Annotated in this window: 81 protein-coding genes and 3 rRNA genes (2 of these 84 cut by a window edge); 30 read left to right on the forward strand and 54 right to left on the reverse strand. The window is 41.3% G+C overall.

The genetic code is table 11. The annotated features are described in order from the left end of the window. Together hemB and FLM47_RS15100 are read left to right on the forward strand one after the other, a co-directional pair. Positions 1–150: the final stretch of a porphobilinogen synthase gene (gene hemB, locus FLM47_RS15095; RefSeq protein WP_138609534.1), read on the forward strand. 858 nt of this gene lie to the left of the window's left edge; 150 of the gene's 1008 nt are visible here — the last part of the coding sequence; its start codon lies beyond the left edge, outside the window; the stop codon is at positions 148–150. A 265-nt stretch (positions 151–415) separates the two neighbouring features. Beyond that, entirely contained in the window at positions 416–3079 is a 2664-nt protein-coding gene (locus FLM47_RS15100) for an ExeM/NucH family extracellular endonuclease (protein ID WP_178956772.1), read from the forward strand. 310 nt (positions 3080–3389) lie between these two features. Here FLM47_RS15100 and fusA read toward each other — a convergent pair whose 3' ends face one another. Both fusA and ylqF read right to left on the reverse strand, forming a co-directional pair. Further along, positions 3390–5474 (reverse strand): elongation factor G, encoded by a 2085-nt coding sequence (gene fusA / locus FLM47_RS15105; RefSeq protein WP_138609530.1) that lies wholly within the window; start codon positions 5472–5474, stop codon positions 3390–3392. A 1164-nt stretch (positions 5475–6638) separates the two neighbouring features. Continuing rightward, positions 6639–7583, reverse strand: coding sequence for a ribosome biogenesis GTPase YlqF (ylqF, locus tag FLM47_RS15110; protein ID WP_178956773.1), 945 nt, complete (start codon positions 7581–7583; stop codon positions 6639–6641). A 91-nt stretch (positions 7584–7674) separates the two neighbouring features. On the opposite strand from ylqF, the gene FLM47_RS15115 reads away from it, so the two are divergent. Then, complete coding sequence (locus FLM47_RS15115; RefSeq protein ID WP_008112865.1) at positions 7675–8211, forward strand: YaeQ family protein; 537 nt, start codon at positions 7675–7677, stop codon at positions 8209–8211. Between the two features lie 170 nt (positions 8212–8381). Further along, on the forward strand, positions 8382–8987 hold the full coding sequence (locus FLM47_RS15120; protein WP_138608659.1) for an alpha/beta hydrolase: 606 nt from the start codon (positions 8382–8384) through the stop codon (positions 8985–8987). Here FLM47_RS15120 and FLM47_RS15125 read toward each other — a convergent pair. Further along, positions 8984–9193 carry a hypothetical protein gene (locus FLM47_RS15125; protein WP_008112863.1) on the reverse strand — a complete coding sequence of 70 codons (210 nt, stop codon included), beginning with the start codon at positions 9191–9193 and terminating at the stop codon, positions 8984–8986. The two genes, FLM47_RS15120 and FLM47_RS15125, sit on opposite strands and share 4 nt — an antisense overlap. Positions 9194–9594: 401 nt before the next feature. Between FLM47_RS15125 and FLM47_RS15130 the strand changes: the two genes are divergently transcribed. Then, positions 9595–10068, forward strand: a complete 474-nt coding sequence (locus tag FLM47_RS15130; RefSeq protein WP_178956774.1) for a Dps family protein — start codon at positions 9595–9597, stop codon at positions 10066–10068. 60 nt (positions 10069–10128) lie between these two features. On the opposite strand, the gene FLM47_RS15135 is transcribed toward FLM47_RS15130, so the two are convergent. The 4 genes from FLM47_RS15135 to FLM47_RS15150 all read right to left on the reverse strand — a co-directional run bounded on the left by FLM47_RS15135 (position 10129) and on the right by FLM47_RS15150 (position 17492). After that, a complete protein-coding gene (locus FLM47_RS15135; RefSeq protein ID WP_178956775.1) occupies positions 10129–12201 on the reverse strand; it encodes a S9 family peptidase in 2073 nt (690 codons plus the stop codon). A gap of 151 nt (positions 12202–12352) precedes the next feature. Further along, the gene (locus FLM47_RS15140; protein ID WP_138608655.1) at positions 12353–12928 is read right to left on the reverse strand and encodes a chitin-binding protein; all 576 of its coding nucleotides are present in this window, start codon (positions 12926–12928) and stop codon (positions 12353–12355) included. A gap of 240 nt (positions 12929–13168) precedes the next feature. Continuing rightward, positions 13169–16300, reverse strand: coding sequence for an efflux RND transporter permease subunit (locus tag FLM47_RS15145; protein ID WP_138608653.1), 3132 nt, complete (start codon positions 16298–16300; stop codon positions 13169–13171). Between the two features lie 13 nt (positions 16301–16313). Next, the gene (locus tag FLM47_RS15150) at positions 16314–17492 is read right to left on the reverse strand and encodes an efflux RND transporter periplasmic adaptor subunit (RefSeq protein ID WP_178956776.1); all 1179 of its coding nucleotides are present in this window, start codon (positions 17490–17492) and stop codon (positions 16314–16316) included. 290 nt (positions 17493–17782) lie between these two features. Between FLM47_RS15150 and FLM47_RS15155 the strand changes: the two genes are divergently transcribed. Further along, positions 17783–20293, forward strand: coding sequence for a zinc-dependent metalloprotease (locus FLM47_RS15155; RefSeq protein ID WP_138608649.1), 2511 nt, complete (start codon positions 17783–17785; stop codon positions 20291–20293). 52 nt (positions 20294–20345) lie between these two features. Here FLM47_RS15155 and FLM47_RS15160 read toward each other — a convergent pair whose 3' ends face one another. Together FLM47_RS15160 and FLM47_RS15165 are read right to left on the reverse strand one after the other, a co-directional pair. Beyond that, complete coding sequence (locus tag FLM47_RS15160) at positions 20346–21134, reverse strand: PhzF family phenazine biosynthesis protein (RefSeq protein ID WP_178956777.1); 789 nt, start codon at positions 21132–21134, stop codon at positions 20346–20348. Positions 21135–21199: 65 nt separating this feature from the next. Next, positions 21200–21814 (reverse strand): PQ-loop domain-containing transporter, encoded by a 615-nt coding sequence (locus tag FLM47_RS15165; protein WP_138608645.1) that lies wholly within the window; start codon positions 21812–21814, stop codon positions 21200–21202. 271 nt (positions 21815–22085) lie between these two features. Here FLM47_RS15165 and FLM47_RS15170 point away from each other — a divergent pair, with 271 nt between their 5' ends. Continuing rightward, positions 22086–23219 (forward strand): PepSY domain-containing protein, encoded by a 1134-nt coding sequence (locus FLM47_RS15170; protein WP_178956778.1) that lies wholly within the window; start codon positions 22086–22088, stop codon positions 23217–23219. Positions 23220–23267: 48 nt separating this feature from the next. Continuing rightward, entirely contained in the window at positions 23268–24413 is a 1146-nt protein-coding gene (locus FLM47_RS15175) for a lipopolysaccharide assembly protein LapB (RefSeq protein ID WP_138608640.1), read from the forward strand. Positions 24414–24458: 45 nt separating this feature from the next. Here FLM47_RS15175 and FLM47_RS15180 read toward each other — a convergent pair whose 3' ends face one another. The 4 genes from FLM47_RS15180 to FLM47_RS15195 form a co-directional block, all read right to left on the reverse strand. Beyond that, on the reverse strand, positions 24459–27272 hold the full coding sequence (locus tag FLM47_RS15180; RefSeq protein WP_138608639.1) for a PD40 domain-containing protein: 2814 nt from the start codon (positions 27270–27272) through the stop codon (positions 24459–24461). Positions 27273–27424: 152 nt separating this feature from the next. Continuing rightward, entirely contained in the window at positions 27425–29002 is a 1578-nt protein-coding gene (locus FLM47_RS15185; RefSeq protein WP_218651574.1) for a PH domain-containing protein, read from the reverse strand. Continuing rightward, complete coding sequence (locus tag FLM47_RS15190) at positions 28965–29510, reverse strand: PH domain-containing protein (protein ID WP_178956875.1); 546 nt, start codon at positions 29508–29510, stop codon at positions 28965–28967. Before FLM47_RS15190 ends, FLM47_RS15185 begins: the two co-directional genes overlap by 38 nt. Before the next feature lie 14 nt (positions 29511–29524). Further along, positions 29525–30379 (reverse strand): D-hexose-6-phosphate mutarotase, encoded by an 855-nt coding sequence (locus tag FLM47_RS15195; RefSeq protein WP_178956779.1) that lies wholly within the window; start codon positions 30377–30379, stop codon positions 29525–29527. Between the two features lie 395 nt (positions 30380–30774). Between FLM47_RS15195 and FLM47_RS15200 the strand changes: the two genes are divergently transcribed. The 7 genes from FLM47_RS15200 to FLM47_RS15230 all read left to right on the forward strand — a co-directional run bounded on the left by FLM47_RS15200 (position 30775) and on the right by FLM47_RS15230 (position 37830). Beyond that, positions 30775–31257 carry a MarR family winged helix-turn-helix transcriptional regulator gene (locus FLM47_RS15200; RefSeq protein ID WP_008112832.1) on the forward strand — a complete coding sequence of 161 codons (483 nt, stop codon included), beginning with the start codon at positions 30775–30777 and terminating at the stop codon, positions 31255–31257. A 138-nt stretch (positions 31258–31395) separates the two neighbouring features. Next, a complete protein-coding gene (locus FLM47_RS15205) occupies positions 31396–31791 on the forward strand; it encodes a YbaN family protein (protein WP_138608635.1) in 396 nt (131 codons plus the stop codon). Between the two features lie 102 nt (positions 31792–31893). Next, positions 31894–32526, forward strand: coding sequence for a PepSY-associated TM helix domain-containing protein (locus FLM47_RS15210; protein WP_178956876.1), 633 nt, complete (start codon positions 31894–31896; stop codon positions 32524–32526). Further along, the gene (locus FLM47_RS15215; RefSeq protein WP_138608633.1) at positions 32526–33032 is read left to right on the forward strand and encodes a DUF2271 domain-containing protein; all 507 of its coding nucleotides are present in this window, start codon (positions 32526–32528) and stop codon (positions 33030–33032) included. The genes FLM47_RS15210 and FLM47_RS15215 overlap by 1 nt, the downstream gene beginning before the upstream one ends. 34 nt (positions 33033–33066) lie before the next feature. Next, positions 33067–33912, forward strand: coding sequence for a DUF4198 domain-containing protein (locus tag FLM47_RS15220; protein ID WP_178956780.1), 846 nt, complete (start codon positions 33067–33069; stop codon positions 33910–33912). A 290-nt stretch (positions 33913–34202) separates the two neighbouring features. After that, the gene (locus FLM47_RS15225; protein WP_178956781.1) at positions 34203–36734 is read left to right on the forward strand and encodes a TonB-dependent siderophore receptor; all 2532 of its coding nucleotides are present in this window, start codon (positions 34203–34205) and stop codon (positions 36732–36734) included. Positions 36735–36939: 205 nt separating this feature from the next. Further along, positions 36940–37830, forward strand: a complete 891-nt coding sequence (locus FLM47_RS15230) for a hypothetical protein (protein WP_178956782.1) — start codon at positions 36940–36942, stop codon at positions 37828–37830. Between the two features lie 74 nt (positions 37831–37904). On the opposite strand, the gene FLM47_RS15235 is transcribed toward FLM47_RS15230, so the two are convergent. Genes FLM47_RS15235 through FLM47_RS15245 form a run of 3 tightly spaced genes read right to left on the reverse strand, consistent with a single transcriptional unit; the run spans position 37905 to position 42091 of the window. After that, positions 37905–39005, reverse strand: coding sequence for a lipocalin-like domain-containing protein (locus FLM47_RS15235; protein ID WP_178956783.1), 1101 nt, complete (start codon positions 39003–39005; stop codon positions 37905–37907). Between the two features lie 7 nt (positions 39006–39012). Next, the gene (locus tag FLM47_RS15240; RefSeq protein ID WP_178956784.1) at positions 39013–41442 is read right to left on the reverse strand and encodes an FtsX-like permease family protein; all 2430 of its coding nucleotides are present in this window, start codon (positions 41440–41442) and stop codon (positions 39013–39015) included. Further along, positions 41435–42091 carry an ABC transporter ATP-binding protein gene (locus FLM47_RS15245; protein WP_138608611.1) on the reverse strand — a complete coding sequence of 219 codons (657 nt, stop codon included), beginning with the start codon at positions 42089–42091 and terminating at the stop codon, positions 41435–41437. Before FLM47_RS15245 ends, FLM47_RS15240 begins: the two co-directional genes overlap by 8 nt. A gap of 236 nt (positions 42092–42327) precedes the next feature. Between FLM47_RS15245 and FLM47_RS15250 the strand changes: the two genes are divergently transcribed. Next, positions 42328–44727 carry a PKD domain-containing protein gene (locus FLM47_RS15250; RefSeq protein WP_178956785.1) on the forward strand — a complete coding sequence of 800 codons (2400 nt, stop codon included), beginning with the start codon at positions 42328–42330 and terminating at the stop codon, positions 44725–44727. 119 nt (positions 44728–44846) lie between these two features. Continuing rightward, positions 44847–46742, forward strand: a complete 1896-nt coding sequence (locus tag FLM47_RS15255; protein ID WP_178956786.1) for a monovalent cation:proton antiporter-2 (CPA2) family protein — start codon at positions 44847–44849, stop codon at positions 46740–46742. Here the strand turns inward: FLM47_RS15255 and FLM47_RS15260 are convergent. The 3 genes from FLM47_RS15260 to FLM47_RS15270 all read right to left on the reverse strand — a co-directional run bounded on the left by FLM47_RS15260 (position 46717) and on the right by FLM47_RS15270 (position 50934). Beyond that, positions 46717–47430 (reverse strand): hypothetical protein, encoded by a 714-nt coding sequence (locus FLM47_RS15260; protein WP_178956787.1) that lies wholly within the window; start codon positions 47428–47430, stop codon positions 46717–46719. The genes FLM47_RS15255 and FLM47_RS15260 overlap by 26 nt on opposite strands. 118 nt (positions 47431–47548) lie before the next feature. After that, positions 47549–49339, reverse strand: coding sequence for an alkaline phosphatase (locus FLM47_RS15265; protein WP_138608604.1), 1791 nt, complete (start codon positions 49337–49339; stop codon positions 47549–47551). Positions 49340–49350: 11 nt separating this feature from the next. Then, the gene (locus tag FLM47_RS15270) at positions 49351–50934 is read right to left on the reverse strand and encodes an alkaline phosphatase (protein ID WP_138608663.1); all 1584 of its coding nucleotides are present in this window, start codon (positions 50932–50934) and stop codon (positions 49351–49353) included. Positions 50935–51248: 314 nt separating this feature from the next. Between FLM47_RS15270 and FLM47_RS15275 the strand changes: the two genes are divergently transcribed. After that, positions 51249–51494 carry a DUF3297 family protein gene (locus tag FLM47_RS15275; protein WP_008112798.1) on the forward strand — a complete coding sequence of 82 codons (246 nt, stop codon included), beginning with the start codon at positions 51249–51251 and terminating at the stop codon, positions 51492–51494. 168 nt (positions 51495–51662) lie between these two features. Beyond that, a complete protein-coding gene (locus FLM47_RS15280; RefSeq protein WP_178956788.1) occupies positions 51663–52565 on the forward strand; it encodes a homocysteine S-methyltransferase family protein in 903 nt (300 codons plus the stop codon). A gap of 85 nt (positions 52566–52650) precedes the next feature. Here FLM47_RS15280 and FLM47_RS15285 read toward each other — a convergent pair whose 3' ends face one another. Both FLM47_RS15285 and FLM47_RS15290 read right to left on the reverse strand, forming a co-directional pair. Continuing rightward, the gene (locus tag FLM47_RS15285) at positions 52651–53067 is read right to left on the reverse strand and encodes a MerC domain-containing protein (protein ID WP_178956789.1); all 417 of its coding nucleotides are present in this window, start codon (positions 53065–53067) and stop codon (positions 52651–52653) included. Beyond that, positions 53067–53558 (reverse strand): Fur family transcriptional regulator, encoded by a 492-nt coding sequence (locus FLM47_RS15290; RefSeq protein ID WP_178956790.1) that lies wholly within the window; start codon positions 53556–53558, stop codon positions 53067–53069. Before FLM47_RS15290 ends, FLM47_RS15285 begins: the two co-directional genes overlap by 1 nt. A gap of 310 nt (positions 53559–53868) precedes the next feature. Here FLM47_RS15290 and FLM47_RS15295 point away from each other — a divergent pair, with 310 nt between their 5' ends. From FLM47_RS15295 to FLM47_RS15305, 3 genes are all read left to right on the forward strand, one after another. Beyond that, positions 53869–56280 carry a TonB-dependent receptor gene (locus FLM47_RS15295; RefSeq protein WP_178956791.1) on the forward strand — a complete coding sequence of 804 codons (2412 nt, stop codon included), beginning with the start codon at positions 53869–53871 and terminating at the stop codon, positions 56278–56280. A 32-nt stretch (positions 56281–56312) separates the two neighbouring features. After that, entirely contained in the window at positions 56313–57710 is a 1398-nt protein-coding gene (locus FLM47_RS15300; RefSeq protein ID WP_178956792.1) for a 5-methyltetrahydrofolate--homocysteine methyltransferase, read from the forward strand. 154 nt (positions 57711–57864) lie between these two features. Beyond that, positions 57865–61086 carry a S41 family peptidase gene (locus FLM47_RS15305; protein ID WP_178956793.1) on the forward strand — a complete coding sequence of 1074 codons (3222 nt, stop codon included), beginning with the start codon at positions 57865–57867 and terminating at the stop codon, positions 61084–61086. 97 nt (positions 61087–61183) lie between these two features. Here the strand turns inward: FLM47_RS15305 and FLM47_RS15310 are convergent, their stop codons facing one another. After that, a complete protein-coding gene (locus FLM47_RS15310) occupies positions 61184–62482 on the reverse strand; it encodes a DEAD/DEAH box helicase (RefSeq protein ID WP_178956794.1) in 1299 nt (432 codons plus the stop codon). 260 nt (positions 62483–62742) lie between these two features. On the opposite strand from FLM47_RS15310, the gene FLM47_RS15315 reads away from it, so the two are divergent. The 3 genes from FLM47_RS15315 to FLM47_RS15325 all read left to right on the forward strand — a co-directional run bounded on the left by FLM47_RS15315 (position 62743) and on the right by FLM47_RS15325 (position 64657). Further along, positions 62743–63831 (forward strand): hypothetical protein, encoded by a 1089-nt coding sequence (locus tag FLM47_RS15315; RefSeq protein ID WP_218648491.1) that lies wholly within the window; start codon positions 62743–62745, stop codon positions 63829–63831. A gap of 12 nt (positions 63832–63843) precedes the next feature. Beyond that, entirely contained in the window at positions 63844–64197 is a 354-nt protein-coding gene (locus FLM47_RS15320) for a hypothetical protein (RefSeq protein ID WP_147154738.1), read from the forward strand. A gap of 97 nt (positions 64198–64294) precedes the next feature. Further along, positions 64295–64657 (forward strand): hypothetical protein, encoded by a 363-nt coding sequence (locus tag FLM47_RS15325; protein ID WP_178956796.1) that lies wholly within the window; start codon positions 64295–64297, stop codon positions 64655–64657. Between the two features lie 367 nt (positions 64658–65024). Here the strand turns inward: FLM47_RS15325 and FLM47_RS15330 are convergent, their stop codons facing one another. The 6 genes from FLM47_RS15330 to FLM47_RS15355 form a co-directional block, all read right to left on the reverse strand. After that, positions 65025–66212 (reverse strand): alpha/beta hydrolase-fold protein, encoded by a 1188-nt coding sequence (locus tag FLM47_RS15330; protein WP_178956797.1) that lies wholly within the window; start codon positions 66210–66212, stop codon positions 65025–65027. Positions 66213–66476: 264 nt separating this feature from the next. Continuing rightward, positions 66477–67985, reverse strand: a complete 1509-nt coding sequence (locus FLM47_RS15335) for a TnsD family Tn7-like transposition protein (RefSeq protein ID WP_178956798.1) — start codon at positions 67983–67985, stop codon at positions 66477–66479. Next, positions 67954–68760 carry a hypothetical protein gene (locus FLM47_RS15340; RefSeq protein ID WP_178983200.1) on the reverse strand — a complete coding sequence of 269 codons (807 nt, stop codon included), beginning with the start codon at positions 68758–68760 and terminating at the stop codon, positions 67954–67956. Before FLM47_RS15340 ends, FLM47_RS15335 begins: the two co-directional genes overlap by 32 nt. Next, on the reverse strand, positions 68750–69382 hold the full coding sequence (locus tag FLM47_RS15345) for a hypothetical protein (RefSeq protein WP_178956800.1): 633 nt from the start codon (positions 69380–69382) through the stop codon (positions 68750–68752). The genes FLM47_RS15340 and FLM47_RS15345 overlap by 11 nt, the downstream gene beginning before the upstream one ends. A 2-nt stretch (positions 69383–69384) precedes the next feature. Continuing rightward, on the reverse strand, positions 69385–71493 hold the full coding sequence (locus FLM47_RS15350; protein ID WP_178956801.1) for a hypothetical protein: 2109 nt from the start codon (positions 71491–71493) through the stop codon (positions 69385–69387). Further along, on the reverse strand, positions 71486–72298 hold the full coding sequence (locus FLM47_RS15355) for a TnsA endonuclease N-terminal domain-containing protein (protein WP_178956802.1): 813 nt from the start codon (positions 72296–72298) through the stop codon (positions 71486–71488). Before FLM47_RS15355 ends, FLM47_RS15350 begins: the two co-directional genes overlap by 8 nt. Before the next feature lie 313 nt (positions 72299–72611). Between FLM47_RS15355 and FLM47_RS15360 the strand changes: the two genes are divergently transcribed. Further along, on the forward strand, positions 72612–72983 hold the full coding sequence (locus tag FLM47_RS15360; RefSeq protein ID WP_256729584.1) for an AlpA family transcriptional regulator: 372 nt from the start codon (positions 72612–72614) through the stop codon (positions 72981–72983). A gap of 96 nt (positions 72984–73079) precedes the next feature. Here the strand turns inward: FLM47_RS15360 and FLM47_RS15365 are convergent, their stop codons facing one another. The 11 genes from FLM47_RS15365 to FLM47_RS15415 all read right to left on the reverse strand — a co-directional run bounded on the left by FLM47_RS15365 (position 73080) and on the right by FLM47_RS15415 (position 89053). After that, positions 73080–74282: an ImmA/IrrE family metallo-endopeptidase gene (locus tag FLM47_RS15365; protein WP_178956803.1), complete on the reverse strand. Its 1203-nt coding sequence runs from the start codon at positions 74280–74282 to the stop codon at positions 73080–73082. A gap of 9 nt (positions 74283–74291) precedes the next feature. Continuing rightward, complete coding sequence (locus FLM47_RS15370) at positions 74292–74576, reverse strand: type II toxin-antitoxin system HigB family toxin (protein WP_138739927.1); 285 nt, start codon at positions 74574–74576, stop codon at positions 74292–74294. A gap of 74 nt (positions 74577–74650) precedes the next feature. Next, complete coding sequence (locus FLM47_RS15375) at positions 74651–75694, reverse strand: restriction endonuclease (RefSeq protein WP_178956804.1); 1044 nt, start codon at positions 75692–75694, stop codon at positions 74651–74653. An 8-nt stretch (positions 75695–75702) separates the two neighbouring features. Next, positions 75703–76563: a hypothetical protein gene (locus tag FLM47_RS15380; protein WP_178956805.1), complete on the reverse strand. Its 861-nt coding sequence runs from the start codon at positions 76561–76563 to the stop codon at positions 75703–75705. Beyond that, entirely contained in the window at positions 76550–78136 is a 1587-nt protein-coding gene (locus FLM47_RS15385; protein ID WP_178956806.1) for an AAA family ATPase, read from the reverse strand. Before FLM47_RS15385 ends, FLM47_RS15380 begins: the two co-directional genes overlap by 14 nt. Further along, positions 78133–79749, reverse strand: coding sequence for a restriction endonuclease subunit S (locus tag FLM47_RS15390; RefSeq protein WP_178956807.1), 1617 nt, complete (start codon positions 79747–79749; stop codon positions 78133–78135). Before FLM47_RS15390 ends, FLM47_RS15385 begins: the two co-directional genes overlap by 4 nt. Continuing rightward, positions 79749–81380: an N-6 DNA methylase gene (locus tag FLM47_RS15395; protein ID WP_178956808.1), complete on the reverse strand. Its 1632-nt coding sequence runs from the start codon at positions 81378–81380 to the stop codon at positions 79749–79751. The genes FLM47_RS15390 and FLM47_RS15395 overlap by 1 nt, the downstream gene beginning before the upstream one ends. 27 nt (positions 81381–81407) lie before the next feature. After that, positions 81408–82487: a Fic family protein gene (locus tag FLM47_RS15400; RefSeq protein WP_178956809.1), complete on the reverse strand. Its 1080-nt coding sequence runs from the start codon at positions 82485–82487 to the stop codon at positions 81408–81410. A 116-nt stretch (positions 82488–82603) separates the two neighbouring features. Then, complete coding sequence (gene hsdR / locus FLM47_RS15405) at positions 82604–86131, reverse strand: type I restriction-modification system endonuclease (RefSeq protein WP_178956810.1); 3528 nt, start codon at positions 86129–86131, stop codon at positions 82604–82606. Positions 86132–86421: 290 nt separating this feature from the next. Next, a complete protein-coding gene (gene glmS / locus FLM47_RS15410; protein WP_010392174.1) occupies positions 86422–88242 on the reverse strand; it encodes a glutamine--fructose-6-phosphate transaminase (isomerizing) in 1821 nt (606 codons plus the stop codon). Positions 88243–88288: 46 nt separating this feature from the next. Further along, positions 88289–89053 (reverse strand): DeoR/GlpR family DNA-binding transcription regulator, encoded by a 765-nt coding sequence (locus FLM47_RS15415; RefSeq protein ID WP_178956811.1) that lies wholly within the window; start codon positions 89051–89053, stop codon positions 88289–88291. Positions 89054–89214: 161 nt separating this feature from the next. Here FLM47_RS15415 and FLM47_RS15420 point away from each other — a divergent pair, with 161 nt between their 5' ends. Continuing rightward, a complete protein-coding gene (locus FLM47_RS15420; RefSeq protein WP_178956812.1) occupies positions 89215–89742 on the forward strand; it encodes a sugar O-acetyltransferase in 528 nt (175 codons plus the stop codon). Between the two features lie 53 nt (positions 89743–89795). Here the strand turns inward: FLM47_RS15420 and FLM47_RS15425 are convergent, their stop codons facing one another. The 5 genes from FLM47_RS15425 to FLM47_RS15445 all read right to left on the reverse strand — a co-directional run bounded on the left by FLM47_RS15425 (position 89796) and on the right by FLM47_RS15445 (position 97229). Further along, on the reverse strand, positions 89796–90242 hold the full coding sequence (locus tag FLM47_RS15425) for a transposase (protein ID WP_178956813.1): 447 nt from the start codon (positions 90240–90242) through the stop codon (positions 89796–89798). 121 nt (positions 90243–90363) lie between these two features. After that, entirely contained in the window at positions 90364–92778 is a 2415-nt protein-coding gene (locus FLM47_RS15430; protein WP_178956814.1) for an ABC transporter permease, read from the reverse strand. An 83-nt stretch (positions 92779–92861) separates the two neighbouring features. Beyond that, the gene (locus tag FLM47_RS15435; protein WP_178956815.1) at positions 92862–95258 is read right to left on the reverse strand and encodes an ABC transporter permease; all 2397 of its coding nucleotides are present in this window, start codon (positions 95256–95258) and stop codon (positions 92862–92864) included. Position 95259: 1 nt separating this feature from the next. Continuing rightward, positions 95260–95964 carry an ABC transporter ATP-binding protein gene (locus tag FLM47_RS15440; RefSeq protein WP_178956816.1) on the reverse strand — a complete coding sequence of 235 codons (705 nt, stop codon included), beginning with the start codon at positions 95962–95964 and terminating at the stop codon, positions 95260–95262. A gap of 11 nt (positions 95965–95975) precedes the next feature. Continuing rightward, positions 95976–97229 (reverse strand): efflux RND transporter periplasmic adaptor subunit, encoded by a 1254-nt coding sequence (locus FLM47_RS15445; protein ID WP_178956817.1) that lies wholly within the window; start codon positions 97227–97229, stop codon positions 95976–95978. 226 nt (positions 97230–97455) lie between these two features. Between FLM47_RS15445 and FLM47_RS15450 the strand changes: the two genes are divergently transcribed. The 3 genes from FLM47_RS15450 to FLM47_RS15460 all read left to right on the forward strand — a co-directional run bounded on the left by FLM47_RS15450 (position 97456) and on the right by FLM47_RS15460 (position 101553). Next, positions 97456–98874 (forward strand): sigma-54 dependent transcriptional regulator, encoded by a 1419-nt coding sequence (locus FLM47_RS15450; protein WP_178956818.1) that lies wholly within the window; start codon positions 97456–97458, stop codon positions 98872–98874. A gap of 2 nt (positions 98875–98876) precedes the next feature. Then, a complete protein-coding gene (locus FLM47_RS15455; RefSeq protein ID WP_178956819.1) occupies positions 98877–100193 on the forward strand; it encodes a PAS domain-containing sensor histidine kinase in 1317 nt (438 codons plus the stop codon). Between the two features lie 88 nt (positions 100194–100281). Further along, a complete protein-coding gene (locus FLM47_RS15460; protein ID WP_178956820.1) occupies positions 100282–101553 on the forward strand; it encodes a LysM peptidoglycan-binding domain-containing protein in 1272 nt (423 codons plus the stop codon). Between the two features lie 371 nt (positions 101554–101924). Here FLM47_RS15460 and rrf read toward each other — a convergent pair. The 10 genes from rrf to atpG form a co-directional block, all read right to left on the reverse strand. Further along, positions 101925–102039 (reverse strand): 5S ribosomal RNA (gene rrf, locus FLM47_RS15465). 136 nt (positions 102040–102175) lie between these two features. Then, positions 102176–105060, reverse strand: a 23S ribosomal RNA gene (locus tag FLM47_RS15470). Between the two features lie 295 nt (positions 105061–105355). Continuing rightward, positions 105356–106891, reverse strand: a 16S ribosomal RNA gene (locus FLM47_RS15475). The 16S, 23S and 5S rRNA genes sit together here, the layout of an rRNA operon. Positions 106892–107502: 611 nt before the next feature. Then, positions 107503–109287, reverse strand: coding sequence for a choice-of-anchor I family protein (locus tag FLM47_RS15480; RefSeq protein ID WP_178956821.1), 1785 nt, complete (start codon positions 109285–109287; stop codon positions 107503–107505). Between the two features lie 337 nt (positions 109288–109624). Continuing rightward, positions 109625–110104, reverse strand: coding sequence for a DUF1240 domain-containing protein (locus FLM47_RS15485; protein WP_256729586.1), 480 nt, complete (start codon positions 110102–110104; stop codon positions 109625–109627). A gap of 124 nt (positions 110105–110228) precedes the next feature. Further along, positions 110229–110537, reverse strand: a complete 309-nt coding sequence (locus FLM47_RS15490) for a hypothetical protein (protein WP_178956822.1) — start codon at positions 110535–110537, stop codon at positions 110229–110231. 445 nt (positions 110538–110982) lie between these two features. Continuing rightward, entirely contained in the window at positions 110983–112341 is a 1359-nt protein-coding gene (gene glmU / locus FLM47_RS15495) for a bifunctional UDP-N-acetylglucosamine diphosphorylase/glucosamine-1-phosphate N-acetyltransferase GlmU (RefSeq protein WP_178956823.1), read from the reverse strand. 297 nt (positions 112342–112638) lie between these two features. After that, entirely contained in the window at positions 112639–113061 is a 423-nt protein-coding gene (locus tag FLM47_RS15500; protein WP_008112140.1) for a F0F1 ATP synthase subunit epsilon, read from the reverse strand. A 13-nt stretch (positions 113062–113074) separates the two neighbouring features. Then, the gene (gene atpD / locus FLM47_RS15505; RefSeq protein WP_008112138.1) at positions 113075–114460 is read right to left on the reverse strand and encodes a F0F1 ATP synthase subunit beta; all 1386 of its coding nucleotides are present in this window, start codon (positions 114458–114460) and stop codon (positions 113075–113077) included. A 33-nt stretch (positions 114461–114493) separates the two neighbouring features. Beyond that, positions 114494–115343 carry the 3' portion of a F0F1 ATP synthase subunit gamma gene (atpG, locus tag FLM47_RS15510; protein ID WP_008112136.1) on the reverse strand. The gene runs 11 nt beyond the window's last position, so only the last 850 of its 861 coding nucleotides appear in the window; its start codon lies beyond the right edge, outside the window; the stop codon is at positions 114494–114496.

Genomic DNA, 115343 nt, shown 5'->3' on the forward strand with positions numbered 1-115343 from the left:
GAATATGCGATGCATAAAGCCGCTATTGATAACGGCTGGCTAAGCGAAGAAGCAACCATAATGGAGTCTTTATTAGCATTTAAACGCGCTGGCGCAGACGGCATTCTGACTTACTTTGCTAAGCAAGCTGCTCGCTATTTAAATAAATAATAACGACATATTGATATAAAAGGGCTTTATTGCCCTTTTTTATGTTTAAGGGCAGCACATATTTGGCATTTTTACAGCGTTCCCTATTTATGGGAAGTAATCACACTACATAGGTTCTGCCTTACCTAAAACCAAACACCCACTGTACATTCAACCTCAAAAATAACAAAAACCAAGTTTGTTAACATTCTGTATTCTATTTGTAATCATTTTTCATTACACTAAGCGTCCCATTTGGGGAAACAAAAACACGGGAAAAATAATAATGTTAAAAACAAAAATAACGCCTTTGGCGCTTGTATTAGCAAGCCTAAGTGCACCCGCTACCGCTAACCTCGTTATATCTGAGTACGTAGAAGGCAGTAGCTATAATAAAGCAATAGAACTATTTAACAATTCGACAACCCCACTGTCATTAGATGGCCATACCCTTAGCCTCTATTCAAATGGCAGTACAGATGCAAATAATACATTCGATTTAACTGGCGAACTTGCTGCAAATAGCACCTACGTGATTGTTAATGGTAATGCATCAGCAGAACTAAAAGAAAAAGCTGACCAACTCAGCGCCGTGACTAACTTTAATGGCGACGATGCACTGGTACTTACACAAGGCTCTGTGGTTATTGATAGCTTTGGCCAGCGCGGTGTAGACCCTGGTTCATTTTGGTCAGAAGGGGGCGTGAAAACACAAAATAAAACATTACGCCGCAAAGAAACTGAATTAAATGGGCGCACTGACGCCGATGATAGTTTCAACCCAAGCGAGCAATGGCTGCAATTTGAGCAAGATGACTTTAGTGATTTAGGCATATTTGCAGGAAATTCTTCACCTAACCCTGATCCAGACCCAGAACCTGAAGAGCCTTTATTATGTGGCGCTGAAAAAACATTAATTAGCAGCATTCAAGGCGAAGGCACAAGCAGCCCACTAGTTAACACTGTGGTTGAGTTTGAAGGTGTAGTAACAGCTGATTTCCAAGCAGATGATCAGCTCAAAGGCTTTTTTGTAAATTCACTTAATAGTGATGAAGATGCAAACCCACTTACCTCTGAAGGGGTATTTGTTTACTTTGCCACTACGGATGTTAATGTGGGTGATCACGTTCGCGTACAAGGTACTGTTGAAGAGTATTTTGATGCCACCCAAATTGGCAATGTTAGTCAAGTTGCTATTTGTGATACCGGCCTTTCAGCTTACCCAACTAAAGTCACTCTGCCCGTCACCGAACCAAGTGAATTAGAAGCGTTTGAAGGTATGCTGGTTACCTTAGAGCAGCCGCTTATTGTTACTAACAATTATGGTTTAGGTCGCTATGGAGAGCTAGAACTTGCCACTGAACGCTTATACCAAGGTACTCAAGTTGCACTTCCTGGCGCGGCTGCGAATGCGGTTGAAGCACAAAATCTAAATAAAAAAATACTCTTAGATGATGGCTCAACTCGTCAAAACCGCGATCCTATCGCTTATCCTGTCCCTGGGTTATCAGCAGAGAATACTTTACGCACAGGCGATACAGTAAATTCTGTAACAGGTGCGCTAGCTTACAGCTTTAGTACTTACCGTATTCACCCAACAACAACACCTCAGTTTATAGCAACCAATCCACGCACCGATGCACCAGAGTTAAACCCTGACGCTGATTTGCGTGTTGCCAGCTTTAACGTACTTAACTACTTTAATGGCGATGGCCAAGGTGGCGGTTTCCCAACTAGCCGTGGTGCTGATTCAGAAGCCGAGTTAATTCGTCAACAAGCCAAGCTAGTCAGCGCTATCAGTGCTATGCAAGCAGATGTGATTGGCTTAATGGAAATTGAAAATGACGGTTTTGGCGAATTTAGTGCTGTTGCTAGTTTAGTAAATGCACTTAATGACGCTGATAGTCAAAATCAATATGCATTTGTAGACTTTGGTGTTGATAAAATAGGCACCGACGCTATCACTACTGCACTTATTTACCGTGCGGATAAAGTGCAGCAAGTGGGTACTGCAGCAATTACTACCGATGCGCCTTTCGATTACAGTAACCGTGCACCTATTGCACAAAGCTTTAAATCTTTAGAGACAGAAGAAGTCTTTACTGTTGCGGTTGCTCATCTTAAATCTAAAGGTGGTTGTAGAAGCGCAACTGGTGGCAATGCTGATCAAGGTGACGGTCAAGCATGTTGGAATGAAATCAGAACTGCTGGCGCAAATGCATTTGCTGATTGGTTAAATAGTAAACCAACAGGGGTTGATGATGAAGATATCATTCTTGTTGGCGACATGAACGCGTATGCAATGGAAGATCCTATCCGTGCATTTGCTGATAAAGGCCTTAAAAATGTGGTTGCTGAGCTAGATAGCAACACTTTAGGTTATTCTTACAGCTTTTCTGGTCGTGCAGGAAGTTTAGATCACGCCCTAGCAAGCCCGAGCTTATTAAGTAAAGTAGTGAGCGCCAGTGATTGGCATATTAACGCCGATGAACCTATTTCACTTGATTATAATGTTGAATTTAAATCTGACGCACAGCAATCAAGCTTGTATGCTCAAGGACCTTACAGAGCATCAGATCATGACCCTGTTATTGTCGATATTCGTTCAACTATTATCGCGCCACCTGAGCCAGAACCTGAAGTAATTATTGGCGAAATTAATAATATTGGTGGCTGGTTTTGGTGGAAAAGCTACAGCTTTGAAATCCCGCAAGGTTACGACGAGTTAACCGTTAGCCTTGAAGGTGGCTGGGGTGATGCAAACTTATTTGTACGCCACAAAAGAAACCCAACGCTTTTCAGAAAAGATTGTGCTTCAATTAGCCTAGGTAATAGTGAAAGCTGCTCTTTTACCAATCCACAAGAAGGTAAGTGGCGAGTGCGTGTAAACGGCGCCATTCCTTTTGGTAATGTTAAGCTCACTTATAAAGCAACCAAGTACGTAGATTAATATCACATTGCTATTAACATAAAAAAGCCGCACTAGCGGCTTTTTTTATAAACAGCAAAAACACTTATACTCATTCACTTAATTAAGTGAGTTATATTAAGAACAGGAAAATTGTGTCGATAACAAAGCAAAAATTTCGTTTTTAATTATTTTTGTTGAGAAAACTTTAACGCAGCTAGCCTCTGGTTTATCCCCTCAAAATGATTAAGTCTTATTGCCGGTTGGTATTGATAGCATTCACCTGCTTGCAAACTTCAGACAATAAAAAACCCGCAACAAGTGCGGGTTTTTCAAAGAGTTAAAGTGCTAATTACTTAGCAGCATTTTTCTCTTTTTCTGCAGCGATTACAGTGTCAGCTACGTTTTGTGGACATGCAGCGTAGTGTGAGAACTCCATAGAGAACTGACCACGACCAGATGTCATTGTACGTAGTGAACCGATGTAACCGAACATTTCTGATAACGGTACGTCAGCTTTAATACGAACGCCTGTTAAACCAGCTTCTTGATTGCTTAACATACCACGACGACGGTTAAGGTCACCGATTACATCACCAACGTGATCTTCAGGTGTGAACACGTCAACTTTCATGATTGGCTCAAGAAGTTGTGCACCCGCTTTAGGGATAGACTGACGGAAAGCGCCTTTAGCAGCGATTTCGAAAGCAATTGCAGATGAATCCACGGCGTGGAAGCCACCGTCGAAAAGCTCAACTTCAACGTCAAGTACTGGGAAGCCAGCTAGAACACCTTCACCCATCATTGACTTAAAGCCTTTCTCAACTGCAGGCCAGAATTCTTTAGGTACGTTACCACCAACAACTGATGAAGTGAACGCGAAACCAGAACCCACTTCGCCTGGCTTGATGCGGTAATCGATTTTACCGAACTGACCAGAACCACCAGATTGTTTCTTATGCGTGTAGCTATCTTCGATTTCACGAGTGATAGTTTCACGGTAAGCAACTTGAGGCTGACCAACGATAAGGTCTACGCCGTAAGTACGCTTAAGGATATCTACTTTGATATCTAAGTGAAGCTCACCCATACCTTTAAGGATAGTTTCGCCTGAATCTTCATCAGTCTCAACTTGGAAAGATGGATCTTCTGCAACCATTTTACCGATAGCAACACCCATTTTCTCATTACCGCCTTTATCTTTAGGCTGTACAGCAATCGAGATTACTGGAGTTGGGAAAACCATTGGCTCTAGAGTTACTGGGTGCTTAGGATCACATAGAGTGTGACCAGTTTGCACGTTCTTCATACCAACGATAGCGATGATATCGCCCGCTTGTGCTGAAGTAAGCTCTTTACGCTCATCTGCTTGCATCTCAACCATACGGCCAACACGCTCAGTTTTACCAGTAAACGCATTAAGGATTGTGTCACCCTTGTTAAGCTTACCAGAGTAGATACGTACGAAAGTTAATGCGCCAAAACGGTCATCCATGATTTTGAATGCAAGCGCTTTGAAAGGTTCGTCTGCAGATACAATTGCATGCTCGCCGTTTTCGTTACCTTCTTCATCCATAAGAGGTTGAGGATCAACTTCTGTAGGTGCAGGTAAGTAATCAACAACAGCATCAAGTACTAATTGCATACCTTTGTTTTTGAATGCAGAACCACAGAACGTTGGGAAGAAAGCAAGGTCACGAGTACCTTTACGGATACAACGCTTGATATCTTCAACTGAAGGTACTTCACCTTCCATGTACGCTTCCATTAGGTCATCGTCTTGCTCTACAGCAGTTTCGATAAGCATCTCATGGTATTCTTCAGTTTTTTCTACCATGTCTGCAGGAACGTCTGTGATTTCGTAGTTTTCTGGAAGGCCAGTGTCATCCCATACGTATGCTTGCTTGTTTAAAACATCAACAACACCAACAAAATCATCTTCAATACCGATTGGTAAAGTCATGATAAGTGGAGTAGCACCAAGTACTTTTTGTACTTGCGCTGTTACACGGTAAAAATCAGCACCCATACGGTCTAATTTGTTTACGAAGATAATACGTGCAACACCTGACTCATTCGCGTAACGCCAGTTAGTTTCTGATTGTGGTTCAACACCACCAGAACCACAGAATACACCCACACCGCCATCTAATACTTTAAGTGAACGGTAAACTTCAACTGTGAAGTCAACGTGTCCAGGAGTATCGATAACGTTAAAGCGGTGATCTTTCCAGAAACAGCTTACTGCCGCAGACTGGATAGTAATACCGCGCTCAGCTTCTTGATCCATGAAATCGGTAGTCGATTCACCATCATGAACCTCACCTGTTTTGTGGATAGTACCTGTAAGCTTTAGGATACGCTCAGTAGTTGTGGTTTTACCCGCATCAACGTGCGCGAAAATACCAATGTTTCTGTACTTCGATAAATCTGCCATTAATTTTACTCTTAATAAAGTCGATAAATTATTCGGCGGGAGTATAGCATTACTTAAAGCGAACATCACCATAGAAGTCGCTTAAAATGCAATCAATTTATAAAAAACTTGCTTTAAAGATATTTCGAGGTAAGAGATGGACTTAAAAGGGGCTTGTTATAAACCGTATTTAAACGACTTAAGCCTTTATCAGCGTTATTGTTGAACATTAAAAGTGCCATTAAGTGGTGGTATGAAGCAAATACAACTTTTTTGTCATATGCATTTTATTAGTAAAGTAACCCAAAACTCATGGTTTTAACCTTGTTGCTAATAACTAAATTGCCTGCTGTTTTGGCTTTAATTTCTAACAAAGCCAGGTCAGTTATTACTTTATAGATACAGGCAACACCGGTTAGTGACAGGCTACTTTTGCCCAATAGCTTCGCTTCAGCTTATTTAATAGTAGCCATAAAGTAGTGTTTTCCCCGCAACATGAAATCCGTTTTACAGCCCTTACTTTAGTACTATAAATGAACAAAAAGTTAAAATAAGAATTATTTGCATTTAGGTGTTGACAACTATATAAATCTAACTGATAATCAATCTCAACAAGAAGAAAGTACATTGCTTTTTGTGACGGTAAAGTTCATTTGTTTCTCGACCCTGAAACAACGTGTGGCTCACGTTAAAGCCAAGATTATCTGTAATTAATCACAACGCCCCTTGATATTGATTGCAGATAATCGTCTATTACTTACTTGCTACATTGCTCATATCGGTGACGGTTGATATGAAACTAAAAAGCCCTTACGGGCTTTTTTTATGCCTGTAATTTAATATAAAGCCAACATAAACTTAATGAGAACTATTTTCATTAAGGTGTTGACAGTCACTCAAATCTAACTGATAATCACTATCAACAAGAAGGCATGCATTGCTTCTTGTGACGGAAAAATTCATGTGTTTCTCGACCCTGAAACAAACGTGTGGCGCACGTTAACAGCTATGGAAACCTGTTATAAACCACAACGTCCCTTGCTGTTTATGACCTGTTTCCGCCCTACTCATTTACTTGCTACATTGCTCATATCGGTGACGGTAGATATGAAACTAAAAAAGCCCTTACGGGCTTTTTTTATGTCTGTAATTTAATGCGTAAGGCTTTAACCTACGCTTTAAAAATTAACGGCGGTTTTTTCGTGCACGTGCTCGGCGTTGTTTTTTCTCTTCTTCTTTGGCTTGCTTTTTCGCTTCTGCCGCCGCGCGCAATCCAGCTACCATTATTTCTTCCTCTTCACGCATGGCAGGTGTCTCCATGGTAATACGACCAATAATGCCATCTCGTAATTCATTAATTAGAATTTCTGACATTTTATACGTATCGATTTGGTTGCCACCGCGAATACAGCCACGTTTTTTACCCGCCATTTCAACAAATTCCCAATCGCTTTCTGGCAATTCATCTAATTTATAGCGCGCTTTTAAAAGCTCAGGATAGGCATGTAATAAATACTCAGCGGTGTAGCTTGCCACTTCTTCGTACTCAATAGCGGTATCACGTATTGCTCCGGTTGCGCCTAAACGATAACCTGAGTTTTCGTTTTCTAATTTTGGCCACAGCATCCCAGGCGTATCGTAAAGCATAATGCCATCATCAAGTTTAATACGTTGCTGCGCCTTAGTCACTGCAGGCTCATTGCCGGTTTTAGCCACTATACGTCCAGCAAGTACATTAATGAGCGTAGATTTACCTACGTTAGGAATCCCCATGATCATAGCTTTAATTTGCTTATCGGCACCGACTTTATGTGGTACTAACTTTTTACACAGCTCATTAATACGATGCACCTCTGCGGCTTTATCGTTACCAAATGCAATCGCTTTTACGCCGTTTTCTTGCTCAAAGTAATCCTTCCACGCTTGGGTCATTTTAGGGTCAGCTAAATCGGCTTTATTCAATATTTTGATGACCGGCTTACCTTCACGCAAAGTAGCCACCATCGGGTTTTCGCTACTGTAAGGAATGCGCGCATCTAGCACTTCAATGATCACATCCATTTGTGGCATTATTTCTTTAATTTCATTTCGGGCTTTATTCATGTGCCCAGGGAACCACTGGATAGCCATTTTTAACTCCTAACATATAATTTGTAGCTATTTTAACTGGCAATTCATTTAATTGCGCTATACTGGCGCAAATTTTTTCAGATTAGATATTATGGCTCTCAAATCTACCATTATTAAAGCGCAACTATCGCTTAGCGATATGGACCGTCACGTATACCAAGACTTTAATTTAACCTTGGCACAACACCCTTCAGAAACTGAGCAGCGTTTGATGATCCGCTTACTAGCGTTTGCACTTAATAGCTGTGATGGATTAGAGTTTACTAAAGGTTTATGTGCTGATGATGAGCCGGAGCTTTGGCATGTCAATTACAGCGAAGAAATAGAGCTGTGGATTGAGCTGGGGTTACCAGATGAAAAGCGCCTTAAAAAAGCCTGTAATAAAGCTAAAAAAGTAGTTTTATATACCTATGGCGAGAATAACCAAGCTATTTGGTGGCAAAAGCATCAGCCTAAATTGTACGAGTTTAAAAACCTAAGCATTTTTAGCCTTGATTATGCTGCTACTCAATTATTAGCTGCGTTGGTTGATCGTAATATTAAATTGGCTATTACCATTCAAGATGGTGAAGTTTGGGTTAATACCGACACCACTAACATTGAGATAAAACCTCAGCAATTAATGTAACTAGAATAGGTTATACCAATTGCATTAAATTAGTTATCCATTATAGCTACAAAGAAATAAGTCGATAACAAGGCGAAAATGATGACATATAGTTGTTCTATATAAATAATTTTTAACGCAGGTAGCGGATTATTTAATATGTTTTTAATAAAATTGGTATTAGGGGGCGTATGAAAGTTAAACGCGTTATTGTTTTACATGGCTTGTATATGTCTGGCTTGGTTATGCGCCCGTTATGTTCACGTTTGGAAGAGTCGGGGGTTAAAGTTTTAAACCTAACCTACAATACTCGTGACCCTAATCGAGATGCTATTTTTACGCAAATAGATGAGTTTATTAGCGATGAGCCTTCTGCTTTAGTCTGCCACTCTATGGGGGGCTTAGTTGCCCGCGCCTATTTAGAAGCAAACTCAGCGCCAAGTCATCATGTTGAAAAGGTGATCACCTTAGGGACGCCACATACTGGCAGCCATATTGCTGAAAAAATGCAGCAAAAAGGGTTCGAACTATTATTAAAAAATAGTGTTGAATTTTTACTGTCTAAGAATGGTGATTGGCCTTTTAAAGCCAAGCTATACAGTATTGCCGGCGACTTACCGATTGGTTTAATGCCACTCATTGTAAAAGGCAGCCGCTCTGATGGTACCGTACTGCTAGATGAAACCAAACTTAAAGGTATGGCTGAACACAAAGTGTTTCACTTAAGCCATACCAGTATGATTTACTCTCGCCAAGTCGTTAATTATATTCTTGAGCGCTTGAACGAGGACATTTAGTCCTCGGCTGCAGCGGCCACTTTATAGCTGATCAAAAATATAATACCCAACACCAGCGGCATTGGTGCAGCGATATAACCAAATGTATCAGAGTTTGCAAAACTCGCACCCGCTAAGTGCGCAACTAATCCAACAACAAACGCGACCAAAGCAATACCAATAACGATGAGTTCAGCTTTATTCTCTTTACGTGTTTTAGCTTCCATTATTTCTCTCCGCATCTAATCAAGTAGCCCCTTAACTTAATAAAAGTACTCTCTATCAAGTTGGGTTATATTGATTATGCGCTTTACTTGTGCGCGTTTTTTGACCTAAATCAATAAATAAAATAAGTCTGCGCTGCGCCTGTCAAAAGCTTGTTTTAGATCATATTTTATACTCAGCAAAGCACTAAATTTTCTGCTCATGGTAGTATTTCTATAAACACAACCCATATCTATTGAACAGCGTTAGTTAATTTATTTATAAAACCACAGATACGCTGATAGCTTTTAGCTATGGCATCAATATGTATAAACGATTTTATTCATAGACGATTATGAGCAATACTTATTTCAATGAACAATATTTAAAAAATTCATAAAAACGGTTATTTAAGGAGCAAGGTATGTCGCAAGTAAATGCAATTGGTTTAAACAGTACAAAAAGTGAAGATATTATTAAGTCACTGAATACACTTTTAAGCAGCTATCAAATTCAATATATGAATGCCCGCGGTTTTCACTGGAACATTAAAGGCCGAAACTTTTTTGAATTACATTTAAAGTTTGAAGAAATTTATAACTTACTACTATTAAAAGTAGATGAAATCGCAGAACGTATTTTAACGCTTGATGGTGCACCGCTACATGCGTTTTCAGATTACTTAGAAGTAAGTGAAATTAAAGAAGCAAAAGGGATCAGTGATGGAGTTACCGCTGTAGAGAACTTACTTGCCGGATACAGCAGCTTAATTAAAATGCAGCGCGATATTCTTGCACAAGCCTCTGAAGCGGATGATGAAGGTACCGCATCATTAATGAGTGATTACATTAAAGAGCAAGAAAAGCTAGTGTGGATGTTAAAAGCCTACCTAGATTAAGTTATTTTAAAAATAGAAAGCCTCAGTCATTACTGAGGCTTTTTTGTCACTGTACTATTACTATGACAATGCGATAAAAAAGGCCATTTCTAATGCTTTTTCTTCTAAGCTTTTAAAGCGACCCGATGCGCCACCATGCCCTGCATCCATGTCAGTTTTAAACACTAAAATATTATCATCCATTTTATATTCACGCATTTTAGCCACCCACTTCATTGGCTCCCAATATTGTACTTGTGAGTCATGCAAGCCGGTTGTCACCAGTATATTAGGGTAGTGTTGCGCGCTAATATTATCGTACGGTGAATACGCTTCAATAATCTCGTAAAAATGGGGGTCGTTTGGGTTACCCCATTCATCATACTCATTTGTTGTAAGCGGAATGCTTTCATCTAACATGGTGGTGAGCACATCTAAAAATGGCACATGACAGCCCACTCCACAGTAAAGTTCAGGCGCTTGATTTACCACAGCTCCCATTAATAACCCCCCAGCACTGCCACCAGAGGCAAACACTTTACTTTTGTTGCCGTATCCTTGCTCAGTGAGCGCTTTGGTTACATCTATAAAGTCATTAAAGCTATTTTGTTTATGCTGTTTTTTACCATGTTCGTACCATGAACGCCCTAGCATTTCACTACCACGCACATGCGCAATCGCATAGACAAAGCCACGGTCGAGTAAGCTAAGTGACGTACTCGAAAAACTAGGATCTATGGTGATCCCATACGCGCCATAACCATATTGAAACAACGGATTTGAACCATCTTTTTTAAAGCTATCTTTACGATATACCAACGACACCGGCACTTTTACCCCATCTCGAGCGCTTACCATAAGTCGCTCTGACTGGTAGTCATCTGCGTTAAAATCACCGAGTACTTTTTGTTGTTTAAGTAAGGTTTTTTCACCGGTGGTTAAATCAACATTATAAAGCGAGCCAGGAGTCGTTAAGCTCGAATAGTAAATGCGTGCATGGGTTACACTTGGCTCTGGGTTCATCGCAATAGCGGCGTAGTAACAAGGATCATCAAACTCAAGGTTCATTCGCTCGGCGTTTTTATTAACCACAACAAAACGTGCCTGGCCTTGTTCGCGCTCGCTAAGCACTAAAAAGTCGTTAAATAATTCAACGCCTTCTAATAATACATTTTCACGATGAGGGGTATGTGTTTGCCACTGGCTTTTATCAGCAATGGTGCTGCTTGTCGCGGTCATTAATCTAAAGTTTTTAGCTTGCCAGTTAGTCACTATATAAAAAGTATCACCAAGCTTATCAATATCAAATTCATGGCCCTCTTCACGCGGTATTAAAGCAGTAAACTCACCTTTAGGCTGATTGGCGTCAAGTATCCACATGTCGTTAGTTTCTGTGCTAGCTAAATCAATAATAATTAAGCTTTCATCACGACTTTTACCTAAGCCCATAAAAAAGCTGCTGTCTTGCTCTTCGTATACCAACACATCTTGGTGTTGCTCACTCCCTAGCTCATGTCTAAAAACTTGATAACCCAATAAAGTTTTTAAATCCTTTTTTACATAAAATACGGTTTTATTGTCGTTCGCCCAAACAACCTGCCCCTCGGTATTTTCAAGTACATCGTCGAGCATTTTATTATTGTTCAAATCTTTAAAGCGAACCGTGTAAATACGTCTGCCGTCAATGTCCTCAGAGTATGCCATTAATTGCTCATTGGGGCTCAGCGCCACTTCCCCTAGCTCATAAAACTCATAGCCGTTGGCAAGTTCATTAACATCAAGTAGTAACTCTTTATCAGCCATTACCATACTGCTGCTGCGATAATGGCGTGCATATTCATCATCTCCGCGAACCTCTGAGTGATACCAATACAGGCCATCTTTTACCGGTACAGTGTTATCATCTTTTACAATACGGCCTTTAAGCTCTTCAAATAATGCACTTTGTAATGGCTTAATGGGGGCTAACTGCTCATCACAATAGGTGTTTTCTTGTGCTAAATGCGCGAGTATTTCGGCATTTTGTCGTTCATCATCGCGCATCCAATAATAATCATCACTACGTGTTTTTGCGTGAGTTGTCAGCGCATGAGGTTGCTTTTTAGCAATAGGAAAATTAGGCAATAAGCTTAAAGAATAATCAAAAGAAGACACAAAAAAAACCGCTTAAAAAATAACAATGGCGGCCAGTTTATCATAAAAATAAAAAAGCCCACTCATAGTTGAGTGGGCTAAAGCGGTATAAATTCGATAACTAAAAACTACGTGCATTTTATTGTTGTCGTTATACCTAAGGGAAGTTGATTTACTGTATTTGCTGCCAAGCCATAGTCCAGCTTTCGCCAACTCCAGGCTCAAACATAGTTTTATGCTTATCTACACGGCAAAACTCGCTAAATGGCCATGCCTTACACTGGTATATATGCCCAGTTTTTGGCTGTAGTACTTTGGTGCCCGCACTATACATATCACCATTTTGAGGATAAATTGCGTCGTATCCGAGGCTATTTACAACAACTAATTTTTTATTTTTTTCAGCGCGATTAAAATGGACCACCGCGCTACAAATACCACTACTTTCAAGTGCAAATATTTTGTTATGTCGATACGCAACAACCAATCCTTGCTCTGTCATTCTGCCAGCGCACACCAGCGGAATGTGCATATTAATATGCTCAACTACCAGTAAACTCCAGGCATGGGGTTCACCCTGCTCTGGAGAGAGTATTTCATAATCAAAAGCTAGCTGAGATAATTCGCCATGCTCATCGTAAAAGCTCACACTAACCGTATCACCAACAAATAGCTGGCTATACTGATCCAGTCCAAGACAACCAATAGTTAACCATTCTCCACACGCTAATGATGAATGTATAAACACTGCAACACCTTAAAGAATCAAACGTCGCCCATATCATATGGCTTACAACAGGCAAACTAGCTCGTAGGCTAATATGCGTTAACCAATATCGAATGATTTTAATTCGCAATGTTGCAACAATCAAACAAAAGAATGTAATCAAAGTTTAAAAGTAGTACTTAAGTTTAAATTTGCAAGAATAAAAAAAGCCAACCGATTTAACGGTTGGCTTTTTTATTCAACTGCATGATATGTGTGGTATTAACTCACACTCACCTTTTTACTTGCAAACGGGCGTTTAATTAGCGCCCCAATATCAGTTAAAATAATATACAAACACGGCACCAAAATAAGGGTGATTAGTGTTGCAAACATAACAGCAAAACCAAGTGCTACCGCCATCGGTATTACAAATTTAGCTTGTAAACTAGTTTCAAACATAATCGGTAATACGCCAGCAAAGGTAGTAATTGAGGTAAGTAGTATGGGTCTAAAGCGTGCACAGCCTGCTTCAATAACCGAATCTTTTATACTAATACCAGCACGACGCGCCTGATTAATGAAATCAGTCATTACTAATGAGTCATTAATAACTACCCCAGCCGCGGCAATTAAACCAAAGCCCGACATTAAGCTAATGTCTAAGCCAAACCAAAAATGCCCCCATATTGCGCCCGTTAAACTAAATGGAATAACCGACATTACAATTAATGGCTGAGAGTAACTTTTTAGCGGCACGGCAAGTAATATGTAAACTAAAATCATACCGCCAGCAAAAAATAGTAACTGCTCATTAGCTTGAGCTTGTTGTTCTTCAATTGCGCCACCGAGTTCTGACTTAACGCTTGGGTATTCATCTAGTAATTGTGGCAGTAGGTTTTCTTTTACTTGCTTAACCACTTCTCCAGGTTCAATCACTTCCTCATCAATATTGCCATATACATAAACAGTACGATAGCCGCCTTCACGACGAATATAACTAATACCTGGGGTTTCAGTTAACTCAACCACATCTCCTAGCAGCACTTCCCTACCTTGTGGCGTGGTGATAACCGCGTGTTTAAGCGATGAAAACGCTTCACGGGTAAGTTTAGGGTAACGTACCATCACCCGCACTTCTTCACCGCGGCGAATAACACGTTGCGCCTCACCACCATAAAAACTCGCACCTACTTGATTTGCAATTGAGGCCAAATCTAACCCTAAGTCAAAAGCGACTGGTTTTAAGCTCATTTGTACTTCTTTGCTAGCAGGGTCAATGGTAGAGCTTATGTCGAATAAGCCTTCTTGTTGCTGCAATAATCCAATAAAGCGACGCCCGGCTTCATTCAATGTATCAATGTCAGAGCCATACAGTAAATAGCCGAACTCACCGCCACTACCGCCGCCTCCACCGCCAACATCATCTTGAATAGTTAACGATTTAACACCTGCAATATTTGGCATAGCTTCACGCCAGCGGCGCGAAAGCTCAAAAGCATTATAAGGGCGTAAATCTTCATCAACCAATGGCGCTAGTAGTTGCGCCTCTGTACGACCTTGATTAAATACCAATACATCGCGAATCATTTTTTGCCCTTCTTCGCGCGCTGTTTGCTTATCTATTTCAAGCACCATGGCTTCGATTTGGCGAATAGCATTAATAGTTTGGATGTCTGATACGTTATCGTTCATCTCAAGATTAATTTGCGGGAAGTCATGCGGCACTTTAGGTGATGGGATCATTCTCACCTGATTAGACGATATTAACGCAAAGGTGAAAATTAATAGCGCAACAAAACTAAATAGCACCGTCCAACGCCACTTTATACAAGTAACAATAAACTGCCTATACGGCCCATTTACAAAACCAAAAAAGCGCTTATTAAAGCGCGCTCGCCAACCGTCAGGGTTAATAGGAGAAAAGTGAGTATGCGCAATGTGTGCCGGTAATATCAGCTTAGATTCAATCAAGCTAAATATTAGGCATAATATTACCACCACTGAAATACCTATAAAAAAGGAACTTTCAGGCCCGCTTGAAAGCGTAAATGGTGCAAATACCGCAATGGTTGTTAGTACACCAAAGGTGGCAGGGGTTGCCACTCGTTTAGCGCCATTAACTACATTAACAACACCGCCGCCTTTTTTTTCTATTTCTGTGTAAGCACTTTCACCTATGACTATGGCATCGTCTACCACAATCCCCAGCACCATAATAAAGGCAAATAAAGACACAATATTAATCGTGATACCAAATAATGGCATCAGCATCATCGCACCTAAAAAGCACACTGGTAAACCAATCATTACCCACAGTGCAAGCTTAAAACGTAAAAATAACGAAAGCATAAGGGCAACTAAAATTGCACCTTGCAGTAAATTAGCTTTCATCATGTCTAAGCGCGCATTTAGGTAATAAGTAAAGTCCATTAATGGCTCTATACGTACACCCAATGGCAGTTCTTTATTTTTTTGATCAATATACGCTTTAACCGAATCAGCCACCGGAATAATATTTTGATCTTCTGTGGCTTTTACCGATAAATAAACCGCATTTTCGCCATTAAATTTAAAGTAACGTTCACCTTCAACAAACTGATCTTTGATAATAGCGATATCTTGTAGCAACACTTTGGCACCGTTCGCGCCAATTTTTACCGGAATTTGCCTAAACTCTTCACCAGAATAAAACTGATTTTCTACTCGAACCGAAATAACGCCAGCATCAGTTTTTAGTTGTCCGGCTGAAAAATTAGCCGAATAGCGACGTACCGCATTTGCTACATCCGATAAAGTTAAATTATATTGGCGAAGTGTGTCTGGCTCTATTTCTATGGCAATTTCATCCAATGGCACATCGTTTACCACTAAAGATACATTCGATAACTGCAGTAGTTCGTCTTCAACCTGGTTCGCTATTGGCTTAAGCTCATTTAACGGTAAGTCGGCAACTAATGTCATACCAATTACATCTTGGCGAAACTCTATTTGGCTAATGGTGACTGGTTCCATTCCCGCAGGAAAAGTCGCAATACCATCAACTCGCAGTTTTACTTTATCGAGAACGTCGGTAAGTTCTGCGTCGGTGTTAATTTCAAGGGTGGCAGAACCGCCATTACGAAATGCGCGATACACCCCTTTTTTAATTTCGGTAATATCTTTTAACGACTCTTCAACTTTTATTAAGATGCTTTCTTCAATTTCCTGTGGCGACGCCCCAGGGTAGTTTGCATTCACCGTAATATAGTTAACTTCTATATTCGGAAACATTTGTCGCTGAATAGTAAAATAGCTTATAAGCCCCATGACAATGATAAAAAACATCATCAAATTGGCAGCAACAGAGTTGTTAGCAAAATAAGCAATTAACCCTGTTTGTTTACTGGTATTGGGTTGCTCTGTGTTATTCATAACTCACCCTACCTTAAAGCTTTTCAATAGATGCATTGTCTGCTGCATCCGTACTTTTAGTCTCTGTCAAACTAGCTACCTTTACTGCCATCCCTTTTTGTGGATATTCTGGTAAGGTAGTAACAAGCTTGTCGTTGGCTTCTAAGCCATCACTGATATAGAAGTATTCACCTTCTTCACGAATTACTTTCACCTTGCGTGGCTCTAATTGCTGCTCATCATTAACTATCCATACAGTTTGGTTATTTACTAACTCTTGCGGTAAACGATAAATATTATTGAGCATAGTACCGGCAAAGTTTACTTGTACATAGGTGCCAAATTTAATTGCAGGTTGCTGGTTAGTAAGCCCATAAGGGTCTTCAATTCGAATCACTAGACTACTCATACGGGTCGCGTTATCTACAATCCCTAAGTCGCGATCTATCGCTGCTTGGCGAGTAAACCCATTTAATCCTGTTTTAATAACAGTTGCCTTTACCCCTTTAACGCGTTCAGGTAAAAACACACTATCAAAGCCTGCAATAGGAATAATCACCTCGGCCGTTTCAATATTATTCAGCTCGGCAACTTGAGCGCCCATAGTGACAAACTGACCAACACCTACATTACGACTCACCACTAGTGCATCATATGGTGCGCTCACTTCGCAATTATCTAAATCGCGTTGTGCCCTTTTTAATGCAGCTTGCGCCGATTTAACAGCGGCCTGCGCACTCAACACTTGTGGTTTACGTAAAAATAAATCTGTACGCGCTTTATTTGGGAAACGTTTTGCTTCATCTTCTGCAACTTTAGCTTGCGCTTGCTCTTCAATTAACATCGCTTGCGCGCGGGCAAGTTCAGCCTCGGCTTGCAAAACTGCGGCTTCGTAGTTATCTTTTTCAATTGTAAATAGGGTTTCACCGCGGCCCACAATCCCACCGGCTACAAAGCTCGGATGCCAGCTAACTACCTCACCGGATACTTGAGCTGAAAGCTGGGTATTTTCAAGCGGCTGCACTTCACCATAACTATTAATAATAACTTGATGATTATTTGCGGAAACGGCTTCAACCTGCACCGTTGGACGGGTGTCTATGACTTCTTTTTTATCTGACTCTTTTGCAATCGCATTAATTGCAGCAAAACCGGCCACACCTAATGCCAATGCTACGAACGGAAAAATCCACCTAAGTACATTACCTTGCATCTTTTTTTACTCCCAAATTACTATTAGCACCATGATACCAAAGCTTAATGAAACATTAACGTGACATTTGTAAGCAACTGTTACAAAAAAGTATAGGCAAGGTCTTGCTCGATAAAGTATAAACCCTTAGAAAGCCTCGTGGATTCGCTCTATAAATGTATTGTTACAAATTTTTACCATTATAAATCATAAAGCTAAATACTTTGAGTTAGTATTTAGCAAAGATGCTGTGCGAAACCGCATGACACACCGTACAGTAAAATCATATTAACAACTACAAAAGACAAACTATGAAATTAACCGCACTTACCTTGGCGCTTAGTATAGCGCTTGGCAGTAGCTATACTGTTGCTGCCGAAAAAAAAGAAGAAAAAGAGCCACACACATTAAGTGAAATGATTGAAGGCCAAACCGAATTTGTTGGCATTTTTAATCTTTACCAAGATAAAAAAACCGGCGACCACCTAATGGTAATTAACGAGTCACAACTCGATACTCCTTTTGTTTATTTTGCACACACCATTGACGGCGCGACTGATGCGGGCCACTTTCGTGGCGCGTACCGTGAAACAAAGTTAATCGAATTTAGAAAATACTTTGATCGTATCGATATTATTAGCAAAACCCCGCGCTACTTATTTAACGAAAATAGTGCGCTAGCTAAAGCCAGCGAGGCAAACATTAGCGAAGCAGTACTTGCAAGTATAAAAATAGAAAAGCAAGAAGAGGGTAAAATAGCCTTTAATGTTAACAAGCTATTTTTAAGTGAAGCCCTGCATAAAGTATCGCCAACACCTAATCCGAACGATAAAAATGCTAAAAAGCGTTTTAAAGTAGGTAAATTAGATGATAAAAAATCACGTATCATCAAACAGCGCCCATACCCTAACAACCTAGATCTGGTGGTTGATTATGTTTTTACTAATAGTAGCCCAACCGTTCGAGGCTCAGGTGCGATAAGCGATCCACGAAGCGTGTCAGTAAAAGTACAGCATTCATTTGTGGCTTTACCTGAAAATAGTTATCAACCTCGCCTTGATGATGCGCGCATTGGTTATTTCACCAATCAGTTTGATAAAATGACATCAACTGACTGGGCGCCATATCAAGATGTAATTAAGCGTTGGGATCTACAAAAGAAAGATCCAAGTGCTGCACTTTCAGAGCCAGTAAAGCCAATTACTTGGTGGATAGAAAATACCACGCCTATTGAGTGGCGAGATACAGTACGTGACGCTGTACTTGCTTGGAATAGCTCATTTGAAAAGGCTGGCTTCAAGAACGCACTGGAAGTAAAAGTACAACCTGATGATGCCGATTGGGATGCTGGTGACATTAACTATAATGTACTGCGTTGGACTTCATCGCCTAAGCCACCTTTTGGTGGATATGGACCAGCATTAGCTAACCCGCTAACCGGTGAAATTTTAGGCTCAGACATTATGCTTGAGTTTGTATTTATGAAAAACCGCTGGATATACGATACGCTTTATACTCAAGGCACTATGAGCCATACCCAACCAGGAAGCAACACTGAGCTTAATTGCTCTTTAGGTCATGAATTACAACAAAACCTAATACTTGCAAAAGGCTTAGCGAATGGCGCTGATATTGAAGATACTGAAATGTTACGCCAAGGCTTAACTCAGCTGGTTTTACATGAAGTAGGGCATACTTTAGGTCTTAATCACAACATGAAATCTTCTATTTTGTGGGATGAGAAAGAAGTTCACGACAAAAGTAAAACCCAAGGTATAGTAACCGGCTCAGTAATGGACTATGCGCCAGCAAATATAGCGCCAACGGGTGTGACTCAAGGCGATATTTTCCAAACTAAACCCGGTCCGTACGATGATTGGGCAATAAACTACGGCTATAGCGCAGCACTTAAAGATGAAGCAGCAGAACAAGCTCGTCTTGATAAAATACTTGCTCGCTCAAGCGAACATGCGCTTGCCTTTGGTAATGATGCCGACGATATGCGTGCACCAGGTCGCCATATAGACCCTCGCGTGATGATAGGTGACTTGTCGTCTAACCCTGCAGCTTACGGGGCAGATAGAATGGCCCTGATCAATACACTCTTTTCAGAACTTAAAGATAAAGCCACAGTAAAAGGCGAGTCTTACCAACAGCTTGTTACTTCTGCTAACAGCCTATTTGGCCAATACCGTGCACAAGCAGGCGTGGTATCTCGTCAAATTGGTGGGGTTTATGTAGAGCGTGCTGTCGTAGGTGATGAAAATGCAGCTAAGCCTTTTACACCGGTGCCACTTGAGCGCCAAACCCAAGCAATGGCTATTTTAGCTGAGTATGTGTTTGCTCCAAATGTACTGCAAAGCATGCAGCCTTTGTATAACTTTATGCAGCAGCAGCGTCGTGGGTTTAATCATTATGGTAAAAACGAAGACCCTAAACCGCATAAAATGATTTTAGGCATGCAAAAAGGTGTGTTAGCGCAACTACTGCATCCTGCTGTGTTACTACGTATTTCAGACACTGCTTTATATGGAAATGAATACAGCCTTACGCAATTTATGGAGGATTTAACTGCAAGTATCTTTGTTGATAACAAAAACGCTAATTCAATCAGTCATAACTTACAGATTGAATACGTAAATCAGCTTATTGCAATTGCAGGCTTAGAAAAAGCAAGTAAATACGATAACTTAGCGAAAACAGCCGCGCTATATCAGCTAACTCAAATAGCCGATCAAGATGTTGCATGGGGTGCAGACACCGCAACCAAAGCACATAAAAAGTATATTGATCGCTTAATTAGCAAAGCGCTAGAAGCGTAAATAACACTGACTAAACCAAGGCCACGTTTTACGTGGCCTTTTTTACACTAATTCAAAGGTAAATAGTACCTTTTAGGTATCTTACCGCATGACCCGTTAATGTCACTGTTGTACTGCCCACTTCACAATGTAACTTCCCACCCCGTTGTGAGGCCTGATAAGCACTTAAAGAGTTTTTGCCAAATTGTTCTGCCCAATAAGGGGCAAGCCCGGTATGAATTGAACCGGTCACAAAGTCTTCATCACCACCACTGGCAGGCCAAAAATAACGAGAAATAAAGTCATACTCAACACTCGGTGCTGTTGCAACCACATCTAATGGGGCTAATTTTTTTAGTTGTTCATTGGTTGTTTTCAGATCTACAACCTGCTGCTCATTATCATAAATAGCAAAATAAGCTTGGCGGTTTTTCAGCACTTTAATAGGTTGTATAGACAGGCCAGCTAATAAAGCATCAGGGATAAGCTGAACCTCTTCAGGGGCTTGTTTAGGAAAGGTCATAGCAAAGCTGCCATCGTTATTTTTATTAACAATCAGTTTGCCCACCGCCTCTGCGCTAAAGCGCACCTGCGATATACTATGTTGCTCACAAAGCACATAGGCCGCAGCCAAAGTAGCATGGCCGCAAAAATCAATTTCCATTAACGGCGAAAACCAACGTATCGCAAAGCTTCCATCAGCCAACTGACAAGTAAAAGCAGTTTCAGATACGTTATTTTCAGAAGCGATATTCAGCATAAGATCATCACTAAGCCACGACTCTAGTGGGATCACAGCGGCATAGTTACCTTTAAACAGTTCACTGCTGAACGCATCGATTTGATGGATAGTTAATTTCATAGTGGGCACTTTTTATTTATTGGTCACTCAAAGTGCCACAAATGAAATTAACGGTCACTATAATTTTATGCCAACACAGGACGTACGCGATAATACTGCATACACGCAAACTGCACCGCATTAGTCAGTAATATCATAACAAACATTAGTATATGCGAAGTACTTTGCACAGGCATAGCAAGCTCTGCAAACAAACCACAGATACCAGCTATAAATTGTAAACTAAAATAGCGAGCACTAAGGTTACTAATATTCCCTGTGCGAAGTGTTTTGTAGGTTTGTGGCATAACTCGTACTGAACTCATGATTAAGCCCACATAGGTTAAGCCATTAAGTACCACAGCGGTATCTAAGTTGGGGTTAAGTAACAACAAAAATGGCAATAACGAAAAGCTAAGCATGCCAAGCAACTGCAAATTTTGACGCTTAGCGGCATTATAGCGAGCAAAAAAGTATAAAATTAGTCCGCTTAAAAAGCCTGTCGCAAAAAACGGCAAAGCAATATAAAAGCGAGCAAAGTAAAGATTGTAGCTAATAAAGTACACACTTTGCGCTAAACCAAATGTCATCATTAACAGTGATACACCTGATACACTGCGGTTTTTTATAATTTTATTGAGTAACGGTAAAAAACTAAAAACCAAAATAAATACTGACAAAATAGGCAAATAATACGCCAAAGCAAACCTCGCTCGTTACATTGTTGTTAATGAAAAGGAAGAAATAAAACATTTTTTAAACATTTGTTTTTAAAGGCTTTATTCATGTGCGCGCATTGTAGGACTGGCTAGCTTTTATACAAGCTTCACACCAACTTTAATTTCCTCCTGTGGCAACCTGAGTATACAAAAACCGTTACTAAAACTTCACAGTCTCACCCTTTTACAATTGCAACACAAATGATAACTGTTATCATACGCATATCTACAGATTAACATGCAAGCCTAAGTAATGAGAAAAACACTGTTTAAAGTTCATAGTTGGTTGGCGCTAATTGCCATTATTCCGTTAATTGTTATTAGCATTACTGGCAGTGTTTTAGTGTTTAAAAGTGAAATTGATGGCCTACTGATGCCAGATAAACACTTTGTGGTACAGCAACAAGCTGCACGTTTGCCTATGGACTCATTAATAAATAAAGCCGAAGCAGCCTTTCCTGAATATGTAGTAGGAAGCTGGGAGCTTTTTAATAACAGCACCGCTGACCGGCTTTATTTGGTTAAGCGTGGAACTGACGATTGGTATAAGTTGCATTTAGACCAATACACAGGAGAGGTTTTATCAGAACCAGTAAGCACCACTCATTATTTTACTGACTGGTTTTTAGAGCTCCATTATACTTTTTTACTTAACGACTTAAAAAGCTTACCAGGGCAAACAGGTACCGTATTAGGCTTCTTTTTTGCTCTATTTTTATTAACTTTAGGTATTACTGGCTTAATTATTTACCGCAAATTTTGGCAGCGACTATTTAGCGTACGCTGGCGAGCAACTTTGCAGATAGTACTAAGCGACATTCATAAAATGACTGGAGTATTAGGTTCACCTATCCTTATCGTTTTAGCGATTACCGGTGGTTATTTTAATGGCGCTGTGTGGTATCACGAAGTAATAGAACACGCAGAAGAAGAGCACTACACTATTGCAAATAAATTATATAGTGACGACATTTCTTTTGAGCGCATTCTTAATGATAGTAAGCTGCAAATACCCACTTTTAACACTACTTTTTTAGTTTTCCCGCGAGAGCCTGATGAAAATATTACTCTTTATGGCGAAGTAAATACCAGTAATCCACTTACCAGTGAATACGCCAATACCATAACCTACAATAAGCAAACAGGTGAACACATGGCTAACTGGGATATTCGTGAAACCGGAGTTGGTTGGCAAGTAATTGATAGCTTTAGAAAACTACACTTTGGCTATTTTGCTGGGCTTATCAGTAAAATACTTTGGTGTATTGTTGGTCTTAGCCCTGTATGGCTGGCTGGTACAGGCTTTTATTTATGGCTTACACGCCGTAAACGTAAAAAGCAATCACACAAAAATCGCTTAAGTAAGCATCGCACTGTAAGTGCTTGATTATAAAGTCACCTCATTGTAATCTTAAAAGTCACAGTGAGGTGATTTATGAAATATCTAGTTTTTACACTTAGCTTTTTTTTAGCTGCATGCAGTAGCACTCAACCAGCAGTGCAAATTAAAAAGGTACAGCTTACACAAGTAATTAACCACTCTCTTTTCAAGCGTGTTGAAACCCCTAATGAACACAGTGTTTTTGAGCTTCCAGAACCTGAAAAAGAAAAGTTTTTAGCTTATGCACAGAAGCGCTTAAATGAGATACGTGCTGATGAAATTGTTTTTAACTACCTAGAAAACCAGCTTACCAACTTTAAGTATCACGGTGATACACTAACATCCAAACAAACTATTGAACGCTCACAAGGCAACTGTATTAGCTTAGCTATATTGACACAAAGCTACGCCACGCTTTTAGATCTTGACACCAGTTTTCAAGAAATGACCAGCGAACCTGTGTATGCCAAAGAGGGAAGTTTAGTTTACATAGCCAACCATTTTAGAACCAAAGTTTACGCACCGGAAGAAGAAACTGATGATAACTTTATTGTATTTATTCGCCCAGGCACTTTAATAGATTACTTCCCAACCCGCGGCAGCTTTTATGCTGGCAGCGCCACCTATAATGATTTACTCAATAAGTTTTACAGCAATTTAGCGGCGGAGGCATTAGCTAAAAATAAACTCAATACAGCCTACTCTCTTATTTTGAAAGCTAATTCTTTTACTCCTAACGATCCTGAACTGTTCAATATTACGGGTATATTACATCGCCGTGCAGGCGATTTAAAAAGCGCTCAACTGATTTACCAAACCGCACTAAATAGAAACGATATAAGTATAAACTTAATCAATAACTATCGGCTACTCGCAAAAGATCTTGGCAATACAGAGCTAGAAAAACAATTAACAAGCCAATTAATTAATGAAGAAAAAGACCCTTACGAGCTATTGGTTATTGCTAAAAACAATCTGCAAGAAGGAAAGGTAACTCAAGCTAAAAACCACCTTGAGTCAGCAATTGCAAAAGCCCCATATATATCAGAGCTTTACTTAGAGCTTGCAAAAATTCGTTATCAACAAGGTAAGTCTAAACAAACACAAGCCTTGCTTGAACAAGCCATTAAATATGAGCGAGACAATGAAAAGCTCAATATATACCAAGCAAAGTTAGCATCGCTTACTAAGCCAAAGTAGGTTGCTTTTGGGTAATACATATTTAAAAGTGTATTACCCATAATATTAAAGAGAGTAGTAAAAGCTTAACCACGCGCGCATTTCATCTTCAAAGCTGTCACCTTCAACACGCGACAGCCCAGCATTAAAAGTTAGGTCGTTTACGCCTGCAGGCCCCATCCCAAAGCTAAAATCACCTTGGTATTTTAAGCCATAACTTTGTGCATAAACGCTGTTGTCTAATTGATGTTGCTTGTAATAAAGCCAAGGCATGCCTTCTTTAAAGCTGATGCCACCACCATAACCTTGGTAACGCTCTGCAGTTGCACTGTAATAAGGCAGTTCAGCAGCAAGCACAAACTCGCTACTTTGTTGCTGATTAATCAGGTTAGAGCTAAACCCACCTAAAGCTAAAACACTATCGTCTCGCTGTTTTTGTTCAAAGCTCACAAACATGGGAATATTAAATGCTTTACCAAATACTTTTGTTGCCAAGTCATAACCTTGCCAATGACTATTGTGATTCCGCCCATCATAAATACTGGCATAAATACTCTGCCCTATGGCAAATGATTGGCGGTCATGTTGCCATTGCTGAGCAATACTCAACCGTGTCCAATTTTTATGGCTATTTTTATAATCTGTATAGTTATAAGCAAGCTCTGGGGTTAACTGAAGCTGGCCAAATTTCAATGGATGGCTTATTGCAACAAAACCACCTCGGGCGTCAATATCAGCGTTTAAGCTAGGTTGATATTGATGTGATGTACCCAAATTATAATCAAATAGCGCAAGCTTAAACTTTGTATTTAACGCATTGTATTTTGCTTGTACAAAGCCTCCATGTAATGCACCGTCATGCAAATCAATGTTATAACCCGCTTGTAAATCAAGTTGCTTTAATAAGTCGCTACTTTTTATACCTACGCTTAGCAAACTGGTTGACGCTGAATAATACTGTGATCCCAAGGCAAACGTCGCTTGCTGATCAAGTACTGCGTAATCGCTTTGCTCTGCTGTCTCATCGGTATATATTTTTGCCGGTGGCAGAGTATGCTTATTTACCATCAACAATGGAGCTTCACTGTTTACAGCGAGTTCCGTCACGGCTGTGCGGTCTTTTGTTGTTAGCGTTTTTACATCAGGGCCATCGGCATTAATAGAGAAATAAAGTAGTGAACCATCTTCAGTCTCAATCGGGTATGCAAGCGCTTCTTGCCCGTTAGTTAAGCGGGTGAGGGTATTATTTTTTATATGATAATTATAAATATCAGTTTTATTATTTAGGCCAGCAACAAAATAGATAGACTCCCCATTTTGACTAAAACTCGGCTGGCTTAAATATTGATACCCATTAGGCATTGGGACTGACTGCCTAGTATCACCGCTCAAACCTTGTATATACAATTGCCAATTTTCGTTTAATGACGCTGATAAATAAGCTAATTTTGTTTCATCGGGGCTTAGGGTCGGGTAATCGTACGTCGTTTTTAAGCTCTTGGTAAAAAGTGGCGTGATTGCTTGTGTATTAAGATCGACTTTTACTAATTCAGAATACCCAGCTCTTATTTGCTCACCGTAAAGTGTTTCACCATTGCGGGTAACACTAAAACGACGAATACCAGCCAGTTCAGTGAGTTGTTCGACGTTGCCAGTATCTATGTTATAGCTAAAAATGTCAGACACTTTGTTATAAGTCCCCGACTCCTCACTACTGTAGGCATTAAAATAAAGAGTGTTATTGCCTACCCACTGCGGATTGGCAATACCTGCTCGATTTATTTGATTTAATATTTGTTTTTGTTCGCGCTTAAATACACTTGGCGCAGTATCAGGAATATCCTTAGCATCATCTTCAAGTAATTGCTTTTGTGCTTTAGTAAATTGCTGTTGCGCTTTAGTGTTGTCTTCAGTGCTATAAATTATGAGCTTGGTATTACTTTTTTTATCACGCTCCACTATGGCAATTTTGCTGCCATCACCAGAAAGAGCGGGGTTGCTAGCGTATAAATCAAGCTTTAACCAAAGCTTGCTATTAAGTGGTGACTCGGTTTGCTCTTGTTGCATTGCTTTGTAAGTGAACTCAGCAATAAATCGACGATATAGCTTGGCAGCGCTTTGCCCGAATACACCAGAAAATGCGTCGTCAAAATCTCGAGGCTTAACCGCCCGCATACGAACCCATACATTATCGACCAGCTGCTCTGAGTAATTTTGCTCTAGCCAGTATAAAAAACGACTTCCCATTAAATACGCCATGGAGCCCGCCATAAAGCCTTCATCACTATTTAGTTGCCCATAGGTCGGAAGCGCTCCTTGCTGAGCAAACTCCCTGAGTATTGCCTCAGAATAGTTATCAAAGAGCCGCCCTCGCCCTGTCATTTTAGACTCAATTAAGGTGGCGTATCCTTCAGCTACCCAGCGCGGTGTGTCACCATAGGTTAAATCGTAAAGATCCCATACCCCTCTAATTTTTTGTTGCCACTCGCTGCGAGTCGGCTGCGCTAAATGAACTAAGTGAATGTACTCGTGCAGCACTAGTAATTGCTGCCAGCCCGATGAGTTTGAGATTACTGTGTCCGATTGTGGTGGCGTAGTAAAAAGCGCCATAACAGGATTATTAGAGGTTGGTAAGGCAAAGCCATTAGCTGCATTTAAAGGATCAAATACCACCACATCGACGATTTTATCAAGGGCACGGTTTTGTTGCTCAAGCACTTTTGTACGGACAATCTCCAGCTCCACCGCGGTCGATTTAGCAAAATCAGTATGTTCACTGCTAAAGTGAACATTAAAATGCTCAGTATGAATGGTTTGCCAATTGGCTGCGAAGCTTGGTGCAGCCAGTAATAAGGCTGATGCAATGAGTGACTTTTTCACAATAATCCCTTAAATAGTGCTTTTAATAATGCTTAGAGTATTATTAAAAGGGAAAAACGGGCAGTAAAAAAGTGTAATAAAGCATGTGCAAATGTGTATTTACACCTGCCTTATTATTTAACCTGAACTTTAGTTATTTTCAACAAGGGAAGTTACATCCAACTACGAGAATCTGACTCAGCCTGCATAAGTGTAAAATCTATAATGAAGTCAGCATCTTGCTGTTTTAAATATGGGACATACGCACCGCCTGCAGCAAGTTGTATATACAGGCTTTTTAAGCCAGAGCGACGCATAAAAAAAGTGCTCACACTGCGAGCGCTTTGTGCTTTGTACAGCTCAAATACTCGGTAATGCACGCCAATCATACCTTTGCGCACCACCATATAAAAACGCCCATCTTGTTGATGAAGGTAATACCCATAACGTTTATATGATAAAAACACTAACGCGGCTAATACCAAAAATAATGCTAATGAAATTAATATATTAAGTTGCATAAAGCTAACTAAAAACCCAGAAGCAACGCTCGGTAGCAAGGCATAAAACACCATATTTTTATATAGCAACGCCCTTTCTACTGCTTTGAATGCCAACTTTTTACTGTTAAACCACGGATAAATCCACTGACACACATTATCAACTTGCTCCTGCGTGAGCACAGGTAACACTAAGGTTTGTTTATTCTTTTTCGCCATATTTGCAGCACCGCCGCTGCTGGCTTGCAAACATTCCACTGTAAAGCGCTTTAATAGCCTGGCAACTAGGTTTTGCTTAATAACTATAGATTGTACTTTATCTAAACTAATTGACAGTTGATGGCGCTCTAACAGCCCTGCAATACGTTTAAATTTATTATTTTTAAAGTAAAGCTGATAGTTATAAAAGCGAATGAGCGACATAGTCACCGATAAAAACACCGCAATAAATACCAACACAATAATTAAAGTAATAACCGCAAATACCGCTGCATTAGCCATCATACCGAGCTCTTGCTGATAAAAACCCTCTATTTTTGTTATAAACTGCTGCTCTAAAAAATCGATAGCCACATTTATAAAGGGAGCAATGGCCGCAAGCGCTAAAATTGCCATGTTCGACATTAAACCAAACTTAGCTATTTCTTTATTTGAAATGAATAAACTATTTTCATTCTGATTTTCAGCATGAAGCTGCGCTGTATTAGCCTCCTCGGTTGATGGTTGCTGCTGCGCTTTATAGTCAAATACCTGTTTGCGCATTTGCTTGGCATAATCACTGGTTACTCCAGGCAATACAGCTTCTTGGGCAACACTGCCGGCAGCATCAAAAATGCAATTAACTAAGCCTACTGGAGTAAAATAAAAGGGTTCTGCTATGTTTACATTTTGCACCCGAGAAAACTTTAAGGTGAGTCGCTCTTTTTTAAATACGCCTTTATTTAGTAAAATTTCATGCTCGTCAGTAATACAAAAACGAAAACTGCGGTAATACAAAAAACAATAGACGAGCAATGAAGTCAGAGCAATCGTGAGCCCAACTTGCCCCCAAAATAGTTTATTTTCTACTTGGGTAACAAAAACCACCAACACGGGCAGTAAATTAAATAAGCCATCTTTGATAAACCGCACACTAAAATGCATCACAAAATAAGCCAGTGCCCAGGGCGACACTTTTTGCCAATTAAGTGAAGATGACGTTATTTGTGTAGCATCAACACTCACTGGCAGTAGCCTCGCTTGTGGTTTCATCGTGGCGATAGCTTTGTACAAATTGACGAATATTTTTGCACTTTTCGTGGGTCAGGCCGCTAATTTGTAAATCAGCACTCATACCACCTGCGCTGTAAAGCCGTAAACTGGCTAAACCTAGTTTTCGCTCTATTGGCCCACGATGTATTTCAATATGCTGCACTCGTGCTAACGGTAAAATTGTCACCTGCTGCCAAATAATGCCTTTTTTAAAAGCAATATCATGGGTACGCAACGCGCTGCCCTGTAATTTTATGCTGAACACGCTATATAACATACACAGTAAAATTAATAGCGGAACAGCAACCAATAAGTAACCTTGCGCCATGGCTGCAAAATCTGTATTGAAATAACAAACTGCCGCTAGCACTAGGCAAAAAGGGATAAAAAATAACAACCAATTCAACTGTGCATGCAATAATGCTTTATCGGCAAGCGGTTCAAACTCTATGCTTTGATGTTGCGGTAGGTCGGTTATTTGTTGATTCGTAAACACGCTTCGCTCCATTGGACGTATTGGCTTTAACCAAGCCACTTTATTGTTGTTACTAAAGTATGGCTTTGTTTTGGCTCAAGCGTAACCGCATCTTCAAGTACATTCGCAGCCTCTAGGCATAACATGCTTTTATAATCATCATCGGCAAAATTTGATAGCCGCTTTGATTTTTCAATCCATGGGTTCCATAACACGCACGAGCGCGAGTTTTCTCTGCTAACACTGATCATCCCTTGAGGAGTATCAATTGTTTGAACTGCTGCGGCTTGGGTATAAACCATATCGGTTTCACGGGAAAAGTCGACCACATCATGTTGCTGATGAGGCCCTTGACCAAACTCTATATATTGTGCCCCTTGCAGGCCTGTCACACGGGTATTCTTAATATCTTGTGTTGGAAAGTAAGTATGCAGCGCTTGTGAATAGCTAAATGGTACATTGCCTAAATTACAGGTGGTTAAACGCACCTCTAATTGCTCAGATAAAATAAACTCAACCCGTAAAGAAGATTGATGCGGCCAAAAGGTAGAGTCTACCTGCCTCATGGGTAATTTTAGGCTAACCGTAACTTCGTCCTCGGTTTCATGCACTTCATCAGCTTGCCATACGAGTGTGCGAGCAAAGCCATGAGCTGGGAAGTCTGTATTTTCATGTTGACCAAACCAAGGCCAGCAAATAGGAATGCCGCCGCGAATACTTTTCCCTTCGCTAAAGGTTTCATCCCCAGACACCCACAATAATGGCAATTTACCTTTGGGTGTAAACTCAGTTATTTGCCCACCTTGTAAAAATATTTTCGCCTCACATTGGCGACTATTAATACTAATAAATTCTAAACCGCTATGTGTACGCTCAATACATACTGAGGGTGATAATTGCATTTTATTTCCTTTAACACTGAGACTAATTTTTAATACTTAACCTGAGTTCAGGTTACTTGTACACAAACAATAATGCATGCTTAAAGCATAAGCTACATAGAATAGTTATTTAAATTGAGTTAGTTACTATATTCTTATGCAAAATCAACGGTAAAATTACGACTAAAGCTTTACAACTCTGCCTTTCAACCTAGGGAAGGTTCACAAATAGAATGTTATAAGCATTTAATAAAATAAAGATAATAAATGCTATTTTAATTACTGATCAAATTAATAAAAGTCAATAAAAACTAATAATAGCTGGCATAAATAACATATATCATTTGAATTCAATTTATTTGATGTGTAACATTTCATGATTACGGCAAATCATTCGCCTTCCATGAGACAAACAAATGCAAAAATATGACGAGTTACTAGTTTCTTTACGCAAGGTGATCCGTGCGATTGACTTACATTCAAAGCAACTTAATAAAACAGCGGGTTTAACAGGGCCACAACTGCTTATCATGCAGGAAGTGTCTCAAACAGATGGTATTACCGCCAGCCGTATTGCGCAAAACGTCAACTTAAGCCCAGCAACGGTTACTAATATTCTTGACCGAATAGAGAGCAAAAACTTAGTAACACGTGTACGCAGTCAAATGGATAAGCGCCGAGTCAGCTTATACCTTACCGAACAAGGTAAGGAACTACTCGAAAAAGCACCTCAGCCATTACAAGAGCATTTTATCGAAAAATTTTCAGCACTTGCTGAATGGGAACAGAGTTTACTCCTTTCATCAATGCAACGTATTGCCGCAATGATGGATGCTGATAAGCTAGACGCTTCACCACTTTTAGAAGTCGGCGCACTGTTTCAAACTCCTAAAGAATAAAACGCAGTATAAAAATAATAAAACCCCTTTTATCGCCTTAAATGACTTAGCTGATAACATGTAACTAAGCCATTTAAGCTTCATTTTATCCTGTAATTAACTTACCTTTTACCGTTTAATTTATTAAATAGAGCTGGCGTGAACATAAAAAACGTTTTTATTTATTATAAAAATATCGGCTTTAAATTGCTGGGGTTACTGTGTGTATTACTCGGCATTATTGGTGTTGCCCTACCCGTTATGCCAACCACGCCGTTTTTAATTTTAGCCTTAGCCTGTTTTGCTCGCTCATCTAGCGCGCTTGAATCTTGGCTATTAAACCACCCTCGCTTTGGCACAACATTACAACATTGGCGCGCTCATCAAGTAGTTCCTGTAAAGGCAAAATATGCTGCGGGTCTAGGTATGCTAATAGGCTTTATATTTTTATTATACAGCAGCCCTCCAGCTTGGGTTATTGCCCTAGTTGCTGTGGTTGAAGTGCTGGTTTTAACTTACTTAATTTCTAAGCCCTCAACTCCACCTAAAAACTAGGGTCTGTATAAGCAAAATAAAGTGTAAAGTTTGGTAAATAAATTTGTAACAGCTAATGCAAATCATTATCATCCGTACAAATTAATTAAATTTGCACCTTTTATGCCCTTTGTTAATAAACGCGCTTTATATAGTACGAGTCGTGCTTTACATATCTATATTTCTACCGCTTTGTTTTTTCTACTTATTTTATTTTGTGTAAGCGGCATAGTGCTAAACCACGTTGACTGGTTAAAAAACGATAAAAACAACGGCCAAATTACCGCTGCAATTCCAGCTGAACTACTTACAAAAGCACAAACACAATTAAACACCCTACCTGCTATTTACCCCCAAATAGAAGCTTACCTAGCCAAGCAGTATGGGCTGAATAAAGTAAAAAGCATTGAGTGGGAAAAGCAAGATTCACTGGTCATGCTCGACTACCCATTACCTGCAGGCTACGCCTACGCAGAGTTTGATTTTATTAGTGGCGAATTGTTACTCGATTATCAAACTGGGGGGTTTTTAAGTGTAATTGGCGACCTACATAAAGGTCGTTACAGCGGTGAAGTATGGAGCTGGGTTATTGATATATCAGCAGTGCTGATGATCCTATTTGCCATCACCGGCATGATTATTTTATTTCAAAATAGAAAAAAACGCTTAGCAGGAATATGGATAACCGCATTAGGTGTAGCAACACCTATCGTTATTTACCTGTGTTGGGTGCCACAAATAAAAGGAGTGTCTTAATGTTTAAAGTTAAACCATGGCTAAGCATCACGCTGTTAGTCGCCGCGCTATTTCAAATTAATGCTCATGCACAATCGTCAAGGTTAGAAGTTGAATTAACCCTCGCCGATTTAAACGTGCAACCTTACCACCGACCTTATGTTGCTGTATGGCTGGAAACGCCAGAGCGTAAACACGTCACAACATTAGCGCTTTGGGTACAAAAAGCGGAATGGTTTAAAGACCTACGCCAATGGTGGCGCAAAGCCGGTAAAAGTAATGCTCAGTTTGATGGTGTCAGCGGCGCAACCAAGCGTGCCGGCACATATACAATTAGTTGGGATGGCAACGATCTAAACGGTAACCCTGTAACGCCCGGTAAATACCTACTTAATATTGAAGTTGTGCGCGAAGAAGGTGGCCGTGATTACAGCCGTATTGAGCTTGATTTAACTCAATCAGAGAAAATAACTATTGAAGGTAAAAACGAATTTACAACCAGCTTTATCACTGTAAGCGCTAGGTAGCCCCTACTTATCATTCAAATTTAAAGGAAAAATAATGAACGTTAATTTATCAAAAATTGCATTAATAGGCGCACTGAGTTTATCGGCGCTAGTCTCAACAGCGGCAAGCGCACATGCCCGTTGGTTACTACCTTCGCACACTTCGCTTTCTGGCGATAAAGCGCATTACGTTATGATTGATGCGAGTATTTCTAACGAAATGTTTGCACCAGATAAAGCCTTTAAGCCAAAAGAAAAAGGCGCAGAGTACGACGACACATTATTAATGGCACTTGCACCAAACGGCGAGAAAGTATCTGAAACCATTCGTGCTTATTACTTAAAGCGCAAGAGCTCAGCAGCAGTAAGCCTCAAAGAAGAAGGCACTTACCACATTGCTATGACGCAAAAGCCAATGTACATGACCTTCTATAAGGACGAAGAGGGTAAACGCAAACGTGTATTTGGTAAAAAAACAGATGCTAAATTACCTAGCAACGCTCAAGGCGTGCGCACCACTAAAGTTATTTCAACAGTAGATACCTTTGTAAGCCGCAACGGTACATCTAAGCCAGCCCTGTTAGGTTTAGGCTTAGAGCTAAGTGGCCCTACACACCCAAATGACTTATTTGTTGGTGAGCAAGCACGTTTTCAATTACTACAAGACGGAAAACCAGCTGGCGAAGGCATTGAAGTTAATATTTTAAGAGGCGATACTCGCTACCGTAACGAACGTGGCGAAGTAAAAGTAACCACCGATAAAAACGGCTTTTTTACAACAACATGGAACGCACCGGGTATCTATTTAATAGAAACCGCAACCGAAGTTGATGTGAAGGAAAAAGGCGTAGATTCGGGTCGTTATGCTTTATTTACAACGCTTGAAGTAGCCCCTGAGTAATTATTTAGGCACTTATTTAAACGTATTTTTAAGCCAAGTTTTTAACTTGGCTTTTTTCTGCCTATCACTTTTTTGCAATCTATCTTTTACTTTTATTGATTTCGTCACCATTCGCTACAAGATTACAACAGTAACGATCTAATCGTCTATAACGTACGTAAACAGTGGCCTTACTTATTAAAAACGTGAATAACATAGATGGTTTTTATCTTTGCACGTAGTTGAGCGCTTCTATATGATTCGCTCCTTTTTCAAACTCACCAAAACAACGACGTTCTTAAGGAACATTCATGACTTTTAAGCGTTTATCAGCTAATAAATTAGCACTTAGCTTGGCCGTAGCCTCTGCACTTAGCAGCTCTTTCGTTACAGCTAATGCAGCAGAACAAGATACCCAAGCACAAGAGAACATCGAAGTAATCTCAGTAACAGGGACTCGCCGTAGTTTGCGAAGTATTGCACAAAGCTCAGTGCCAGTAGATATTATTACTAGCAGTGACATGGTAAGCACAGGTCAACTTGAAATCAGCCAGGTTCTTGCTAACCAGGTACCCAGCTTTAACTTTCCAAGCGCCACTTTAGGTGATGGAACAGATCACGCAAAACCTGCTGTACTGCGCGGCTTAGCGCCCGATCACACTTTAGTGCTTATAAATGGTAAACGTCGTCACTCTGGTGCGCTTTTAAACTTAGCAGGTGTTGTAGGCAGAGGCTCTACCGCGGTAGATTTAAACATGATCCCTACATCAGCCATTAAGCGCGTAGAAGTACTACGCGATGGTGCCGCAGCGCAATACGGCTCAGATGCCATTGCCGGGGTGATTAATATTGTTTTAAAAGACGCCTCTGAAGGCGGCAGTGTAAGCGTAACCTATGGTGAATACGACACACAAATGGCGGGCGCACCTAACTTAGAAAGCGCCTACGCAGATGCAAACGGCGATCTTGCATTTAACCTAGGTGATGACCGCGAAATTAGCGATGGCGCAACACGCACTATTAGCGCTAACTCTGGATTTGCATTATCAGACAGCGGCTTTGTAAATGTATCGATTGAATACCGCGATAACAGCCCAACACAACGCTCTGGTTTTGATCCGCGTGAGCAATACAGCCGCCTTGACGATGGCAGCCTAGACCCGCGCGAATTTACTATTGACCGTTACAACCATCGTTTTGGTAAAGCAGACCTTGAAGATTATGCTTTATTTTACAATATGGGTTACGAGCTAGATAACAGCCTAAACCTGTATTCATTTGGTAGCTACTCAAAACGAGAAGGTAACTCAGGTGGTTTTTACCGCCGTGCACAAGACAGCCGTAACGTATTAGCACTCTACCCAGATGGTTTTTTACCGCAAATTGAAACCGATGTTGAAGACTACTCATTTGCCCTAGGCCTAGAAGGTGGAACAGGTGACTGGACATGGGATGTAAGTACCAACTATGGCCGCAACGACTTTGCATTTGGTGTTGTGAATAGCTTAAATACGTCTTTAGGTGCTACCAGCCCCACCGAATTTGATAACGGCGCACTAGTTTATGACCAATTTATAGTCAATGGTGATGCAAGCACAACCCTTGATTTAGGGTTACCTGACGACGTATTTTTTACTCTAGGTGCTGAATACCGCCACGAAAGTTATAAAATAGAACAAGGTGAAGAATCCTCTTACATTACTGCACTTGATAGCAATGGCAATCCAATTGCTGCCGGTGGCGCACAAGTACTTTCGGGTTTTGGTCCAGAAAGCGTAACCGATGAAAGCCGCCATAACGTTGCACTATTTGTTGAGTTTGACACCTACCTAACCGACAACTGGAACATGGTTTTAGCTAGCCGCTACGAAGATTACAGCGACTTTGGTAACACCTTTACCTCAAAGCTTGCAACACGTTACAGCGTAAACGAAAACCTATCGCTACGTGGGGCAATTAGCACAGGTTTCCGCGCCCCATCGCTTGCACAAAGCTCGTATCGCCAAATTTCCACCGTACTTGAAAACAACCAAGCGTTTGAAGTAGGCCTATTCCCAACAGATGCACCAGCAGCACAAGCCCTTGGCGCAAAACAGTTAGACGCTGAAGACTCAGTTAATTTAACAGCTGGCTTTGTATACACCCAAGGTAACTTTAGCTTAACGGTTGACGCCTACCGTATTGATATTGATGACCGTATTGTGCTCTCTGAAAACTTAAGCGGTGCCGCAGTACAACAAATTTTAACGGATGCTGGTGAGTTAAATACCGAAAGCGTACGCTACTTTACCAACGCAATCGACTCACGCACGCAAGGCGTAGACATTGTTGCAACTTACCTACTACAGTTAGATAACTTTGGCGACGTGCGATTAAACGCGGCAGCTAACTTTAACGACACCGAAGTGACACACGTTGACGATAATCCTGAACAACTAAACTCTTTAGGTGACGACTACGTTGTATTTGCACGCCGTGAAGTAGGTCGTTTTGAAGAAGGCACACCAGACAACAAACTGAATCTGTCGGCAGTGTGGAACTTTAACGAATGGCAAACAACGTTACGTGCAACACGTTATGGTGAAGTTGCCGATATTTCTACTACCGCCGATCGCGATGAATACCTAGACGCTAAATGGATAACCGATTTAGAAGTTGCGTATCGCCCTAACGATGAGTGGAAATTTGCACTCGGTGCCAACAACTTATTTGACCAATACCCGCAAGCCACGGTCGATAATATTGGTTACTCTACCTTTAGCCAAATATTTCCATACACACCGTATGCACCATACAGTTTAGATGGTCGCTTTTTATACGGTAACATTACCTACAGCTTTTAATTTGTATAATTAAAACTGGCGGTTAAAACGAAAAGGATGCTTTATGCATCCTTTTTATTAATAATTAGTAATTTTAACCACTAATTAGTCTTTTAATTTTCAACAAAAAACTAAATTCATTATAAAACAGACACTTAAATTTAGGCCCCATTTTTGCTCTAGTCTTGTTATATTAAATAATAACATCACACTAAAAGGACTAACCATGAGCTCATCAACTGTATCTACCATTGCTAAACCACTTTCACTAATTAGCGGTATTTTATTATTAAGTGGCTGCGTGTTTCATATTTCACCAAGCGTTGCGTCGGTAAAACAAACACAACAACTAACACTACCTAGCAATAATCTTGAATACCTAGACGTACTAAGCGGCGCAGGTTCACTTAAAATAATGGGCTCATCAACAGCAACCAGTATTAATGTTGACGCCACTATTTACACAGCCGATATTGACGACGAATACGAACTCACACTCGATCAAAGTGGCACTAAAGCAAAGCTTGTTGCCCAAAATACAAGTAATAATGGTATTAGCTTTTACAGCGGCCAATCGCCAAGCATTAATTTAGTGGTCACCGTCCCTAACAATCTTGAGCTAGATATTGATGATGGCTCAGGCGACATAACTATTAACGCCATGAAAAATAATATTGATGTAAAAGATGGCTCTGGCAGCTTATCAATCAATGGCGCTAAAAACCTAAACATAGACGACGGCTCGGGCGATATTTCTCTTCAAAGCATTACTGGCAATCTAGATCTTAACGATGGTTCGGGCAGCATTACTATTAATAACGTTAATGGCAATGCAAATATTGATGATGGCTCAGGCGATATGAATGTAAGCAATGTACGTGGTACATTAACTGTTGAAGACGGGTCGGGAAGCATATCAATACAACATATTAATGGCGCTGTCGACGTTGAAGATAACTCGGGCGACTTAACCATTGAACATGTTGATGCAAGCGTTACCATTGAAGATGGCTCTGGCGATATTCGCGTTAATCATGCTAAAGGGCTAACAATTACAGAAGCAGGCTCTGGCGATGTTAGCATCGATAATATCTCTGGTTCAGTAAAGCTAGACTAATATACTGAGCCCTTAATAAAATGCACTTAACCTTGGCTTAAGTGCATTTTTTTTGAAAGCCATTTTATAGCCCGCTAATAACCAACTAGTTCTGCATAACCTTTACCTTTAAAACCGCCTTGAGTTTTAATTCGCCCCTCCCAGTAGGGAATGCTCAATTGATTTCGTGAATCGGGGTTACGTGCTTCAATTACAATTGGCTCAAACCCTTTAACCTTGAGGTGCCACTTAACTGGGTAGGTTTTACTACTGGGCGTTGTTTGGGCTGTAAGCTCAGATGTTTTTAATACCTGTAAGGTCACGTCGTCATTTGCAATGGCGCGCACAATTCCACTTTGCGTAATGTGCGATGCACAGCAGTAGTCATAACTTTGTTGACCATTACGAATACAAAATGCCATTAAGCCCCCCTGTTTTTTATCATCAGCCTGAATGCTAAACCAGTCCCAACCATTTTGGGTAGGATCGATTAGCGCCGAAGACCACTCTCTGTCTAACCAAGCATCTCCAGTTACTTTAAAAGTTTTACCCGCAAATGTGATGTCGCCTTGGGCTTCTAAAAACGGATAGCTATAATAGTAAGAGGCATGCCCCTGGTGAGTCTTTTGGCTATAACCTTGCTCGCCATGTTTTACAAGTGGGCTATTAGCCAGCACCAGGTTAGCACTGTAATTTTCCTGCTGCGCCTTTAAACTGAGCGGTAAAAATGTTGCATCCTTACTTGCTAACTGCCAATCATCTAGGCGAGCTTCAAATGGCTGCGCTGTTATATTTACTTGTCCCGATCTGCCATATTTTTCGAACGCTTGATGCTGTGAATCGGTTTGTATTGCAAAGTGAGCAAAGTAAAGCTGTCCATTCCACCATGGCGACGCATCAGTTGCCGTGGCTTGCTCATCGACCGAGAGCCTAAATAAAGTCCATTGCACACCAAAGGTATCGCCATTATCTGCTTTTAAATTAGCCGTTACATACCACCATTCAATTCCTTGTTGGTGATGCGCCCCATGATCACGTGGAAAGCTCAGCCCTTGGTTTTTGTTTACAGGTTCACCAAATTGTTGTGCAAACCCGCTATGCATTAGTTTATTTTGATTTACTTGCTCTGCTTCGGGCTGGCACGCGCTTAATGCGCCAATAAAAATAAAGGTAACGGCTACTTTTAGTCTATTCATGTAAGTCCTATAGCTTGGCAACATTATCGGCAACGGCGCTTCGCGTTAATTTTATCAGCGGTAACGCGCTCACAAATAAAGCTAACATAAACATAAGCACCGTAAAGCCACTTAACTGTAGCCAATTAACGGTCATGGCCATGGTCCAACCAAAGGCAATTGGCATGACGTAAGTTAATAGTACCCATCCAAGGCTAAGCCCCAGTGGTATAGCTAATAACAAGGTGGTTAAAATAATAAGTGCAGCTTGCAGTACTTTTGCTCCCAATAATTGCTGTTGGGTGACACCCAGCGTTTGTAATACCGCCATGGGCTGTAATTGCCCGCGCCCTAAAGTTAAAAAGCTTACCCACATGCCAAATAATGCAATCAGCATAATAAATATATTAAGCGCCTGAGTAACATAAAAAGTTTTACCAAATAGCTGTTTTGCAAAGCGTTTAAACTGCTGATTAGCAATGACTTGTTGGCTATCTAATTGGTGCTGTTTTTGAATATATTCGGCTATGGCGTCAACGTCACTATGGGGCTTTAACCAAAGCGATAAACCATACTCGGTGTAATTTAAGCTGCTATTCAATAATGCATTAGTTGTTACAACAACATTTAACCCTTGCTCGCCGTAATCAAAATAGGCAGCGCGTACTTGGCACGTTAGTGTATTAATATGCTGTTTTAGGGTTATTACATCACCTACTTTAAGCGAGTACTGCAGCAAGGCGGGTTCGTTCACTAGGCAACCCACAACCCCATTTTTGTTCTTTTCAAATACTGCAGATGTAGGTGCTTTATTGTTTAACAAAGTAAGGTGTTGGTTGTAGCTGGCCGTTGCACCAAATGCCATAACATCAACAGCTATCGTATTTTTAGGTGCTTTAAGCTCACTTTTAGCTGACCAATATACGCCTACTTTTTCGACCTCTGGGAGTTCACGCAACTTAGCCCCTAACGCTTGAATGTTTTGATCGGGCCTTACGTATAAATCAGCGCTTAGGCGTTTTTCAAGGTGTGTATCTAAGGTGTCGCTAAAACTGCCAACCATAATTTGCATACCTACGGCGGCTCCCATCGCCATTAAAATAGCGAGTACCGAGCTTAGTAATGCAGGTAACTGCACTAGGCTGTCGGCTTTTAACCACTGAAGAATGGGGTTTTGTGTTGGCCATGGCAGTTTAAAAACGGCTTTAACTACCGGTGGTGTAATTACAAAAAAGAGGAGTAGCACACAAACACACAGCAATAAGGCACTTATTTTGGTATTTGCCGTTAACGCTAAGTAGCTGGCTGCAAAAATAGCTAACGCAAACATTAGCCATTTAATACGCGCACAAAAAGTACTTAATCGAGCCGATTGGCTGGCCAAAAACCCCAACAAAACAACAACATTAAGTGAAAAGCCGCTAGCAACCATGCTGCTATCAAGGCTTACTACAAAGCTTCTGTCTAGCTGGTAGAGCCCTCTCAGAGTCGCCGATACATCCATAACTAAGGTGTTTGCCAGTGCCGCGCCTAGTAACGCACCTAATAACGCAGCAAAAAAACTAAGCACCGTTAATTCAATAACCAGCGCTTTAATTAACGCCGACCGTTGACAACCCAGCACCCACATTTGCTGCTGTAAGTGAGCGCGCGCATTGTACGCAAGTTTAATTGCATTAAAACTTAAAAACGCACCCACCACATAACCTAACAAAGCCAGCGCTTGTAAATTAAAGAAAAAAGCCTCAGAGAGCGCATCAAAAGCCTGCTCTTGCGCAGCTTCAAGGCGTGCTTGCTCGCCTAATAATACCTTTAACTGGGCTGCTTGTTTATTATTTAAGCCACTTACTTCAAAGTAACTAATTACCCCATTTGCGCGCAGTAATTTATCAGCAAGGCTAATGTCCACCAGCATGGTCATGCCTAAACCTTGTAATTCGCTTACAGCTAAAGTGCGTGTGACATCACCCATGTTTATATTAATACGGCTGTTTTTTAAATTTAGCCGCTGTATTAATTTAGGATCGATATAAACAGTATTTAGTAACTGTTCAAACCCAGAATAACGCTTGTTGGTTGTTGATGCTGAGCCGCCGGTATTTTCTGTAAGCCACTGCAATAAATTGACGCCCCTAAGCGCGAGCTTTTGCTGCTCATTGGTTTCAATTACGCCCTCTAAAACCGGTTGAACCTGCGTAAAGCCAGCCGCCCTAATACGCGACCACATACTGTTGGGCAACCTGTTTTCACCTAGCACAGGACGTACAAAATGCGTCACTGGGTTTGCAATTAGTGCTGTGGTTTGTTGATAGCGCTTACCGGCCTCTAAATTTAAGCCCTGTATTGCAGTAAGTAGCGCCGCGCCCAAACTAAAGCCAATAAAAAACAGTAATAACAGCCCTACATGGCGGCGATAAAACTGCATATACGTTATTAATATAAGTTTAAGCTCAGCCATTAATTTGGCCATCTTTTAAAAACAATTGCGTAGTAAACTGGTCGGCCAATCGCTGACTATGAGTGACCATAATAAGTATTATTTGCTGCTCTTCGCACAGGCTTTTTAATAGCCTAACTATATCGAGTGAACGAGCGGCATCAAGGTTACCCGTAGGTTCATCAGCCAATAATAACTTAGGCTTATTTAATAGCGCACGGCCTATGCCCACTCGTTGTTGCTCCCCACCAGAGAGTTGCTCAGGCATTGCTGTAAGCTTGCCTTCTAAACCCAGTTTTTTAGCCATCGTATTTACTTCATCGTCGCTAGGCGATAACCCATTAAGCCTTGCTTGAAAGCATATGTTGTCTTTTACATTTAACGGGCTGAGTAATTGGTAATGCTGAAAAATAATACCTATTTTACGCCGATAAAGCGCAAGCTCATTAGCACTCAATTCACTAATTTTTTGCTCATTAACCGTAATAGTTCCAGCATCTGGAGACAGTAAACCGGCTAATAAATTTAATAATGTTGTTTTGCCCGAGCCACTATCACCTAGTAAGGCAATGTGTGCAGCGGGTAAAATAGTTAACGATAAATCATTAATTATTTGTCGTTTCAAGCCACCATCTTGGCGAGTAAAAAATACATTATTTAGCGAAATCATAAAGAAAAGGTTATTCCTGTAATAAAAATATGGCTCGATATATAAACGATACCATAACAGTAATGCGTTCACTTAAGTGGGTTTTCGGTTGATTTTTTACACGCAATAAGCGCGTTTACTTAACTAAACCAGTAACTAAAAACCAAATCACTAAAGAGCGACAAAAAACTTTGTTTTTTTTTGCTTTATTTCTTTTTTAGGTACATATTAATGTTTAATTTTATAAGGATATTAATATGAAACGGATACTTTTAATTATATTACCCACTTTACTCACACTTCTCGGGTGTGGTGGTTCAGGCAGCTCTGAAACTAAGCAAGTCACTCCCCCAGTTAGCACAAATGCACAACCAGTGGCTGTTATTGGCACTGAACAATCAGAATATAAAACCAATACACCCATTACTTTTAGTGCTGCAAATAGTAGCGATCCTGACGGCGATACACTCACATACCAGTGGCAACTCCTTAGCGCAGACGAGCAACAAAACATACCGCTTAATACTAACAACCAACGCACTGTGACGTTTTCGGTAGCACAAGCGCAAAATTACACCTTAAAGCTGATTGTGAACGACGGCAAAATTTCAAGCTCGGTAGTAAGCAAACAAATTACCGTTACCTCAAACGCACAGCTCATTGCAAACGCAGGCAGCACACAAACCGTAAAACAAGGTGATGTAGTTAAATTAACAGCAGCACAAAGCACCGCTACTAATGCGGTAATAAATAGCTACCAATGGCAATTTATCAAAACACCTACATCAAGCGCTGCACAACTTGAAAATAGCACCCGCGTTAACAGCCAATTTGTTGCTGATAAACTAGGCGAATACAGCGTTAAATTAACTATTACTAACTCAATTGGTGATACCGCTAATAGTAACGTACTTATAAAAAGTGAGCAGCTTGCTGTAAATTCTGCGCCAAACGCTGTTATTTCAGTTCAAAACAGTACACTTTCACCCAACCAACTCGTAACATTAAATGGTGAACAAAGTACCGATCCAGATGCAAACGACACGCTAAGTTATCAATGGGCAATAACCTCTAAGCCTGAGAACAGCGACCCAAGCTTATCGAATGCAATTGCCAAAAATGCAGGCTTTGCATCGAATGAATTGGGTGAGTACACAATCTCCCTAAGCGTAACCGATGAAGGTAATCTAAGTGATACCGCGCAAGTAACCTTAAGCGTTACCACCGAAAACAAAGCGCCTATTGCCGTTCTTGCAGAGCAAACTGATATAACCTTAAATACATTAACTACCCTACAATGCCTACAATGTAGCGACCCCGATAGCGACCCTCTAATTTACAACTGGCAACTGCAAGCAAAACCTGAAAGTAGCACTGCGCAATTACAGCAAAGCACATCGGCTACCCCTTCGCTTACTGCTGATGTTGAAGGCGATTACGTTGTTACCCTAGTTGTATCTGACGGTGAACTCAGCTCACCACAAGTAACCTCGGTGCTGCATACAAAGGATAATAAAAAACCAGTTACTCTAGTAAGTTACAAGTCTTCAATTAGTGTTAATGAGCAAGTTACTTTAGATGCCTCAGCCAGTTACGACCCCGAAGGCGCAGTTTTAAGTTACCATTGGGAAATAGTTTCGTCGTCAAATCAAGCTGTATTAAGCAGTACAAGTAGCTCAGCCCCCACGCTTAGCGCGCCAGCAGAAGGGCAAGTTGTTGTTTCACTTAAAACCAATGATGGTGAGCAGTTTTCAGACACACAAACACTCACTATTAATGTTACACAAAACGCCAAGCCCGTTATTATTCATACCGGTGATAAAGCTCGCTACAGCACCGTTGGTAGCACCGTTAACTTTGATGCAAGCCAAAGCTATGATCCAGAGGGCACCGCGCTTAGCTACGAATGGGAGCTCTCTACACCAACAGGTTCATCTGCTAGTTTAAGTAGCACCAACCAAAACATAACCGAATTAACACCCGATCTAACTGGTAACTATATCTTAACTTTCACGGTAACTGATGCTGACAACTACCAAGCCATTACTCAGTTTTCGGTTACAGCTACTAATTCATCGCAAATAACGGGCAACATAAAAGGGCAAATTACCAACGTGCAACGAACCGCAATTAGTAATGCCAAACTCACAATTAACAATGTGCCGTACACCACAAATAGCGCAGGTCAGTTTAACGAAACACTTAACTTAGCTGAAGGTGAAAACATTACTATAACCAGCAACGATCCGCGCCTTGCTAATGCCATCTATAACTCTCCCGCAATTACCCAAAATAACTTTACGATAGACTTAGAACAAAACAGTTTACCCGTATTTCAAAGCGTGGAGGTTACCGTATTTGTATGTCCTGAGTTTACCGGGCCAGATACCATTAACGTAAACTTTAACATGACCGAAACACTGCTAGCCTCTGCACGTTTTGAATATCAATTTAACCAAACTCAGGCACTCGTTTTGCAAAAATCAGGAAGCACCTACCTAGATAGCGAACTGCTTATAGACCTACCAGCAACTGCTAAATTTGAGGTGACGGTAACCGAAAGCAACGTTGAGAACACTTATAATTGGCCTATTACTATTTTTTATTCAGCGTCTGACGATCCAAGATCAGCTATTATAAACATATGTAATATTTAGCCTTGTTGTGTGCGTTTTTAAAACGCACACAACAAATAACAGCATATATCCACATAACTCATTGTATTTTATACGCACCTAAGCCATGCTATTTATCTCAACGTTAATAAGGTAAGCACGTGTTAGAAATAGCTTTAATTTACTTAGCTGCTGCCATTGTTGCAGTTCCCATAGCAAAACGACTTGGACTTGGCTCTGTGCTAGGTTATTTAATTGCAGGCATTTTGATAGGCCCATATGCATTAGGTGTCGTAGGCGACCAAACTGATGTAATGCACTTTGCCGAATTTGGCGTTGTGATGATGTTATTTTTAGTTGGCCTTGAACTGCAACCTTCGCGTTTGTGGACTCTGCGCCACTCAATATTAGGGCTTGGCGGATTACAGGTGGTACTAAGTGCAGCGGCTATTTTTGCCTTTTGTTATTGGTTTTTTGCCATGCATTGGCAAACGGCTTTAGCTATTGGTTTAATGCTCGCGCTGTCTTCAACTGCTATTGTGCTGCAAAGCCTTGAAGAAAAAGGCTGGCTAAAACAAGAAGCTGGGCAAAATGCATTTTCGGTTTTATTATTTCAAGATATTGCGATTATTCCTATTTTAGCGCTACTTCCGCTACTCGCTTTTGCACCACAAGGTAACTCAAAAGACATTAACGACTCCATCATTGCTAGCTGGCCTATTTGGCAGCAAGTAGGGGTTTCTGTTGCTGTTATTGCCGCTATCATTGCTGGCGGTAAATATGTTTCGGCACCATTATTTAGATACATAGCACAAACCCACATGCGTGAAATATTCACTATTTTTGCATTGTTTTTAGTGGTGGCTATTTCGCTGGTGATGCAAAGTATTGGGTTATCGCCCGCACTCGGTACTTTTTTAGCCGGTGTTGTATTGGCCGAAAGTGAATTTAGACACGAGCTAGAAGCCGATATAGAGCCCTTTAAAGGCTTATTACTGGGATTATTTTTTATCACGGTTGGCGCATCAATTAATTTTGAATTGCTATTTAACCAATTCAGTACCGTGATTGCATTAGTGGTGTTATTAATTACCATTAAAGCCTGTATTTTATTTGCCTTGGCAATTGCTTTTAATATTAGCCGTAAACAACAACTTCTATTTACCTTAGCCCTTGCTCAGGGCGGCGAGTTTGCCTTTGTGCTGCTTAGTGTAACAACCACCTTGAGTATTTTAACCCCAGAGCAAACTAATTTAGTTACCCTTGTGGTTGCCGTTTCCATGCTAATAGCACCTTTACTGCTTATGCTGTATGAGCAAATTCAAAAGCGCAACTATAGCACCACGGCACCTGAGTTTGATAAACCAGAACAAATAAGCACAGCCAAACATGTGATCATTGCCGGATACGGTCGTTTTGGACAAATAATGGGGCGTTTATTACATGCACAAGGCTACGAAATTACCGTACTTGATCACAGCCCAAGCCAAATAGAACTGCTGCGCCGCTTTGGTAATACCGTATTTTATGGTGATGCGGCACGCCAAGAACTGCTTGAAGCCGCAGGCGCGCACACAGCACAAATGCTGGTTGTTGCAATTGATAACCCTGATAAAACCATTGAGATAATTAAGCTGGCGCATAAAAACTATCCACAATTAAAAATAGTAGCGCGCGCCATAGATCGCCGCCATGCATATCAATTACTTAATTTAAAAGTAGATGCGTTTAACCGCGAAACCGTCGACTCAGCCATAAACTTAGCCATAGAATCATTGCAATTGCTTGGTAATAGTAAAGAAGATGCTGAGCGTGCTGGTAAGTTATTTAGAGATCACGACCGTGCTGCCGTATTGCAACTAGCCGAACTTTGGGGTGATGATGCCAGTTATGGTGTGGCTGTGCGCCAACGTATGGAAGATTTAAAGCAAGTATTACAACAAGACAAACAAGCACGGCAAAACTTAAATACCTGTGATGCCAAAGACTATGAAAATGGCTTAACCGAAAACACGGTTAAGCCAAAAAACGCTAATGATGATGCCCACCTTGAATAGCCTCGCCTTGCTGGTTATAAAAACCGGTGGCGCCGTGCTCTATAAAACCAAGGTTAATCATTTTAGCTAAAAATGGATCGCTTTCGTTATCGCCAATATCCGCGTAATCGGTGGTTTGAAAGTTATCCCATTTTGCAAACTGAGCCTTAATTGCAGGTGTATCACTGTTTACATCATTTAAGCTAAGCAAAGTTTGAGTATCATCTTTTTTATTGGTCACACTAAAAGTTTTAACTAATTGTGCTTGCGGGAAAAAAGCTAGTTTAAATTGGTTATCGCCCTCATTAAGCACGTAATTTTTTACCTCATTACAACCCTCACCTTGTGAACTGACTAGGGTCATTTTTGCAATTAAATGGTTATCCACCAGCTGACTTTTAGCACTCCAATTTTGCACTCCACGTACCTCCGATGGTTGGTACTCAATACCGCGTTGTTCGGCATTAAAGTAACGAATAGGACGAAGCTGGTTATTACTTAGCTGCTGCCAAAGCTCGGTTAGTGTTTCACTTTGATGCGCCACCTGCTGATTGTTTCGCCAAAGAGTAAGTGACTGGGTGCTGTGCTGCGATTTGTGCTGATTGGTAATTTTATAGTCGGCTTTTAGTTGCGCAGCATCAATGTCGCACTGCTGGGCGAGCGCACTCGTGCTGGCCAGTGCTGAGAATATAAATAATAGCTTTTTCATTGGGGTAATCTCTTAGATAAACATTACTTTATGACTCTAAAATAACGCTTAATAATGGCATTTGTATGACACAAAAAAGCCCGCAACATAATGCGGGCTGTTTGTTTAGCTAGTTGATTTATTGCGCTACTTTTTCATCCGCCGCTTTTACAAAATCTGCTGCAAAGTCCATTACATGGAATAAAAAGCTTTGCTCATTAGTGCCTGTTACTAAATGAGCGCCAGGACCCATTGCGTATACACCTACATCTTCACCCGCGTGGGTTTCTGAACTAAGAGGTACTAATGACTCTTGGTGAAAACCTGGTGTTGTTGTATCAACATTTGTTAAATCAACACGTCCTGTAACAGGTCCAGCTAAGTAAGAGGCGTCAGCATTAGTTTCATTGCCTAAGTCTCTGTAACCTAAACCATTGGTATAACCTACGGTGGTATAAGGCATATCGTCGGCGGCAAGGCTTGGCTCGGTTTGGCCTACACCAACCACTTTACCCAATATTGGGTTACCACGCTTAGGATAACCTGCAATGGTAAACACATGACTATGATCGGCTGTGACCACAATTAATGTTTCTTCTGGGTTAGTACTGTCCATCGCCACTTTAACGGCTTTAGCAAATTCAATAGTATCGTTAAGCGCGTTATATGCATTGCCTGCGTGGTGCGCGTGGTCTATTCGTCCCGCTTCTATCGATAAGAAAAAGCCCTTATCGTTGTTATCAAGCACGTTAATTGCTTTTTCGGTCATTTGCGAAAGCGAAGGCTCGCCCGCTACATCGTTTGCGCGGTCGGCTTCGTATTGCATGTGGGATTCGTTAAATAAGCCAAATACCTTTGTTGCATCGTCGCTAATGGCATCAAAACCAGTTTGATCCATTACATAGTTGCCGTTAGGATAAGTTGTTTGCCATTCGGTAACTAAGTTACGGCCATCTGTACGATCCCCTTCAACCGCGCTCATTGCATCACTTGAATTAGCCGCGGCATCTTTTGGTAAAAAGTGACGACGACCGCCCCCCATTACTACGTCTATGCCATCTACATCAATACCTGCAAAACGTGCTTCTAGGTTGGCTTCAAAGTTAACAAGCTGCGATGCAATGTCTTCACAAGCATCTGAACCTGCTGGCATATCTGAGTTATCTTCCCAGTTACGATCAGCCGATTTAGCATACGTTGCCGCTGGCGTTGCATGGGTAATGCGCGCCGTTGAAATAAGGCCGGTTGCTTTACCTGCAATTTCGGCAAGCTCAAGCGAAGACACCAGTTCGTTACCGGCAACGGTTGAACAGTTGCCGCGCTCAATATCTTCGTCTACACCAATGACGCCTACATCGGTTTTAACACCTGACACCATAGCCGTCATTGTGCCTGCAGAGTCGGGGGTTTGTGCATCTACATTATAAGTTTTAACAAAGCCTGAGTAAGGCATGGTTTCAAAGCTAAGTTGATAATCTTCACCCATGCCGCCCTCAAGCTGGCCAGCTAAAATACGTGCAGCCGTAACGGTAGAAATACCCATGCCGTCGCCTACAAATAAAATCACGTTTTTAGCCTTACCCGACTCAGTAACCACCTCGGTATTAGCTTGCTGCGTTGCTGCTAACTTAGTTTGCGCGTCGCTATACCATGCGTTACCTGTAAGGTTAGCTAATTGATCTGTAGTTAACGACGTTGCCGGCGCATTACACACTAGGTTAGATGAGTTAACTTCGTCGCTATCTAGCTGGCCATTTTCGTTAGTATCTACGCCCACTTGCGTTTCTACACCGCCATTAATACATTGCGCTGAGCCCACAGCTATTGCGTTATCTACTGCGATAATGTTGTTATTACTTTTATCGTCATCACTTGAACAACCCGCTAGCGCGACCATTACTGCTAAAGAAAGTACTGTTAATTTTTTCATATTCGCCGCCATTATTGCTGAGTTAATTCAAGTGCTTGGTTAATTAGATGAAATACAACGTTTTGCTCAATTACACCTTGAGCAAGTTGTGCACCAGGGCCTTTAGCGTGCAATGAAATATCTTCACCAGCATGCGTTTCAGAGCCTAGTGGTACGGTTGTTTCTTGGTGAAAACCAGGGGTTGTTGTATCAACGCCGTTTAGCTCAACACGCCCAGCGACTGGGCCGCTTAAGTACGCTGCATCGGCATCAGTTTCATCACCTAAGTCTCTAAAACCCAGTCCATTTGCATAACCTACCGTGGTGTATGGCATATCGTCGGCGGCAAGGCTTGGCACTGTTTGGCCTACAGCAACTACTTGACCTAAAATTGGGTTACCGCGTTTAGGGTAACCAGCAATAGTAAATACGTGACTGTGATCGGCAGTGACTAAAATAAGGGTTTCTTCTGGGTTGGTATTATCGATTGCCGCTTGCACTGCATTGGCAAATTCAATGGTGTCGTTAAGTGCGTTGTAAGCGTTACCCGCATGATGTGCGTGGTCAATTCGGCCCGACTCAACCGTTAAGAAAAAGCCATTTTCGTTTTTACCCAGTACATCAATCGCTTTAGTCGTCATGTCGGTAAGTGAAGGCTCACCTGCCACGTCATTACTGCGGTCGGCTTCGTATTGCATGTGCGATTCGTTAAATAAACCAAATACTTGGGTTACATCGTCAGCAATAGCATCAAACCCAGCTTGGTCCATAACGTACGTTGCATTTGGATATTGTGTTTGCCACTCAGTTACAAGATTGCGCTCATCAGTACGATCACCTTCAACAGCGCTCACTGCGTCACTTGAATTAGCCGCAGCATCTTTTGGTAAAAAGTGACGACGACCGCCGCCCATTACAAAATCAAGGCCGTCTACATCAATACCTACAAAGCGCGCTTCTAGATTTTTTTCAAAGTTAACTAGCTGTGAGGCAATATCTTCACAGCCTTCTGAGCCCTCGGGCATATCTGAGATATCTTCCCAGTTACGATCTGCCGATTTAGCATACGTTGCCGCTGGCGTTGCATGAGTAATACGTGCGGTAGAAATAACACCTGTTGCTAGGCCTTTAATTTCAGCCAGTTCTGTTGCTGTTAAAAGCTCGTTTCCTGCAACTGTTGAGCACACACCGCGTTCAATGTCTTCGTCTACACCAATCACGCCTACATCAGTTTTAACACCTGAGATCATCGCTGTCATTGTGCCTGCAGAATCGGGAGTTTGTGCATCTACGTTGTAGGTTTTAACTTGTGCAGAATATGGAAATTCTTCAAAACTTAAATAGCCTTCTTCACCTGGGTTGCCTGCTCGTTGGCCTTTTAAAATTCGCGCTGCCGTTAGGGTAGAAATACCCATGCCGTCACCAACAAATAAAATCACGTTTTTTGCTTTTGTAACTTGTGCACTTTGTGCTTGGGTGTTTTTAGTAGCTAACGTAGTTTGTGCATTTGTATACCAGTTATTATTTATTTGGCTTTGTGGTAGTACATTTGCATGGCTAGCAGCGCTTAACATAAATGTTAGCCCAACCGCCGCAGCGACTTTTTTAATTTTCATCCTAATTCCTGTTATGTAGTGGTTATTTTAAAAAGTGTGAACTCAAAAACATCAACCGCTGCACTATAGGAAATAGATGTTACTAATAAAGGTAATTTTAATGACAAGAAGGTGACAGCCAAATTTTATATCAATAAAACCTCTTTTGTATTTCCATCGACTGTTTAACCCTTCTCATAATATATGTAACAGCCCTATAAAAGCACATCACAATATAAATATAATAAAGCCGCTTAGTTTATTGATCTCTTGCTTGAGCATAAGCCTGCTATTGCCTACAATAGCGCATAATTAATTCAACGCAGATCACTATTATGACTGATACAAACAAACCAGAATTACCTAATCAACTGTCTATTAACCCACGTAGCAAATTTTATGTAGAAGAAGTATTTGAACATGAAATCGGTATTACTCTTAACGGTAAAGAGCGTTTTGACGTTGAAGAATACTGCATCAGCGAAGGTTGGATTAAAGTAGCAGCGCCTAAAGCGCTAGACCGTCGCGGTCAGCCATTACTTATGAAAGTAAAAGGCACTGTAGAAGCGTTTTATAAGTAATAGCTTACTTATAAAAAGAACAGCGACACCTCACTGGGTAGTCGCTTTTTTTGTGCCTGTTTAAAGCATGTTGAACTTTTTTCATACTCAACCTGATGAAGTTTCATTATGAATTGTCAAAAAATATGTTTGAATAACCTTAAATATTTAGACGTTTAGAAGTCCATTATGAGCAGGTTAACAATATTAGATGGCGGCATGGGCCGTGAACTTAAACGCATGGGCGCGCCGTTTTCACAGCCACTTTGGAGTGCGCAAGCTCTAATAGAAGCACCACAATGCGTAACTCAAGCACATGAAGCTTTTATAAATGCAGGGGCAGAAATTATTACGGTAAATAGCTATGCGTGTGTCCCCTTTCATTTAGGTGAAGCATTATATCAAGCACAAGGCGCAGCACTTGCACAGCAAGCTGCTGTAATTGCAAAAGAAGCGGCTCAAAACGCTAAACAAAACGTGCTAGTAGCGGGTTCATTGCCACCCGCATTTGGATCGTACCGTGCTGATTTTTTTCAAAGTGATCGCGCATTTACTATTTTAGATACCCTATATAAAGCACAAGATGAATATGTAGATATTTGGATTGGCGAAACTATTTCCAGTATTGAAGAAGCTCATGTAATGGCAAGGGTGCTTAAAAATTCAAACAAACCATGTTATTTCGCATTTACCTTAAGTGATGAAGTAAGCGAACAAGCAACATTACGCTCTGGTGAATTAGTATCCGATGCTACCTTAGCATTGCTCGAACATAATATAGCGGGCATATTCTTCAACTGCTCTATTCCCGAGGTCATTGAACAAGCGCTACGCGACACAAGTACTGTGCTAAAACAGCAGAATAAAAATGTTGATTTAGGGGCCTTTGCGAATGGCTTTACACCAATAGCCAGCGACTATAAAGCCAATGAAGGCTCGCAAGGTTACCGCGATTTATCACCCGCTGAGTATGTAGCGTTTGCCAAGCAATGGCACAACCTTGGCGCAACAATTATTGGTGGCTGCTGTGGTATTGGCCCCGAATTCATTGCAGCATTGGTAAAGTGGAAAAGGGATATTAAAGAGTTTTAATATCCCTTATTTAACTACAAAAATATAGAGAAACCTTAAAAGCTGAAATGATTAATTCCCAATACCTAATCGAGCCCTTGTATTGCTAGGCTACTTGGTCAGATCCACCTGCTGAACACGGACATTTTTCGTCATGCTTTTTAAAACACTGTTGGTAATTAAGCCAATGAGCTAACGCGATAAAAGCAGAGCCAATTAAAGTGAAGGTTTTTTCGGCCACTTCATGGCCTAATAATACTGCAGTTATCAAAAAGACTAGACCAACAACTCCACACGCCATATAACGTATACGTTTGTGCTTTTTACAGCCTAAGCTCAAAGCTAATAAGCTTGTTGGCAGTACGGCAGCAAGAATCCATAAATGAAACTGTTCACCATTTATTTGCAGTACAGCAATGCTTGGCAACAGCGCTAAAATAATCGGTGTTGCAAAACAATGTACCGTGCACATTAACGAAAGCCCAATGGCAAACTTATCTGCTGTCGTTTGAGTCAGCTTCATTATTTATCCTTCTTTTTAATTGTGTTAGCGGTACTTTGCTGACACCCAAAGCAAACACCTGAGATTTCTAGTTGCGAAGTTGTTGGCGCAAACCCTCTTATTTTAAGTTGTTTAAACAAATACTTAGCCGAATTATCAAGGTCTTTCACCTCACTTGCTTTATTACAAGAGCTACAAATTAAAAACATCGATAGTTGATGCTCTCTATCATCATTAACGTGACTGCACGGTATAAACTTATTTTCTAACTTTAATCTATGTACCAGACCTACCGACTCTAAAAAGCCTAATATCCGATAAACGGACATTGCCAAAATCGGTGTATTTATTTGCTTATTATATTGATCTGTTAACTCATAAGCAGACAAAGGTTTATTTGCTTGCAATAGAATTTCAAATACCTGCTGACGTTTTGGCGTTAATTTTTTTTCAGAGGCTTCACATCTTTTTATCGCAAAGCCAACCATCTCTTTAAATTGCTGTTTATTCATATTACCCACACTAACCAAGTGAGCTGGCGTTTTAACTTTGCCATCCTTGTTGCCAATGCCTCCGTTGTGGTTTTATCTAAAAATGTATTAACTAGAGATAAATAAATGTAACAACTAACTTTTGCTTCACAACAAACAACTCACCCACAAACAACACCTAAACAATGACAATAAATATTTAAAGCACTGAATTTATATAGGTTATGTAGCCAAATTGTATGCCCTGAATGATTTTTAGTTAATTAACTATTGATACAATATAACATTTCAAGCACAATTGATACAATATAACATTCGCAAAGGAATTCAAATGACACGAAAATCTCAATTAGCTGTTTTGATAGCTGCTTTATTACCTGCAAGTGTGCTTGCAAATACCATCGAAGGTGTTGTTTTAAACAACCAAGGTAAAGTGGTGACCAACGCAACTGTAGAAGTTGAAGGCTCAGATATAACAGCAGTAACAGATGCAAGCGGTAAGTTCGTAATAACTGATTTAAAAAGTGGTTTAAAAGAACTTCATATTACCGCCCCTGGTTATGCCCACCTGCATCGAGATATCACATTTAGTGATGATAAAAGCCAGTCAATTACCTTTAAGTTAGAACGTTCACCCATTGAAGTAATTGATATTGAAGCGACGCCTATTCACATGTCGGCAATGGAATCCTCGTCTCCCGTTAGCGTGTTATCTGGCGAACAATTAAGACGGCAGCAAGCTGCAACCCTTGGCGATAGCCTTGAAAAACTCCCGGGGGTTAATACTAACTTTCATGCAAAAGTAGCCAGTACACCTATCATTCGTGGCTTAAGCGGGCCGCGTGTTCTAATTACTCAAAACGGCCTTGATGTCAGTGATGTTTCTCGCGTTGGCCCTGATCACTCCGTTGCATCAGAGGCGTCAACTGCAAAACAAATCGAAGTACTACGTGGTCCTGCCACTTTATTTTATGGCAGCGGCGCCATTGGTGGTGTGGTTAATGTAGTTGATAATCGTGTGCCTACCGACAGCACAACTCGCGGCGAATGGAACCTTGAGCACAACTCTGTTGATAACCAAAAAGTAGCCTCGTTTAACGCTACTACAGGAACTGATTCTCTTGCATTTTATGCCGATGCGTTCTGGCGTGAAGCCGATGACTATGAAATACCCGTGGCCGCTGAATTTGCCCATAATGACCATAACCATGAAGAACATAGTGGCGATTACACCGTTGCAAATAGTAATGAAGAGTCTGACGGCTTTACCTTAGGTACTAGCTATCTATTTGACCAAGGTTTTGTAGGTATAGCTGTTGAGCAATTTAATCGTCAATACGGCATTCCAGGCCACACCCATGGTGGCGAAGATGTTAATAGCGCTGAGGAAAGCGTATATGCCGACTTAGAGCAAACTAAAGTGCAATTATTAGGCGAGTATAACCTCGATAATAAATGGCTTAATAAAATAAACCTGCGCGCAGGTTTTACAGATTACGAACATGCTGAAATTGAACATGGCGCAGTGGGTACCACGTTTGAAAATGAAACCAATGAGTTACGCGTAGACTTAATGCATAACCCGTTTGCGCAGTGGAATGGTGGTTTGAGCTTTCATTACAAACACAGTGATGTTGAAGCGCAAGGCTCTGAGGCATTCACACCACCGTCACAAACACAAAGCTTTGCTATAGCACTGATGGAAGAAAGACACTTTGGTGACTTTTTAGTGCAATTAGGTGGCCGAGTTGAACGGGTAACCATCGATGCTGATAACGTGTTACTACCTAACATAGATGCACACGCACACAATGACACCGGTGTTCATGACGATCATGCTCATGAAGAACATGCCGGCAATACTCGCGTATTTGACGTAGAACAAGAATTCACACCAGTTAGTTTATCAACAGGTGTCGTGTGGGATTTTGCACCTAGCTACAACTTAGGCTTGTCGGTATCTCGTTCTGAGCGTGCTCCTTCGGTGTCGGAGCTATTATCATTCGGCCCTCACATTGGAACTGGTACTTATGAAGTAGGCGCACTATTTGATATTCATGAAGACGGCCATTTTGGTTTATCTGAGCAAGCGCTTGACCTAGAAACAGCAAACAATATTGATTTAACGTTTCGTAAAACCCAAGGTGATATCGGTTTCATTCTTAATGCTTTCTACAACCAAGTCGACAATTATTATTACCAAATCGACACAGGCCTATACGCCGAAAGCGGCCACGACCATGGTGATGAGCATAATCATGACCACGGTGACGAGCATGATCACTCATCTGAACTCCCAGTTTATTTATTTAAAACAGATGACGTAATTTTACATGGCTTTGAAGCCCAATTTGCATGGCAGTTAACCGATGAGTTTAAAGTTGATTTATTCTCAGATTACGTTCGTGCAAGCCTTAAAGACGGTGGCGATTTACCACGCACACCACCGCTACGTTTTGGTACTGAGTTTAGCTACCAAACAAATAAGCTGAGTGCGCACCTCCACGTAACTCGCTATCAAGAGCAAGACCGCACAGCACCAGAAGAAACAGCTACAAACGGCTATACCATGCTTGATGCCAGCGTTTCATATGACTTATCAGTGCTAAATCAAGATGTGTCTGTGTATCTACGAGGCACTAACTTAACAGACACAGAAGCGCGCGTGCATAGTTCATTTTTAAAGAGTATAGCGCCACGTCCAGGTCGTAGCTTTGCACTAGGTATTCGCGGTTACTTTTAAGCGCTAAAAAATTATAAATAAAGGAAATTAACATGACTAAACTATTCAAATTAAAATTAATTGCACTGGCAATAAGCAGCACATTAATCACCGCTTGTGGTGATGCAGAAACAAACATTGTCGAAAAAGACCCAATAGAAGTACCTGATGACGGCCACGATCATGGCGATGGTGGCGACCACGGTGATGAATACACTATTGATTCATTAGGTAGGCTTGCGATACTTGCTGGCGATAGCAACGAAGCGAACTTTTTCGACTTAGACGACAATGAGCTTCTTGATACATTCACTCTTACTAATGATTCAAACACGCTATCGTCGTCGCCTGACTTTCGTTATGCCGTGATTGCTAGTCGCGCTCAAGATTACCTCGGCTTTATAGACGGTGGCTTATGGCGTGAAGATCACGGCGCACATCTTCATGATTACGAACAAAGCCCTGAGTTTAGCAGTTATGAGCTAACTAGCGGCAGTCGCCCTACTCACTTGGTAAAGCACGATGGTCAGTTAGCGGTATTTTATGATGGTGATGCAGCATCAGGCACAACTGCGTCTGTTGAAGTATTAACAGATAACGACATAACAAACGCAACAGCGACCTTACCTGGTATTAGTTACGACATTAATATGCATGGTGTAGCAGAGCCTCGTGGAGAGCATTTATTAGCGACCCTTCGCCGCGATGATGCACAGAGTACATCAAACGCTAAAATTTTGCCGGATCAGGTAGGTGTTTATCACTTTCATGATGGCGAATACGAACTTGAACAAACGTTAGAGTTAACATGCCCTGATTTGCACGGCGCAGCACAAAACCATGATTACGTAGCCTTCGGCTGTAGTGACGGTGTGCTATTAGCCCACCAGCATGATGACGAATACCACGCTGAAAAAGTAGCAAATATTGCTGCAGTAGGTGACTTGCGCATTGGTACGATATACGGCCATGAAGACAGTGACAACTTTATTGGTATTGCGTCTGGTCACGGCGGCGGCCCTGCAGTGCTCTTAAGCATTAACCCTGCGGAAGCTGAAATGGAAGAACTAGAATGGCAACTAGCCGATGGCGCAAGCGCTGTTTCTTACTCTTTCTCAGCGAATGGCGAGCACTTTTTAGTTTTAGACAGCCTAGGCTTTTTAAATGTGCTTGAGGCGCATGCGCACGACGATCACATACACTGGGAGCTAGCAGGTCAAGTTGATATTACACAAGAAGATGTAACAACAATGCCTGAAGGCATGAAGTTTAGTATGACAGTAGCGCAAAATGGTCAGTTTGCTTACGTAGCCGACCCAATAGCCCAACACGTTGTGCAAGTACACCTAGAAGACTTAGAAATTGAAGGTGAACTAGAACTTACATTCCCACCAGCCGCGATCACTTGGTTAGGTATTGCACAAGAGGAAGAGCACGACCACGTACATTAATTTTACGCTTTAAAAAGAGTACTCCCTTGAAGGTTGGCATTTTAATGCCAACCTTTTTTATTCACATTTTGTAACAGACCTTTTATCGTAAGTGCATCGCTATTTTGCACCTTATTGTTATGATGGGATAGCTATTAATATAGGATGTAATTCCATGAAAAAACTAACAACATTGGCTCTTGCCTTGGCTGCAGCAATCGCGCCGGGTGTATCGGCCTATGAGACTAAAGACACTCGTTTACTCCGCTTTCCAGATATCCATAACCAAACCGTTACCTTTGTCTACAGTGGCGATATTTATATTGCGAATACGCAAACAGGCGAAAGCAAACGCTTAACCGACCATATTGGCTTTGAAACATTTCCTAAGTTTTCCCCTGACGGTAAGCGCATTGCATTTTCAGCCGAGTATAACGGTAGCCGACAAATTTATGTGATCAACAGTGACGGTTCAAACCTAAAGCAACTTACTTATTATAATGACGTTGGCCCAATGCCACCGCGTGGAGGTTTTGATTACCGCGTTTTAGATTGGACCGCCGATGGTAAAAATGTGGTATTTAGAGCTAACCGCACACCATGGGGGAAACGTATGGGCCGCCCTTACATGGTTCCTGCAGATGGCGGACTTGAACAGCCATTAGCGATTCCAGAAACTGGTGGCGGCATGCTATCTCCAGATGGCAGCAAATATGTTTACACGCCAATTGATCGAGAATTTCGCACGTGGAAACGTACTCGTGGTGGTCGTGCGCAAGATGTATGGATTTATGATTTAGAAAAAAACACCTCAGAACAACTAACTACAAACCGTGCAACCGACCAGCAACCAACTTGGGTTGGTGACGATATTTACTTTGTGTCTGACCGTGATTACACGCTAAACCTTTACCAATACCGCAAAGGCAGCGAACCAAAAAAACTTACCAACTATAAAAACTTTGACGTACTTTGGCCTTCAGCTGGCCCAAATGCGATTGTTTATGAAAACGGCGGTTATTTATATCGCTTTGACGCAAAAACACAAAAAAGCGCTAAGCTAAGCATTAACATTGCAGGCGTGCGCCAATACGCAATGCCGTATAGCAAAAATGTTAGCGATTTTATTGATTCTATGTCGCTCTCTCACGATGGTAAACGTGCTGTATTTACTGCCCGTGGTGAGCTGTTTAGCGTACCAATCAAACAAGGGCCTACACGCAACTTATCTTACACAGAGAAAAGCCGCGAAATAGATGCAAGCTGGTCACCAAATGGGCGTTACATTGCTTACATGAGCGATGAAAGCGGCGAGTACGAAATTTACTTAAAAGATCGCAGTAAAAACAATGCCATTAAGCAACTTACTAGCAATGGTAACATTTGGCGCTTTACGCCTATTTGGTCACCCGATAGCGCTAAGCTATTGTTTGCAGATAAAAACAACACACTTTGGTGGTTAGATGCAAAATCGGGCAAGCAACACAAAATTGATACCGGCATTTACGACGAAGACGGCATTACTCAGTATACGTGGTCGCCTAATAGCCAAGACATTGTGTATGTTAAAAATAACGAAAACCGTTATGCCTCACTGTGGCACTACAACCTTAAAAAAGAAAAGGTGACGCGCCTAACAGACGAAATGAGTAACGAGCAAAACCCAACCTTTTCGCCAGATGGCCAATACCTTTACTTTAGCTCTGAGCGCGACTTTAACCTGGCATTTAGCAGTTACGAGTTTGACTACATGTTTAACCGCGCCACCCGTATTTATGCGGCCGCAGTAAACGACAGTGTTAAACCGCTTATTGCCTTACAAAGTGATGAAACCACGATTGTAAAAGACGATGACGACGAAAAAGAAGACGACAAAAAAGTTAAAAACGCACTGCAAAGCAGCGACTTTATGCAGCGTGTTACCGCTCTTAACGCGCCAGCGGGCGATTACCGTGGCTTAACCGCAGTAAAAGACGGCGTACTGACGCTTGCTAATGGCGCATTACAACTTATAGGTACCGAGCACGACAGTGAGCTAGAAACAGTCGCTAAAGGTGTTAGCAATTACACTATATCGAGCAACAGCGAACACCTACTTGTACACACAAGTGGCGGTTACAGCTTAATAGAGCCTAAACCAAAGCAAGACCTAGACGCCAACAAGCTAGATTTAAGCAAAATGACGCTTAAAATCAACCCGCAAGCTGAGTGGCAACAAATGTACGTAGAAGGCTGGCGCACACTGCGTGACTGGTTCTACGACGAAAATCACCACGGTCAAGATTGGGATGCTATTTTAGCTAAATACCAACCTATGGCTGATGCTATTAGCCACCGTAGCGACCTTGATTACGTACTTAGCGAAATTGCCGGCGAAATTAACTCAGGTCATATTTACGTGCAATCGGGCGATATGCCAAAAGCCGAACGTAAAAATCACGGTTTATTAGGCGCTAAGCTTGCAAGCGACCCATCTGGTTACGTAAAAATAGAGCAAATCTTTAAAGGTGAAAACTGGCATAACGATTTCCGCTCACCGCTGGGGACTACTGGTGTAAAAGCACATAACGGCGATTACATTATTGCGGTAAATGGCCGCTCGGTTAAAGACGTTGCTAACTTTTACGAACTCCTTGAAAACACCCAAGGCGAGCAAGTAGAGCTAGTGCTAAACAGCAAACCGCGTAGCAAAGGTGCGTGGCAAGTAACAGTAAAACCGGTAGCCAGTGAGCAAGGTCTACGTTATTTAGATTGGGTTAACTCGCGTGCAGCCTACGTTAATAAGCTATCAAATGGGCGTATTGGCTATGTGCACCTGCCAAATACAGCCTATGAGGGTAACCGCGCCATGTTTAAAAACTACATGCCGCAAACAACCAAAGATGCCATGATTATTGATGACCGTTACAATGGCGGTGGTTTTATTCCTGAGCATATGATCACTTGGCTTGCGCGTAAACCGCTTAACTATTGGAAACGCCGTGGTGTAGAGCCAACTAAAACACCGCAGTTTGCGCACAATGGTCCTAAAGCCATGCTAATAAATGGCTATTCAAGTTCTGGTGGTGACGCAATCCCTTACTACTTCCGCCAGGCTGGTCTAGGTAAGCTAATTGGTACCCGTACATGGGGTGGCTTAATTGGTATTTCTGGTAACCCAAGCCTTGTAGACGGCGGACAAGTAATTGCTGCTACATTCCGTATTTTAGACACAAAAGGTAACTGGATCATAGAAAACGAAGGTGTTGCACCAGATATTAAAGTAATTGATCGTCCAGAGCTTATTTATAAAGGCCAAGATCCATCAATAGAGCGTGCTGTACAAGAGTTATTAAAGGAGCTTAAAGAAAATCCTAAACAACCCTTAGTGATACCACCAGCACCTTCTAAGTTTTAATTTGCTGCATAGCTAAACAAGCTAATACCAATAAAAAACCCTGCAAATTTGCAGGGTTTTTTATGACTTGGATTTAATGACTTATATGTATTAAGGCTTACCTTTTTCTCCAGCCGCTCCATACATCATCTTCTTGGTTGGCTTTTTTCTTCTTTTTCTTACCTGTACCTTCTGGCTTGGCCATTGGCTTGTCGTTTTTTAGCGCCTCAGCCGCATCAAGGTTGGCTTGGTTTACAGCAAAACCTGCTACCTCTTCGCGCTCTAAGCGAAGTTTGTTTTTCTTTTCGATAATTCTAAAGTGATGGAAGTCTTCATAATCAATTAACGATAACGCTAAACCGACTTCACCAGCACGGCCGCTTCGGCCAATACGGTGCATATAATCAGCAGGGCTGCGCGGTAAGTTAAAGTTAATAACAACAGGCAGTTTGGCAATATCTAAACCACGGGCTGCTATATCGGTGGCAATAAGTACTTCTATTTCGCCAGCTTTAAACTTTTCGATTACCCAAGTACGCTCGCTTTGGCCTTTATCGCCATGGAATACTTGTGCGTTCACGCCGCGTTTTTCAAGTTTGCTGGCTAAGTGCTCACAATCTTTTTTAGCGTTTACAAAAATCAGCGCTTGGCGCCATTTATGCTGCTTAATTAAATGCGCCAAAACCGTGGTTTTTTCACCTTTATTAACCGTAAATACACGCTGTACTAAAGTGCTTTCGTCTTTGCTTTGAACTTGTATTTCAACAGGATTGGTTAACAGCTTTTGTGTTAATTGTGTGACTTGCTCTGGGAACGTCGCTGAAAACAACATGGTTTGCTTTTTAGCTGGCATTAACGCCAACAGCTCTGCAAGCTCTTCGGTAAAGCCAAGGCTTAACATGCGATCAGCTTCATCAAGCACTAAGGTTGAAACTTTATCAAGCTTAATAGCATTGCTTGATATTAAGTCAAGTAAACGCCCTGGCGTTGCAACAATGATATCAGCACCGCCGCGAAGTGCTTGCATCTGGGTATTAACCGACACACCACCAAATACCGCCACCGTTTTAATGGCGCCATTAAAATTAGCAGAATACGATTTAACACTATCGGCTACCTGCACTGCCAGCTCGCGAGTAGGTACCAAAATAAGCCCTGTTACAAAGTTGCCTTTGCTCGCTGCTTTTTTAGCACCTTGCGCTAAAAATAGCGTTTGTAGCATAGGCAAAGCAAAGGTTGCTGTTTTACCTGAGCCGGTATTTGCCCCCGCAATTAAGTCACTCCCCGCCAAGATACTTGGAATTGCTTTTGCCTGAATCGGCGTAGGTTGCGTGTATTCAAGGTCAGACAAACGAGCAATTAGCTCTGGAATAAGGCCAAGTTCGTTGAAATTACTAGGATTTGCGGCTGAGGTCATAAAAGGTGCGGGCTCATTGCTAAAAATAGCCTGTAATTTTAGCGTATTTAGCAGCTATTAAGTAGAGGTTAGTGATTTAAATAAAATGCATCTTGCTTTATTAAACGATGATTCTCTGAATATCGCTTTGCATTAATACTATTTTTCACATACATCAATCATTACAAATAATAGCTGAACACGCTGTATTATTGATTTCAGCATTTCAAGTGTGTTATTTTTGCAGCCTGATGGATTAATTTTAGATGCAAGGAAATGTCATGTCTCAATTTGATTTATGTTTCAATACGAAAAGTCGAGCAAGCTTACCTTTTAACAGTAATAACTTAGAGCAATTAAAGCGATTTAGAGAGGATAACCCTCATATTATAGGTAACTTTATACCTCAAGGAACCCCGTTCATTTTAAGAACTCCACAATCTGGGGATATGAGTGATTTCAGGCGATCTCGTCCTGACATAGCTTGTGCACTTGATAATACGGTGTCTTGGCCTGAGCATACAAAGAGAAATGTCAGTACTATAGTAAACAACTTCGGTGATGAAGATGCTTTGGCTATTGCCGCGCTATACGATGCGGAAATATCTCCATATGTTGATAAAGTAAGAGGTTTAACGAGTCAACAAGTTCTTGGAAGAAATCTTGATACCTTGACTGCCACTGGCGCAGCACTTACCTCATTAGAGTCAAGCCAAGTGAGATTAAGTACATTTGGAAAAGCGATTCTAAAATACCAAACTAGCTTAATTGAAATTAGAAAAGCATCGCAGAACAAGCAGCCTAAATTAGAATTAATCAAACTAGGTAACAAAGCAAAGCAAGCCCATCTAGAGTTAAACACTGTATTTAAAAGAGAAATGGTTAAATTCAAAGGCAAAGTGAAAGCATCTGCACGGGGTAATATCTGGTCTAATGCGCAGCGAGGCATAGATACAGCAAGAAGCGCAAGAAGTTCAGCTCCCTTGCAATTAACTTCTTTAGCTAACATACAGCACTTACGTAAATTAGAGCAAGGATCCAATATTGCAGGAAAGTTTGTCATTGCGATTGATGCAGGTCTTCGAGCTGATAGCGTTTATGACGATTACAAAGCAGGTAAAGACTGGCAGCGCAGTGCAGTAAGGGAAGCTACAGGTTTTGGTTTAGGGACAGCTGCAGGAGCATATGTTGGCGGTACGACTATAACCGCAGGGGTAGGAATAGCAATTGCAATGGGTCCAGTTGGCTGGGTAATTCTTATAGGTGTAGGCTTGGGGGCTGGTTATGCTGCAGCTAAAGTTGGTGATGCTGTTGGAAAGGGTTTCTCAGGTCTAGTTTATGACCTTAGCTCTAATATAAGCTGGTTTTAAGCTATGTATCTTATGCCTGAAACTTTTTACTGGATAATAACTGGGCCATTTATAATTGCTTTTCTTATTTCAGCTTTGTGCTTCACTCGTATTTCAATGAAACACATAGAGAAGAAAATGCGTGAGGAAGGGATACATGAGCCACTTTGGGATAAAGGACTGGGCATAAGAGTGAGCATGTATGGCAAAGTAATAAGGCGGCAAAAACCCGCAAAGGCGACGGTTGTTAATGACGAAGCAATTTTACGACACGCCAGACCTATCGATTTAATTTTAGCTCGCACAATGCATTACTCTTTCGTAATTATGATGACCCTAGCTGTATATGGTTATTTTGCATATGACTTAGGTGAGCGCGCTTATTAATTTCATGACGAAATTATAGGCAGAAGGTTTTATGCTACAGAAAATCACTTGTACCTTAATATATGCTTACTTCTCTGATATAAATTGGTTTTAAATCATGTATGTGATGCCTGAAAAGATTTTTTTATTTATATCTTTACCAATAATAATTAGCTATCTAATTTCAACTTTATGCTTTACTCGTATTTCAATGAAACATATTGAGAAAAAAATGCGTGAGGAAGGGATACATGAACCACTTTGGGATAAAGGGCTGGGCATAAGAGTGAGCATGTATGGCAAAGTAATAAGGCGGCAAAAACCCGCAAAAGCGACGGTTGTTAATGACGAAGCTATTTTGCGACACGCCAGACCTATCGATCTAATTTTAGCTCGCGTAATGCATATATCATTTATAGGTTTGATGTTCGTAATTGCCTATGGCTACTTTGCCTATGATTTAGGTAATCGCGCAGACTAAAAAGGAGCACAAAGCGCCTTTTACATCAAACCTGTCGCCTATTGATTTTAAAATTTTTAGGCCGACTTTGCCAAATTGCGTGGTTCGTCAACATCTGTGCTTTAATTACCGCTTTATAGTGCGACAGTGATTACACGCATAGTCATCTGACTCACAGTATGAGTATTTACCAGTAAACTCTTCTTAGTCTGCAATACCATCAGCAAGTAATATTGCTTCTTCTAATTTGTTTGGTAAAGCTTTAATCACGTTAAAGATCACTCTTTGAATCTAAACCCTACTCTTGTAATTAATTTGACTGTCACCGAGAGCACTCCAAACTTAAAGAGGCTTTCATAAAAAGCCAACAACTAAGTTGGCAATATTATTAGTTCTTACTCAGTTCTGCTTGTAACCTGACTTTTGTTTCTTTTAAGTAATTTAAATAAGGATATGAGTCATCTGCAATGGCTAAAGCCGACTCCATCTGTTCAAACGCTTGGCGAGTATCACCCTGCATTTCATAGCCATATGATAAGGCTGAAAGCGCATCGACTGATTTTGGGTGGTTTTTTAAATTGTACTTAAACACCTCAATAGCACGGGTAAACTGCTTGCTGCCCGTTAGGTTATAACCGAGTGATCTAACAGCACGGTCTGGTGGAGATATCTGCTCGCCCCATTGTTGAGATAATGTTTTGTAATAACCATCAATAGAGGCTACATCGTCAGTTAAAGCACTTATAGGCATTTGTTTAGGTAAAAATAAGTTGTAGTAGGCATTAAATACGCCAGCAGCAGTGGTTAAGCCATGCGAGATGCCATCAAACGCATCATTAAAAAAGCGTAACCCTCGCGCTTTATGCGATTGCAGTGATTGCTGTAATTCATCATACCTTTCTCGCATTATGCCAGCTTCTTCGCCGATATTGATATAAACGTAACTGTTAAGCTCTTTGTTTTTAGTTATAAACGATTTTGTACTTTTTACCATTGCGCCATAATTCCACCAAACTGCAGGGCTATACGCAATATGCGCTTGAAATAGTTCGGGATTTGCCTGCAACGCGTATAGCGCAAATACACCACCAGCAGATGCGCCAGCAATCACTTTATAGTCATGCGTGCGATAGTTCTTATTTACTAAAGGAATGAGCTCTTGTTCAAAGAACGCTAAAAACTTTGCCGCGCCGCCCCCTTCACCGACAGGCCCTTGTGGCTCTTTATTCACTGTAGGATACATATCTCTAAGTCGATTAGTGTTTTCAATAGCGACAATAATAACCTCAGGCGCACGATTATCATTTTGTAAGCGCTCAATAACAGCACTTGCAAGCGGTATATTACCCGCTCCATCTAAGCGATAAACAACTGGGTATACCTTATTTGGCTGAGCTTGGTAGCTCTTTGGTAACTTTACAACAACTGTGCGTTCTTCGTTTAAAACAGCCGATTTAATAGTGTGCATGAACTGAGAGTCATCAGCACTTTGCTGTTTAATGCCAGCTTGTGCAAAGGCACTTTGTGAACTAAAAGCAAAAAAGCTAAAAAAACAAATAACGGTTAATAAACGCATAACTAATCCCTTAGAGAATAATAAGTTACTTAAGCTAACAGAGTTTCAGGCACAAAAAAAGCGCATTGAGCGCTTTTTTTAACATTAATAAAAACTGTGCACGTTAAATAATGTTCGAAACTGAGATGCTCTATAAATGTATGATCTTAAATAGAAAGTACGATCCCAGCCAATTTAAAGTGTACGCTCCCAGTTTCTACTTCTTAAAGTTCGCTACTAGATAACTTCGCAACTAAACAAAATAGGTATTAATTACTTTTTAGCTTAACTATCCGGGTAAAAGCAACTCAAAAACCTCGATGCAACCTCAGTTATGCGCACATCATTCAGCCCAGATTTTCGAAGAACTAACCACCTTGGTAGTGACATGTCGCCGCTATTTTTTAATGTATAAGTTAATCTCCTAATTTGATAGTCAGATACATCTTCTGAATATCTTCGAAGAAACTCAGCGGTTAAAGGAAGTTTATTGAATTGCTTTTCAATTGATGTGCCTTTATCCAAATGGCTCAGGTACCATTTTTGAGATCTTCTTGGGCCTTCAAGGTCATACAAATACAAATCCCTAATTTCTACTAATTGGCGAATCAGCTGAACATCTCTTTTGTGCCAGTCAACTCGTGTATTAATGTATGGTATAGGCTGTTTATATCGAAGGTTAACTTTAAGTAGCCAACCTTTATCGTGCCTGTATAGCCAAGCATATATAGCAGCTCCATTACCTGTACGAGCAATTTTAGTTCCTCTGGTTTTAACCAAATTGTACCAATCTTTTTTATAGCCTTTTAACTCCCTATCAGTGTGAGTACAACCCTTATATGTTAGTTCTTTTCCTAATTGAATTAACTTTACGCACCTTAAAATTTCAATAATATTCGCAGATTCCCCTTTAAGTGCATAAATAAAAACTAAGTGCTCAAGATAGCTGAATGACCTCCGGTGTTTTCTGGTAATGCAGTGTAGCCAACTAGATTCAGATTCACTCGGAACTAGATTCATGGCGCTAAGCCAAAACAAAGGCCAAGCTTTTAATATCGCTGATTTTATCTTTAAATAGTCGACATAATTACCCTTGCTCATACCAGCTTCGTTCACTAGTTGATGGTAGAAAGCCGTCCATTGGCTATAGCTTGCTGAAGTTTCAGATCCTTTCTCAAGCAAACCCATTACTTGATTAGCAAGCCAATAAAAACAATGAAACTCAGATATGGTGTTCATTTTAATATCGTCGAGCGAGATAATTGATAAGGGTATATATTCATGTCGCTTAGATACTGAGTGATATGGCTGCACTGAAACTAACTTTGCTTTATGAACAAGGCAGTATTCAACTCCACTAATCTGGTGTACTCGCATCCAGTATGGCTCACCCAAAGTGTTTAATTGCTCGGAATAACATTTAGGACAACACCGAAGGTGATGTAACTTTGGAATTCTTGAGCAGGCATACCCAGAGCGTAAATGCACCGCTCCATATGATTTACCTTTCAAAAGTTCTAAACATTGTACTCGACGGTCTTCCGGCATGAATGGCGCATATAATGGAAATAGCGTGTTGTTATAAGTCAATTGTTCGCTTGAACGCAGGGTTAAAGAGTTTGTTACACTCAGAGCATTAAGTCTGGAAGGGAAGTTAATTGTCGATATTGCTGTTCGAGTATCCATTGCAAGGTCAATCAATCGCTTGGGACTGACCTCACAAAATTGCACTCTCGCTCTCGCTAAAATGCTGTATAACAGCTCATCTGGATAAGGTTTGGGGAAATTTATCATGAAGAGTGAAATCTCCAATTGGCAATACGAGTCCAACTTCCTTGAGCATTAAGTAATAATTGTCCTCTTTTTGTTGAGATGCTATGTAACGCAAATCATCTTCAGGCAGAGTCTTCCATTGTGATTTTGATATGCGGCTAAAGTCTTTTCGCTGCATGGATTCCAATTTAGGCATTTTACGACGCTTTGGCTTTGAAGCTGGCGGCGGCAGAGGTTTAGCTGATTTATCGTATCGCTTTTCACGAGCAATGTCAGAGAAAAACGAACGGTGCTGGCTAAAGTACTTTTTCTGTACTCTCAACATTAACTCTTTAGAAATGCTTTCCATTCCCGTATTTATAGCCTCATGCAGGCATCGTGCATAAAAGCGCACTGCTATTCCAACAACACCTTTACATGCGTTAAACCATATTTCTTTAAGTTCTTTATTTAGCTCAATATCCTGCGCTTTCAAGCAGTTAAACTTCCAAAGCCTAGCTGTAAATCGAGACCAGCGATCAGATAGTTCTTCGTTTTCACTTGCGAAAGCACAAAGAGGATCCCAGGTAAGCTTTTCCGAACTTATTTCATTAATGTCATAACAATCAACATCACTCGAAAGCATAACAACAGGAATTATGTCAGCAAGACCAGCTAAGTGTTCAAATAACAATTCTCGTTTATCGGTAGGCCAATTCTGAGTCGATTCTAATGAGTCAATGATCAAAGTTCCCACATTATAGGTTGTTAGAAGACTCCTCATTTTCATAAATGCAGCGCATACACTAGGGGCCACCTTCACTTCCTAAAGCAAGCTCTAAGGCTTCTAGGAACCGGGCGCAATACTCCAATAGATTGGAAACCCCTTTCAACTCAACTTTTAAATACACGACTTGAACTTGAGAAAGCTTCCCATGCCAAACTACTTGCGGATAGAGTGACAAACAACGCTCAATTGCTGCCGTTTTACCACAGCTCTTCGGCCCTACAATGGCGGTAATATCTCGGCGCTTTTGCACTGCTGTGTCGTCATGCCAAACATGGGGATTACCGCCCATAGCTAACATTAGGTTATTAGATAAGACTCGACCTTTATTCCTAATAGGAGCCTTATTTTGATACCCGCTTTTTATCGTCAAGTCTAAGCGATCGTACAAATCAACAATCTCAGGCACTGAAACATAAAAACTATCAATTAACGACTGAACACTACTTTTCCGCCGGCTATCTTTGTCTTCAGCTGTTGCCTTAATAACTTGATCATTTTTAAAATGAGCCTTTAATAAGCCCATATCTAATGTATCCCTGAGCACATCAACAAATTGATTACCGGTTGTGTCATCAGTTGAAATCAAATCTTCAGCTCGCCAAGCTTTTGGTGGTATCGTTTCAATAGGTAATGTCTGCTGTTTTTTCATAATTAGTCCTCATCATCCATGAAAATTTCGTTCAGTCGTGTATTTGCCATCACGACAGAAGTTTGCGAATCGTTGTTGGAAGGATTGCGTTCGTTTCTCGCTGACTCAGGCTTTACAGCACCGTAAATCGCTTTACTTTCATCCCTTTGAGCAGCTTTATCACCAAGTTTAGAAAGCTCTTCATTCATTGTTCGATTAGCTGACTTTGACTTCTTATCTTCTATAGCTGCACGCACTTCTTCCTTGTTTTTTAACTGTTGTTCAAGCGCATACAGCGTGTGATGGTGCATTGCGTCATTATTTGTGTCTTGAATTTCTTTGTACCTCAACTCTGCGTCACGCCAAGTTAGTCCTTCAAATCGTCTATAATGAACGTACAGAAGACATTTAATATACTTAGTCTCTCCATTCTTTGGCACTAGGTAGATAGCAGAGGCGTCTGATTGATCGATGGCAACCTCCATTTTTTGCCTGTTGTTGTAAACCCTTTCTCGTAGACCTGGCGTATCAGGGATCTCAAATTGAAGATGTTTGTAAGTGAGAATATAACCTCTAGACACGCTCGCTTTATCTCTTTCAAGCAATGAATACCAGAAATACTCTGGATCAACAGAATGAAGCGGACCTGTCCTATGAGCTATGCCCCATTTCCATTTCGAGTTTGGAGAGGTATCAAGATTGGTTGGATAGTCTGCGTCGACTTTTCCCACTCCCATCGTTTTAGAGTTGAGAACCATGACAGTTCGCGCAATAATGCGGTTCAACTCACTTAGCAGCATTGTATATTCATCGGGCTTGTACTTACCGCCATGTTTTTTTGGTAAGTATTCCGAAATCAGACCAGGAAGTAGGTGGCTTATTTCCGCATAAACTCGACCAAAACTTCTTTCACCTTTACCTCTTTTTTCTGGCTGGGAGGCTCCGCTATTAATCATAGCTGTTCCATGCTCGACAGAAACAGAAGTGATTTTTTTACTTCGAAGGTCAGAACCTAAGTCCCCAAAAAAAGCTTTTGGCAAGCCCTGCATCGACCAGTCACTTGGCTCGATTTCCAAACCAAATTCTCGACATAATTCAACTTTATCCCTGACCGCAACAGTCATAGCGTTCATTGCATTGAAATACGATGGGGGCGTTAGTGTCAGCAAGAAGCCTACACAGCTAGAAGTATCGCTATCAATAACTTCATAGAGAGTTGGCCTACCCAGAGGGAATCGCTCTTCATCGGCCAATCCTGCATCGAAAGGCGTCGCATCTATTTCATAAGAGTATCCAGGGCCAACTAAATTGGCACTGACTGCTGAAGTAAGCTTTCTAACGTTAGCATTGAAATGTTTTTCACCAAATTTAGCTTTTGCTCGGGCTTCAGAGCTGAATTTGTGATAATAGAAAGCTTTAAATAAATCAAAGCTAGGTTTTTCATTTTCCAATTTACGAACATCCCCATTGCACCAGCGCGCTAGAAAGTCATAATAAGCATCTTGTATTCTGTTTGTATTCTTGGGTTTACCCTTTTTATCAACAGTGTATTTACCGCTGAAAATTGTGTACTTGATAGCAGTTTCCATCACTGATTCCATTTCAGGAGTAGACTGAGTTGAATCATAACTTCCGTGTTCTTTAGGTCGACCTAAGCGTTTTTCCCGTCTTGTTTTTTTCTTACCTTTACCACCACAGTTAGCATAATCAGGCAGAAGTGCATTGGGGGTTTGTCCACGCTGCCAATATCGTCTGAGATAACGATAAATCGTACTTTTTGCACCGACACCCATTGCAACAAGTACTTTAATTAATTCAGCCCGCTGTTTTTTAATCCAATATTTAGAGCCACCAATGACACCTTGGATTCGAGCAAGGTTACTATCACGTATTGCATGATAATCATGACCTACTTCATAGCTACGATTTACACTTTCTCGCCATGGATCCTCAACATTGATAATCTGGTGTTGATCATCAATATTTTCGACTTGTTGTACAGTTAGCTGAAAAGGGAGAGCGTCATCTTTTTCAATATTAATGAAAATGGCAAAGTCACCAAAATCATCCAATAAACGGTACTTATGGCCGTCCCAGCTGTAAACATGATTGCGCGTCATAAAATCAAGCATGAAGCACCTCATTTACAACTTGAATGTCAGCTCCCCTTAGGTCAAAGAAGTCTCTGTCAAATTTCAAAAAGAAAGCACCAAGCTGCACGAGTTGCTTAAACCTGTAAAGGTAGGTGCCATCCTGAACCCCTATTTCTTCATCAAGAGCAACAAGTAAATTATGAATTCGTTCGTCTGGGTTGCTGAGAAAAACGTTCTCAATTGTGGCAACATGAGAGTAAAGCTCATCAACATCACAATCATCTAGGTTCGCGCCAATTATCCACTCCAGAGTACGGTGGGTTTTCCTACAAATTTGTTCTTCCGTAACCACATACAACGGAATGCCAAGTCGAGCCAACGAAGCTCGTTCTAATTGAAGCTTTTCAATCGTCCGCCATCCTTTTAAATCTTGTACGTATTTTACATAAACACCAAACTTTTCATGTTCAGGACCGTCAAGCGTAACAACAAAATCGGTTGTTAGAGGCTTTTTCTCTGGCTCGTACTGTGGCGAGTGGTTAATCCCTAAATCATGGGCTAGCTTCAACGTGGTTTTTAGGTCATGTGGGTACTGAGATTGAATGTCGACCACTTGAGGATCCATATCCAAAATGATGAACACCATATATTCAAGTAAAGACAGTGTATGTTCAATGCGCCCAGTTGTGCGACTTTTAACTCGTCGCATTTGACCCTTTGAAGAAACCGTGTGCACAGTAGCACCAGGCTGATAATCTTTGTCTGGAACATAAGCTTCTTCGACAATTTCATTTAACTTAAGACTCATTTGAGCCTCGCCACTCACATCAGTGGTACTTAACATCGTTAATATCCTTATCAACATAAGACTCTTTGAGGCATCATCCTGATGCCCTTAATTACAAATTAATTTTAACACATTTTGAAAGATACGATCGTAACCCAATGTTTTTGTTAGCTTTAAAACAATATAACCAAGCTAAAGATAAATATATATAAAGCGTTTCCCTTAAAAAATAAGTACTTAATTAAATTTAAGAAAAAATAATTTTTTTGTAAAAAATTTATTTTTAAGTGCTAAAATTTTGAAAAATCTTTCTCGCCTCTTCTTTTGGTGAGCTATTCAAAATCACTCTTAAAACATGCTTAAGACTCAGATGAAACAACATAAACAAGTAGAGCAATATCTAGAAGTTTTAGAGCTACAACTAAAAAACAATATTGCAGAAATGCAACTGGCATTAAAAACGATTACTGAAATATCAAATAACCTTTTAAACCAACAAAATGACAAAAGTATAAAGTCCTCCCAGATTTTAGACGCACCACCTACCTGTAAATTATCAGAAAAACCGCCGGAATCACTTTTACGAATTCAGGAGGTTTGTTTAATACTCGGGATAAGTAGATCGACACTATATCGAATGGTTAATGATGGCCAGTTCCCTAAAGCACTAGATTTAGGGCCTCGCTACAAAGCTTGGCAAAAGAGTACTGTTACAGAGTGGATTCGTGCATCTGATAATTGAATTTACAACACAAAATAGCCTTTTTAATCGAACGAAGCTTTATGCTGTAAAGTAACAGGTAGAATCATACCTACCCATTACTATTGAAAACGAAGTTTATTTTTTAAAATGGCTTTTTACTTTATCTCTAAATGCTTTGCCAAATTTAGAATGATCATTGAGCTCATGGCGAACTCTGCCGGCAACAATACAAGGGGAGATGCTAAGGCTACTCGCAAATTTACGGACTGAACTAGTATCTTGCATTTCTAAATGGTTCAAATCACCTGATGGAATTAAGCTTTCTTGAGCCAATGCATCTGCTTCTTGTTCAACTTTATCGCCACCTTCTGCATCTAAATTATCCAAGTACCAAGTCTCGGTTCCATCTAAATGCAACGCGATATGCGCTAATTCATGCATTAAAGAAAACCAAAAGTTATCTAACTTATCGTGGCGTAATGTAAGTGCAACAACAGGGTTCCCGCTTGCACAAATACATACAGCACCGTCCAAATACGTTTTTGGTAAATGACCCTCAATAACTAAATGAATACCATGGCGGTTTAAAAACTCTTTAGCTAATTTAGGCCCCTGATCAGACCATGACAATTGCGCTAATTTTTTCATCCAATTAGCATCAACAGTTCCTTTTACATATTTGACTGGGAGCTGCTCTAATTGCGCTTTTTGTAAAACCCTAACTTGCCAAGCCCATAAAGCATAGCTATCAATCTCTTTGTCATTTGAGCGTAAATGAGCTGTGGTTCTTAATAATGCTGGTTTTAAAGAAAATCCATTGGGTACAGACGTTAAAAACTGATTAAGCTTCTCAATTGAATACTCTTTCAATTCATTTATTGAGCCTTTAAACCCTTCAAAATATCCACGAGATCGCATTTCAGTTATAGGAAAGGCATCCCAATTAATATCTTTTGAGATAGCGCTTTTAGCGCAAGGTTCTTTAATCAACACATCAGCAGATATTCCTAAGCCCGCGCTTAGCTTACGAATCATATTCAAGCTTAAACTTCGCGTGCCATTTAGTACCTCAGTTACTTTTGAAGCAGATCCAAAATAAGGCACTAAATCTTTTTTAATCAAGCCCTGTTGCTCCATACGAAATTTTATTGCTTCAATTGGATCAGGGAAGTCAATAGGAAATGCTTCTTCCTCGTACTTTTCAATTAAAAATGCCAGTAAATCCAGCTCATCACTTTCTGCTGAATCTGGAGCGGGGTCAAAATCCATTAATGTCATGACACGCGCTAAAGCTTGCTCATGATCTTGAGACGATTTAATTAACTTAATGTGGCCCATAATACCTCCTTAAAAGCGTTGCTTGTCATACTCCGAATGGGTTCCAACCCATTCAATCACAGCAATACCATTTTGATATCTCACTTTCACAACTAACCTATAATGGTTACCTTTTACATTAAAGATCACCCTATTATCAGCTAAAAAATCTGCGCTTCGATATCGGTTCTTTATATCTTGGGGTGTTTTCCAGTCAGCTTCATTAGCCTCTGAAAACCAAGCTTCAAGTGCTTTTTTTGCATTAGCATGCTTTTGACTAAACTCTGTAAGTTTGTCTCTTCCTAAGACCTTCATTTCGCCTCAAAGTTCCCACGAAGGGAATTATAGTTGTTATTACCAAAAAGGGAAGTTAATTGTCATAATGGATTCTAATCTGCTGACGCTACGGTCCAAATCCGTTTAAGTGGTAGCTCAGCTTTAATGTCCTCTTCTAGCTTGTCGTAGAACATAAATAATTGTTCTAATAAATCATGCTGAGTCCATAATCGAACTCGAAAAAAGCTTGATGCTAACTCTTTTTGAACGTTACCTTTAAACCCGCCCCAAGCCACAAATAACCCTTGGGTAGCATTAAACTTTGTCATCGCCCCCATTAGTTTATCAACGGTTGGGCGATCAACTAAACCGTCTCCAGATTTAACTTCAACACAAATTCGCTGAACTCCAAACCCCATAGGCCCGTCACCAGCTAAAATATCAGCACCACCATCCGCACCTTCAGGGCTCTGCCAACAGGTGTAGCCTTGAGCTGTTAAAATAGCAGAAACCAAACGTGTTAAGTTATGACCTCTAAATTTAGCCTCAATCAATTTAATAATTTGGCTATGACCCAGCTCCTCTAAATCTATTTCAACCTCTTCATCATTAGCATCTTGGTTAGACGAATAATTAACAGTTTGATTTATAATTTGCCTTTGAGTTTCAGCCTTCCAACCATTCGCTTCCATAGCGTTAATGCGTTCTTCAGCATTATTACGCTGAATCCGACATATAGTCATAAACGCACCAAAACTGTAAAGTAAATCTTGAGAAAAGTGTCCTCTGGGGATTGGATCCGGTAACCACTCAACGCTACGCCAGTGAAAGAAAGGGTCGGCACCATTTTTATCAAAATTATAGTTTGATGTTATTTTTCCAATATAAATAACAGGCTGAATTTTTGAGGGCAAAATAACCCTGTCACCCATATTTATCGCATGGGCAAATGGCCAAACTTGGCTAGCATGATTCATTAACTTTTTAGGCTTAGCATCAGGAGCATTAATAGACAGCGCATCGATTAGCTCTTGGCGTTCTCTCATTTTAGTAAGATCGCTGTTTAATCCATCCCACGTCACATAAACTCGGTTTTCATTAATAAACTTTTGTTCAAACTGTCCTTGAGAGCCAGCTCTTATTAACCAAATTGACATAATTTTCCTTAAGGCATTAAATCTAATTGAGGCAGTATACAGGCCAAATACGGTCTCTTTGTATGGGGTAAAACAGTGTGTACTATAGCTGCGCTAAAACCTGACTTTCGATTACAGCCTTCAATTATCAACTGCTTTGCGTCTTCTATCCCTTTCAAGTCCTCATCGTCTAAATCATCTAAGCTTAATCGACTAGTATGTCTCAAAAAGTTTAAAGCCGTCCTAGCATTTTTAATTGCCTTCCTTCGAGCTGAAACAATAGATTTTTCATCGAGGTTCAATATTTGTTTTGAAAGTTTCACACGCTGATAAGCTGTAGAGTCCTGCTGCTCGGAATAAATTGATGCCGTTTTACCTGTTTCAACTTCAAATGTAATAAGTTGAACATCATCCAGCGAACACGGATCTAAAATAGTTCGATAATTATAATCACAAGCAGTATCACCCCATGCTCTTTGTGATTCATCAATTAAAGGAAAGTAGTCAACTTTTCCTCCATCTTCGCGGCTTCTATTAGCATAGATACAAGAATAACGATAATTATCAATATCAAATGCCTTCCACCAATACCCTGGGTGTTGACCTGTAGCCGAGCATAGAATAGTCCCATCCTCGAGCTTAACTCTTCCCTTTGGCCAATAATGATCCACATCAAAATCGGTTCCTATTTGCGGAGTTTCGGTGTACCAACATTTAGCACCAAACTCTTGTACAAATGTTCTTTTTAAAGATGACCATTTATTGCCGATCTCCTCAATTGTTACTTTAGGATCCGCTGAAGCTGCTATTTTTCGTGACCATTGAATAGCTTTTTTATCCCAAGTTTTTGTTTTACAATTGGAAAAATGGCGTTTATCAATGTGTCTCATTGTCTGACACCTTTAAATCTTTTAATAAACTTTTGATAAGTTTTTTTCTAGCCTCAACACTGGCGACTTCTTCTCCAAATTTTAAGTACTTACTTCTAGCGATTAAAAATTGCCGATAGTCTTCATCAGGATGAATGTAACCATAACCGAGTTCTTCTAACTCTTGGTTTAATTCTTCTAACCTATCAGAGTCCTTATCCTCAACTAATAACTCACGGCGCTCACGAATCAATTGCTGAGTACCGTGGTCTAAGGTCGTTAAAAGGCCAAACATATCACTCGTTAATATCCCATTCACGGTCATTCCTTTAGGTGATAACTTAGGCTGACTAACCGATATCTCTTGGGAATGCTCTGAGCGAGTAACAACCTGAATTTGCTCTTGGTCAAGCTCATAGATTGATAGGGGGTGATGTGTTGTCATTACAATGTGGCTGACAAATCCATCGGGTACAAACATCTCTAATATTTGATGATATTTTGCTGCCCAATATGGATTTAAGTGAGTATCAGGCTCATCTAAAAGAAACAAAGCATCTCGTTTAGCAGTAAACTGAAGTAACCCAAATACAGTTAAAAGTTGCTGCTCACCTTCACTAAGTTCTGTAAAACTAATATCTTCAGCACGGCCTTCCAATGTTACTCTAATTTCTAACCTATCTAACATGCCTGACAAGTAGGTGGCCTCTAGTACTTTGAAAAAATCTTCTGGCCGCATATTTCGTGCTAATGACTCCAAAGATTTTAAATCTGGCAGATGATAGGCCACCACATCATGGTACTTTTTCTTTTGAGCATGTAAATCCAGCGTTTCTTCCTGCTGAGTAACAGGGCCAATGCCATTAGTTCTTAATAATTCAACAAAATCACGAATGCCGCCTTGAATCCCCCAAAAATCATTCGCATCATTTGACTCTGCATCCGTTGGCTTTTTCAAAAAGAAAGTGGCCGACTCAAATTTGGAAATTGATAGTTCACGGCTTAAAAATTTCTTAGCTTTCGGAAAGCCACGGGCTGAGAAAAAGGCTAACAATGAAAATTGGCTATGAAATCCCTTAGCATAAAAAAAGGGACGAATGTTAGAACGAATACTTTCATCTTTATGACGCACACTTTGGTAGAACTCTTTGCGTTTGTTAAAGAGCAACTTTTCTAAACGATCACTGGGCCCTGAATAATAAGCAAAAATATTCCGTGGTAAATATTTCGAAATACCTTCTTTATTGCGCTTTACTTTAGCAATATCGATACTTTGCTTTTTATCTAACTCTTTACCACTTGACGTAGTGCAATATTCAATCTGGTAAATAGACTGTCTGTCTGGGTTGGCATCCACTGACATCCAAGTTTCAAGACTTTCATCGCCTAATTTATAATCCAACTCATAGGAAAAAGGCGGCTTAGAGCCATCATCTAAATGCAAAAAAATTTTTACTAAAGCCTCAAGAATATTAGATTTCCCCGTGCCATTTTGCCCGATAATAACAGTGCGGCTAGTACCGGATGAAAATCTTATTTCAACGCCTTTTAGATTTTTAAAGTCCGAACGAATATTAAGGCGAAGTAACTTCATCGATTGATCTCCAAATACTGCTGACCATCTTTATCTATTTCTTTAATAACCTGCTGCTCTAGTAGCTGACTGATCTCTTTTAGCACCTCGCGTAAATCCATCAACTCTTTAAGTTCATCAAAGATTGCTTGTGGTTTTGCAATCCCTTTTTTATTGAGCACACCTACCACTGGATTTTCTAACAATATTTTCGGCTGGATCTCTTTTTTGGCTTTCGCTTTACGGGTACCTTTTTTCTTTTCTTTGTTCGCGTTTTTATTTGCCTCACGCTCAGCCTTGATCTTCTCTAATAACGCCTCGGCACTGTTGTCGCCGCTAATTAAATCAGGGTTGGCGGCGCGCCAATCGGCAGAGAGTTCACCGCGAAAGGCTTTGGCTAAGATAGATTGGGTGAGGTTATTAACGCGCTCTAATGCAGCATTGGTTTTTTGTTCGATGCTATCGGCAAAGGCAAACAGCTCTTCGACACGTCGAACAATTTCGGTTTGCTCTTCGAGGCTTGGCAGCTCGAATTCTAAATTCATTAAGAGGCTTGTTTCAACACTAGATACGGTCGTTCCAGCTTTAGAGCATTCTTCTAATATTCTTCGCTCTAACCCTTTTAACAGGTAAAACAAAAACTCAGGACTGATAAACCCCAAGTTTGGAACAAGTGCTTTGATATCTTGATTGATCGTTACTGGAGCTAGTGTTCTTGCAACCGGAAATGAATGCGCAAGTATCCCGCTTCGAGTTACGACTAAGATAGAGTTTGATGGGACTAATTTCATACCGCCAGTGTCGATTGCTTCCTTTGTAATTTTATCTTGAGAACTGGCAATTAAGTCCGTCTTCATATCTTTTGGTGACACCCAGGGTATATCACCACCTTCCCAATAATTGGAATTGCTTTTGCTGGGGGTTTTACCTCCAGATATAGCTGTAATTGCTTTTAACCGAGCTGGATTAGAAGATACTTTTTTCGCGCTCCGCCACTCTTCCGTCAGCTTCCCACTAACCGCAGCAGCGAGGACGGATTGGCGGAAGGTTTTTAGGATTTTTGGAATACGGTCGAGGCGGGCTTTAGTGGTTTCCACCTGTGCCAACAGGGTGTCGAGTTTATCGGCAATGACTTTTTGTTCGGCTAGGGGGGGAAGTGGTAGCTTAATCAGTTTAAGCTCTTTAACCGCTGCCAGATTTTGAATAGCCCCACCACCTGAATTTGTTAAAACACTTTCTTGCACTGATGGCGAGCGAAAAAGTTTAAGGAAAAAATCAGGCCAAATCTCTTCTGCCAGTCTAATTCTAAGCAAGGCTTGATTGATGACACCTTCGGGTGCATCTTGAGGCACTTGGGTAATTCTCCCCATCGTTCCTGAACAACTGACTAAGAAGTCACCACCCTGAACCCAAAAGCTTGCTAAATCATTGTATTTATCTTCATCAACAAAATACCTAAATCGAGTGCAGTCATCATTAATAGGAGCATACTGCTCATACACAGCATAACCACTCTCTTTAAAGAATGCTTTTTTTAAGTTACCTCCGAATGGCCCTCTTCTAAAGCCATTTACTGATGTAAGGTCTTCCCAGTTAACTTCTAACCATTGTTCAGGCAAATTAACCTCGCTCATCAATTCGCCCCTTCCAACGCCGCCAGCAATTCATCCAACTCACCCAAAGCCGCTGCCAATTCGTCTTTGGCTTCCCTTGCCAATACAGCAGGCTCAGGCAAATCAGCCGCATCGACGCTGTCTTTGTCTTTTAGCCAGCTAATATCCAATGAGTCGCCTTTAGTATTGGCTATCCACTCGCGGCTAAAGCAGCGCCAGCGGCTATGTAAAAGCTTGTCGTCGACGTTTTCATTTTCCACGGCTGCTTGTTTGTCTACTGCGATTTGTTCAGCACCAAAGCTGTATTCACCTTGGGTGCGGGCTGCGAGTGTTGAGGCAATATCTTGTTGTCGCGATAAATCACGACCTACAGGATCATATACGGCTTCAAACGGCGCTAAATGGCTATCACTAAACGGAGTGCGTTTGCCAAAGCTCGGCATGTTGGTACGCAAGTCGTACACCCATACATTTTCAGTGCAATTTTCTTGCTGATGCTTGTCGGTTGCGCTGCCTTTGGTAAAGAACAAGACATTGGTTTTTACCCCTTGGGCATAAAAAATACCGGTCGGTAAGCGTAAAATAGTGTGTAAATTACACTTGTTCATTAAATCGCGGCGTACGTCTGTGCCCACGCCTGCTTCAAACAATACGTTGTCGGGCAATACTACAGCGGCGCGGCCACCGGGTTTTAAATTGCGGTAAATATGCTGTAAAAACGCCAGTTGCTTGTTGCCTGTTTTATAGGTTAAATCGTCACGGGTATTGCTGGCCTCGCCGCCTTTGCTGGTACCAAACGGCGGATTAGCCAAAATTATATCGGCGCTTGGTAAGGCTTTACCGGCATCGCCCAGTGCGTTGCCTAAATGTATTACGCCCTCGTCGTCGCCTTCCATACCGTGTAATAAGCAATTCATTAACGCTAAACGGCGCGTGTTAGGTACAAGCTCTACCCCCACAAAAGCGTCGTTTTTTTGAAATTCAGATTGCTTGCTATTTAAGTCAAAATAATCATCGGTTTGCTCACGCATGTATTGGTCGGCAGCGACCAAAAAGCCTGCTGTGCCCGCAGCAGGATCTTGTATTACTTCGCCAACTTGCGGCTTCATGCAACGTACCATGCTATTAATTAACGCGCGCGGGGTAAAGTACTGGCCCGCGCCCGATTTAGTCTCACTGGCGTTTTTCTCTAATAAGCCTTCATATAAATCGCCAAGGCCATCTTTAGCGGCACTAAACCAATCAATTTGATCCAGCGTTTTAATCATTTGCTCTAAATGGCGCGGCTCACGTAAGCGCGTTTGCGCATCGGCATAAATGGCGCTGATTAATGGATCTTCGTGTACTTGCACTTCTTTGGTTTGGCCTGGGTTTTCTGGGTCAGCCTCAAGGCGTTTACCGGTTGAGAGGGCAAATAAAATGGCCTTGTAATCATTTAATAAATTGATGCCTGATTTGTCGCTGATATCCTGCCAGCGGCAGCCGATTGGCAGCGGATGTTTTTTTAAGGTGCCGGCTTCGGTGTTTTCGTGCACCATTTTAATAAACAACAGCAGTACCAGCTCGGTAACGTAGTCGCTGTAGTTAATACCGTCGTCACGCAGTACGTCACACAGGTTCCAAAGTTTTTGTACAATGTCGTTATTGGTCATGATGTTCTCAAAATTAGTAATAGGGGATTAGCCGTGTGCAACGAGTAAGGAGCACAAGGGTTGATTTATGTAGTAATTAACACGGCCTACTTTTTGTTTGGTCAAAAAGCCGTGCTCCACCAGTTGTTCTAAATACTTGGTGGCAGTAATCCGAGTTATACCGAGGTCTTCCACAATGAAGTCTATTTTGGTGTAGGGGTGGTTAAATAAGTTGTTAAGTAAATCTTGGCTGTAAATTTTAGGGAGCTGCTCTCGTATACCGTGTTTTACTTCTGCCATAAGGGTTTTCATGGCGGTGATAAGTGAAATGGTGTCTCGGGCGGTATCAATAACACCATCAAGCATAAACTCTAACCAAGGTACCCAATTACCTGTATCACGCACTGCTTGTAAATTAGCGTAGTAATTAGCTTTGTTCTTAATAACAAATCGGCTTAAGTACAGCACAGGTAGGTTTAGTAAGTCTTTAGTCACCAAGTACAAAATATTTAAAATACGCCCGGTACGGCCGTTACCATCGTAAAATGGGTGAATGCTCTCAAACTGATGGTGAATAATGGCCATTTTTACCAATGGGTCAGCATCACATAACTCATCGTTATTGATAAACTGAACAAGGTTATCCATAAGTTTTGTAATTTCATCGCCGTGTTGTGGTGGGGTATAAACCACTTCACCTGTTCGTGCATTTTTAAGATCAGTGCCGGGGAGCTTTCGTAAACCGGCATCATTATGTTCTAGGTTTTTTTGTATTGCTAGAATATCATTAAGGCGGATAAGTTTGCTTTTACGTGCGGTTTCGAACCCTTGCTTTAAAGCGACTGCATAATCTTGTACTTCTTTGGTGGCAGGGTTGGTTACAGCTTCTTCAAACAGGTTAGCTTTATAAAGTTCATCGTGTGTTGTTACGATGTTTTCTACTTCTGAGCTGTCTTTTGCTTCTTGTAGAGCGAGTGTATTAATCAGTATGGCTTCGTTAGGTATGCTTGCGGCAACGCCTTTTAGCTCTGCTAAATGACGATGTGCTGTGGCGGTTTTTTTTAAAACGGCACGGGTTTCCCATTGTTCAATGTTAGGGAGAGGTAAAGGCTCAATATAGGTCGACATAAATAACTTTTATCCTTTTTTATACATGTCTGTTTGGTTATGTATAAATTGTTTAGAAAATTATACATAAGCTATATAACATGTATAGCAATTCCATTTATTTATATACTTTATTGTTAAGCTGTTTTAGCTGGCCATATAGCTTCACTAAGCTCCTCTAGCACTATATCAAGTTGATTATTCAATACTTTATCAAATTGCTTTGCGCCGCCATGCTCACCAAAGCGGTTATTAACAAAATCACGGTCAATAATGACTTCATGCACAAGTTGCTTAGCTAATCGGTCTAACCACTTACGCTGGTTAGGGTTCCACTGGTGGCTTTGGTAAATGCGCGCCATAGCCTGCGCAACTCTTTGTTCAAACGGAACCAGTGCCTCACCTAATGCCGCGCGACGAATATGACCAATAATGCTCGCTGCAATATCTTGATTAGTTTGGTTACGCACTGCACTTTGCAGCTTGGGCTCGGTGTAACCTGCGCTATCAAGTAGTAACTTAATATCTTTGAGCTGGGTGCGATTTAAATCACGAGGCTTGTTAACAACCGCTGCAAGCGCTGCATTTTGATTTAATTGTTCTTTAATAAACTGGTTAAAGCTATCGAGGTAATCTTCTGGTTTTTGATGCGCACCATAGCTTTGGCTACGATCGCGGATTTCATCGTGATGCTCTGAAATAACAGGTTGTCGTTCGCTGCCTAGTAAGCTATTGACCTCTGCTAATTGATTTAATAAACCACTGTGCTGGTTTATAAACGTTGCCGCTTGTTTTGGCCCTAGCTGGTTTAAATGGGTGTGTAAGCTTTTTGGTTCAACACCCCATGACTCTTGCAACTCATCTAACTTTTGCTTAAGAGCTGGTTTATTTTCTGATTTTTTCTGTGCTTTACGTAATACCCGCATCACCTTTTGGCTTAGTTGACTCAGCACGACATCAGCATGGCTTTGTTCGGGTGTATCGCCAGGAGCACTAAGCGCTCGTTCAAGTAGATCTGGATTGGTAATTTCATCCACTAATTGGTCGAGCGTAACGTTCGGATCTCTTACCAGAGGCTTCATGGTATTAACATCTTGCAATGCTGCGTAGATATCAACTGGGTCATAAATGCGAAATACGGTTTTACCTATGTCGTCACAGCGGCGAGTTGCACGCCCAACCATTTGCTCGTATAAAATGCGCGATTTTACTCGGCGCATAAACACTAAGTTACAAATTTTAGGCACATCAATACCGGTCGTTAATAAATCAACGGTAATGGCAATATTGGGGTATCGCTCGTTTTTATATTGGCGGATAAGCTGTTCTACCTTATCGCTTTGGCCAGTTACTTTAGCCACGGCAGCCTGATTATATTCGCCGTTATAAAGATCTTTAAAAGCCTCATCGAGTAAGCGTTTTACCATGTCGGCGTGCAAATCGGTGGCACAAAAAATCATGGTTTTCTCGTCACCAAAGGGATCTAGCTCTTGCACAAGTTGCTCACAAATAACACGGTTGAAGTTTTCGTTAATAACTCGGCGATTAAACGCGTCAACTTCGAAACTTAGTTCGTCGTCGAGCTCAGCACTTTGTACTTCACCGGTTTGCGTATTAATAGCGCTAACTTCCTCACCTTTGGTAAAAGTAATGCCATTTTGTGTCAATAAGGTTTCATAACGAATCGGTGGCTCGTGATCTATTAGCCAGTCGTCAGCTACTGCTTCTCTGTATGAATAGGTATAAACAGGTTTGCCAAAAATATCACTCGTGTGTTTTGCCGGTGTAGCCGTAAGTGCGATTTTTACTGCATCGAAATAATCTAAGACTCGGCGATAGCTCGACAAGTATTGGCTGGTGTCGCGAGTAGCCAGTTCACCCTCTGTCATTTCTTGATCGAGTGTATAACCTCGGTGGGCTTCATCAATTATAATGCAATCAAACTGGTCTAGCGGTGGCGGGTTATCACTCATAAAAATACGCTTAACCATAGCTTGCACAGTTGCAACTTGTACGCGGGTTTCTGCCTCGGCCGCCATATCACCTAGTTCTGCCACATTGTATATTTTTGATAATGTGTGATTTTGTTCAAGTGGAGCTTCGTTAAAAGCGTCTATTGCTTGTTGCCCTAGAGCTGTTCGGTCGACTAAAAATAAAATTCGCTTGAAACGTTCAGCTTTTAAAAAGCGATACATTAAACCAATAATTGTACGGGTTTTTCCGGTGCCTGTGGCCATTGCTAGCAAAGCATGGCGAATATTTTGCGCTAAGGTATTTTCAACAGCGATAATCGCTTTTTGCTGGTAATCACGCACTTTTAAGTAGCCAAAAGGCTCATCTTTGAGTTTTTGTTGGGCGGCGTCTTTGCTGCGCTTAAGTAGATCAAGCAACCCCTCAGGGGTATGAAACTTTGGCAAAGCGCGTTTAATATTCGCAGGTTCGCGTACATCACGAAACCACGTACCTGATTGTTCAGCAAGTTGAGGTACATACGGGCGACCGTTACAGGAATAAACAAACGGTACTTTATAGTGGCCATCATCTTCATCTGGCCATGCTATGGTCAACCCTTGTAGCTCCCAAGCAGGTATTAAAGAGGATTGAACATTCAAGCCTTTACTGTATCGCTCTGCTTGTGAAATTTTACCTGCAACATTGGTGTTTTCTTTTTTAGCTTCAACCACCGCAATAGGTGAAAGGCCTGCAAAAAGTACGTAATCAGCACGCCCTTTTTTTCCTTGATATTCAGTAGGCCACTCAGCAATGGCGATGTTTTTTCCTTTCTCTGGGCGAGTGCCATTTTTATGGGTGAGCACTTCAGTATCAACATCCCAGCCAGATTCTTGTAACTGTTGGTCGATTAGAATACGTGTTAACGCTTCATCCAGGACAATATTCTTAGTTGCAGCTTTTGAACTTGTACTTAGCTTTTGCTTATATGAGGTGTTTGATTCGTCATCTAGGTTTGAAAGCTTAGTTTGTAACTCTGCTATCTTCTTTTCGTAGTTGTGTTTTTGGTCGGCAAGCGCTCTTTCATGTTCTTTCGCTTGCTCAGCTAGCTCTTTGGACTCTTGGTCCATTTCAAAAGCTAGCGATTCATATTCTGTTTTTTCTTTATTTATTAGTTCGTTGAGTTGTTGGCTGGAGTCAAGATCGAGGTTTGCTTTTTGCAGGTCGACTTTTAAGTTATCTATTTCACTTTGTAAACTACGTAATTGCTCACTGGGGTCATGAGGAGGGGTAAAAGCACCCGGTTTAAATGAGGTACCCTGCTTACCAAATGACTGATGAAACCATATCGCTAACTTACGTGCGACAACTAAGCCATTAATAGCTTCTTTATGTTTTGTTCTAAATTTGTGAGTTGCTTTATTCCCTTCAACCCTCAGCGTATGAAAAAGGTCTTTAACAACCTGATCTAATTGAAGCTCTCTACTGATTCTGTGTATTAATTCAAGCTGCGAAGTATTGTCTTCAAAGTTAACTCTTACTAATACAGCAATGTGTTGCGCAATCGCCTCGCCTAGCTGTCTCAATTTAATTAACGTGGTATTAGGGTCACTAGCAAACGCTTTTTCAGCCGCACCCGCTAGCTCGACAAAAAGATCGTCGTGTTCAGAAAGAAAGTAAAAATTTCCCATTTTATTATCCACAGCTAACTCCATTTAAGCACTTGCTCTAACTTATTGGGCATCTACTTATTCAACTTATATTTTTATTGTTGAATACCATTAAGCTTATTACTTTCAGCCATAATACCAATATAAGTTAAAAATTATACATTCTTAATCAAAAAGATATACATACAAAAAACGGCCACTTATTGTGACCGTTTTAGTTGCATACTTTATTTTTAGAATCGAACTCGTTTGTTTCGTTCTTTATTTCTAGTAGCGCACATTAAACTCAGTTTTGATCATTATTTAACGTGCACAAAACCTATAACCTGTTGATCTTACTCAACAGTAACCGATTTTGCTAGGTTACGTGGCTGGTCGACGTCAGTGCCTTTAATTACTGCTACGTAGTACGACAGCAACTGCAGAGGAATTGTATATACAACAGGGGCAATCACGTCATCTACATGGTTTACGTTGATTACACGCATTGTATCGTCTGACTCAAAGTGTGAGTCTTTATCAGCGAATACATAGATGATGCCGCCGCGAGCACGTACTTCTTCTACGTTTGATTTAAGCTTTTCAAGCAATTCATTGTTTGGTGCTACAACAATAATTGGCATGTCGGCATCAATAAGCGCTAATGGGCCGTGTTTAAGCTCACCTGCTGCGTAGGCTTCAGCGTGAATGTATGAAATCTCTTTAAGCTTAAGTGCGCCTTCCATCGCGATTGGGTATTGTGAGCCGCGCCCTAAAAACAGTGAATGGTGTTTATCAGCAAATTCTTCAGCAAGGTCTGCAATGCCATCAGCCAATAGTAGCGTTTCTTCTAATTTAGCTGGTAGCAGTTTAATAGCGTTAACGATCGCGCTTTGATCTAAGCCTTTCTCTTGCGCAATAGACGCAGTAAGCATTAACAAACCAACAAGCTGTGTAGTAAATGCTTTAGTAGAGGCTACACCAATTTCAGCGCCTGCTTTGGTCATAAAGGCAAGGTCTGATTCTCGCACAAGCGATGAGCCAGGTACGTTACAAATAGTCATTGACCCCATATAGCCTTGCTCTTTAGCTAAACGCAGTGCAGCTAAAGTATCAGCCGTTTCGCCTGATTGTGAAATAGTTACTAGTAGGCTATTTTCGTGTACAAATGACTGACGATAACGGAACTCAGAGGCAATTTCTACGTTACAGCTAACACCTGCATATTGCTCAAGCCAGTAACGAGCAACCATACCTGAGTGGTATGACGTACCACAGGCAATAATTTGTACGTGTTTTACGTCTTTAAATATTTGCTGTGCGCTATCGCCAAAAGCATCAATAGCTACGCGGTCATCGTTTAAACGTCCTTCAAGGGTGTTACGTACTGCAAGTGGCTGCTCATAAATTTCTTTTAGCATGTAGTGACGGTAATCACCTTTGCCTGATGCATCTTGTGTGATGTTTGATTCAACAACTTCACGCTCAACCGCGTTGCCATCTGCATCAAAAATTTCTACTGTGTCGCGAGTAATACGCGCTACATCACCTTCTTCTAAGAAGATAAAGCTGCGAGTTACTGGTAATAATGCCAGTTGATCAGAAGCAATAAAGTTTTCACCAAGGCCTAAACCAATAACTAACGGGCTACCTGAGCGTGCTACAATAATTTCGTTATCATTCGCTTTATCGAACACAACGGTACCAAATGCACCTTCAAACTGCTTAACAGCAGCTTGAACTGACGCTAATAAAGTGGTGTGCTGCTGACGTAACTGATGAATTAAATGCACCATGACCTCAGTGTCGGTGTCTGATAAAAACTCGTAACCGTCGCCTTTAAGTGCTGCACGCAAGCTTGCGTGGTTTTCAATAATACCGTTATGCACAAGCGCTAATTGATTGCTTGAAACATGTGGGTGAGCATTGGCTTCAGTTACACCGCCATGAGTCGCCCAACGAGTGTGTGCAATACCTGTGTGGCCGCTAACACCAGCTTGTTCAAGTGCTGACTCTAAGTTTACAACCTTACCAACCGCTTTAACTGTATTAAGTGTATTGCCTTCAAGTAAAGCTACACCTGCTGAGTCATAACCGCGGTACTCAAGACGCTTAAGGCCTTCAACTAAGATTTTATTTACTGGACGTTCTGCAACAGCCCCAACGATTCCACACATAGTGTCTCCATTAATTTTTTAATTCTAGCAACTTACGTTTTAGTTGCTATTCCATAATTTCTGCGCAAATTAGTTTTACACCACACGCCTCTATGGCTGCACGTTTATCACTTGCTAAGCCACTGTCGGTTATTAATGTGGTTACTGTTTGCCACGGTAATTCTAAATTTGGTATTTTTCGGCCAATCTTATCTGATTCAACCATAACGATTACTTCGCGCGCCGCTTTAGCCATCACTTGGCTTAATCCAACAAGTTCATTAAACGTGGTTGTTCCACGCGCTACATCAATGCCATCAGCACCAATAAATAGTTGATCAAAATCATATGAGCATAGAACATTTTCAGCTACTTGCCCTTGAAACGATTCAGAATGCGGATCCCACGTTCCACCTGTCATCAAAAGGGTTGGTTCGTTTTCAAGTGAGAGTAAACGACTCGCCACTTTAATCGCATTAGTCATTACAACTAATCCGCGTTTATTTGCAAGTTCTGGGATCATGGCGGCCGTAGTACGCCCGCTATCAATAATAATGCGGTTATGATCTTTTATAAGCGATGCTGCCGCTTTGGCAATGGCCACTTTGCGCTTAGAATCAATCTCATCGCTAACAATCTCTTTAGGCAGAGCAATAGCACCGCCGTAACGGCGCAGCAATAAGCCACTTTTTTCAAGCGCGGTTAAGTCTTTTCGAATAGTTACTTCTGATGTTTGAAACTGTTCAGCTAAACTATCTACGGCTACCTCACCTAATTCATTAACTTGAGTAAGGATCAAATGGCGGCGTTGCTGGGTGTTTCGTTTGGTCATAAGTGGTTACAATTAAGTTTCGTTTCGAAAGTTAGTAGATTTTAAACGAAACTAATAAAATGGCAAGTGAATGCGTAAAAAAAGCACAGTTTTATTCAAATTATCATCATGCTTAAAGTAGGTTAAGCTAGACACCATTATTTAAGTTAAACAAAATTGATATGCAGTCATTTAATAGTATTAGTAAAGAGAATCTAGCGCAGCGTAAAGCTGTGCACGAAATTTGCCGCTTATTTAATAAAAGCCCAAGTAAAGGTAACTTAAAACGCATAACAGGACTGTTTGCTAACTCCGGTTCGGGCGTCATTATTGAAGCAGGCTTTCATTGTGATTATGGCTCACAAATACAAATTGGTGATCGTACTTTTATAAACATTAACTGCACTGTGTTAGATGCGCCAATTAATGAAGGAGCTATAAGCATTGGCGACGATTGTTTAATCGGCCCGAATGTTCAGCTACTGGCAGTCTCGCATGCGATTAACCCTACAGAGCGGCTCAAGAAGGAGAACTTTACTGCACCGATTACTATCGGTAATAATGTGTGGATTGGCGCGGGAGTTATTGTGTTAGCTGGCGTTACAATTGGCGATAACGCTGTTGTGGGCGCAGGGTCAGTAGTAACCAAAAGTGTGGCTGCGAACACTGTTGTTGTCGGTAACCCCGCGATAAAAATTAAAGATATTTAAAGAGTTATATCATAGGTCGTCGTTTACGGCGACAACCCCCTGCGATATTAAATTTACAAATATACTGAATCCCAATACGGATAGTCACCAATTCTAGTGACCAACTTGCGCCTCAAAGGATTTGCAGCAATGTACCTTGCTATTTCAATCCTATTTTCTTCTTCTCGCAGCGCATGATCATAATACGCTCTTTGCCATACAGGCTGATTTAAATCCCGTACTTTATTAACTTCTCGAACTGATGCGCCTTTTAAGTGACCCACTACAACCCCTAATTCACTGTTTTTAAGCTGCAACAAACCATGGAAATGATCAGGCATTAAAACCCAAGTTAACCAACGGCATTGATACTTGAGCTCATTACTCGCAATGCATCTACAAAAGATATTAGCATGATCGAAATTACTAAATATCCCTTCTCTGCGGTGGCATGTAAATGTAATGAAGTATTCGCCTGATTGAATTGATACACGCCCTTTCTTTAAGTTACTCCAGCTCATTTAGTAAATTCCTTTTTCTAAAGCAGAAATAAAATATAGCCTATTTACGCGCTAAAGCACGCCCTACATCACCTCAATACACACCTGTAGGTCATCATTTATGGCGACATCGTTTGCTTATCTAATCATCGCGTAAAACAAGCGATGGCCGTGTACTGGCGGCTTTAAAGGCAAGACTGGCAACGGTTAGCCAAGTAAACGCACCCACAATGAGGCCTGCCAAGCAATATACCCAAATGGTTTGCTCAATACGGTCGTTAAAACCTTGCAACCAGTTATCCATTAGCCAATAAGCTAGAGGTAAAGCAATTGCTGCCGCTGCGAACACTATGATTAAAAACTCACGGGCAAGTAGATTAACTAAATTTAAACGGGTTGCGCCCAATACTTTTCGCATGGCTAATTGCTTTTGCTGACGTTTCGCTGCAAATGCCGCTAGTCCAAATAAACCTAAGCAACTTAAAAACATGGCCAGCACAGAGAAATTTCGAATAAGCACAAACAAGTCATGCTCGACGCGATAAACCTTGGCTAAGTCTTGCAGCATTAGGCTAAATTGCGGGTTGGCAGTTAAATTAAACTGTTTTAAAAGCTGGCGTAGCTGACTCAATAATTGAGGAAAGTTTGCTTGCTCGGTGCTTACCACCAATCTAACGGTTGATTGTGAGCTATACCCTGCTGAAAATGACACAGGCAGCCAATCGTCTTTTGCCGAGCCCACTTTAATGTCTTTTATCACACCAACGATGATAGCATTGATGTTGCGGTAAAGCCCCTGAACTTGCAGCCCCACTACCTCACTCACACTCTCATAGCCAGCGCGTTTTGCCATTTGTTCGGTCACCAAAATGGCCATTGCTTGAGGCGTATCCTCGCCCTGCTGCGTATTTGACTCCTCATTGACATAATGCAACCAATCGCTTTGAAATTGTGGTGAAAAATCTCGGCCAGCAAGTAGTGTCAGACCCAAGGTTTCCACGGCATGAAAACCTGTGCCAATAGTCGGTGGCAGTTCGCTTTCTTCATAGCCGTTTGGCCAACGGAAGTAAAAACTTTCTAGGATGCTATCGGTTAAATCTGTGTCTGTAGTGGTCACTTGCACGACACCGGGCAGTGCACGGATCTCATTGAGTATCGCATGCTCTTTTGCCATCAATTGCTTGCTACTTAAATCGTGTATCACAATGCGATCCGTCACATCATAACCAACCGCTAAGCTTTGCAAGAACGTTAACTGTTGCAAGCTCACTAACGTACAAACAATTAAAGCCATTGCCATGGCTGCTTGAAATACTAACAAGCCTTTACGCAGAATCTGACCTGTTTGCAATTGCCCTGCAAGTAAACTTTTAAGCGGAGCGCGTTCTACACATAAAGCTGGGTAAACACCTGATACAAAAGCCAATAAAAGTATCAACCCCAATACAGCTAGCAATTGTGACCAATCCCAAACTAGCTGTAATGGGCGGTTTGCAAAGTCACTAAAGCTTGGTAATAACACCTCAACCCAACACAACGCTAACACCGTAGCAAAGGCCAGCATTAGCAAAGCTTCTAACAAAAATTGCAGAATTAATTGTCGCTTACTCGCCCCCAGCATTTTTCGCATAGCAATTTCTTTGCTGCGATACAACAATTGCGATACCGCAATATTAATGTAATTGGCTGCGGCAATGGCGAGTAGTAACACGCTCAATACCAGGCTCAAGTTCACTAAAAAAGCCGACCCGCCAGGTTTAAATTCAAAGGGAGAATGGGCTTTAAAATACACGTCTCGCATCGACACTAAACGATATTCAAGCTGGCTATTCTTTAATTGATATTTTTCAATAAGACTTCTAGCTAACTGCTTTTCTATGCCTTTTAAATCAGCTCCTTGCTCAGTTTTTAGATAAACATAACTCGATATATCGTTATGTTCGGTGAAATCAACAGACACTAAAGCATGAAACAAAAAGTGGCTATTATCGGGTAAGTCATTAAAAACAGCACTCACAGTGACACTTCTCTCGCCCATCAATAAGGTTTGCTCGAACGCATTGCTAACACTGCCGAATAACCTTACAGCCTCACTTGCACTAAAGGCGATTTGATTGGGCTCTGAGAGCGCTTGTTCAAGATTGCCAGCTATCACATCAAGATGAATAAAATCACGTAAATTGGCCGAAGTGCCATATACATTTCGCAGCTTAAACGCTTGCCCAGCCACTTTAATATGATCAGTAAATAAATCACTATCGACCACATCTGCCAGCACCAATAAGTTGCTTACATCACTACGTGAAGACACTGTTTGCGCAATGCTTACAACCGTTAATGGGATCTCTTCTAAGCCCGGCACCTTTACATCAACATGCAAACGATAAACTTGCTGGTGATCGGGCTGCATTTCATCAAACGACAATTCATACTCTGCGAATAACGTCACTAACAGAGCTGCGGCAAGACCAATACTTAACCCAAAAACATTCAATAACGAATACAGCTTATATTGCTTAAATACTCGAAACGCTGTTGTTACATGTGATATCAACATACCTAACCTATAAGACCTTGTTCTCACCCCAAACGGCCTACCGGTTACACCGACAGGCTATAGCTTTGGCTAATAAACTTTATTTATTCATAACGTAAAGTAAGCGACGGTCTCGTACTGGCAGCTTTAAAGGCGATGCTTGCAACCGTCAGCCAAGTGATCGCAGCAACACTCAAAGCTGCAACCAAATAAACCCATAGCGCTTGATCAACCCGCTCGTTAAAGTTTGCGAGCCAGTCACCCACCAGCCAATAAGTTAGCGGGTATGCGATTGCTACACTGCCAAGCACTAAAATTAAAAACTCTTTTGCCAGTAGATTCATAATACTGATGCGTGATGCACCCAGCACTTTGCGTACAGCGACTTCTTTTTGGCGACGAATCGTGGCAAATGAAGCTAAACCAAAAGTACCTAAGCAAGTTAAGAACACTGCAAGGCCAGTAAATATAAGTACGACAAGAGAAACACGCTCATCACCTTTTAATACCGCTTTATAGTTTTCAGCTAGCAGGTTTATTTTTGGCTCATAAATATTAGACACTTCAGCTAAAGCTGTGATCACTGCCTGTTTTATAGCAGGGAGGTTTTGTACGTTCACGGTTAAAATCACTTCAGATACTGGTGCTAAATAGTTAAAGCCACATAAAAACATAATGTTAGAATTCGCATCTTGTGCATTACCAACCTTTACATCTTTTACAACACCAACAACTCGCATATCCACATTACGCCCTGTGTCTTTAATTGTTTGTCCAACAATATCAGCCATATTGCTATAACCTGCCTGCTTGGCAACGGTTTCTGTAATAATTGTACCTACTGTTGTAACCCCATTTGCTCGCGTCGCCCAGTCTGAGGAAAACTCACGGCTAAAGTCTCTACCAGCAATAAGCGTAAAGCCTAGCCCTTTTACAACATCAAAACCAGAACCTATCACAGGGGTTATTCCACCTGAAAATTCACCATTGGGCCAAGTAGGCTGTAATGTATTATTAATTGAAACGGTTAAACGAGTATCAATAATCGTTGCTTGCTCTACACCATCTATAGCCGTCAAGCGATTAATTAGTGCGCTAGGCTGCTGCGTAAATACCGATTGCACCGGCAACTCTGAAACCACTAAGCGTTGCTGCGTTTGATAGCCTAAAGGAAGGCTTTGTAAATGAGATAATTGTTTTAACAACGTAACCGATGCAATGATCAAACCGATTGCTAATGAAGCTTGCAAGGTCAATAAACATTTACGTACCCAAATGGCCGTATTACCGCGTTGTAAATCGCCACTTAACACTCGTTTTGCGCTAAATGATGAGATAAACAATGCCGGGTACAAACCTGCAAGTATGCCTACAGCAATAACAACAGCCATAATGCCCAAACCAAAGGCTGAAAAATAACTCACTATCAGTTCACGATCGACCAGCTGGTTAAAGCTTGGCAATAACAGTTCCACTAACACACAAGCAATAATCATCGACAATAGAGCAACCAAAGTAGATTCAGCTAAAAACTGTGTTACTAACTGCAGCTTACTTGCGCCAAGTGCTTTGCGCACCCCTACTTCTTTGGCGCGCTTTGCAGACTGTGCCACCGTCATATTGATAAAGTTAAAGCCAGCAATCAAAATAAGTAACACGCTCAACCCTGCACAAATCGTTACAACTTGCTTTGCGCCGCCTGCTTTCATTTCAAATGGCGATTTTGCTGTTAAATGTAAGTCTAGTAATGGGTGTAACTCAATGGCAACTTGACCCGCCATTTGCCCATTGAAGTACTGTTTAGACAGTGTATCAGCGAGTGCTTTTGGATCTGCTTGCGGCGCCAAACGCATATAAACATAACTGCTATTAACCATCAGGTTATTTGGATCATGTTTTACATATACGAGGTTTTTAAATGCAAAGTGAGTATTGCTTGGTAAATCTGCAAACACCGCCCGTACAGTATATTGCCCTTGTTCGTGCTGTAACGTGTTACCAATAACATTTATTGTACCGAAAATACGCAGTGCTTCAGATTCACTTAGAGCCAAGCTCTCAGGTGTACTCATTGCATTTTTTAAATCCCCTGCCAATGTGTTTATATTGATAAAGTTCTCAATATTTGGCGTTGCCCCATACAAGTCATTAAGTTTAAAACCCTGATCCAGGTACTGCACGTCAACCATCGCCTCTCTGGTCCACGATACCATCGTCAAACCAAACACTTCTTCTACTTGGCTATATTCAGTGGCTTTTGCCGCTTGAGAATAATTAAAAATAGGAATGACTGATAAGCCCAACTTTGAGTAATCTTGGCCTACACGGTAAACACGTTCAGCGTGAGGCTGCTGACTATCGTATGACAACTCGTTTTGTGCAAATAGTGCCACTAAAATTGCCGCAGCTAAGCCGATACTTAGCCCTAAAAGGTTTAGGATAAAATGCTGTTTTTGTTGCTTAAATGATCTTAAAGCAGTGACTAAATAATTAATAAACATATTAAGCAACCTCAACAACGGCTTGCTGCACAATATTTGCTTTATCAAGCATCACTTGGCCATCCAATAGGCGCACTAAACGATCAGCATAGGCACCCTCTTTTTCTGAGTGAGTCACCATAATAACCGTGGTGCCCTCGCGGTTTAATTCGCGTAGCATCGCCATCACTTCATCACCGTTTTTAGAATCGAGGTTACCGGTTGGCTCATCGGCTAAAATTAGCTTGGGATTAATCACTAATGCACGCGCAACGGCTACCCGCTGCTGCTGACCACCCGACAGTTGCTGTGGTAAATGCTCGCCGCGGTGATCAATACCCACGCGCTTTAAAATGGTTTCTACGCGTTGCTTACGCTCACTTTTTGATATTTTTTGATACTGCAATGGCAACTCTACGTTTTCATAAACTGTTAGCTCATCAATCAGGTTAAAGCTTTGAAATACAAAGCCAATTGATTCTTTACGTAGCTCTGCTAGTTGCTTTTCGCTATAGCCTGCAATGTCAGTTCCCGCAAAATCAAAGTTGCCTGAGGTCGGTGAATCAAGCATACCCAAAATAGAAAGCAGCGTTGACTTACCACAGCCAGATGGCCCCATAATCGCTAAAAAGTCACCTTCGTTTACGGTTAAGTTAATATTACTCAGCGCTGTTGTTTCAACATCTTGAGTACGAAATACGCGGCTTAAATTAGTTAGTTTGATCATTGTTATTATCCTTAAAATTGTAGTTGCTGTGCTTTGTCAAAGTTGCTGTAGCTAGAGGTAATCACTTTATCCCCAGCGTTTAGCCCTTCAAGCACTTCAAAATAGTGTTGATTCTTTTTGCCTAGGCGGATATCACGGCGCACTGCTTTATCACCGCCTTGCTCGATTACATAAACCCAGTTACCGCCCGAGTTAGTAAAAAAAGCCCCGCGTTTAAGTAGTAAGGCATTGTTATTGTCATCCCCTAGCATTAACTCAATATCAATGCTTTGGCCGCGCTTAATGCTTTTAGTGTTACTGGGTAGGTCCACTTCTACTTGAAATTGTGACTGCTGTACGCGGCTATCGATTTTGCTCACTTTTGCATTCACCGTGCCGCTTTCTAGCTCAATCATTACCGCCATGTCACGCTGCACTTGGTTTAAATAAAATTCATCCATGCGCACCACTAATTTATATTCATTAGGAATATCTATTTGGCCTAACCGCGCACCACTGTTTTTAGATTCGCCAATTTCCACATCAAGTTCGCTTAAATAACCTGAAACAGGCGCTTTGATTAATAAGTCGTCGAGATTTCGACGCGCAAATTGCAGATTTTTTTCGAGCATTTTAGCGCTGTCTGACAACTGCGCCACTTGCACCTCACGGATTGAATTTTCTTGCTTTTGGCGCTCAAGGGTGAGCTCTTTACGGGCTTGGTAATAATTTAAATCTTCTTCAAGCTCAGCTAGTTGGTCTTGCGCCAATACGCCACTTTTAACCAAAGGTTTAGTTTGTTTTAATCTACGTGTTAAATGGGTAATTTTTAATTCGATTTCTAATAAGTCACGGCGTAAGTTTAACCGGCTGGTTTCCATGGTCATTTGCGTATTACGTAAAAAGTTAAGCTGCTCGGTAACTTGTGCTTCACGGCTCATTACATCAAGTTGTAAGTTAGTGTTGCTTAAGCGCACGAGCGGTTGGCCTTTCTCAACATATTCACCTTGCTCGACTAATCGCTCTTCCACTTGACCACCAGCAATGGTATCGAGATAAATACTGGTTTTTGGCACAACTTGACCGCGTAAGCTTAAGGCATCTTTAAAGGCACCTTGTTTAACCGTGCTAACCGTTAAGCCACTACGCTCGATATTTTGGCTACGGCCCGTATCACTGCTTTGCGTATAACCATATGCAGCCGCAACAACACCTAAAGTAAGAGCTGCAAAAGTAAATTTTTTAAAATACTTTTGCGTAAATGAGCGTTCTATTTTTTTGTCCATGTCGACTACCTTGATACAGGTTTAATTTAACTAATTACTTATTGTTATTACAAAGCGTGTGCCAACTTTAATTAACCAATAAAATCAATAGCTTAATTGCAAATTAAGTTTTTAAACTAATTATAGTGTCCATTTATAGAACACTTTATTATCTTATGAACGTCCATTTATGGACACTGTCCCCTTTTTGTTTTAGGCTAAATAAAACTCTATAAAAATAAAAAACATGAAACACACAGGCTCTCTTCTAATTGTTGATGACAACCCAGACATTCTCATTGCAGCACGTTTATTACTAAAACAGCATTATCAAAGTGTTAAAGCCACAGACAATCCATTTGACATTGCAGGCATCATTAACGAGCAACGCAAGCTCGAGCAGCCCGTTGACGTAATACTGCTTGATATGAACTTTACCCAAGACTCAATCAGTGGCAAAGAAGGCTTTTATTGGTTGAAAAAAATTATCGAACAAGACGCTAATATCGTTGTTTTATTAATGACCGCTTACGGCGATATTCAATTAGCCGTAGATGCAATTAAAGCGGGGGCCTCTGATTTTATTGCCAAGCCTTGGCAAAACGAGCAATTACTTGGCGCAGTCGCCGCTGCATTTTCACACGCAAAAGACAAACAGCAAGTGGGCAAATTAACGCGGCAAAAACAAGGGTTAAACCAAGCCTTAAACACGCCTAACTTTGAGTTTTTAGGTCAAAGCAATGCGATGCAACAGGTGTTTAGCACCATAGAAAAAGCAGCTCAAACTGATGCCAACATATTAATAACCGGTGAAAGTGGCACAGGGAAGGAGTTGACCGCAAACGCCATTCATCAAGCAAGTATGCGCCATAATCAAACATTTATGAGTTTAGACATGGGTGCGGTGGCGCAGAATTTATTTGAAAGCGAACTTTTCGGCCACAAAAAAGGCGCGTTTACCGATGCAAAAAGCGATCGAATTGGTAAATTTGAGCTTGCCCACGGTGGCAGTTTATTTTTAGATGAACTGGGTAATTTACCCTTAGAGCATCAAGCCAAATTACTGGCTGCACTGCAAAATAGACAAATAACGCCCGTTGGCAGCAGTAAAGCCGTTGATATAGATATTCGCCTTATTTGCGCCACTAACGACAACCTTGATCAAGCCGTCGCAGAGGGGCGTTTTCGTCAAGATTTATTGTATCGGATAAACACCGTTGAAATTCGCCTTCCGGCATTACGGGAGCGCAGCGATGACATTCCATTATTAGCTAATTACTACCTAAAACACTTTGCGCAAAAATATAAACGCAGCTTAACCATTAGCGATGATGATATGAGTGCGCTTTGCCAATACGCGTGGCCAGGTAATGTACGTGAATTGGCTCACGCTATAGAGCGTGCGGTTATATTAACTGAAGGGGATACACTCGATATAACCTCAGTTGTAGGTAATAGCGCAGCACCTAGCGCTCATTCTGCGAGTCAAAGTACAGAGGATATAAACAATCAGCTACAGTACGACACCTTTGATTTAGACATACTCGAACAACGCACAGTTCGCGCAGCACTTAAGCACCATCAAGGTAATGTGAGTCATGCAGCCAAAGCACTGGGTTTAACCCGTGGTGCCATGTACCGCCGCCTTGAAAAGTACGGGCTATAATCATGCGAGCTAATTTATTACTTTCATTTAATATTATCGCACTTATAAGTGTTAGTGCGTTGCTTAGCTATGTATTGCAAAAGCATGGTTTTTCAGCGACGACATTATTAATGATGCTAGTCGCAGCGGCGCTAATAGCGCATATTTTTACGCTGTTTAAGCGCCAACAAAAACAAGCTGAAATGGTGATCCGCGCTTTAGCTAATGGCGACAGTACATTAGGGCTTGGTCAGCAACACCCAATGCTTAAGCAATTTGAGCAAGTAAAAGCACAAATGCAAACAGCGCGCTTTAATGCCGAGCAACAAGCTCAGTTTTTACAAGCTTTGCTCATCCATGTTGATTTAGCCGTTATGGTATGTGATGACAACGGCGAGGTGATCGAATCAAACCCAGCCGTTAGTAAGTTACTAGGTAAAAGCTTCCAAAATTTACATGAGTTAGGCGCTGTTGGAGAGTTAATTTTAAACGCCGAACACAATATCCGCAGCACCACCTACTGGCAAAATGGCGAGCAGCACGACACCCTATCAATTCAACTGAGTATCGCCGAAATACAAGGGAGGGTTCGCCGTGTAGTGAGCTTACAATCAATTCACGACCAATTACAACTTAAAGAACAACAAGCATATAAACGCTTAACTAAAGTGCTCACTCACGAAATTGCCAACTCTATTACGCCACTATCATCACTAGCTGATACCTGCAGTAATTTGCTGCCACAAGCATTATGTTTTAATGAGCTTGAAGATAAACAAGACTTACAGCTTGCACTAAGCACGTTAGCATCAAGAACCGCTCATTTAGGTGATTTTATTGCTCGCTTTCGCCAAGTTAGTAGCTTACCTAAACCTAATTTAGCACCTAAAAATTTAGCCGATATGCTAACGCATATTGTCGCTTTACATCAACAACAAGCCCGTGAACTGCAAATAGATATAGAGCTTACAATTCAAAGCCAGCAATTAGTGATGCTTGATAGCAGTCAAATAGAGCAAGTATTAGTAAACTTAATAAAAAATGCACTTGAAGTACTAAAGAGTAACCAAAAGTACAGTACTGAGAATGCCACTCAAGCAAGGGTCAAAATCAGCTTGGCGCAAAACGCTAGCCAACAACTTTATATAGAAATCAACGACAACGGCCCAGGTATCAGTGAGCATGTGATAGATATGATCTTCGTGCCATTTTTTACCACCAAGCAACAAGGCTCCGGCATTGGCCTTAGCCTCTCTCGGCAAATAATGCTCAACCACGGTGGTGATTTAATTTATGTACCAAAACCACAAGGCGCCTGTTTTAGGTGTGTGTTTGGTTAATTCATTTGACGGTCATTTTTAGCTCACCCTATGTTAAGCTAAACAGCTTTAGGTTAGCCACATTTATATTTTCGGAGTAGTTTAGTACGTGTTCTCAAATCGATTTATCCGCATTTTGCCATTAGTGTTTATTTTATCCGGCTGTGAAACCACAACCGATACACCAACATCCCCCCCTGAAATTAAGGCTAACCCCAAAACAATTGTTAGTGAACAGCACGAAGATATTGCACAAATAGCTCCACTCACCACAAAAGAACCTGATGATGTATGGCAACGTATTAGGGCGCAGCTGTCATTTGCTGATTCCAGCCACCCGGCGGTGCAAAAACGCATTGCATGGTATTTAACTCATCCAAATTATATGGATGAAATTAGCCGCCGTGCTGAGCCTTACCTTTACTATATTGTAAACGAAGTCGAAAAACGCGGGTTACCCATTGAGTTGGCATTAATGCCGTTGATTGAAAGTGACTTTGATGCCAGTGCGTACTCACATAAACATGCCTCTGGGTTGTGGCAACTAACGCCTGCTATTGCTAAATATTTTAAAGTGCAAATATCACCTTGGTATGACGGGCGTCAAGACTTAGTAGACAGTACCCGAGCTGCGCTGGATTTTATGGAGTATTTACACAAGCGCTTTGATGGCAATTGGTATCATGCAATTGCGGCTTATAACGTAGGTGAAGGCCGTGTACAACGAGCCATCAGAAGTAATAAAAAGCAGGGTAAGCCCACTGATTTTTTTAATTTAAAACTGCCCAAACAAACCAGTCAGTACGTGCCAAAATTACTAGCTGCGGCACAATTATTAAAAAGCCAAAAAATGGCTTTTCCTGCAATTTCAAACAGCCCAACAATTGCAGTATTACCTATTGATGGCGCTGTTATTTTAGATAACCAAAAGCAATGGCAGCAACTTGAATCTTTAAACCATGGTGTGATCCGCTTTCCTGCCATTATTGATGCACCCCACATTGTTGTTCCAGTTGCTGAACAAACACAATTTAAAAACATGCTCGCTAATCTTGATTCCAATGATTATAGTCAGTGGCAACACTACACAGTAAAACGTGGCGATAGCTTAAGTGTTATAGCGAAACGCTACAAAGTGGGTATTAGCCAACTCAAAGCGTTTAACGATCTAAAAAGTAACACCATTAGAATTGGCCAAAAGCTTGTGCTCCCTCAATTAGCCGATACCCAAATTGAACATCAGGTTAAATCAGGCGAAAGTTTATGGAAAATCGCTAAGTATTACAAAGTAAGTATTAATAAACTCAAACAATGGAATAACCTTTCGAGCGACCACTTAAAAATAGGTAAAAAACTTACTGTATTCTTGTCTAATAGCTAACTACCTCGCTGATTATTAAATATATGGACTGATGACTTTATCAGCCCATACACCCTTCAAAAGACCTAAATTTAGATTCGATCTTGCACATATTTGCCGTCGGCGCGTTCCTTCGTAGTGACCACGCAGTAGAATATCGTAGTGCCTACAGCGCTAGAGAGCCACATAGCAAGGTACATTTATGTTTTTAATGGGATGCGTTGGCTCTGAGGTTAACGTTGCGTTATTTTGCCCCGGGGTTCTAGATACTCAACCCACGCTACGGTGGTCAGATTTACGCTGTGCAGCTGATAGCTGACGGCTGATACTTTCACTTTCCTGCAGACGTAAAAAAGCCCGACTCTTTCGAATCGGGCTTTCTCTTATTTGGAGCCTGGTAATGACCTACTTTCACATAACAAATGCTACACTATCATCGGCGCTGTTTCGTTTCACTACTGAGTTCGGCATGGGGTCAGGTGGGTCCAAAACGCTATTGTCACCAAGCAAATTTGGTGTAAGTTCGATTTAATCGAGCTTACTAAAATTTGGAATTCTGATAATAAAATGTTTTCAGTAATCTACTTTAGTCTATTAACTTCTTCGCTTGTTTCACTATCACATAAAACGCGTTTGGCGTTGTATGGTTAAGCCTCACGGGTAATTAGTACAAGTTAGCTTAATGGCTCACACCACTTCCACATCTTGCCTATCAACGTTGTAGTCTTCAACGGCCCTTCAGAGACTTTAAAAGTCTAGTGAGAACTCATCTCGAGGCCTGCTTCGCGCTTAGATGCTTTCAGCGCTTATCAGTTCCGAACGTAGCTACCGGGCAATGCCATTGGCATGACAACCCGAACACCAGCGGTTCGTTCACTCCGGTCCTCTCGTACTAGGAGCAACCCCTCTCAATTCTCAAACGCCCACGGCAGATAGGGACCGAACTGTCTCACGACGTTCTAAACCCAGCTCGCGTACCACTTTAAATGGCGAACAGCCATACCCTTGGGACCGACTTCAGCCCCAGGATGTGATGAGCCGACATCGAGGTGCCAAACACCGCCGTCGATATGAACTCTTGGGCGGTATCAGCCTGTTATCCCCGGAGTACCTTTTATCCGTTGAGCGATGGCCCTTCCATTCAGAACCACCGGATCACTATGACCTACTTTCGTACCTGCTCGACGTGTCTGTCTCGCAGTTAAGCTGGCTTCTACCATTACACTAACCGTACGATGTCCGACCGTACTTAGCCAACCTTCGTGCTCCTCCGTTACTCTTTGGGAGGAGACCGCCCCAGTCAAACTACCCACCAGGCACTGTCCGTAACCCCGATTCAGGGGCCAACGTTAGAACATCAAAACTACAAGGGTGGTATTTCAAGGACGACTCCACAAAAACTAGCGTCTCTGCTTCAAAGTCTCCCACCTATCCTACACATGTAGGTTCAATGTTCAGTGCCAAGCTGTAGTAAAGGTTCACGGGGTCTTTCCGTCTAGCCGCGGGTACACAGCATCTTCACTGCGATTTCAATTTCACTGAGTCTCGGGTGGAGACAGCGTGGCCATGGTTACACCATTCGTGCAGGTCGGAACTTACCCGACAAGGAATTTCGCTACCTTAGGACCGTTATAGTTACGGCCGCCGTTTACCGGGGCTTCGATCAAGAGCTTCTCCGAAGATAACCCCATCAATTAACCTTCCGGCACCGGGCAGGTGTCACACCGTATACGTCATCTTGCGATTTTGCACAGTGCTGTGTTTTTAATAAACAGTCCCAGCCACCTGGTCACTGCGGCTCCAATCAGCTTAGAGAGCAAGTCTCATCACCAATCGGAGCGTACCTTCTCCCGAAGTTACGGTACGATTTTGCCTAGTTCCTTCACCCGAGTTCTCTCAAGCGCCTTAGTATTCTCTACCTGACCACCTGTGTCGGTTTGGGGTACGATTCGGTATAATCTGAAGCTTAGAGGCTTTTCCTGGAAGTATGGCATCAGCAACTTCATCACCGTAGTGACTCGTCTCGTGTCTCAGCCTAACAGCAACCCGGATTTACCTAAGTCACTAGCCTACACACTTTCACATGGACTACCATCGCCATGCTTGCTTAGCCTGCTCCGTCCCCCCATCGCAATTATACCAAGTACGGAAATATTAATCCGTTTCCCATCGACTACGCCTTTCGGCCTCGCCTTAGGGGTCGACTTACCCTACCCTGATTAACATGGGATAGGAACCCTTGGTCTTCCGGCGTGCGGGTTTTTCACCCGCATTATCGTTACTCATGTCAGCATTCGCACTTCTGATACGTCCAGCATACCTCCCGGTACACCTTCAACCGCTTACAGAACGCTCCCCTACCACTCAGAATAAATTCTGAATCCGCAGCTTCGGTGCATAGTTTAGCCCCGTTACATCTTCCGCGCAGACCGACTCGACCAGTGAGCTATTACGCTTTCTTTAAAGGATGGCTGCTTCTAAGCCAACCTCCTGGCTGTCTGGGCCTTTCCACATCGTTTCCCACTTAACTATGACTTTGGGACCTTAGCTGGCGGTCTGGGTTGTTTCCCTCTTCACGACGGACGTTAGCACCCGCCGTGTGTCTCCCGGATATTACTTTACGGTATTCGGAGTTTGCAAAGGGTTGGTAAGTCGGGATGACCCCCTAGCCTTAACAGTGCTCTACCCCCGTAAGTATTCGTCCGAGGCTCTACCTAAATAGATTTCGGGGAGAACCAGCTATCTCCCGGTTTGATTAGCCTTTCACTCCTAACCACAGGTCATCCCCTAACTTTTCAACGTTAGTGGGTTCGGTCCTCCAATTGATGTTACTCAATCTTCAACCTGCCCATGGCTAGATCACCGGGTTTCGGGTCTATACCTTGCAACTATTCGCCCAGTTAAGACTCGGTTTCCCTACGGCTACCCTAATCGGTTAACCTCGCTACAAAATATAAGTCGCTGACCCATTATACAAAAGGTACGCAGTCACCCTCGAGGGGCTCCTACTGCTTGTACGTACACGGTTTCAGGTTCTATTTCACTCCCCTCACAGGGGTTCTTTTCGCCTTTCCCTCACGGTACTGGTTCACTATCGGTCAGTTGGGAGTATTTAGCCTTAGATGATGGTCCACCTATATTCAGTCAAAGTTTCACGTGCTCCGACCTACTCGATTTCACTTAAAATGCGTTTTCATGTACGGGACTATCACCCTGTATCGTGGCACTTTCCAGAGCCTTCCATTAACACATAATAAGCTTAAGGGCTGTTCCGATTTCGCTCGCCGCTACTATCGGAATCTCGGTTGATTTCTTTTCCTACGGGTACTTAGATGTTTCAGTTCTCCGCGTTCGCCTCGTTAACCTATGTATTCAGTTAACGATACCTGCAAGCAGGTGGGTTTCCCCATTCGGAAATCCTAGTCTCAAGTGCTTTTTACTAGCTTGACTAGGCTTATCGCAAGTTAATACGTCCTTCATCGCCTCCAACTGCCAAGGCATCCACCGTGTACGCTTAGTCACTTAACCATACAACCCAAACGGGTCTTTGTTTTGTGACAGTTTAACTTCGCCAGAAGTTAATATTGAATACTAAAGTAGATACCAATCAACAAACGTAAAACGTTTATTAAATGGCACTGAATGATACTGCTATCATTCTTTTTTACTTTTGAAAACTCTGTACAAATACAATGTATTCATACGAATTTTATTATCAGCTTTTCCAAATTTTTAAAGAGCATATTAATTAGTTAACCCAGAGGGTAAAACTAACTAACAATCATCTGTGTGGACACTACGAACAAATAAGTTCTAAATCGTATAAGGAGGTGATCCAGCCCCAGGTTCCCCTAGGGCTACCTTGTTACGACTTCACCCCAGTCATGAATCACTCCGTGGTAAACGTCCTCCCGAGGGTTAGACTATCTACTTCTGGAGCAACCCACTCCCATGGTGTGACGGGCGGTGTGTACAAGGCCCGGGAACGTATTCACCGCGTCATTCTGATACGCGATTACTAGCGATTCCGACTTCATGGAGTCGAGTTGCAGACTCCAATCCGGACTACGACGCACTTTAAGTGATTCGCTTACTCTCGCGAGTTCGCAGCACTCTGTATGCGCCATTGTAGCACGTGTGTAGCCCTACACGTAAGGGCCATGATGACTTGACGTCGTCCCCACCTTCCTCCGGTTTATCACCGGCAGTCTCCTTAGAGTTCTCAGCATTACCTGCTAGCAACTAAGGATAGGGGTTGCGCTCGTTGCGGGACTTAACCCAACATCTCACAACACGAGCTGACGACAGCCATGCAGCACCTGTATCAGAGTTCCCGAAGGCACCAAACCATCTCTGGTAAGTTCTCTGTATGTCAAGTGTAGGTAAGGTTCTTCGCGTTGCATCGAATTAAACCACATGCTCCACCGCTTGTGCGGGCCCCCGTCAATTCATTTGAGTTTTAACCTTGCGGCCGTACTCCCCAGGCGGTCTACTTAATGCGTTAGCTTTGAAAAACAGAACCGAGGTTCCGAGCTTCTAGTAGACATCGTTTACGGCGTGGACTACCAGGGTATCTAATCCTGTTTGCTCCCCACGCTTTCGTACATGAGCGTCAGTGTTGACCCAGGTGGCTGCCTTCGCCATCGGTATTCCTTCAGATCTCTACGCATTTCACCGCTACACCTGAAATTCTACCACCCTCTATCACACTCTAGTTTGCCAGTTCGAAATGCAGTTCCCAGGTTGAGCCCGGGGCTTTCACATCTCGCTTAACAAACCGCCTGCGTACGCTTTACGCCCAGTAATTCCGATTAACGCTCGCACCCTCCGTATTACCGCGGCTGCTGGCACGGAGTTAGCCGGTGCTTCTTCTGTCAGTAACGTCACAGCTAGCAGGTATTAACTACTAACCTTTCCTCCTGACTGAAAGTGCTTTACAACCCGAAGGCCTTCTTCACACACGCGGCATGGCTGCATCAGGCTTGCGCCCATTGTGCAATATTCCCCACTGCTGCCTCCCGTAGGAGTCTGGGCCGTGTCTCAGTCCCAGTGTGGCTGATCATCCTCTCAAACCAGCTAGGGATCGTCGCCTTGGTGAGCCATTACCTCACCAACTAGCTAATCCCACTTGGGCCAATCTAAAGGCGAGAGCCGAAGCCCCCTTTGGTCCGTAGACATTATGCGGTATTAGCAGTCGTTTCCAACTGTTGTCCCCCACCTCAAGGCATGTTCCCAAGCATTACTCACCCGTCCGCCGCTCGTCAGCAAAGTAGCAAGCTACTTTCTGTTACCGCTCGACTTGCATGTGTTAGGCCTGCCGCCAGCGTTCAATCTGAGCCATGATCAAACTCTTCAATTAAAAAGTTTTATGTCTTTCGACAGCTCAATGAATTCTGAATTTATTTAATATCTTTCGATATTGAATTGACTGTGCTGCAATTCCTACCGAAGTAGTTATTGCTGTTGGTCACTCAGTTTCAATTGAGACTCTAAATTTGTTTGCCTTACTTAGTAAACTAAGCTTGGCTGTTAGAACTCAACCTGTACGAGTGCCCACACAGATGATTGCTTTATATTGTTAAAGAACGTTGCGATTAAAGCGTTAAACTTTATCTCGCTAGGGCTGCGCATATTACGCTTTCCTATTTTTTTGTCAACACTTAATTTTCAGTTTCTTTTAAAGATTTGAAAGCTAAGTTTTACTCGACTCACTTACCGTTTGTTCAGCGCTTTTCATTGCTGCCTGCCGGGTCAGTGGATGCGCATTATAGGGATATTCTGGAGAGGGTCAATGCTTTATTTCAGTTTTATTAAATTAATTTCAATTTAGTACAATAACCATACAAACAAAGGGCTACAGGGCTGTTTTTGATTAAAAAGCATTCACATAAGGCATGATTATTGAGAGGGGAGGAAGTAAAAGCGATTTATAGATAACCGCTACATCGCTTTTACTTAAAACTTTACTAATTACTGAGTTGTTATTTCCCATACGGCAATTGAGCCTGAGATTTCATTACCGATTATAAGCAGTGCTTCGTTTGTTGCACTTTGCGCTGCAGGAACAAATGTCATTCCTTCAGGAGCAAGATCGCCACTTATATCTGCACTTGGTTCTAAACCACGATTATAAAAGTAGTCTTGAAATTTCACATCATAAGGGTTGGTTATATCAAACACCATTATTGTGCCCATACGCTCTAAGCCAACAAAAGCAAATAACCTATCGCCAACCTCACCTAATGTTAGCGCTTCGGGTTCTGCCCCTTTATCATCTGAGCGTGTATCGCCTTTATTTTCATCTTCGTTATTATTGAATGCATTGCCATGAACAGAAGCGGTTACTCGTGCAATTTGATCGCCTGAGTCAAACACCACCAGCCCATTGCTATCCCAAATGGTAAATGACCGTGCGCCATAAGCATAAAGCGATTCGTATTGGCCATCATTATTTTTATCACCTTTTACTGTAGTGACTTTCAAACGACCAATGTCGTTATCATCGTTATTTAAGTAATCGAAGTTAGCTGCGAGAGCTAGATCTTCTACGCGGCTTTCATCTATATATGCCAAACACCCATCTTTAGCGTCATAATCAAGGCCGCCCTGAGCGATGCAATCAGCTTCATCGCTGGCATCAAAAAAGTATTCGCGTGCATCACCCTCGTTGGCAGATACAATAAAGTTGGCTCCTTTCCAACTAAAACTTGCAATTGTATCTGGCTGATACATGCCATATAAACCAGGGTATGATTTAAAGTTAACACCGCCGTCTTTGTCTGAAGCGTCAAATTGTAAGTTTGACCAATCTTTAAAACCGAGCCCTTTTAGCTCAAGGGAATTATCTTCAAGATTGATGATAGCTAGAGCGTTATTTTCTTGAATAGAGACATAGGCGTATTTATTATCCTTGGAAATACTCACATACTCTGGCTCTAAATCCATAGCGACGGTGGTATTTATTAAATTACCATTAATAGTACGTCCAGTAGGATTGGCAAACACTAAACCCTGCGCTTCTAATTCTGCTTGCTTATTATTGTAAGCTTGAAAGTTTATGCTCATAGCAGTATCGGCAATAGTGCCGTTATTAATATCGATAATGCTGATAGTGCCTTCGGGGTCGATACTGTAGTCGCCATTAGGTTCACCTTCATTAGCAACCACTACTTTTGCACCATCATGGCTAAATGTCACCATGTCGGGTAGGGCACCTACTGTTACATTTTTAATAAATACTGGTGTATCTCCGCCAATATTGTAAAACGCTATTTGGCCAGCTTCGCCCAAGTTTGTAGCAGCCATTGCTACCGCTAATAATTGGTTATTTGCATCGATAGCTATGCTGTTTGCATCGCCAGGCGTATTTTCATTTAGTGAGAGCGTAATGGCAGAGGCTAAGTTGGTCGCGGTTACAATACCTTCGTTATCTTTTACTAATGCAGCGGTGTCGAACGTATCGGCAAGAATGATATTCACAACAGCTTCATCACCAGAGCTATTAATGGCATAAATCCATTTTTTAGAGGCTTGGTAGGCGACTATTTCAGCTGCCCCTTCCGGGCTTTGTGCATTGAGTACTGCGCGGCCAATAAGTTTGATATTTAAAGCTGAATTTGCATTAGTGCCGTTTTCGCCATTATTACCCGCTGTACCTTGTACACCCTGTGCGCCATCTTGGCCGTCATCACCATCTAGTGAGCAACCAGTTAATAGTGATAGCAAAGAAAGGGCTATTATTGATTTGTTTAACATTATTGTTTTCCTTAGTGTTGTATTAGTTAAATATCAACACACAGGGATGACAACAGCATGGCATTTTTATTTATAGAATATTTAGACAATAAAAAAGCGAGTTATGAAACTCGCTTTAAATAGGGCTTGGCCTGTTACTCATTTAAATAGGGCTTGGCCTGTTACTCATTTAAATAGGGCTTGGCCTGTTACTCATTTAAATGGACTGGCTGCTACATATTATTTATATAATCATCGCGCCTTTTTCGAGTTATTTTTATAAACTCTTTTAACTCATCAACGGAAGGTTCAATACCTTGTTGATTTTTATGTTCAAACCAATCGGTAACATCACTGATTATGACAGAGCCACCCTGTAGGCATAATTCATCATTTTTATCCAAACATCGGGACCTCTGAATGATGGACTGGTATACCAATTACAAAAGCTATATCCCTCACGTGTTAATTTAGATTCAATGTAAAAGCTATTAACAATAGATAAAATTATATATAAAGGTATTGCGCGCAGCATAAGCTTTACCATTAACCTTACTGTTTTTTCATTGCGGAAGTTCAATACTTTTTGTAAGCCTGCAATTGTCATTAAAACAGGAAATGGAGCCATTACTATTATCGGAGCCAACAAGCCGCTTTCTCGAATATAATAAAGCGACTCATCAAAATAAACATTTTCAACAAACCCATAATAAGAGAAATAAAATAAAGCAATTGTAAATAATATAAAAGCAAACAGGCCTATCACAACAATTAATTTATGTTCGAAGCTTTGCTCTGTAAAACGTTCTTCGGATTTTTTCCATTCTAAAATAGACATTGTTTATAGCTTATTTTTATTAGGGTTAAATTTACCTTTGGAAGCCAGAAAAATCCCTTTATAAAATTATTTAGCTTAGCTGGTTATTTTAAATAAAAACGACTGCAGCAATTTTGAGTTAATTTTAACGATTATACTCTGCTCTAGTTTCTTGTATAAAAACTTCAAGTTCATTAATTGTTGGCTCAATACCTTGTTGACTTTTCTGTTCAAACCAATCGGTAACATCACTGGTTATGACAGAGCCATCTTGTAAGCATAACTCATCATTTTTTAACCAAACATCGGGACCTCTGAATGATGGACTGGTATACCAATTACAATAAGTATAGCCATTGCTTTTTATATATGACTCTATATACAAGTTGAAAGGGATTACTAGCAAAAGAAATAAAGATAATGCAATAAACAACCCTTTAACAAAGCCTGTCATTAAGTATTCAGATTTATAATTTAATAACTTCTGAATAGAAGCTAAAAAAAATAATGCAAATTAAGATAGGCCCTAAAAAATTTATAAATAATTCTTTAAAAGCGAGGTTTCTGCCACTCTTACTTGCTTTTTCCCATTTAAATATTTTCATAATACTTTTATGCTCGGAACTCCAAATAATGTACCGAATATTCCATAAGGGTCTTCACTCAGTACTTTATTAAAGCCTATTAATAATGAATAGACCATTACCTGATAATATACTTTTTAACTAGCTTCGGGTTTCCTTTCAACGATTGCACGACGAGCATAAGCTGACATGCCGCACTTCCTTCAGTTATATTTTATATACGTTATTGAGTAATCTAATTAATTAAAAATATTTAGATAATAAAAAAGCGAGTTATGAAACTCGCTTTAAATATTTAATAAGTAATGGTCATTACTATTTTTTAACTGGGCGTTTCCAACCATCTAAATTACGTTGCTTGCCACGTGCTACGGCTAGCTGATCATCCGCTACGGCATTGGTAATAACAGAGCCTGCACCCACAGTTGCTGTAGCACCAATGTTTACAGGAGCAACCAGTGACGAGTTAGACCCTATAAAGGCATTATTGCCAATAATGGTTTTTGCTTTATTAACCCCATCGTAGTTACAGGTAATTGTGCCTGCGCCAATATTCACTTTCTCGCCAATTTCAGCATCACCTAAGTAACTTAAGTGGTTTGCTTTAGAACCTTTGCCTAAACGGGTTTTTTTCATTTCGACAAAATTGCCAATGTGCGAGTCTTCTTCCATTACTGCACCAGGACGAAGGCGGGCGTATGGACCGAGTGTACATTGAGCCGCAACTGATGCATCTTCAATTAGTGTATTGGCTTTAATAATAACATTGTCACCGATGCTACAGTTTTTAAGTACACAGTTAGGTCCAATTTGTACGTTATTACCAAGCGTTACATTGCCTTCAAAAATAACGTTTATATCAATTAATACGTCTTCCCCTGTTTTAACGTCGCCACGTACGTCAATACGTGCAGGGTCAGCAAGGGTGGCTCCATTTAACATCAAGTCTTCTGCTTGCCATGCTTGGTAAGCACGCTCTAATCCTGCAAGTTGTACGCGGTTATTTGCACCTTCAACTTCCATTGGATGATCAGGCTGTGCTGATGTAATTTCTACACCTTCACTATGCGCCATAGCAACTATATCTGTTAGGTAGTATTCACCTTGAGCATTATTGTTAGACAAGTTACCTAACCATGTTTTTAAAAGCTTACCATTAACCGCCATAATGCCGGTGTTTACTTCGTTAATAAGTAACTGCTCTGCATTAGCATCTTTTTGTTCAACAATACCCACTAGCTTTCCATCAACACGTAGCATACGCCCGTAACCATTTGGGTTTGCTAAATTAACGGTTAATACTGCTAAGCCATTTTTAGGTGTCGCTGCTAATAAGCGTTCAAGTGTAGATTGCTTTGTTAAAGGTACGTCACCGTATAAAACCAGTACGGTGTCGTCGTCATTTATATGTGGGTTAGCTTGTGCCACTGCGTGGCCTGTACCTAGCTGTTCAGCTTGCAGCACCCAGTTTACGTTATTATCGGCTAATTGTTGTTGTAATAGTTCGCCGCCGTGACCATAAACTAAGTTAGTCGATGTAGCACCTAGCGCATTGGCATTATCGATAACATGTTGCACCATAGGTTTACCTGCCACTTTATGCAGTACCTTAGGCAGAGCAGAGCGCATACGGGTACCTTTACCCGCTGCAAGAATAACCGTTGTTAGAGCCATTAAAACAATTTCCTTTTTCCGTTGTTTTAGCTTAATAGAATAAGTGTGCTGCAAAGTAGATTACGTAAGTCACATCATGTGCAAATACTCAGTAGGCTAAGCAATGACTACTGAATCTTAACTTAAGCAAAGTAACACCTAATAGAATAGGGTTATTGTAGCGAGGATCTTGCGTAGATATAAGTAATAATGAAGAGATATTAGCCATAACGATTAATTTATTTACAAATAGCGACAGGATTTATCATCAGGCACAAAAAAGCCCACATAAAGTGGGCTTTTAAAAACCAGATAGGCTTACTTTTTACGTAATTGCTGAATAACGCGTAGCTGAGCAATTGCTTCAGCTAGTTGCATTGCGGCTTGATTGTAATCAAGCTCAGCAGATGCACCTTTTGCCATTTGGGCTTCAGCGTCACGTTTAGCTTGCTCTGCAGCTTTCTCGTCCAGGTCTTCACCACGAACAGCTGTATCAGCAAGTACGGTCACTATGTTCGGTTGAACTTCTAGTGTACCGCCAGCAATATAGATGAGTTCTTCTTCACCAAATTGCTTAACTAAACGTACCATACCAGGTTTAAGGGCAGTTAGTAGTGGGGCGTGACCGGCATTAACACCTAACTCACCTTCACTACCAGATACTTGAATAGATTCTACTAAACCAGAAAATAATTTCTCTTCAGCACTTACTACATCAAGATGTACAGTCATAGCTGCCATACTACCCTCCTAATTACATGCTTTTAGCTTTTTCTTGAGCTTCTTCAATAGAGCCAACCATGTAGAACGCTTGCTCTGGCATATCATCAAACTCACCGTTTAAGATACCTTTGAAGCCTGCAATTGTGTCTTTAAGTGAAACGTATTTACCTGGCGCACCTGTAAATACCTCTGCCACGAAGAATGGCTGAGATAGGAAACGCTGGATTTTACGTGCACGAGATACAAGTTGCTTATCTTCGTCAGAAAGCTCGTCCATACCTAGAATCGCGATGATGTCTTTAAGTTCTTTGTAACGCTGAAGAACTGTTTGAACGCCGCGCGCTATACCGTAATGCTCTTCACCGATTACTTGTGGATCAAGCTGACGTGAAGATGAATCAAGAGGGTCTACCGCTGGGTAGATACCTAGTGATGCGATATCACGTGAAAGTACCACTGTTGCATCTAAGTGAGCAAACGTTGTTGCTGGAGATGGATCCGTTAAATCATCCGCAGGTACGTATACCGCTTGGATTGAAGTAATTGAACCAGTCTTAGTAGATGCGATACGCTCTTGAAGTACACCCATTTCTTCAGCAAGTGTAGGCTGGTAACCTACCGCTGATGGCATACGACCAAGAAGTGCTGATACTTCTGTACCCGCAAGTGTATAACGGTAGATGTTATCTACGAAGAAAAGTACGTCGCGACCTTCATCACGGAACTTCTCAGCCATAGTAAGACCTGTTAACGCTACGCGTAAACGGTTACCCGGTGGCTCGTTCATCTGACCGTATACAAGCGATACTTTATCAAGTACGTTTGAATCGTTCATCTCATGGTAGAAATCGTTACCCTCACGAGTACGCTCACCAACACCTGCGAATACTGAGTAGCCGCTGTGCTCGATTGCGATGTTACGGATAAGTTCCATCATGTTTACGGTTTTACCAACACCGGCACCACCGAATAAACCAACTTTACCACCTTTAGCGAATGGACATACAAGGTCGATTACCTTGATACCCGTTTCTAAAAGTTCAACTGAGCTTGATTGCTCTTCGTAAGTAGGTGCTGCACGGTGGATAGACATACGCTCGTCTTCACCGATTGGACCTGCTTCATCAATTGGCTCACCAAGTACGTTCATGATACGACCTAGGGTCTTAGTACCAACTGGAACTTGAATTGCTTCGCCTGTGTTTTCTACTGAAGCACCACGACGTAAACCGTCTGTAGTACCTAGTGCGATAGTACGTACCACACCGCCACCTAGCTGCTGTTGAACTTCTAAAGTCAAACCAGCTAAATCGCCATCTGTTACTTTTAGCGCGTCATATACGGCTGGCACGCTGTCTTGTGGAAATTCGATATCCACAACGGCGCCGATAATTTGGACGACCTTACCTAAACTCATGTCTATTCCTCTCGTTAATCTTTGCCTGAAGCATTAAACTGCTGCTGAACCAGAACAAATCTCACTAATTTCTTGTGTGATTGCTGCTTGGCGAGCTTTGTTATATACAAGCTGTAACTCATCCATAAGGTCACCGGCATTATCAGTTGCAGCTTTCATTGCAACCATGCGGGCAGCCTGTTCAGAGGCAGCGTTTTCAACTACACCTTGGTATACTTGAGATTCAATGAAACGTACTAACAAAGACTCTAAAATAGCCTCTGGGTTTGGTTCATATAAGTAATCCCACGCATGTGTAGATACTTCTTCTTCAGCTTTTGGCAAAGGGAGTAACTGATCTACTATTGGCTCTTGCTTCATGGTATTAACAAAGTTGTTATATACCAGGAATAAACGGTCAATTTTACCTTCAGAGAATGCATCTAGCATTATTTTTACCGGACCAATTACGTCCTGTACTGAAGGCTTATCTCCAAGACCTGCTTTTTTAGCAAGCACTTGACCACCAAAACGTTGAAAGAAGCCAGCTGCTTTACTACCTAAAGTAGCAAAATCAGCATCTACGCCTTTCTCTTTCCACGCTTTAATGTCTAATGCAACTTTCTTAAACTCATTTGAGTTTAAGCCGCCACATAGACCACGGTCAGTAGAGATAACAATATAACCAACTCGTTTTACTTCACGTTCTTCTAAGAACGGGTGAGTAAAATCAAGATTTGCTTGAGCAACACGACCAATCACTTTACGTAATTTTTCAGCGTATGGACGGCTTGAAGCCACTCGTTCTTGCGCCTTTTTCATTTTAGACGCAGCAACCATTTCCATTGCGCTAGTGATCTTTTGAGTATTTTTAATACTGCCGATCTTGCTTTTAATCTCTTTT

Origin of the sequence: Pseudoalteromonas sp. Scap06, assembly GCF_013394165.1 — a bacterium.
In the GTDB taxonomy this organism is placed as follows: Bacteria; Pseudomonadota; Gammaproteobacteria; order Enterobacterales; family Alteromonadaceae; genus Pseudoalteromonas.

Coding starts and splice junctions, on each gene's coding strand:
- FLM47_RS15415 (WP_178956811.1), bottom strand. CDS start 89,053: ATGACCAAACGAAACACCCAGCAACGCCGCCATTTGATCCTTACTCAA.
- FLM47_RS15380 (WP_178956805.1), bottom strand. CDS start 76,563: ATGAGACACATTGATAAACGCCATTTTTCCAATTGTAAAACAAAAACT.
- FLM47_RS15235 (WP_178956783.1), bottom strand. CDS start 39,005: ATGAATAGACTAAAAGTAGCCGTTACCTTTATTTTTATTGGCGCATTA.
- FLM47_RS15400 (WP_178956809.1), bottom strand. CDS start 82,487: ATGTCGACCTATATTGAGCCTTTACCTCTCCCTAACATTGAACAATGG.
- FLM47_RS15215 (WP_138608633.1), top strand. CDS start 32,526: ATGTTTAAAGTTAAACCATGGCTAAGCATCACGCTGTTAGTCGCCGCG.
- FLM47_RS15500 (WP_008112140.1), bottom strand. CDS start 113,061: ATGGCAGCTATGACTGTACATCTTGATGTAGTAAGTGCTGAAGAGAAA.
- FLM47_RS15310 (WP_178956794.1), bottom strand. CDS start 62,482: ATGACCTCAGCCGCAAATCCTAGTAATTTCAACGAACTTGGCCTTATT.
- FLM47_RS15155 (WP_138608649.1), top strand. CDS start 17,783: ATGAAATTAACCGCACTTACCTTGGCGCTTAGTATAGCGCTTGGCAGT.
- FLM47_RS15430 (WP_178956814.1), bottom strand. CDS start 92,778: ATGTTGATATCACATGTAACAACAGCGTTTCGAGTATTTAAGCAATAT.
- FLM47_RS15480 (WP_178956821.1), bottom strand. CDS start 109,287: ATGTTAAACAAATCAATAATAGCCCTTTCTTTGCTATCACTATTAACT.
- FLM47_RS15265 (WP_138608604.1), bottom strand. CDS start 49,339: ATGAAAAAATTAACAGTACTTTCTTTAGCAGTAATGGTCGCGCTAGCG.
- FLM47_RS15315 (WP_218648491.1), top strand. CDS start 62,743: ATGTCTCAATTTGATTTATGTTTCAATACGAAAAGTCGAGCAAGCTTA.
- FLM47_RS15440 (WP_178956816.1), bottom strand. CDS start 95,964: ATGATCAAACTAACTAATTTAAGCCGCGTATTTCGTACTCAAGATGTT.
- FLM47_RS15330 (WP_178956797.1), bottom strand. CDS start 66,212: ATGCGTTTATTAACCGTTATTTGTTTTTTTAGCTTTTTTGCTTTTAGT.
- FLM47_RS15390 (WP_178956807.1), bottom strand. CDS start 79,749: ATGAGCGAGGTTAATTTGCCTGAACAATGGTTAGAAGTTAACTGGGAA.
- glmS (WP_010392174.1), bottom strand. CDS start 88,242: ATGTGTGGAATCGTTGGGGCTGTTGCAGAACGTCCAGTAAATAAAATC.
- FLM47_RS15195 (WP_178956779.1), bottom strand. CDS start 30,379: ATGCAATTATCACCCTCAGTATGTATTGAGCGTACACATAGCGGTTTA.
- FLM47_RS15115 (WP_008112865.1), top strand. CDS start 7,675: ATGGCTCTCAAATCTACCATTATTAAAGCGCAACTATCGCTTAGCGAT.
- FLM47_RS15485 (WP_256729586.1), bottom strand. CDS start 110,104: ATGTCTATTTTAGAATGGAAAAAATCCGAAGAACGTTTTACAGAGCAA.
- FLM47_RS15220 (WP_178956780.1), top strand. CDS start 33,067: ATGAACGTTAATTTATCAAAAATTGCATTAATAGGCGCACTGAGTTTA.
- FLM47_RS15365 (WP_178956803.1), bottom strand. CDS start 74,282: ATGGGCCACATTAAGTTAATTAAATCGTCTCAAGATCATGAGCAAGCT.
- FLM47_RS15335 (WP_178956798.1), bottom strand. CDS start 67,985: ATGATAAATTTCCCCAAACCTTATCCAGATGAGCTGTTATACAGCATT.
- FLM47_RS15370 (WP_138739927.1), bottom strand. CDS start 74,576: ATGAAGGTCTTAGGAAGAGACAAACTTACAGAGTTTAGTCAAAAGCAT.
- FLM47_RS15450 (WP_178956818.1), top strand. CDS start 97,456: ATGAAACACACAGGCTCTCTTCTAATTGTTGATGACAACCCAGACATT.
- FLM47_RS15245 (WP_138608611.1), bottom strand. CDS start 42,091: ATGATTTCGCTAAATAATGTATTTTTTACTCGCCAAGATGGTGGCTTG.
- FLM47_RS15210 (WP_178956876.1), top strand. CDS start 31,894: ATGCCCTTTGTTAATAAACGCGCTTTATATAGTACGAGTCGTGCTTTA.
- FLM47_RS15355 (WP_178956802.1), bottom strand. CDS start 72,298: ATGTTAAGTACCACTGATGTGAGTGGCGAGGCTCAAATGAGTCTTAAG.
- FLM47_RS15230 (WP_178956782.1), top strand. CDS start 36,940: ATGAGCTCATCAACTGTATCTACCATTGCTAAACCACTTTCACTAATT.
- FLM47_RS15295 (WP_178956791.1), top strand. CDS start 53,869: ATGACACGAAAATCTCAATTAGCTGTTTTGATAGCTGCTTTATTACCT.
- FLM47_RS15145 (WP_138608653.1), bottom strand. CDS start 16,300: ATGAATAACACAGAGCAACCCAATACCAGTAAACAAACAGGGTTAATT.
- fusA (WP_138609530.1), bottom strand. CDS start 5,474: ATGGCAGATTTATCGAAGTACAGAAACATTGGTATTTTCGCGCACGTT.
- atpD (WP_008112138.1), bottom strand. CDS start 114,460: ATGAGTTTAGGTAAGGTCGTCCAAATTATCGGCGCCGTTGTGGATATC.
- FLM47_RS15360 (WP_256729584.1), top strand. CDS start 72,612: ATGAAACAACATAAACAAGTAGAGCAATATCTAGAAGTTTTAGAGCTA.
- FLM47_RS15395 (WP_178956808.1), bottom strand. CDS start 81,380: ATGACCAATAACGACATTGTACAAAAACTTTGGAACCTGTGTGACGTA.
- FLM47_RS15260 (WP_178956787.1), bottom strand. CDS start 47,430: ATGAAAAAGCTATTATTTATATTCTCAGCACTGGCCAGCACGAGTGCG.
- FLM47_RS15240 (WP_178956784.1), bottom strand. CDS start 41,442: ATGGCTGAGCTTAAACTTATATTAATAACGTATATGCAGTTTTATCGC.
- FLM47_RS15150 (WP_178956776.1), bottom strand. CDS start 17,492: ATGCAAGGTAATGTACTTAGGTGGATTTTTCCGTTCGTAGCATTGGCA.
- FLM47_RS15455 (WP_178956819.1), top strand. CDS start 98,877: ATGCGAGCTAATTTATTACTTTCATTTAATATTATCGCACTTATAAGT.
- FLM47_RS15305 (WP_178956793.1), top strand. CDS start 57,865: ATGAAAAAACTAACAACATTGGCTCTTGCCTTGGCTGCAGCAATCGCG.
- FLM47_RS15200 (WP_008112832.1), top strand. CDS start 30,775: ATGCAAAAATATGACGAGTTACTAGTTTCTTTACGCAAGGTGATCCGT.
- FLM47_RS15300 (WP_178956792.1), top strand. CDS start 56,313: ATGACTAAACTATTCAAATTAAAATTAATTGCACTGGCAATAAGCAGC.
- FLM47_RS15445 (WP_178956817.1), bottom strand. CDS start 97,229: ATGGACAAAAAAATAGAACGCTCATTTACGCAAAAGTATTTTAAAAAA.
- FLM47_RS15290 (WP_178956790.1), bottom strand. CDS start 53,558: ATGAATAAACAGCAATTTAAAGAGATGGTTGGCTTTGCGATAAAAAGA.
- FLM47_RS15350 (WP_178956801.1), bottom strand. CDS start 71,493: ATGCTTGATTTTATGACGCGCAATCATGTTTACAGCTGGGACGGCCAT.
- FLM47_RS15120 (WP_138608659.1), top strand. CDS start 8,382: ATGAAAGTTAAACGCGTTATTGTTTTACATGGCTTGTATATGTCTGGC.
- FLM47_RS15325 (WP_178956796.1), top strand. CDS start 64,295: ATGTATGTGATGCCTGAAAAGATTTTTTTATTTATATCTTTACCAATA.
- FLM47_RS15320 (WP_147154738.1), top strand. CDS start 63,844: ATGCCTGAAACTTTTTACTGGATAATAACTGGGCCATTTATAATTGCT.
- FLM47_RS15190 (WP_178956875.1), bottom strand. CDS start 29,510: ATGGAGCGAAGCGTGTTTACGAATCAACAAATAACCGACCTACCGCAA.
- FLM47_RS15375 (WP_178956804.1), bottom strand. CDS start 75,694: ATGTCAATTTGGTTAATAAGAGCTGGCTCTCAAGGACAGTTTGAACAA.
- FLM47_RS15250 (WP_178956785.1), top strand. CDS start 42,328: ATGAAACGGATACTTTTAATTATATTACCCACTTTACTCACACTTCTC.
- FLM47_RS15175 (WP_138608640.1), top strand. CDS start 23,268: ATGAAATATCTAGTTTTTACACTTAGCTTTTTTTTAGCTGCATGCAGT.
- FLM47_RS15285 (WP_178956789.1), bottom strand. CDS start 53,067: ATGAAGCTGACTCAAACGACAGCAGATAAGTTTGCCATTGGGCTTTCG.
- FLM47_RS15345 (WP_178956800.1), bottom strand. CDS start 69,382: ATGAAAAAACAGCAGACATTACCTATTGAAACGATACCACCAAAAGCT.
- FLM47_RS15170 (WP_178956778.1), top strand. CDS start 22,086: ATGAGAAAAACACTGTTTAAAGTTCATAGTTGGTTGGCGCTAATTGCC.
- FLM47_RS15435 (WP_178956815.1), bottom strand. CDS start 95,258: ATGTTTATTAATTATTTAGTCACTGCTTTAAGATCATTTAAGCAACAA.
- FLM47_RS15125 (WP_008112863.1), bottom strand. CDS start 9,193: ATGGAAGCTAAAACACGTAAAGAGAATAAAGCTGAACTCATCGTTATT.
- FLM47_RS15425 (WP_178956813.1), bottom strand. CDS start 90,242: ATGAGCTGGAGTAACTTAAAGAAAGGGCGTGTATCAATTCAATCAGGC.
- FLM47_RS15420 (WP_178956812.1), top strand. CDS start 89,215: ATGCAGTCATTTAATAGTATTAGTAAAGAGAATCTAGCGCAGCGTAAA.
- FLM47_RS15100 (WP_178956772.1), top strand. CDS start 416: ATGTTAAAAACAAAAATAACGCCTTTGGCGCTTGTATTAGCAAGCCTA.
- ylqF (WP_178956773.1), bottom strand. CDS start 7,583: ATGGCTATCCAGTGGTTCCCTGGGCACATGAATAAAGCCCGAAATGAA.
- FLM47_RS15185 (WP_218651574.1), bottom strand. CDS start 29,002: ATGAAACCACAAGCGAGGCTACTGCCAGTGAGTGTTGATGCTACACAA.
- FLM47_RS15225 (WP_178956781.1), top strand. CDS start 34,203: ATGACTTTTAAGCGTTTATCAGCTAATAAATTAGCACTTAGCTTGGCC.
- FLM47_RS15130 (WP_178956774.1), top strand. CDS start 9,595: ATGTCGCAAGTAAATGCAATTGGTTTAAACAGTACAAAAAGTGAAGAT.
- FLM47_RS15275 (WP_008112798.1), top strand. CDS start 51,249: ATGACTGATACAAACAAACCAGAATTACCTAATCAACTGTCTATTAAC.
- FLM47_RS15385 (WP_178956806.1), bottom strand. CDS start 78,136: ATGAAGTTACTTCGCCTTAATATTCGTTCGGACTTTAAAAATCTAAAA.
- FLM47_RS15270 (WP_138608663.1), bottom strand. CDS start 50,934: ATGAAAATTAAAAAAGTCGCTGCGGCGGTTGGGCTAACATTTATGTTA.
- FLM47_RS15490 (WP_178956822.1), bottom strand. CDS start 110,537: ATGACAGGCTTTGTTAAAGGGTTGTTTATTGCATTATCTTTATTTCTT.
- FLM47_RS15160 (WP_178956777.1), bottom strand. CDS start 21,134: ATGAAATTAACTATCCATCAAATCGATGCGTTCAGCAGTGAACTGTTT.
- FLM47_RS15280 (WP_178956788.1), top strand. CDS start 51,663: ATGAGCAGGTTAACAATATTAGATGGCGGCATGGGCCGTGAACTTAAA.
- glmU (WP_178956823.1), bottom strand. CDS start 112,341: ATGGCTCTAACAACGGTTATTCTTGCAGCGGGTAAAGGTACCCGTATG.
- hsdR (WP_178956810.1), bottom strand. CDS start 86,131: ATGGAGTTAGCTGTGGATAATAAAATGGGAAATTTTTACTTTCTTTCT.